The sequence below is a fragment of the Bacillus sp. 105MF genome (assembly GCF_000374885.1).
In the GTDB taxonomy this organism is placed as follows: Bacteria; Bacillota; Bacilli; order Bacillales; family Bacillaceae_G; genus Bacillus_A; species Bacillus_A pseudomycoides.
This window is the reverse complement of record NZ_KB895571.1, coordinates 57,672-173,014: the sequence shown is the minus strand read 5'-3', so window position 1 is coordinate 173,014 and position 115,343 is coordinate 57,672. Positions and strand designations below refer to the sequence as shown.

At 34.2% G+C, this 115,343-nt stretch carries 121 protein-coding genes, 5 pseudogenes and 2 other annotated features (1 of these 128 only partly in view); of the genes and pseudogenes, 35 read left to right on the top strand and 91 right to left on the bottom strand.

Annotation, left to right across the window (positions count from 1 at the left end):
• The first annotated feature begins 145 nt into the window (after positions 1-145).
• Positions 146-1,324: an MFS transporter gene (locus C564_RS0111970; protein ID WP_442852603.1), complete on the top strand. Its 1,179-nt coding sequence runs from the start codon at positions 146-148 to the stop codon at positions 1,322-1,324.
• 73 nt (positions 1,325-1,397) lie between these two features.
• Here C564_RS0111970 and C564_RS0111965 read toward each other — a convergent pair whose 3' ends face one another.
• The 5 genes from C564_RS0111965 to spoIIP all read right to left on the bottom strand — a co-directional run bounded on the left by C564_RS0111965 (position 1,398) and on the right by spoIIP (position 6,289).
• Complete coding sequence (locus C564_RS0111965; RefSeq protein ID WP_018765486.1) at positions 1,398-2,873, bottom strand: amidase family protein; 1,476 nt, start codon at positions 2,871-2,873, stop codon at positions 1,398-1,400.
• 229 nt (positions 2,874-3,102) lie between these two features.
• Positions 3,103-3,549 (bottom strand): NUDIX hydrolase, encoded by a 447-nt coding sequence (locus C564_RS0111960; protein ID WP_003197163.1) that lies wholly within the window; start codon positions 3,547-3,549, stop codon positions 3,103-3,105.
• Positions 3,550-3,572: 23 nt separating this feature from the next.
• Entirely contained in the window at positions 3,573-4,313 is a 741-nt protein-coding gene (locus C564_RS0111955; protein WP_018765485.1) for a M15 family metallopeptidase, read from the bottom strand.
• Positions 4,314-4,324: 11 nt separating this feature from the next.
• On the bottom strand, positions 4,325-4,822 hold the full coding sequence (locus tag C564_RS0111950; protein ID WP_018765484.1) for a GNAT family N-acetyltransferase: 498 nt from the start codon (positions 4,820-4,822) through the stop codon (positions 4,325-4,327).
• 312 nt (positions 4,823-5,134) lie between these two features.
• A complete protein-coding gene (gene spoIIP / locus C564_RS0111945; RefSeq protein WP_018765483.1) occupies positions 5,135-6,289 on the bottom strand; it encodes a stage II sporulation protein P in 1,155 nt (384 codons plus the stop codon).
• A gap of 89 nt (positions 6,290-6,378) precedes the next feature.
• On the opposite strand from spoIIP, the gene C564_RS37410 reads away from it, so the two are divergent.
• Positions 6,379-6,672: a hypothetical protein gene (locus C564_RS37410; RefSeq protein ID WP_016114606.1), complete on the top strand. Its 294-nt coding sequence runs from the start codon at positions 6,379-6,381 to the stop codon at positions 6,670-6,672.
• Between the two features lie 26 nt (positions 6,673-6,698).
• A complete protein-coding gene (locus C564_RS37405; RefSeq protein ID WP_224796182.1) occupies positions 6,699-6,995 on the top strand; it encodes a permease in 297 nt (98 codons plus the stop codon).
• Here the strand turns inward: C564_RS37405 and C564_RS0111930 are convergent.
• From C564_RS0111930 to cbpA, 4 genes are all read right to left on the bottom strand, one after another.
• Positions 6,986-7,501 carry a DUF1572 domain-containing protein gene (locus C564_RS0111930; protein ID WP_003197152.1) on the bottom strand — a complete coding sequence of 172 codons (516 nt, stop codon included), beginning with the start codon at positions 7,499-7,501 and terminating at the stop codon, positions 6,986-6,988. The genes C564_RS37405 and C564_RS0111930 overlap by 10 nt on opposite strands.
• 18 nt (positions 7,502-7,519) lie before the next feature.
• Positions 7,520-7,849: a chaperone CsaA gene (csaA, locus tag C564_RS0111925; protein WP_003197150.1), complete on the bottom strand. Its 330-nt coding sequence runs from the start codon at positions 7,847-7,849 to the stop codon at positions 7,520-7,522.
• A 67-nt stretch (positions 7,850-7,916) separates the two neighbouring features.
• A complete protein-coding gene (gene brnQ4, locus C564_RS0111920) occupies positions 7,917-9,254 on the bottom strand; it encodes a branched-chain amino acid transport system II carrier protein BrnQ4 (RefSeq protein WP_026008543.1) in 1,338 nt (445 codons plus the stop codon).
• A gap of 463 nt (positions 9,255-9,717) precedes the next feature.
• The gene (gene cbpA, locus C564_RS0111915) at positions 9,718-10,365 is read right to left on the bottom strand and encodes a cyclic di-AMP binding protein CbpA (RefSeq protein ID WP_003197146.1); all 648 of its coding nucleotides are present in this window, start codon (positions 10,363-10,365) and stop codon (positions 9,718-9,720) included.
• A 348-nt stretch (positions 10,366-10,713) separates the two neighbouring features.
• Between cbpA and C564_RS0111910 the strand changes: the two genes are divergently transcribed.
• From C564_RS0111910 to C564_RS0111900, 3 genes are all read left to right on the top strand, one after another.
• Entirely contained in the window at positions 10,714-11,601 is an 888-nt protein-coding gene (locus C564_RS0111910; protein WP_018765479.1) for a hypothetical protein, read from the top strand.
• A 212-nt stretch (positions 11,602-11,813) separates the two neighbouring features.
• Positions 11,814-13,121 carry a hemolysin family protein gene (locus C564_RS0111905; RefSeq protein WP_003197142.1) on the top strand — a complete coding sequence of 436 codons (1,308 nt, stop codon included), beginning with the start codon at positions 11,814-11,816 and terminating at the stop codon, positions 13,119-13,121.
• A 1-nt stretch (position 13,122) separates the two neighbouring features.
• A complete protein-coding gene (locus C564_RS0111900; protein ID WP_003197140.1) occupies positions 13,123-13,605 on the top strand; it encodes a DUF456 domain-containing protein in 483 nt (160 codons plus the stop codon).
• Positions 13,606-13,630: 25 nt separating this feature from the next.
• On the opposite strand, the gene C564_RS0111895 is transcribed toward C564_RS0111900, so the two are convergent.
• Positions 13,631-14,251: an NAD(P)-dependent oxidoreductase gene (locus C564_RS0111895; protein WP_018765478.1), complete on the bottom strand. Its 621-nt coding sequence runs from the start codon at positions 14,249-14,251 to the stop codon at positions 13,631-13,633.
• 106 nt (positions 14,252-14,357) lie between these two features.
• Positions 14,358-14,537: a hypothetical protein gene (locus C564_RS0111890; RefSeq protein ID WP_016114600.1), complete on the bottom strand. Its 180-nt coding sequence runs from the start codon at positions 14,535-14,537 to the stop codon at positions 14,358-14,360.
• A gap of 187 nt (positions 14,538-14,724) precedes the next feature.
• On the opposite strand from C564_RS0111890, the gene C564_RS0111885 reads away from it, so the two are divergent.
• On the top strand, positions 14,725-15,510 hold the full coding sequence (locus tag C564_RS0111885; RefSeq protein WP_018765477.1) for an SDR family oxidoreductase: 786 nt from the start codon (positions 14,725-14,727) through the stop codon (positions 15,508-15,510).
• A gap of 49 nt (positions 15,511-15,559) precedes the next feature.
• Here the strand turns inward: C564_RS0111885 and C564_RS0111880 are convergent, their stop codons facing one another.
• Together C564_RS0111880 and cls are read right to left on the bottom strand one after the other, a co-directional pair.
• A complete protein-coding gene (locus C564_RS0111880; protein ID WP_018765476.1) occupies positions 15,560-16,018 on the bottom strand; it encodes a spore coat protein in 459 nt (152 codons plus the stop codon).
• A gap of 32 nt (positions 16,019-16,050) precedes the next feature.
• Positions 16,051-17,235 (bottom strand): cardiolipin synthase, encoded by a 1,185-nt coding sequence (gene cls / locus C564_RS0111875; RefSeq protein WP_018765475.1) that lies wholly within the window; start codon positions 17,233-17,235, stop codon positions 16,051-16,053.
• 160 nt (positions 17,236-17,395) lie between these two features.
• Between cls and C564_RS34685 the strand changes: the two genes are divergently transcribed.
• Entirely contained in the window at positions 17,396-17,482 is an 87-nt protein-coding gene (locus C564_RS34685) for a YjcZ family sporulation protein (protein ID WP_000505094.1), read from the top strand.
• Positions 17,483-17,569: 87 nt separating this feature from the next.
• On the opposite strand, the gene C564_RS0111865 is transcribed toward C564_RS34685, so the two are convergent.
• The 8 genes from C564_RS0111865 to cotH all read right to left on the bottom strand — a co-directional run bounded on the left by C564_RS0111865 (position 17,570) and on the right by cotH (position 26,298).
• The gene (locus tag C564_RS0111865) at positions 17,570-18,076 is read right to left on the bottom strand and encodes an acyl-CoA thioesterase (RefSeq protein WP_018765474.1); all 507 of its coding nucleotides are present in this window, start codon (positions 18,074-18,076) and stop codon (positions 17,570-17,572) included.
• A gap of 230 nt (positions 18,077-18,306) precedes the next feature.
• Positions 18,307-19,176: a TIGR03943 family putative permease subunit gene (locus C564_RS0111860; RefSeq protein WP_003206931.1), complete on the bottom strand. Its 870-nt coding sequence runs from the start codon at positions 19,174-19,176 to the stop codon at positions 18,307-18,309.
• A 3-nt stretch (positions 19,177-19,179) separates the two neighbouring features.
• A complete protein-coding gene (locus C564_RS0111855) occupies positions 19,180-20,076 on the bottom strand; it encodes a permease (RefSeq protein ID WP_003197125.1) in 897 nt (298 codons plus the stop codon).
• 200 nt (positions 20,077-20,276) lie between these two features.
• On the bottom strand, positions 20,277-21,218 hold the full coding sequence (locus C564_RS0111850) for a magnesium transporter CorA family protein (protein WP_003197123.1): 942 nt from the start codon (positions 21,216-21,218) through the stop codon (positions 20,277-20,279).
• Between the two features lie 184 nt (positions 21,219-21,402).
• Complete coding sequence (locus tag C564_RS0111845) at positions 21,403-22,782, bottom strand: putative polysaccharide biosynthesis protein (RefSeq protein WP_003197121.1); 1,380 nt, start codon at positions 22,780-22,782, stop codon at positions 21,403-21,405.
• A gap of 95 nt (positions 22,783-22,877) precedes the next feature.
• Complete coding sequence (locus C564_RS0111840) at positions 22,878-23,480, bottom strand: DedA family protein (protein ID WP_003197119.1); 603 nt, start codon at positions 23,478-23,480, stop codon at positions 22,878-22,880.
• A gap of 251 nt (positions 23,481-23,731) precedes the next feature.
• Positions 23,732-24,349: an NUDIX hydrolase gene (locus tag C564_RS0111835; RefSeq protein ID WP_018765473.1), complete on the bottom strand. Its 618-nt coding sequence runs from the start codon at positions 24,347-24,349 to the stop codon at positions 23,732-23,734.
• Positions 24,350-25,221: 872 nt separating this feature from the next.
• A complete protein-coding gene (gene cotH, locus C564_RS0111825; RefSeq protein WP_018765471.1) occupies positions 25,222-26,298 on the bottom strand; it encodes a spore coat protein CotH in 1,077 nt (358 codons plus the stop codon).
• A gap of 190 nt (positions 26,299-26,488) precedes the next feature.
• On the opposite strand from cotH, the gene C564_RS34680 reads away from it, so the two are divergent.
• Entirely contained in the window at positions 26,489-27,226 is a 738-nt protein-coding gene (locus tag C564_RS34680; protein WP_026008541.1) for a CotG/ExsB N-terminal domain-containing protein, read from the top strand.
• Positions 27,227-27,283: 57 nt separating this feature from the next.
• On the opposite strand, the gene C564_RS0111815 is transcribed toward C564_RS34680, so the two are convergent.
• The 6 genes from C564_RS0111815 to C564_RS0111790 all read right to left on the bottom strand — a co-directional run bounded on the left by C564_RS0111815 (position 27,284) and on the right by C564_RS0111790 (position 32,374).
• Positions 27,284-27,901, bottom strand: coding sequence for a phosphoserine phosphatase 1 (locus C564_RS0111815; RefSeq protein ID WP_018765469.1), 618 nt, complete (start codon positions 27,899-27,901; stop codon positions 27,284-27,286).
• Positions 27,902-27,919: 18 nt separating this feature from the next.
• Positions 27,920-28,378, bottom strand: coding sequence for a short-chain dehydrogenase (locus C564_RS33450; RefSeq protein WP_231382318.1), 459 nt, complete (start codon positions 28,376-28,378; stop codon positions 27,920-27,922).
• A 109-nt stretch (positions 28,379-28,487) separates the two neighbouring features.
• Positions 28,488-28,904, bottom strand: coding sequence for a FosB/FosD family fosfomycin resistance bacillithiol transferase (gene fosB / locus C564_RS0111805; protein ID WP_018765467.1), 417 nt, complete (start codon positions 28,902-28,904; stop codon positions 28,488-28,490).
• Between the two features lie 57 nt (positions 28,905-28,961).
• On the bottom strand, positions 28,962-30,623 hold the full coding sequence (locus tag C564_RS0111800) for a peptide ABC transporter substrate-binding protein (protein ID WP_006094603.1): 1,662 nt from the start codon (positions 30,621-30,623) through the stop codon (positions 28,962-28,964).
• Positions 30,624-30,770: 147 nt separating this feature from the next.
• Entirely contained in the window at positions 30,771-31,715 is a 945-nt protein-coding gene (locus C564_RS0111795) for a DUF2628 domain-containing protein (RefSeq protein ID WP_006094602.1), read from the bottom strand.
• Positions 31,716-31,921: 206 nt separating this feature from the next.
• Positions 31,922-32,374: a methylated-DNA--[protein]-cysteine S-methyltransferase gene (locus C564_RS0111790; RefSeq protein WP_003197104.1), complete on the bottom strand. Its 453-nt coding sequence runs from the start codon at positions 32,372-32,374 to the stop codon at positions 31,922-31,924.
• Between the two features lie 133 nt (positions 32,375-32,507).
• Between C564_RS0111790 and namA the strand changes: the two genes are divergently transcribed.
• Entirely contained in the window at positions 32,508-33,548 is a 1,041-nt protein-coding gene (gene namA, locus C564_RS0111785; protein WP_006094601.1) for an NADPH dehydrogenase NamA, read from the top strand.
• Positions 33,549-33,591: 43 nt separating this feature from the next.
• On the opposite strand, the gene C564_RS0111780 is transcribed toward namA, so the two are convergent.
• Positions 33,592-34,251, bottom strand: coding sequence for an oxidoreductase (locus C564_RS0111780; protein ID WP_003197100.1), 660 nt, complete (start codon positions 34,249-34,251; stop codon positions 33,592-33,594).
• Between the two features lie 546 nt (positions 34,252-34,797).
• Here C564_RS0111780 and C564_RS0111770 point away from each other — a divergent pair.
• From C564_RS0111770 to C564_RS0111760, 3 genes are all read left to right on the top strand, one after another.
• Positions 34,798-35,748, top strand: coding sequence for a metal ABC transporter substrate-binding protein (locus C564_RS0111770; RefSeq protein ID WP_006094600.1), 951 nt, complete (start codon positions 34,798-34,800; stop codon positions 35,746-35,748).
• A gap of 140 nt (positions 35,749-35,888) precedes the next feature.
• Positions 35,889-36,359 carry a GNAT family N-acetyltransferase gene (locus tag C564_RS0111765; protein WP_006094599.1) on the top strand — a complete coding sequence of 157 codons (471 nt, stop codon included), beginning with the start codon at positions 35,889-35,891 and terminating at the stop codon, positions 36,357-36,359.
• A 278-nt stretch (positions 36,360-36,637) separates the two neighbouring features.
• Positions 36,638-37,492: an alpha/beta hydrolase gene (locus C564_RS0111760; protein ID WP_018765465.1), complete on the top strand. Its 855-nt coding sequence runs from the start codon at positions 36,638-36,640 to the stop codon at positions 37,490-37,492.
• Between the two features lie 31 nt (positions 37,493-37,523).
• Here the strand turns inward: C564_RS0111760 and C564_RS0111755 are convergent, their stop codons facing one another.
• Positions 37,524-38,474, bottom strand: coding sequence for a CobW family GTP-binding protein (locus tag C564_RS0111755; RefSeq protein ID WP_018765464.1), 951 nt, complete (start codon positions 38,472-38,474; stop codon positions 37,524-37,526).
• 272 nt (positions 38,475-38,746) lie between these two features.
• On the opposite strand from C564_RS0111755, the gene C564_RS0111750 reads away from it, so the two are divergent.
• Positions 38,747-39,649, top strand: coding sequence for an aldo/keto reductase (locus C564_RS0111750; RefSeq protein ID WP_003197089.1), 903 nt, complete (start codon positions 38,747-38,749; stop codon positions 39,647-39,649).
• A 78-nt stretch (positions 39,650-39,727) separates the two neighbouring features.
• On the top strand, positions 39,728-39,874 hold the full coding sequence (locus C564_RS36745; RefSeq protein ID WP_018765463.1) for a hypothetical protein: 147 nt from the start codon (positions 39,728-39,730) through the stop codon (positions 39,872-39,874).
• A 48-nt stretch (positions 39,875-39,922) separates the two neighbouring features.
• On the opposite strand, the gene C564_RS0111740 is transcribed toward C564_RS36745, so the two are convergent.
• Together C564_RS0111740 and C564_RS0111730 are read right to left on the bottom strand one after the other, a co-directional pair.
• Entirely contained in the window at positions 39,923-40,507 is a 585-nt protein-coding gene (locus C564_RS0111740) for a GNAT family N-acetyltransferase (protein ID WP_006094597.1), read from the bottom strand.
• 320 nt (positions 40,508-40,827) lie between these two features.
• Entirely contained in the window at positions 40,828-42,300 is a 1,473-nt protein-coding gene (locus tag C564_RS0111730; protein WP_018765461.1) for a flavin monoamine oxidase family protein, read from the bottom strand.
• A gap of 181 nt (positions 42,301-42,481) precedes the next feature.
• Between C564_RS0111730 and C564_RS0111725 the strand changes: the two genes are divergently transcribed.
• Together C564_RS0111725 and C564_RS0111720 are read left to right on the top strand one after the other, a co-directional pair.
• Positions 42,482-42,685 (top strand): DUF3896 family protein, encoded by a 204-nt coding sequence (locus C564_RS0111725; protein WP_018765460.1) that lies wholly within the window; start codon positions 42,482-42,484, stop codon positions 42,683-42,685.
• 92 nt (positions 42,686-42,777) lie between these two features.
• Positions 42,778-43,779 carry an LLM class flavin-dependent oxidoreductase gene (locus C564_RS0111720; RefSeq protein WP_003206914.1) on the top strand — a complete coding sequence of 334 codons (1,002 nt, stop codon included), beginning with the start codon at positions 42,778-42,780 and terminating at the stop codon, positions 43,777-43,779.
• 56 nt (positions 43,780-43,835) lie between these two features.
• On the opposite strand, the gene C564_RS0111715 is transcribed toward C564_RS0111720, so the two are convergent.
• The 3 genes from C564_RS0111715 to C564_RS0111705 form a co-directional block, all read right to left on the bottom strand.
• Positions 43,836-44,786: an alpha/beta hydrolase gene (locus C564_RS0111715; RefSeq protein WP_018765459.1), complete on the bottom strand. Its 951-nt coding sequence runs from the start codon at positions 44,784-44,786 to the stop codon at positions 43,836-43,838.
• A 304-nt stretch (positions 44,787-45,090) separates the two neighbouring features.
• A complete protein-coding gene (locus C564_RS0111710) occupies positions 45,091-45,546 on the bottom strand; it encodes a DUF3939 domain-containing protein (RefSeq protein WP_003197072.1) in 456 nt (151 codons plus the stop codon).
• Positions 45,547-45,641: 95 nt separating this feature from the next.
• Complete coding sequence (locus C564_RS0111705) at positions 45,642-46,085, bottom strand: Dps family protein (protein ID WP_003197069.1); 444 nt, start codon at positions 46,083-46,085, stop codon at positions 45,642-45,644.
• A gap of 240 nt (positions 46,086-46,325) precedes the next feature.
• Between C564_RS0111705 and C564_RS0111700 the strand changes: the two genes are divergently transcribed.
• The gene (locus C564_RS0111700; RefSeq protein WP_006094577.1) at positions 46,326-47,366 is read left to right on the top strand and encodes a YkvI family membrane protein; all 1,041 of its coding nucleotides are present in this window, start codon (positions 46,326-46,328) and stop codon (positions 47,364-47,366) included.
• Between the two features lie 32 nt (positions 47,367-47,398).
• Here C564_RS0111700 and C564_RS0111695 read toward each other — a convergent pair whose 3' ends face one another.
• From C564_RS0111695 to C564_RS0111680, 4 genes and pseudogenes are all read right to left on the bottom strand, one after another.
• Positions 47,399-47,767, bottom strand: coding sequence for a DUF3979 family protein (locus tag C564_RS0111695; RefSeq protein ID WP_018765458.1), 369 nt, complete (start codon positions 47,765-47,767; stop codon positions 47,399-47,401).
• 333 nt (positions 47,768-48,100) lie between these two features.
• Positions 48,101-48,415: a hypothetical protein gene (locus tag C564_RS0111690; RefSeq protein ID WP_006094578.1), complete on the bottom strand. Its 315-nt coding sequence runs from the start codon at positions 48,413-48,415 to the stop codon at positions 48,101-48,103.
• Between the two features lie 149 nt (positions 48,416-48,564).
• Entirely contained in the window at positions 48,565-49,614 is a 1,050-nt protein-coding gene (gene rsgA, locus C564_RS0111685) for a ribosome small subunit-dependent GTPase A (RefSeq protein WP_003197062.1), read from the bottom strand.
• A 179-nt stretch (positions 49,615-49,793) separates the two neighbouring features.
• A pseudogene (locus C564_RS0111680) lies at positions 49,794-50,311 on the bottom strand (DinB family protein).
• A gap of 199 nt (positions 50,312-50,510) precedes the next feature.
• On the opposite strand from C564_RS0111680, the gene C564_RS0111670 reads away from it, so the two are divergent.
• Together C564_RS0111670 and C564_RS0111665 are read left to right on the top strand one after the other, a co-directional pair.
• Complete coding sequence (locus C564_RS0111670; protein ID WP_018765455.1) at positions 50,511-50,858, top strand: DUF4257 domain-containing protein; 348 nt, start codon at positions 50,511-50,513, stop codon at positions 50,856-50,858.
• An 85-nt stretch (positions 50,859-50,943) separates the two neighbouring features.
• A complete protein-coding gene (locus C564_RS0111665; RefSeq protein ID WP_018765454.1) occupies positions 50,944-51,168 on the top strand; it encodes a hypothetical protein in 225 nt (74 codons plus the stop codon).
• 142 nt (positions 51,169-51,310) lie between these two features.
• Here the strand turns inward: C564_RS0111665 and C564_RS38415 are convergent.
• Together C564_RS38415 and C564_RS33445 are read right to left on the bottom strand one after the other, a co-directional pair.
• Positions 51,311-51,451, bottom strand: a pseudogene (locus C564_RS38415) (MFS transporter); the annotation flags it as partial.
• A gap of 38 nt (positions 51,452-51,489) precedes the next feature.
• Positions 51,490-52,126: pseudogene (locus tag C564_RS33445) on the bottom strand (aldo/keto reductase); the annotation flags it as partial.
• Between the two features lie 16 nt (positions 52,127-52,142).
• Between C564_RS33445 and C564_RS31990 the strand changes: the two are divergent.
• On the top strand, positions 52,143-52,451 hold the full coding sequence (locus C564_RS31990; RefSeq protein ID WP_033794805.1) for an ArsR/SmtB family transcription factor: 309 nt from the start codon (positions 52,143-52,145) through the stop codon (positions 52,449-52,451).
• A 40-nt stretch (positions 52,452-52,491) separates the two neighbouring features.
• Here the strand turns inward: C564_RS31990 and C564_RS0111650 are convergent, their stop codons facing one another.
• From C564_RS0111650 to C564_RS0111640, 3 genes are all read right to left on the bottom strand, one after another.
• On the bottom strand, positions 52,492-53,442 hold the full coding sequence (locus C564_RS0111650) for a S8 family peptidase (RefSeq protein WP_018765452.1): 951 nt from the start codon (positions 53,440-53,442) through the stop codon (positions 52,492-52,494).
• Positions 53,443-53,608: 166 nt separating this feature from the next.
• Positions 53,609-55,750 (bottom strand): MMPL family transporter, encoded by a 2,142-nt coding sequence (locus C564_RS0111645; protein WP_018765451.1) that lies wholly within the window; start codon positions 55,748-55,750, stop codon positions 53,609-53,611.
• A 265-nt stretch (positions 55,751-56,015) separates the two neighbouring features.
• Positions 56,016-57,896 (bottom strand): FtsX-like permease family protein, encoded by a 1,881-nt coding sequence (locus C564_RS0111640; RefSeq protein WP_018765450.1) that lies wholly within the window; start codon positions 57,894-57,896, stop codon positions 56,016-56,018.
• Between the two features lie 419 nt (positions 57,897-58,315).
• On the opposite strand from C564_RS0111640, the gene nadE reads away from it, so the two are divergent.
• On the top strand, positions 58,316-59,134 hold the full coding sequence (nadE, locus tag C564_RS0111635) for an ammonia-dependent NAD(+) synthetase (protein WP_018765449.1): 819 nt from the start codon (positions 58,316-58,318) through the stop codon (positions 59,132-59,134).
• Positions 59,135-59,193: 59 nt separating this feature from the next.
• Here nadE and C564_RS0111630 read toward each other — a convergent pair whose 3' ends face one another.
• The 5 genes and pseudogenes from C564_RS0111630 to C564_RS0111610 all read right to left on the bottom strand — a co-directional run bounded on the left by C564_RS0111630 (position 59,194) and on the right by C564_RS0111610 (position 62,916).
• Positions 59,194-59,700: a hypothetical protein gene (locus C564_RS0111630; protein WP_018765448.1), complete on the bottom strand. Its 507-nt coding sequence runs from the start codon at positions 59,698-59,700 to the stop codon at positions 59,194-59,196.
• 100 nt (positions 59,701-59,800) lie between these two features.
• Positions 59,801-60,262: pseudogene (locus C564_RS33440) on the bottom strand (NUDIX hydrolase).
• 39 nt (positions 60,263-60,301) lie between these two features.
• The gene (locus C564_RS0111620; RefSeq protein ID WP_018765445.1) at positions 60,302-60,499 is read right to left on the bottom strand and encodes a DUF4083 domain-containing protein; all 198 of its coding nucleotides are present in this window, start codon (positions 60,497-60,499) and stop codon (positions 60,302-60,304) included.
• Positions 60,500-60,811: 312 nt separating this feature from the next.
• Positions 60,812-61,972, bottom strand: coding sequence for a transglutaminase domain-containing protein (locus C564_RS0111615; protein WP_018765444.1), 1,161 nt, complete (start codon positions 61,970-61,972; stop codon positions 60,812-60,814).
• Positions 61,973-62,178: 206 nt separating this feature from the next.
• Positions 62,179-62,916 (bottom strand): YwqG family protein, encoded by a 738-nt coding sequence (locus C564_RS0111610; protein WP_003197034.1) that lies wholly within the window; start codon positions 62,914-62,916, stop codon positions 62,179-62,181.
• Between the two features lie 239 nt (positions 62,917-63,155).
• Between C564_RS0111610 and C564_RS0111605 the strand changes: the two genes are divergently transcribed.
• On the top strand, positions 63,156-63,323 hold the full coding sequence (locus tag C564_RS0111605) for a YjcZ family sporulation protein (RefSeq protein ID WP_003197032.1): 168 nt from the start codon (positions 63,156-63,158) through the stop codon (positions 63,321-63,323).
• Between the two features lie 88 nt (positions 63,324-63,411).
• A complete protein-coding gene (locus C564_RS0111600; protein ID WP_018765443.1) occupies positions 63,412-64,341 on the top strand; it encodes a patatin-like phospholipase family protein in 930 nt (309 codons plus the stop codon).
• Between the two features lie 265 nt (positions 64,342-64,606).
• On the opposite strand, the gene C564_RS0111595 is transcribed toward C564_RS0111600, so the two are convergent.
• The 3 genes from C564_RS0111595 to C564_RS0111585 all read right to left on the bottom strand — a co-directional run bounded on the left by C564_RS0111595 (position 64,607) and on the right by C564_RS0111585 (position 67,352).
• Positions 64,607-65,440 carry a VanW family protein gene (locus C564_RS0111595; protein ID WP_018765442.1) on the bottom strand — a complete coding sequence of 278 codons (834 nt, stop codon included), beginning with the start codon at positions 65,438-65,440 and terminating at the stop codon, positions 64,607-64,609.
• A 226-nt stretch (positions 65,441-65,666) separates the two neighbouring features.
• Positions 65,667-65,834 (bottom strand): DUF3933 family protein, encoded by a 168-nt coding sequence (locus C564_RS34670; RefSeq protein WP_003197025.1) that lies wholly within the window; start codon positions 65,832-65,834, stop codon positions 65,667-65,669.
• A 66-nt stretch (positions 65,835-65,900) separates the two neighbouring features.
• Positions 65,901-67,352 (bottom strand): aminotransferase-like domain-containing protein, encoded by a 1,452-nt coding sequence (locus C564_RS0111585; RefSeq protein WP_018765441.1) that lies wholly within the window; start codon positions 67,350-67,352, stop codon positions 65,901-65,903.
• A gap of 121 nt (positions 67,353-67,473) precedes the next feature.
• On the opposite strand from C564_RS0111585, the gene C564_RS0111580 reads away from it, so the two are divergent.
• The gene (locus C564_RS0111580; protein ID WP_018765440.1) at positions 67,474-68,085 is read left to right on the top strand and encodes a LysE/ArgO family amino acid transporter; all 612 of its coding nucleotides are present in this window, start codon (positions 67,474-67,476) and stop codon (positions 68,083-68,085) included.
• A gap of 403 nt (positions 68,086-68,488) precedes the next feature.
• On the opposite strand, the gene C564_RS0111575 is transcribed toward C564_RS0111580, so the two are convergent.
• From C564_RS0111575 to C564_RS0111520, 12 genes are all read right to left on the bottom strand, one after another.
• Positions 68,489-69,718, bottom strand: a complete 1,230-nt coding sequence (locus C564_RS0111575) for an MFS transporter (protein ID WP_003197019.1) — start codon at positions 69,716-69,718, stop codon at positions 68,489-68,491.
• 271 nt (positions 69,719-69,989) lie between these two features.
• Positions 69,990-70,196: an alpha/beta-type small acid-soluble spore protein gene (locus tag C564_RS0111570; protein ID WP_003197017.1), complete on the bottom strand. Its 207-nt coding sequence runs from the start codon at positions 70,194-70,196 to the stop codon at positions 69,990-69,992.
• A 165-nt stretch (positions 70,197-70,361) separates the two neighbouring features.
• Entirely contained in the window at positions 70,362-70,892 is a 531-nt protein-coding gene (locus C564_RS0111565) for a GNAT family N-acetyltransferase (protein ID WP_003197016.1), read from the bottom strand.
• A 474-nt stretch (positions 70,893-71,366) separates the two neighbouring features.
• On the bottom strand, positions 71,367-72,044 hold the full coding sequence (locus tag C564_RS0111560; RefSeq protein WP_003197014.1) for an MgtC/SapB family protein: 678 nt from the start codon (positions 72,042-72,044) through the stop codon (positions 71,367-71,369).
• A 449-nt stretch (positions 72,045-72,493) separates the two neighbouring features.
• Positions 72,494-73,150 (bottom strand): YkyA family protein, encoded by a 657-nt coding sequence (locus C564_RS0111555; RefSeq protein WP_018765439.1) that lies wholly within the window; start codon positions 73,148-73,150, stop codon positions 72,494-72,496.
• 17 nt (positions 73,151-73,167) lie between these two features.
• Positions 73,168-73,989, bottom strand: coding sequence for a peptidoglycan-N-acetylglucosamine deacetylase (locus C564_RS0111550; protein ID WP_018765438.1), 822 nt, complete (start codon positions 73,987-73,989; stop codon positions 73,168-73,170).
• A gap of 277 nt (positions 73,990-74,266) precedes the next feature.
• Positions 74,267-75,265 (bottom strand): LCP family protein, encoded by a 999-nt coding sequence (locus tag C564_RS0111545; RefSeq protein WP_003197007.1) that lies wholly within the window; start codon positions 75,263-75,265, stop codon positions 74,267-74,269.
• A 275-nt stretch (positions 75,266-75,540) separates the two neighbouring features.
• Positions 75,541-77,844, bottom strand: a complete 2,304-nt coding sequence (locus C564_RS0111540) for a glycoside hydrolase (protein WP_018765437.1) — start codon at positions 77,842-77,844, stop codon at positions 75,541-75,543.
• 183 nt (positions 77,845-78,027) lie between these two features.
• Positions 78,028-78,942, bottom strand: coding sequence for a homoserine kinase (gene thrB, locus C564_RS0111535; protein ID WP_016114539.1), 915 nt, complete (start codon positions 78,940-78,942; stop codon positions 78,028-78,030).
• Complete coding sequence (gene thrC, locus C564_RS0111530; protein ID WP_016114538.1) at positions 78,939-79,997, bottom strand: threonine synthase; 1,059 nt, start codon at positions 79,995-79,997, stop codon at positions 78,939-78,941. Before thrC ends, thrB begins: the two co-directional genes overlap by 4 nt.
• A complete protein-coding gene (locus C564_RS0111525) occupies positions 79,990-81,285 on the bottom strand; it encodes a homoserine dehydrogenase (RefSeq protein WP_018765436.1) in 1,296 nt (431 codons plus the stop codon). The genes thrC and C564_RS0111525 overlap by 8 nt, the downstream gene beginning before the upstream one ends.
• A 156-nt stretch (positions 81,286-81,441) precedes the next feature.
• Positions 81,442-81,675 (bottom strand) — a binding site (T-box leader).
• A gap of 115 nt (positions 81,676-81,790) precedes the next feature.
• Positions 81,791-82,024: a binding site (T-box leader), on the bottom strand.
• A 422-nt stretch (positions 82,025-82,446) separates the two neighbouring features.
• Complete coding sequence (locus tag C564_RS0111520) at positions 82,447-83,085, bottom strand: pyridoxamine 5'-phosphate oxidase family protein (protein ID WP_018765435.1); 639 nt, start codon at positions 83,083-83,085, stop codon at positions 82,447-82,449.
• An 89-nt stretch (positions 83,086-83,174) separates the two neighbouring features.
• Here C564_RS0111520 and C564_RS0111515 point away from each other — a divergent pair, with 89 nt between their 5' ends.
• Positions 83,175-83,789 (top strand): NUDIX hydrolase, encoded by a 615-nt coding sequence (locus C564_RS0111515; RefSeq protein ID WP_018765434.1) that lies wholly within the window; start codon positions 83,175-83,177, stop codon positions 83,787-83,789.
• Positions 83,790-83,878: 89 nt separating this feature from the next.
• On the opposite strand, the gene C564_RS0111510 is transcribed toward C564_RS0111515, so the two are convergent.
• From C564_RS0111510 to C564_RS38040, 6 genes and pseudogenes are all read right to left on the bottom strand, one after another.
• Positions 83,879-84,223 carry an SdpI family protein gene (locus C564_RS0111510; RefSeq protein ID WP_018765433.1) on the bottom strand — a complete coding sequence of 115 codons (345 nt, stop codon included), beginning with the start codon at positions 84,221-84,223 and terminating at the stop codon, positions 83,879-83,881.
• A gap of 181 nt (positions 84,224-84,404) precedes the next feature.
• Positions 84,405-85,250 carry a peptidoglycan-N-acetylglucosamine deacetylase gene (locus C564_RS0111505; RefSeq protein ID WP_018765432.1) on the bottom strand — a complete coding sequence of 282 codons (846 nt, stop codon included), beginning with the start codon at positions 85,248-85,250 and terminating at the stop codon, positions 84,405-84,407.
• Positions 85,251-85,375: 125 nt separating this feature from the next.
• Positions 85,376-86,248: an aminoglycoside 6-adenylyltransferase gene (locus tag C564_RS0111500; protein ID WP_018765431.1), complete on the bottom strand. Its 873-nt coding sequence runs from the start codon at positions 86,246-86,248 to the stop codon at positions 85,376-85,378.
• A gap of 155 nt (positions 86,249-86,403) precedes the next feature.
• The gene (locus C564_RS0111495) at positions 86,404-87,078 is read right to left on the bottom strand and encodes an O-methyltransferase (protein ID WP_026008540.1); all 675 of its coding nucleotides are present in this window, start codon (positions 87,076-87,078) and stop codon (positions 86,404-86,406) included.
• A 145-nt stretch (positions 87,079-87,223) separates the two neighbouring features.
• Positions 87,224-87,943, bottom strand: coding sequence for a 3-ketoacyl-ACP reductase (locus tag C564_RS0111490; protein ID WP_016114516.1), 720 nt, complete (start codon positions 87,941-87,943; stop codon positions 87,224-87,226).
• Positions 87,944-88,131: 188 nt separating this feature from the next.
• Positions 88,132-88,755, bottom strand: a pseudogene (locus C564_RS38040) (ATP-binding protein); the annotation flags it as partial.
• Between the two features lie 277 nt (positions 88,756-89,032).
• On the opposite strand from C564_RS38040, the gene C564_RS0111480 reads away from it, so the two are divergent.
• Positions 89,033-89,791 carry an alpha/beta fold hydrolase gene (locus tag C564_RS0111480; RefSeq protein ID WP_003196982.1) on the top strand — a complete coding sequence of 253 codons (759 nt, stop codon included), beginning with the start codon at positions 89,033-89,035 and terminating at the stop codon, positions 89,789-89,791.
• 70 nt (positions 89,792-89,861) lie between these two features.
• Here C564_RS0111480 and entFM read toward each other — a convergent pair whose 3' ends face one another.
• Together entFM and C564_RS0111470 are read right to left on the bottom strand one after the other, a co-directional pair.
• On the bottom strand, positions 89,862-91,184 hold the full coding sequence (gene entFM, locus C564_RS0111475; RefSeq protein WP_003196980.1) for an enterotoxin EntFM: 1,323 nt from the start codon (positions 91,182-91,184) through the stop codon (positions 89,862-89,864).
• A gap of 409 nt (positions 91,185-91,593) precedes the next feature.
• Positions 91,594-92,376: a TrmB family transcriptional regulator gene (locus C564_RS0111470; RefSeq protein WP_003196978.1), complete on the bottom strand. Its 783-nt coding sequence runs from the start codon at positions 92,374-92,376 to the stop codon at positions 91,594-91,596.
• Between the two features lie 178 nt (positions 92,377-92,554).
• Here C564_RS0111470 and C564_RS0111465 point away from each other — a divergent pair, with 178 nt between their 5' ends.
• Positions 92,555-93,328: a sulfite exporter TauE/SafE family protein gene (locus tag C564_RS0111465; protein WP_018765428.1), complete on the top strand. Its 774-nt coding sequence runs from the start codon at positions 92,555-92,557 to the stop codon at positions 93,326-93,328.
• 83 nt (positions 93,329-93,411) lie between these two features.
• Entirely contained in the window at positions 93,412-93,594 is a 183-nt protein-coding gene (locus tag C564_RS0111460) for a hypothetical protein (RefSeq protein ID WP_003206856.1), read from the top strand.
• Positions 93,595-93,837: 243 nt separating this feature from the next.
• Here C564_RS0111460 and C564_RS0111455 read toward each other — a convergent pair whose 3' ends face one another.
• Positions 93,838-94,437 carry a nitroreductase family protein gene (locus C564_RS0111455; protein WP_003196974.1) on the bottom strand — a complete coding sequence of 200 codons (600 nt, stop codon included), beginning with the start codon at positions 94,435-94,437 and terminating at the stop codon, positions 93,838-93,840.
• Positions 94,438-94,686: 249 nt separating this feature from the next.
• Complete coding sequence (locus tag C564_RS0111450; RefSeq protein WP_018765427.1) at positions 94,687-95,670, bottom strand: D-alanyl-D-alanine carboxypeptidase family protein; 984 nt, start codon at positions 95,668-95,670, stop codon at positions 94,687-94,689.
• Between the two features lie 224 nt (positions 95,671-95,894).
• Between C564_RS0111450 and C564_RS0111445 the strand changes: the two genes are divergently transcribed.
• From C564_RS0111445 to C564_RS0111435, 3 genes are all read left to right on the top strand, one after another.
• The gene (locus tag C564_RS0111445; RefSeq protein ID WP_003196969.1) at positions 95,895-96,902 is read left to right on the top strand and encodes a S66 family peptidase; all 1,008 of its coding nucleotides are present in this window, start codon (positions 95,895-95,897) and stop codon (positions 96,900-96,902) included.
• Between the two features lie 283 nt (positions 96,903-97,185).
• Positions 97,186-97,527 (top strand): EamA family transporter, encoded by a 342-nt coding sequence (locus C564_RS0111440; protein WP_018765426.1) that lies wholly within the window; start codon positions 97,186-97,188, stop codon positions 97,525-97,527.
• Complete coding sequence (locus C564_RS0111435) at positions 97,520-97,858, top strand: EamA family transporter (protein ID WP_018765425.1); 339 nt, start codon at positions 97,520-97,522, stop codon at positions 97,856-97,858. The genes C564_RS0111440 and C564_RS0111435 overlap by 8 nt, the downstream gene beginning before the upstream one ends.
• Positions 97,859-97,933: 75 nt before the next feature.
• Here the strand turns inward: C564_RS0111435 and C564_RS0111430 are convergent, their stop codons facing one another.
• The 9 genes from C564_RS0111430 to C564_RS0111390 all read right to left on the bottom strand — a co-directional run bounded on the left by C564_RS0111430 (position 97,934) and on the right by C564_RS0111390 (position 105,640).
• Positions 97,934-98,383 carry a DUF6376 family protein gene (locus C564_RS0111430; protein ID WP_003206858.1) on the bottom strand — a complete coding sequence of 150 codons (450 nt, stop codon included), beginning with the start codon at positions 98,381-98,383 and terminating at the stop codon, positions 97,934-97,936.
• Between the two features lie 232 nt (positions 98,384-98,615).
• Positions 98,616-98,780 (bottom strand): spore germination protein, encoded by a 165-nt coding sequence (locus C564_RS0111425; RefSeq protein ID WP_018765424.1) that lies wholly within the window; start codon positions 98,778-98,780, stop codon positions 98,616-98,618.
• 110 nt (positions 98,781-98,890) lie between these two features.
• Positions 98,891-99,112: a hypothetical protein gene (locus C564_RS0111420; protein ID WP_003196960.1), complete on the bottom strand. Its 222-nt coding sequence runs from the start codon at positions 99,110-99,112 to the stop codon at positions 98,891-98,893.
• A 322-nt stretch (positions 99,113-99,434) separates the two neighbouring features.
• On the bottom strand, positions 99,435-100,436 hold the full coding sequence (locus C564_RS0111415; RefSeq protein ID WP_006094554.1) for a branched-chain amino acid ABC transporter permease: 1,002 nt from the start codon (positions 100,434-100,436) through the stop codon (positions 99,435-99,437).
• A 4-nt stretch (positions 100,437-100,440) separates the two neighbouring features.
• A complete protein-coding gene (locus C564_RS0111410) occupies positions 100,441-101,301 on the bottom strand; it encodes a branched-chain amino acid ABC transporter permease (RefSeq protein ID WP_018765423.1) in 861 nt (286 codons plus the stop codon).
• Positions 101,302-101,326: 25 nt separating this feature from the next.
• Positions 101,327-102,031 carry a branched-chain amino acid ABC transporter ATP-binding protein gene (locus C564_RS0111405; RefSeq protein ID WP_018765422.1) on the bottom strand — a complete coding sequence of 235 codons (705 nt, stop codon included), beginning with the start codon at positions 102,029-102,031 and terminating at the stop codon, positions 101,327-101,329.
• A complete protein-coding gene (locus tag C564_RS0111400; protein WP_018765421.1) occupies positions 102,009-102,782 on the bottom strand; it encodes an ABC transporter ATP-binding protein in 774 nt (257 codons plus the stop codon). The genes C564_RS0111405 and C564_RS0111400 overlap by 23 nt, the downstream gene beginning before the upstream one ends.
• 101 nt (positions 102,783-102,883) lie before the next feature.
• Positions 102,884-104,104, bottom strand: coding sequence for a substrate-binding domain-containing protein (locus C564_RS0111395; RefSeq protein ID WP_018765420.1), 1,221 nt, complete (start codon positions 104,102-104,104; stop codon positions 102,884-102,886).
• Between the two features lie 312 nt (positions 104,105-104,416).
• Positions 104,417-105,640: a serine hydrolase domain-containing protein gene (locus C564_RS0111390; RefSeq protein WP_018765419.1), complete on the bottom strand. Its 1,224-nt coding sequence runs from the start codon at positions 105,638-105,640 to the stop codon at positions 104,417-104,419.
• A 312-nt stretch (positions 105,641-105,952) separates the two neighbouring features.
• Here C564_RS0111390 and C564_RS36740 point away from each other — a divergent pair, with 312 nt between their 5' ends.
• Entirely contained in the window at positions 105,953-106,093 is a 141-nt protein-coding gene (locus C564_RS36740; RefSeq protein WP_003196947.1) for a hypothetical protein, read from the top strand.
• A gap of 88 nt (positions 106,094-106,181) precedes the next feature.
• On the opposite strand, the gene C564_RS0111380 is transcribed toward C564_RS36740, so the two are convergent.
• A complete protein-coding gene (locus tag C564_RS0111380) occupies positions 106,182-107,108 on the bottom strand; it encodes a CobW family GTP-binding protein (RefSeq protein WP_018765418.1) in 927 nt (308 codons plus the stop codon).
• Between the two features lie 411 nt (positions 107,109-107,519).
• On the opposite strand from C564_RS0111380, the gene C564_RS0111375 reads away from it, so the two are divergent.
• Positions 107,520-108,464, top strand: coding sequence for an L-lactate dehydrogenase (locus tag C564_RS0111375; protein WP_018765417.1), 945 nt, complete (start codon positions 107,520-107,522; stop codon positions 108,462-108,464).
• 74 nt (positions 108,465-108,538) lie between these two features.
• On the opposite strand, the gene C564_RS0111370 is transcribed toward C564_RS0111375, so the two are convergent.
• The 6 genes from C564_RS0111370 to C564_RS0111345 form a co-directional block, all read right to left on the bottom strand.
• Positions 108,539-109,573 (bottom strand): AI-2E family transporter, encoded by a 1,035-nt coding sequence (locus C564_RS0111370; protein ID WP_018765416.1) that lies wholly within the window; start codon positions 109,571-109,573, stop codon positions 108,539-108,541.
• A gap of 461 nt (positions 109,574-110,034) precedes the next feature.
• Positions 110,035-110,163 carry a hypothetical protein gene (locus C564_RS38035; protein WP_003196938.1) on the bottom strand — a complete coding sequence of 43 codons (129 nt, stop codon included), beginning with the start codon at positions 110,161-110,163 and terminating at the stop codon, positions 110,035-110,037.
• Between the two features lie 596 nt (positions 110,164-110,759).
• A complete protein-coding gene (locus tag C564_RS0111360) occupies positions 110,760-111,362 on the bottom strand; it encodes a nitroreductase family protein (protein WP_003196936.1) in 603 nt (200 codons plus the stop codon).
• Between the two features lie 75 nt (positions 111,363-111,437).
• Positions 111,438-112,088 (bottom strand): DsbA family oxidoreductase, encoded by a 651-nt coding sequence (locus C564_RS0111355; protein WP_003196933.1) that lies wholly within the window; start codon positions 112,086-112,088, stop codon positions 111,438-111,440.
• Positions 112,089-112,203: 115 nt separating this feature from the next.
• The gene (locus tag C564_RS0111350) at positions 112,204-112,635 is read right to left on the bottom strand and encodes an Rrf2 family transcriptional regulator (RefSeq protein ID WP_018765415.1); all 432 of its coding nucleotides are present in this window, start codon (positions 112,633-112,635) and stop codon (positions 112,204-112,206) included.
• Between the two features lie 133 nt (positions 112,636-112,768).
• On the bottom strand, positions 112,769-113,638 hold the full coding sequence (locus C564_RS0111345) for a LysR family transcriptional regulator (RefSeq protein ID WP_003196930.1): 870 nt from the start codon (positions 113,636-113,638) through the stop codon (positions 112,769-112,771).
• 97 nt (positions 113,639-113,735) lie between these two features.
• Here C564_RS0111345 and C564_RS0111340 point away from each other — a divergent pair, with 97 nt between their 5' ends.
• Positions 113,736-114,647 carry a DMT family transporter gene (locus C564_RS0111340; RefSeq protein ID WP_018765414.1) on the top strand — a complete coding sequence of 304 codons (912 nt, stop codon included), beginning with the start codon at positions 113,736-113,738 and terminating at the stop codon, positions 114,645-114,647.
• A 227-nt stretch (positions 114,648-114,874) separates the two neighbouring features.
• Here C564_RS0111340 and C564_RS37385 read toward each other — a convergent pair whose 3' ends face one another.
• Entirely contained in the window at positions 114,875-115,051 is a 177-nt protein-coding gene (locus tag C564_RS37385) for an IS3 family transposase (RefSeq protein WP_018765413.1), read from the bottom strand.
• A 151-nt stretch (positions 115,052-115,202) separates the two neighbouring features.
• Positions 115,203-115,343: the final stretch of a DUF4064 domain-containing protein gene (locus tag C564_RS0111330; RefSeq protein ID WP_016114488.1), read on the bottom strand. Its footprint extends 210 nt past the window's final position; only the last 141 of its 351 coding nucleotides appear in the window; the start codon falls outside the window, past its right edge; its stop codon occupies positions 115,203-115,205.

Here is a 115,343-nt window from a genome sequence, read left to right as displayed (position 1 = left end):
TCCCTGTATAAAAGTTACAAAAAATAAAATTCTTTCAAAAATTTATTCCACGAATTATGATTACTATAAAGAAATATGTATTATTCTTTGAGTGGAGGTACCAATATTGCATCAACAATCGCTATCCTTTTATTGGTTTTCTAAAATGTGCATCACTCTTGCTGAAGTTGTTTACATAATGATTCTTACTACTCATATTTATATAACAACCAAATCAGCTACTATCACAGCTCTTTTTCCATTATTACGAGTTATTACAAGTTTTATTGCAAGTACATCCGCACCACTTTTAATGAACCGTTTTCCATCTTATTCATTGCTCTTTACATTGCAAGGCGTTAAGACTTTCTTTTTTATTCTTTTAACTGCATTATTTCCCTTACTATCATCTAACATCATTGCCCTTCTTGCTTTTATTATTCTCATTTCATTATGCGAAGGTTGGAGTTCTCCTTTATTATACGCTGTTATTCCACGTCTAACATCACAAGAAAAGTTAGTAAAAGTAAATAGTGTCTTTTCCTTTTCAACACAAATTGTTCAAGCAGCTGCTTATTCATTCACAAGTGTAGTGGTCTTATTGATTGGTGCCACTTCTACACTTATGATAAACAACGTATTAATGATTTTGGGGTGTATTGCATTATATGTTTCATTGCGCGCTATACAAACTGAACAAACAATAGAGAAATCCTCTTCCAAATCAGCTGTATTAATAGAAGGATGGAAACTTTTATTTCAGCATCCCTCCCTCCGTATAGTTACATATATGGACTTAATTGAAGCTTTTGCTGGAACGATATGGATTGGTGGTATTACTATGGCTTACGTAACGACTGTTCTTCATAGAGGAGCAGAATGGTGGGGTTATATCAACACAAGCTATTATTTCGGAACATTAATTGGTGGGCTATTAGCATGGCGAATGAGTACATATATTCAAAATAACTTAATACGCTCAATGGCCTTAGGATCACTTCTATTTAGCGTGCTTACTTTCTTATATGGCATAACAAGTAACGGATTTATTGCACTGTTTCTTTGTGTTCTAATGGGACCTTCCTATCAAATTCGAGATATTTCCCAAACAACCGTTTTACAATCAAGCGTACCACCATCTCTATTATCAAGAATGTATACAGCTCACGGTACACTTACTTCGGCTGTTTCAGGACTTTCTATGCTATGCGTTGGTATTATTACCGATATGTTCGGTGTCCGTACTATATATATCATTGCTGCTTTTCTAATTTTATGTTCTGCTTATTTATCTTTTATTTTGTTAAAACATACAAAACAGCAAGAAAAGGACATTTCTCTTTGATTGCACAGGTTTTTGACATAGGAAACTTTACAGAATAAAAAAGGATAGGGTGCCCTATCCTTTTCACACATATTTACGATAAATTTGGAATTCGTCTATGTTTTGTAGCTTGTTCAAATGCATATGCAAGCTTAATTAAAGTCCCTTCGCTAAAAGCAGTACTTGCAAAAGTGATTCCAAACGGTCTTCCGCTTTTCATATATCCAGCCGGTACTGCTATGGAAGGATAACCAGCTTTGGCACATATTGTTGATCCTATATATGAAGGGAAGAGAATTGCATCAAGATCATATTTCTTTAACGCAAAATCAATTCCTTGTTCCTGGGAAAAATATAAATCTTCTAATTTTGCATTTAAGTATTCAGGGTTTCTTAACGTATTAGAAAAATCCTTTCCAAACTCCAACCTACTTTGTCCATATTTTAATGCTTTCTCTTCTATATTTTTATTAAATGCAATTAATTCAGAGATAGAATGGACTGGAATATTGGAAGGTAACTTGGAAAGATAATTATCTAGACTATGTTTTAATTCATACGACGAGACTCTCCAACTCCACTCCCTATGAAAAGATGGAATTTCAATATCTTCTAATACTGTTGCTCCTTCATTACGCAGTACTTGTATAGCATTCTGAAATAGTTCCTCATCATACCCTCCAGATTCGTAATAGCTTTCAGAGGCTTTGTTAAATACTCCAATTTTAGCACTCCTTAAACCATTAGAATCTAAATAAACCATATAATCTTGTTGAGCTCTTCCTTCACTTTTATAAGTTGCAGGATCAAGCTGGTCTATTCCTGTTAGACTCCCCAATAAAATTGCCGCGTCAGTTACTGTTCTAGCAAAAGATCCCGCTGTATCTTGCGAATATGTAAAAGGTATAATCCCCTTGCGACTTACTAAGCCAACAGTAGGCTTAATACCAACTACAGAGTTCTGAACTGCTGGACTTAAAATAGAGGCATCTGTTTCTGTTCCAATAGATAAAACGGTTAAGTTGGCAGCAACCGCTACGGCCGACCCTGTACTTGAACCACCAACAAAAAGGTCATCATCACCTGATCCATATGGATTAATGACTTGTCCACCTCTTGAACTATATCCAGCCCACATTTCAAAAGACATTCCATTCGCTAATTCTGTCATATTCGCCTTACCTAATATGACTGCACCTGCTTCACGAAGCTTTTCAACAAGAAATGCATCATGATTACTCCTATAGTTTTCAAGCGCAATTGTTCCTGCACTTGTATGCATTGAATCATTTGTTTCAATATTATCTTTTAAGAGAATAGGAATACCGTGCAAAGGACCTCTGACACCCTTTATTTTTCTTTCATGATCTAATCCTTCTGCGATAAAAATTGCATCTGGATTTATTTCTAAAATAGAATTTATTTTCGGACCGTCTTGGTCATACTTCGCTATTCTATGAAGGTAATACATAACTAACTCTTTCGAAGTAAGTTCCCCATTTTCCATCACTGTTTGTATACCATGAATTGTTAATTCTTTTCTTAGTAGTTTATTGAATTGAATCTCCATCTGATTTCTCCCCTTACAAGTTGTTTCCTAGTTTCAGATCTTATCTTATTACTTATTAACTTTAATCATTGCCTTGTCTCCTCATTTCGACAAATTCACATCTGTTTAAACATTTCGTCTACCATACATAAAAACCTTCAAACAAAATAAAAAACGCCTTAGACGAATAAAACTATCTAAAACGTTGTTAACAATCACATATATTCTCTTTCTATTTCCAAACTCTCTTTTATTTCACATACACGTCCTCTAATAAATGTACAAATTCACCTTGATTCCCTGCTAATACAGGACACTTTGCTATATCAACCCATTCATAACAAAATGTTAAGCCCTCATCTTCCTCTCCTGCACTTACTATATGTTCCCACATATCTTTTACATCTGTTAATAATGAAATGTGAAAGAAGTGACGCTTTTGATACTCCTGTTTTTCTTTCATATAGATGATATAATCATCAATGAAACGTTCTATACATAAATGACGAAGTCCAGACTCTTCTATTACTTCACGCAGTACTGCTGCTTCTAATTTTTCTCCTTCGTCAACTGTGCCACCTGGGACCTGTATACCTGCTTCTGGTATATCACGATGAGTAAAAACAAGCAACTGCATAACTCCTGCTTTCTCCCTTGTAATGTATGCATATACTTTTTTCTTATATAACATCGTCATCTAATCCGTCTCCCCTCAATTCATTACTTCATCGCTTCCTCTAAGGTGAGTTGATTTTCATATAGATATGTCGCTTGTGGATTCCCTACATAACGTACGTGCCACGGTTCATACCGATAACCCGTAATGGACTCCTTCTCTTTTGTATACCGAATGACAAAACCAAATTGATGCGCATTTTGAGATAGCCATTTCCCTTCTTTTGTATCTCCAAAAACAGACTCTAATTGGAATTTAGCTGATTGTGATGTAATATCCATTGCGAGTCCCGTTTGATGTTCACTCGTTCCTGGAACAGCACTAGACATTGCTGTTTTTGCTTCTCCATCTTGAATCTTATACATTGTATTTAATGCTTTTTGCCGATCAAAAGACCGGTATCCAGAAACTGCAAAAAGAAAAATCCGCTCCTGATCTCCTTGCTCTAACATTTTTTCAAGTGCCTGCGCTGCTTCTTTCCTCATCTTCTTTTTCTCTTGATCACCTTCACTCGAATAACGCACTTTTGGAATAACTAAATCTTGTGGCTTATAACGATCTGGTAGCCGTCTGCTTTTATTTACAAGTACAAGTACGGAATCAGGATTATTGACAACCGCAAGATCTCCTTCCATTTTGGCAATAGTTTCTTGTGCCTTTGGAAATACAACGCTACTATTCACCTCTTGTGCCTGTTTATCTTTATACATTTTATAATTAATGCTTGCCACTCCAATAATAATTACAACTACTACGACACCCAGTAGTGTCCATCTTTTTTTCATACAACGACCTCTTATTTTAATAATTTGGCCATATAATACTCATCGACACGCTCACCCTCGACAATAAGAGAAGCTTTTTTGACACCTTCCTGTTCAAATCCTGCTTTTTTATATAGTGCCTGCGCTCTTGTATTGTGGGCCATTACTGTTAATTCCAAACGCCATATATCATGTAATCTTGCCCACTTTTCTACTTCTTTAAACAATGTCGTCCCAATTCCTTTTCCGCCATATTCTTGTAAGATTCCAATTACAATTGCTGCTGCATGCTTGTTTCTTTGCACATTACCACCATTAGCTAAAATAAATCCAACTAATTGCTCCCCTTCTACTGCTACAAATATAGTAGAATTATAATCTTCTACAAAACGTTGAATCATTTGTGTTTGCTGCTCTACTGTTGTATTCCGTTCACCTGGTTCTAATAGCATAAAAGTAGTTTCTTCATCCAATTGTTTTCCTAATTGCAAAAATGCTGCTACGTCCTCTACTCGAATTTCTCGAATCATTTCTATCACCCTACCAAGTTTATAATATAAAAATTTTCTTTATAAAGAGATTTTCGCTATTTTTTTATGAAATTCCTTTCTATTTTCCCCAGGAGAAATAGACAATTTTCGATATCAATATAATGAAGAAAAAATTGTGACAATAAAGTGAAACTTTAATCAGTGGGAGTTTTCTTCTTACCTCACTTAAATTTTTTACATTTGCTACATTTTAAAGTTGGGGCTTACTACCCGCGGATAGCGAGATAAAAGCTTAGCTTCCATCTTTTTATTTTTTGAACACACAAAAAAACGTAAGTATCTCACTTACGTTCATCCATTTACCTTTTCTGCTTGCCAAAAATGTTCACTAAATGCTTTCGCCAATACATCAATGGAACGATTTAATTCTTCAGATGTATTATCTACACCTCCCACTTCAATTAAAATCGCTTGTCCTGATAAGTCCTGATTATAAACACCGTTCCCTGTTTGAAATCCCTTTTGAATAACACCGCGGCTTACTCCAGGATATTTTTTATTAATCGCTTCATGTAGCGCAGTTGCTAATTGTAAGTTTTTTGCATAATTTTTATTTCCTTTTCCAATGACAAAAGCAAGCTTCGCATATGATTTATCTCCAATCGCTTTTGTTGTGACATTTTTACGAGCGCTATCTCGGTGCAAATCAAAGAAGTATTGCAATTCTCTGTTACTAGCCATTGCTTCCTGTACAACTTCACGAGACATTTTATAAGAACTTGTATCATTTAAACCCTTACTAATCAACCTCTCCCCAACATCTGTTTTATCATTAACTGCCCCTATCCCTTCATTTTCTAATTGCTCACGGAATCTGTCTCCCAAAATAGAAATATTCGTCACAGAGCTTGTCGCTTTATTTGGATTTGGATTATTTGTCAAATTTAATAACGGTAAATAAGACTCCCAGCTATGCGTATGATAAATAAAGGCCACTTGTCTTTTCCCAGTTGTTTGAGATGGTTGTTTCTTGTCTTTATTTGTATCCCTTTTCGGAACTTGTCCTGCTTCTCCAGTCCGCTCTTTCACTACTTCCTCAAGTGGAACACTCGATTCTATTGGTAAGTTAGAATAATCTGTTCCTTCACCAGCAATGACGATTTCCGTATCGTATTTCCCAAAACCCGGAAGCTCCTTTCCAACAAAGCTACGTACATCATCAAATCGAATATTCGTTACAGTTGAAAAAAGAAAAGATGAAATCGAAAAATCTTGATTTAAATTCCGATATTCTTGTGTAAAATAGTGATTTTCCTTTCCAATCACATACATATAACCATTTATTGACAACTCATTCAACCAATTATATAAATATGCTGACTTTGTTTCTTTTAATGAAGTCACCATCATACTAATAAGAAAAAAAGTTGCTAACATCATAATGACAACAAATAAAATGAGCTTTCGTACACTCGTTAATTTTACATAAAAAAAGCCTCGATTCATAACATCACCCTCTCTGTTCCAACTTATGTACAAGCTATAGAGAATAGACCGCCTAAATTTCGGCTATATTGTCATAGAGGTGAAGTGAATTGAAGCTAATTATAGGTATAATTCCTATTGTTTTATCATGTGTTTTTTTATTATTTGCAGCACATCCTAAAATCCGTGCTTTCTTAGATATTTGCGCGTACCTTTCATTATATATACTGGGTATACTAATTGCTTTTAACATATATGATGTTGTACTGCACGGCTTAGTATTTATGACAACCATTCACAGTATTTTATTGAATCCATTATTTCTCCTTACCGGGGCTTATGTAGGAGTATATTCTTTATATCTCCTTATTTATAAACTAGTAACAAATGTAAGAAAAACTTAATACTTACCTTTAAATGGAGTGTAAAGATGAAACCACCTTTTATATGTCATAAATGCCAGAAGAAAATTATCAGAAAACAAGATCTTATCACCACAATATTTTACATACGTATCTACTTATTTCACAATACTTGTTTTAGCCAACAATTTTTCTTTTCTAGTTTCATTCCTATTAACACGTTATTTGGAGCATATTTCATTTGGTATACTCTCGCTATAGGGAGTGTTTTAACCATAACTGAACCCTCAATTATTTGGATCTTTTTTTTACTACCAGCTCTATATCGCTTCATTTCTTATTATTATATCGAACGTCACTTTTGAAGATAGCGATTAGACTGTCCTTTAGGAATACTTAAACACTCCCAATCTTTTTCTTTCAGCAATTTCCCAACATAAATAATTTGTCCAATATGTGATGCATAATGAGCAATCTGCCTTTCAATTGCTTGCATAACACTATGCGCTTCACCACGAATATGAATTATCTTTAAAAGATCTTGCGGAGTTAATGATTGCAGCGCTTGAAAAACATACCCCCATCCTTCCCCCCATGCTGCTAGCACTTCTTCTTTTGAAGCATAACCGCCTTCAAATTCACCATCACGATTCCGATCTAGCTTTTCACCGTCTGTCGTTAAGAAATCTGTCCATCTTGAGCGCATATTCCCATGCAAATGTTTAACTATAATCGCAACACTGTTTGCTTCTTCATGAGGTGTCCAGCATAGTTGTTCATATGATAACTGTGAAAGCGATTGTTCTCCTTGCTTTTGAATCGCCTTAAAGTTTGAAAAAACACATTCTAAATAAGCTTTTCTAACTTCCATTTCCAATCCTCTCCCATATTAACTAATTGGCGTTCCATTTGGAATTTCTATATCAGGTTGCAATAAGATTACATCACCATGTTCTGGGACTCCTCCTAACACAAGCACCTCTGATTTAAAGCCTGCAACACGTTTTGGTGGAAAATTCACTACGGCAACAACTTGTTTTCCAATTAACGCTTCTGGTGTATACCGCTTTGTAATTTGAGCACTGGATTGCTTCATACCAAGTTCACCAAAGTCAATTTCCAGCTTAATTGCAGGTACACGCGCTTCTTTAAACTCTTCTGCTTTTTTTATCGTTCCAATACGTAAATCTAACTGTAAAAAGTCTTCAAAATTAGCCATTTTATTCTCCCTCCCAAATTATCATTTAGACAAAACATGCAAATTCCCTCTAAAAAAAGAAAGATGCCTAAGCACCTTTCTTTTTTAACTCCCTTGATTCATTTGGTCTATATAGGAAGTAACCGATAACTCCACCAACACATGATGGCAATAACCATCCAATTCCTTCCTTATATAAAGGAAGCATTTGCAACACATTTGTTATAGCATCAAACTTAATATTTGCACTTTCTAAACCGTTAAATAGACTAATAACTAGTGCCCCTAAAATTGCACCGATATATATTGTATTTCGCTGCCCAATCCATTTATGGAAATAAGACAGAACAATTAGTACAATCGCAACAGGATAAATAATCAGTAACACAGGCAATGTTACAGCAATAAGCTGTGTTAACCCTAAGTTTGATACAAATAAACTAAACGCACATACCAATGTGACAATCATTTTATGTGATAATCTTGGGAATAAGTTTGTAAAGAATCCCGCACACGCCGATGTAAGTCCAACTGAAGTTGTTAAACATGCAAGTGTAATAACAAGGCCTAACAATACTTTTCCACTTGTTCCATATAGCTCATTTACAACTTTCGTTAAAATAAGACCTCCATTATCAGAAACGCCAAGTGATGTACTTGTCGAACCAAGATAAGCAAGTGATAAATAAATTAATGTTAAGCCTACCACAGCAATAATTCCTGATATAATTGTTATTTTTGCAATTTGTCCACTCTCTTTTATCCCTTTTGAACGAATAACTTGTACAACAACGATCCCAAATACAAGTGCACTAATAGCATCCATCGTTAAATATCCTTGAATAAATCCGCCAAAAAATGCATTTTCTTTGTATGCATCTAATGATGCAGCAGGCGCCCCAATTGGATCAATAATCGCTTTTCCAACAATTACAGCAACAATTAATACTAATAATGGGGTAAGGAACTTTCCAAACCAATCAATTAGTTTTGATGGATTTAATGATAAATACCAAGTAACCCCAAAGAAAACTACTGTGTATAGAAACAGCATATACCACTCTGACACAAACGCTTCTGATAGAAACGGCTTCATTCCCATTTCAAATGAAACTGCCCCTGTACGCGGGATTGCAAAGAATGGTCCAATCGCTAAATAACTAATCAGTGGGAAAATAAACGCAAATATAGGATGTACTCTAGAGGATAACGCTTTCAAGTCTCCCTCTACAAAAGCTACAGCGGTTACAGCTAATAGAGGAAGTCCGACTCCTGTCACAAGGAATCCAATTGTGGCAATCCAAACATTTTCTCCTGCTTGTTGACCTAATACTGGTGGGAAAATTAAATTTCCTGCTCCTAAAAATAATGCAAACAACATCAAACCAATTGCTATCGTATCTCCTGGCCTTAATCGTCCCTTCATCTTTTTCTTGCATAGCATGTTCTCTATTGTTTTTATCTTTTTTCACAATATGCTATGCATCCTCCTCTCTGCTCATGTTGATTAATATATCGCCCCTTAAAAGGCAATGCCTTTCTCCATAATTTCTCCACTTCCCCTTTTTATTACTCTAATTTATAAATTTTGATTTTTTCGAATATTCAAATCATTAGAGTGTTAAACCATGGAGTAAACTTGTCAGACTTCTTTGCTTTTGTCACACATATAGTAACATATTTAGTTGAAAAATAAAAACATATTTTTTATATAGAATTTTTCGAAAAACAAAATAATAAGTTCTCCTTCCTCGTCTATTATTCTTTTAGGAAAATATTTTAGAAACAAATATGCAACGATTCATTTTGTTATCTCAAAATAACATTACTATTTCCTTTTTTATGTATAACGAAAAGCCATCTAAATTATACAGATGGCTTTGTATCTTCTATTCTATTGTCTCCACTTCACGTGGATTATTCATTTCTTCTACATATACAACGCGAAATCCATGGTCTTCTAAATCCTTAAGCAATGAATCTAATTCTTCTGGTTTAAATTCTTCGCCTAGTGTAAACATAATTCTGCGTACTAATAACGCATCATTATCAAATGTCATTAAACTTTGAATGCCACTATATTTTTTCAAAACTGTAGATAGTTTTTGAATCGCTCCATTATAATCTTGGGTTCCCACCATAACAGAATACCTGCTAGAATGAACACCCCATGCATCCTCTAATAACTCAAATACCTTTTTATGAGTTAAGATTCCAAGAAATGTCCCTTTCTCATCGATAACGGACAAATATGGTAGCTTCTTAATTGTAAAGAACACTTTAAAGAAAGAAGAGTCTTCTCTCACATAGCCCTCTTTATCATTTAATAATTCTGATAAATCATCTTCTAATGAACCTTTATATTCTAAAATATCTACTTTATATACATTCCCTAAAAATTTCTCTTTCTTTTCATCTAAAACTGGCACACAACGATAACCTGTTTTATTTAAATGATCCAATGCTTCACCTATTGTAAATGAAATGGAGCAATATAAAACTTCTCTTTTTGGCACATAATTTCCTTTAATCCTCATAAAAAGCCTCCTTATGTTAAAATACTTTCTGTGCCATAACTATATTATATTTTCAGAAAAAAATAAATAATTTATTTTATTTTTCTGAAAGCTTTTCATATTATTGTCATTATTTGTTCATGAATGATTCATTTTTGAGAAATTTAGTAGATTATCATTCTGTACAACAAATAATATAAGCAACTTATCATACTTAAGCTAGTTACTGACTATAGCTGAAAATAAAGAGAATTACTTATAATCCTAGCTTATACCCATATGTAAAGAAAAAGATATTGTAACTTTAGCAAAAAAGCGCTAAAATAATAATAAGAATTTTATGAATTTTCAAAGAGTAGGTGAACCTTTATGTCTTCATTATTTCGTTCTTACACATATCGCTTTTTTGTAGGATTCCTTATTATTCTTATCATAAGCCCCATTCCCGCCTTATTATTAACTCACGAGTCTTCTTATTTGAAAGGTTTACTTGGGATTTTTCATAATCTCGCTCATTTTCCATCCATTTTCATCCCGATGATTGATTGGATGCATGAATCCATTCTTTTTTCATCACAACCTATTATAAATTCAACCACAACTCTACATGCTCCAGGACAATCTACACTTCTATTCCCTTATATGTGGGAAGTATACTTTTTATCAATCGTGCGTTTTACATTCACACTCGCAATTGGTTTTTCAATTAGCTTAACAATGGGACGTTTATTCTTAAAGGCACCAAAACAACTAAAAAAATACACTTCAATATTGCGCTGGATTCCATACTCATTCAGTACTGCTTTATTACAATGTTCTATTGTTTTAATTTCTTTATACATCGCAAAGTACATAACAATTCCATTCCTTTCCTCTCTCATCATCATAAGTAGTACATCAATGATTATTATTATACAGGCAATTAAAAAATGGATTCCGTTTTTAAATAAAACTGCAGAACATGATTTACGTGATTCAACTTTTCTCATTAATACGTTATTTATGGCAATTGTTTCAAATCATAAATCTATTTTAAGCTCCATTATTCTGTCATTTTTTTATATGGAATGTATTTTTCATACGAAAGGATTACTACAATTTATTATTCAATTTGGAGGAAGTTCCCCGACCGTTGTCACAATTGGACTGCTACTCATTTATATTCCATACATCATTCTTTCCTTTCTTCAATCCTTGTGGACAACAAACCAGTCTAAACATCAAACTTACACTATCACAAAAACACTGATAAAGTAATTAAGCTTCATGCTATCTCCCTCCTTTTAAAAATGGAGGGTTATTCCCCTTTCATTCAGGGTAAAATACCAACAAATTCATGTATGTTTAGAAAAACATTCCAATATTTACTCATTTCCTTTGACTATTATTTTCATTTCGATTTATTATAAAAGTATAACATACTTGCAGGAGGTGACATCTTTATTCCAACTTCGGAGTAGAGAACACACTTGGACATATTAAATATTTTTCTCATTTTTGTACTTATTCTCATTTCTGGCTTTTTCGTCGCATCTGAATTTGCGGTTGTAAAAGTACGAAAAAGTCGAATTGATCAGCTTGCAAATGAAGGAAATAAGCAAGCATTAGCTGCCAGAAGCGTTGTTTCTAACTTAGATGTATACTTATCAGCCTGTCAGCTTGGTATTACTATCACGTCTTTAGGCCTTGGTTGGCTTGGTGAACCAACTGTTGAACACTTACTACGACCACTATTTGAAAAAATAAATATTACTGGAGCAATGGCTAATACGCTATCGTTTATCATTGCATTTAGTGTCATCACTTTTTTCCATGTTGTATTGGGGGAACTTGTTCCAAAATCTTTTGCAATTCAAAAAGCGGAGGCTATTACATTAAAATTTGCCAAACCACTCATTTGGTTTGATAAAATCATGTATCCTTTCATTTGGTCACTTAATAGTACAGCCGTATTCTTTACAAAACTATTCGGCTTAGAACCAGCAAAAGAAAATGAACTTGCTCACTCAGAAGAAGAATTACGACTTATTTTAGGTGAAAGCTTTAAAAGTGGTGAAATTAATCAAACTGAATACAAATATGTAAACAATATTTTCGAATTTGATGATCGTGTTGCCAAAGAAATTATGGTACCTCGCACAGAAATGGTTTGTTTATCTACCGAAAATACATTAGAAGAAAATATGGATATCGTGGCATCTGAAAAATATACACGTTATCCGATTATTGAAAAAGATAAAGATGATATTATCGGGATGCTAAATACAAAAGAAATTTTTCACGACCAAACGAAGGGGATTCAAAAACCTTTAGAAGCGTATATACATCCGGTCTTAACTGTATTTGAAACAGTACCAATCCGTAAAACATTAATTCATCTTCAAAAGAATCGTGTGCAAATGGCAATTGTAATGGATGAATACGGCGGGACAGCTGGCCTATTAACAATGGAAGATATTATTGAAGAAATTATTGGTGAAATTCAAGATGAATTTGATGCAGATGAATCGCCAATGATTGAAAAACGCACACCAAAACTCACTGTACTGGATGGAAAAGTACTCATTTCAGAAGTAAATGATATATTTGGTCTACATATCGATGATAGTGATTTAGATACAATTGGGGGCTGGCTTCTATCTCAGGCAATTGATTTAAATATTGAAGTTGGCTATTCAATTGAATATGCTGGTTTCCAATTCAAAGCATTAGAACTTGATGGGCATCAAATTAAGAAAGTTGCTGTACATAAACTAGATAGTAAAAAGGAGATATAAAGTGACCGTTTTATTAACACTTTGTATAATTGCTTGTTTTATCGTATCGTTTATTGCGTTTATCTATCCGATTATCCCTGGCATACTTGCACTGTGGGCTGGATATCTCATTTATCATTTTGGCATAAATGGTGGGGAGCTAACAATAAGTTTTTGGATCCTTCAAATCATTTTTACCATCATTATTTTCGTTGCTGATTTTATCGCAAATGGATACTTCTTAAAGAAATATGGAAGTACCAAATGGGGTGAACGTGTGGGAATGGTTTCTATTATTATCGGCTCCTTTTTCTTCCCACCATTTGGTCTCATTATCATTCCATTTCTGTCTGTTTTCGTGACAGAAATAATGCATAAAAAGACACCACAAGAAGCGTTTATGGTCGGAATTGCTACAGTCGTCGGCTTCTTAAGCAGTACAGTAGCAAAAGCAATTTTACAAATTATTATGATTATCATTTTTGTATGTTACATTCTTTTTTAACCATCCCTTTTCAGGGATGGTTTTTTTAATAAGCAATGCCTACACGGCTATTTTCATATACTTTTTCATTTATTAGAGACCACGTAAAACGAGCTGTATCTCCTACCGTAATTTTTGATCCATCCAGTGGTAACATATCCTTCTCCGTCCGGTATATACCCGTTTCTTCACCATCAATTAAATGTGTAGGACAAACAATTGTCCAGCATAGCCCACTATTTTTTAAAGCTACATAAGCAGCTAAATGATCTTCTGCAGCCGTTGTGGTTTTTCTTTTTGATTCTTCCGATTGAAATCGATATATCTTCTGATTTGTTCGCGCCTGTAAAATGCCTGCTGTTCCTATCGTAATAATCCTTTTTACTCCCTCTTTCCCCATATGTTTTATAATGCTAGGTATACTATTCGATAATGTTCCATTTCCATCTGTTCCAAGAGCGCTTAAAACGAGCTCAGCGCCCTTTAAAGCTTTCTTCACATCATTTCCCTGTAATACATCCCCTTCTATGATATGTAGCTTATTATGTCTCATCATAAGCTTATTTTGATCACGAACTAATACTGTGATATCATGTGAATCTTGTAATGCTAGTTTCATTAACTGTAACCCAACTCTTCCAGTTGCACCAAATATACATATTTTCATCTTCGTACTCCTTACTTACTATTTCTCTCTATTCTTTCTCAAAAACGATAAATATACAACTAAAAAAGCTTCCCCAACACGTGAGAAAGCCCTACCATTCAAAATATTATTTTTTTTCCTTTGAATCTGAAGAATTACTATCCTTGCTCGTTTCTTGATCTTTCTTTTCATCTTGCTGCGATGTTTTGTCCTCATCCTTCTTTTTGTCCTCACCTTTACTACAACCTACCATAAATAAAGAGCTCGCAAGTGCCATAGCAGTTAAAGATTTAACCCATTTATTCATTTGCTTATCCCCCTTTTGATAGAATATGTACAATCTCATATTACTTCTCTTTTTTGAAGATAATATGAGAAAAAAGTAAAGATACAGTAAATTCCTGTAAATTTTCTGATAAGAGAGGCGTTTGTTTTTTATTTTGGATCTTTTTCACTTATAATAAAAATAATATAACAAAGAAAGGTTGATATATATGGAACTTGGATTAGCTGGAAAAACTGCTCTAGTTGTTGCTTCTAGTCAAGGTTTAGGAAAAGCGATTGCTACGGAACTTGTAAAAGAAGGAACAAATGTTATGCTACTTAGTCGTAATGAAGAAAAGCTAGCATCTTTACAAAAAGAATTGATCGCTCTTAATAAAGGCACTGCCATGTATACAGTTTGTGATGTTACAAACAAAGAAAGCATGAAACAAGCGGTAGAATATACTGTACAAACCTTTGGCACAATTGATATTTTAGTAAACAATGCCGGTGGCCCTAAGCCTGGTACATTTGAACAATTAACAGACGAAGATTGGTACAATTCATTTGAGCTCAATTTATTAAGTTACGTTCGTATGATTCGTGAAGTACTTCCATATATGAAAGAGCAAGGTGGCAAAATTATTAACATTGCTTCGTCTTCTATTAAAGAGCCAATTCCCGGATTACTATTATCGAATACATTCCGTGTCGGCATTACAGGCTTAGCAAAAACGTTAGCATCTGAGCTTGCTCCATATAACATTTTAATTAATACGATTGCTCCTGGACGTATTGCTACGGACCGCATCGCTTCTCTCGATGAAACAGCTTCCGAAAAGCGCGGAATTGCAGTAGAAGACGTTCAAAAACAATATAAAGCAATTATCCCACTTGGAAGATATGGTCGTCCTAGTGAATTCGCTAAATTTGCTACATTCCTTGCATCCGATGCAAATACTTATATGACTGGGCAATCATTCCTTGTTGATGGTGGAATGGTAAAAAGCTTATAATTCTTTTCAAAAAAACAAGACAGCTCATATGCCGTCTTGTTTTTTTATTCTATGCAAATCTTTCGTCTTCATATATATTCTCTATTGTATATTCTTTTTTCACAACATATTGCCATACACTATATGCATAACGATTCATTTTAACAAAGCAGTTTTCCAAAAATGATCGAAATTCCGGATTTGCAACTTCTACAGCAACTTGGGCGAATCTGAGTGCTAATCTTTTTAAATTCGAAATATAGGAAATAGCAAGTTCAATGTCACCCTGACTTGTATTCTTCATCGGTATATCATTTTGTATAAGGGGAGACTTCAGTTGTTCACAAATCATATGCTGTATATTTTCACCTTCTTGAAAGTTCACTTGTTCATTGTAAGCTTGCAAAATATAGGGCAAATGTTGTTTTAATATATCCTTTAACTCTTCACCTTCCACCCTATTCATATACTCACCAATCATATGAATCATTTCATAACTACACTTCATTAACTCTTCCATACATCTCATATCATAGCTCCCCCTTCCCTCTAAATATATGCCTATAAATAGGATGCCAGAACATTTGCTACCTTTGCTAGAAACCAATCCCAGCTATTTATTTTGTCAAAATCTTTATCAGTTAAGCGTTTAGAATCATGAAAATCCTCTTGTAGTCGTTTCCATACCTCAGCTACAACTGCTTTATCATATATAAAACAGTCCGACTCTGTATTTATGTAAAAACTACGATTATCAAAATTAGCTGTTCCTACATCAACACTTATATCATCAATTATTGTCACCTTTCCATGAAAAAAACCATTCCGGTATTGATAGACTTCCGCACCGGCATCCAGCATCTTTTTTAAATGCGGATAAGCAGCTTGTTTTAGTAACAGAGCGTCACTTTTAAAAGGAACAAGAATCTTTACCGTCACGCCACGCCGCAATGCTTTTTGTAAACCATCCATCATTTCCTTACTTGGTACAAAATACGGCGTTGCAATGATTAATGATTTTTTAGCCCCTTTTAATAATGCACCGTATTCCTGCCATAACCCTTTCCCATCTGAAAATACATATTGATACTTTGCATTTCCTTGCTGAGATGGTCCTTTGTACAAAGAAAGTTTTTCACCAGTATCCGCATACCAATCTTCTGCAAATTTCTGTTCCATATCAGTCGCTCCATCTCCTTCAATACGCAACTGATAATCACGCCATTTCCCAAATTTAGGATCCTTACCGAGATACTCCTTTCCAATGTTAAAACCACCAATGTAAGATATCTTTCCATCTATCACCGCAATACGCCGGTGGTTACGTTGATGCAATGAATAAAACAAATTCTTTAATTTAGGCTTTTTACTAAAAGTAAACTTAACACCCTTTTCTTTTAACTGCTGAATCACTTGTTTCTTCATTTTATAGCCACCTATACGGTCTACTGATAATTTCACATCCACACCGCTCGATGCTTTCTTCTCTAATAATTGTAAAAAATTACGACTCACTTCATCTTTACCAACAATATAAAAATGAATATAGACATACTTTTCTGAACGATTTATATCATCAAACAAATTTTGATACAAATCCGTTCCGTTTGTATATAATTGGAAATTTCCGTATCGAATTTGTGATATTTCAAGCCCACTAGTCATTTTCTTCCCCATCTCTAAATCGATGTTCATCCATATGAATATCCCTATGATCCATAACAAAATGGATACACATTTTTTCATGGATAAAACCCCTTCTTCAAAAACAGTTATTCCTATATCTTTCCTTTTTTTCACGTTAACATACAAGAAAAATCTATATTTTCGTGATATATGTCCCTGTCAAACAAGAGTGAATTTGCATATTGTATGTTGTATCTTAAAATAAAAGGAGGAAATAACAATGGGCTTCGCACATGGAAATGGATTCGCGTTACTTGTCGTACTATTTATCCTCTTAATTATCGTCGGTGCTGCTTGCTTTTGCTAGTTAGCCACCCGAAAGAGCGATATGCAGATGAAAAAACTATAAAAGCGGACACCTAAATTTAGGTGTCCGCTTTTCATTTCAAATTACTTATAAAGTTAATAACGTTGCAATTTTCTTACTTTCTGCTTTTCGAATATGACGTTGTTGCGCACGTAAAACAGCAATTTCATGTAGTTTTTTTTCTCCCTCTGTTTCGGGAATTACACGCGGAACAGGAACTGGATTATTTTCTTTCCCAAGTGCTACAAATGTAACAAAAGATGTTGCTGCAATTCGTTTTTCACCAGAAATTAAATCTTCCGCTACTACCTTTACAAACACTTCCATCGACGTTCTCCCTGTCCAAATGACAAACGATTCATAGCTCACACAATCAGTTGAACGAACTGGATGTAAAAAATCTACCCAGTCCATTGATGCCGTTACACATTCCATTCGTGAATGTCTCGTTGCTGAGATAGATGCAATCATATCCATTTCAGCTAATATTTTACCTCCAAATAATGTGTTATGATCATTTAAATCTGTTGGAAAGACACGACTTGTTTTAAAAACTCTTGATTCATTAACTGTTTTCCCATTTGTTTCTTCCATTTCCTTCACCTCTTTAATTCATTCATAAACCTTTCATAACATGAAAACGAAATAAATACTCCCTAAATTCTCCTAGTCCCATGCATCCTATATATTAATTAATATGAAAACATTGGAACTACCCTATGCTTTTTTGTTCATCTTGTATATAAAAATTACACTAGGTGAACTATATATTATATATTAGCAATTTTCATAAATTTATGTCTATAAAAAAGAACCGATTATAATCAATCGGCTCCTCTAAATACATATTGTTCTTTCGGCTGTTCAACTTTATTCCATTTTGTTACTTCCAAAACAGGAATATTTGCATGGAATGGTTGATAAAATTCAGTTGAAATTTCACCTTCCACTTCAATCCAATCATCATTCTTCCACTCTACTCCATCTGGCTTTTTCACTAACATCCCGTATACACCTGAATCGGCTACACAATGAATAATACCAAAGCGGAATAAGAAATATTGTTCTTTCTTTGAAGAATCATCGCGGAAAACAAATCCTTTAAACGAAAGTGTCTTACCTGTAAATTCACCAGGATAATTATAAATTGTTTCCATACCTTTTAAGAAGTCTTCATCCTTCAAGGCAATATTATCTTTTGTGACGTATTCTTTTTTTCCTTTTTCCATCACACCACGATACCCTTCTTTTCCATAGTAAATACTCGTATCGGGTCTTAAAAACTGCCTTGTAATAAATGGATCTGTACTCTCTGCTTGCGCAACAGGGAAATGAAATCCTTTCGCTTTAACAATATCTGAATCTAACGTCGCAATTGGAAAGAATAGTCCTGAAATAATAGGGAAACAAAATAATGTATACGCAAAAGTTCGTTTCCACCATGTGTTTTCATCTTTTGAATGATCATGTCCACAATGACTATGATCACAACCACAACTGTGCTGATCTTTTTCCTTTTTGTGTTCCTTTTGGAAAACAACAATGATTTGAATAAGTGTTAAAAACCCTAAAATAATTGCAGCTGTTTTTGATAAATATGCGTACTTCATATTTATATACTTTGTTATATTACCTGAAATATGAAGCTGCGCAATTAAGATTGTAAATCCGAGTAAAATATATGCTCGAAACATAACCTACCACCCCATCGCATAAATGAGTAGTGAGCTTGCATAAACCACAAGTGTAACTGTAGCTATCACAACAATTACAAATTTTGTTTTAAATGTCGCAAGCATCATAAACATATTTTTAATATCCACCATCGGTCCATAAACGAGGAACGCGACAAGTGATGCTGTTGAAAATGTACTTTGGAACGAAGATGCAATAAAAGCATCCGCTTCTGAACATAGTGATAAAATATACGCAAGTCCCATCATAACAGCTGATGAAGAGAACGGTCCTTGTCCTATAGAAAGTAGTGTTGAAGTTTGTACAAATGTTTGAACTGCAGCAGCAATTAATGCTCCCATTACTAAGTATTTCCCCATTGAGAAAAACTCTTCAACCGCATGTGTACATACGTCCCACATCTTTTTACGCAAAGGACGCTTATGATCCACCTCTGGGAAATGTTCATCACGTAGTTGATGATCTTTAAACATAAACGATAATATAAGTCCAACGATAATAGCTACAATAATGGCTACAATGGAACGATACCACACCATATGCATACTACTTCCAAACGCAACATATGTTGCAAATAATACAACCGGATTAATAATTGGCCCCGTTAACATAAATGCAATTCCAGCATACGGCGGAACACCTTTCCCAATTAAACGTCTTACAATTGGAACGATTCCACATTCACACCCTGGAAACATCATGCCAAGAAAAGTAGCTAATAATACAGACAGAAATCGATTTTTGGGCATCCATTTTGCCACCATATCTTCTGTCACAAACATTTGAATGAATCCTGAAATAAATACACCAATTAGCACAAATGGTAGTGCTTCAATTAAAATTGAGATAAAAATCGTATTCATTTGCAGGAATGCTTTCGGTAACTGAAACAATTCCATGATGTATTTCCTCCATCTTTTCATTAACAATATGTAATTTTAACCTCAATTTATTATTTGAACAAGCCCTTTTCAAATCTACAAATCATGGAAATACGTTTTTCATCAATACACATATCGTATATAAGAAACGTTTTATTACGACAAAAAAGCTGCTCTAGCGCAGTTTGATAACTATGCTAGAACAGCTTTCATATGATTTAAAAATAACGTTTCTTCCAAAAAATAAAGGCCATTACGCAAGATAATATTGCGGATATAATCATAGCCATTAAAAAACCATGCGGATTTTCACTTAAAGGAACTGGAACATTCATTCCAAAAAAACTGGAAACCATTGTTGGCACTGATAATATGATTGTCATAGAAGTTAAAAACTTCATAACACTGTTTAAATTATTAGAAATAACCGAACTAAACGTATTCATCATACCACTTAAAATATTACTATATATTTCAGCCATTTCAATGGCCTGTTTATTTTCAATTAATACATCTTCTAGTAAATCTTGATCATCTTCATACATTTTAATAAACGTATTATTGCGCATTAACTTTTGAATAACAATTTTGTTTGCTTTTAAAGATGTTGTAAAATACACTAAACTCTTTTCAAGACCTAATAATGTAAAGATTTCTTTATTTTTCATCGACTTATTTAACTCGTGCTCTAGGTCGATTGTTTTTCGGTTAATTTGTTTTAAGTATCGTAAATAATAAGTAGAAATCGTATATAAGAGCTGCAATGCAAAACGAGTCTTTTTAAAAGTATAAAATTCTTTAATACGCTGATTAATAAATCGCTCGAAAATCGGATTTTCTTCTAAACAGATTGTAACGAAACATTCCGGCATTACAATCATACCAATTGGAATCGTGTCGTATATTGAATTTCCTTCTTCATCATGCCTTACTGTTGGAATATCAACGATAATTAATGCATTATCATCTTCTTTTTCAATCCGAGATCGTTCTTCATCATCCAAAGGGTCTTTAATAAAATCCAATTCTACATTCAATGTTTGCACTAGAAATTGAATTTCTTCCTCTGTTGGATGGAGTACATTAATCCAACAACCTTTTTGAATTTCCTCTATTTCTTGTAGTTTTCCGTTTCGGTCTGTTAAATAAATATTTAACATACTATCACCCCGATTCTTTTTACATGTGGGAATCTACCTCACTTAAACAACAGTTTTTGAACCGCTATTTTCAGCATATGAAACAAACGTTTAAATTTCAATAGAAAATTATTTTGAAAACGCTTTTCTTCATAATTTCTTTCAAAATAGAAAAAGACAGAGATTGCTCTGTCTTTTCAAAAGCTCATGTTGCCTTTATAACATATTTAGACAGCATCCACAAGTTAAATGAAACTGAAACTGTGTAGCCTGCATATGTTGAGATAATAAAACTGGTGTAGTCAAAGTACGGCAATAATATAATATTTAGTACAATCTTTATTATAATTCCTAAGGTTAAACCTAGAACTGTTTTTTTTTGCTGATCAATCCCTTGTAACATCGCAGCAGTAACTGTAAACAATGAAAATAATATACACGCTGGTGCATAGTACCGTAAAATAACACTTCCTAAACTTGGATCATTTCCTACTCCAAATAAAAGAGTGTATATAGGTTGGGCTAATATAATCATTCCAATTGCTGCGGGAATTGTAATCCCTACAACAAGTAAATTCGTTTTCGTGAAATGCTTATATAATAATTGTTCATTTCCAACTGTATAAGCTTTCGTCATTTCAGGAACGAGAGACATACTAAAAGCTGTTGCAACGGATACAGGAATAAGTACAACCATTTGGACAAGCCCAATTATTGCATTTATTTTTTCTGCTTCACCTTGTACGTAACCTATCTCTATTAAAAGTTTATTGATTGTAAATGTATCAATTGTTTGATACAACGGAATCGCTAACCCAACAGCAACAAATGGAATTGAATACGTAAATAGCTCTTTGTATAAAGCAAAAAAGGACTTCGTTGTCTGTGGGATACTGGCAATCTCTTTCCGTTTTAAATATTTCCGCCTTCTCATATAAAACCCTATCAAAACAGTCAATCCTGCCGCTGCCCCCATAAATGCACCAAAAGTTGAAACTCCAACCGCTAACGAAACAGACGCTTTCAAAATATGCAAAACAACAAAGCTTCCTATTAAGATTGTTAAGACACGAAAAAACTGTTCCACAACTACACTAGATGCTGACGGTCCCATAGATTGAAATCCTTGAAAAAAACCGCGCAATAAACTCATTACTGGTACAATCAATAATGCAAAACTAACAATTTGAATATTATACGTCACAGCAGTCATACTATTACCAGTTTGATCACTTCCGTCGATCACTAGCTTTGCAAGATATGGAGCTAACATATAAAGAACTAGAAATGAAACAATTCCCATAAAAACCATAAAAAACAGTCCACTTTTTAGCACCCGTTTTACTGTATGATAATCATTTAACTCATCGTATTTTGAAACCATTTTAGAAACAGCAAGTGGCAATCCCATCGTTGCAATGCTCAGCATAATTGTATATGGCCGATATGCATATGTATATAATATGTATCCACTAGTACCAACCATCGCTGTAAATGGGATAACATATATAAATCCAAGCATTTTAGATATCATCGTTGCCATCGTTAAAAATAATGTTCCACGTAAAAACGGTGATCCTTTCATTTCATTCCCCCGCTACGCTTTATTACTACACATTATGGACAACTTCTTTATTTTAGAACTGAAACGTATAAAAAAAGCCAATGAAATCATTGGCTTTAACGAACTGTTTTTCTTTTTTTCAATACCTTTAAACCGAAATAAAGAGCAATAAAGAGCACTGCCCCAATAATTATGTAATGCGTATAATCAGCTGCATATTCTTTAATATGCCGCCAATTCCCACCTAGTTTTTCTCCTAAATAAATAAAGAGAATTGACCACGGAATAATCGCAACTACTGTATATAGTGTAAAAAGTTTTAAAGGCATTTTCGCTAATCCTGCTGGTATTGAAATCGCATGGCGTACAATTGGGATGAAACGAGCAGAGAAGATTACCCCCGCACCATACCGTTTAAACCAACTTTCGGCTACATCTAAATGATGCTTGTTAATCAATAAATATTTACCATATTTTTCAACCACCGGACGCCCTCCGTAATATCCTAACCAGTATAAAAAGATTTGTGCTAATGTACCGCCAATTGTACCGGCGATTACTGCCCCAATAAAACTTATTTTATCTTGCGCAACTAAAAAACCAGCATAAGAAAGGACAATCTCACTCGGAATAATTTCAATCATTAGCCCTAAAGCAACTCCAAAGTATCCTAAACTTGCGAAAAATTGCAATAACTGCTCTATTAAATTTGCTAACATTTGCTTTTCTATCTCCTTTTCTGCTTACATGCCTTCTTATTATCCCACAAAGATTTATGCATGCCAATATATTCCTCATTCTTTACCCAAAATATGTACAATTCATTATAAATATCCCAGGCACGAATAGAAAGAAAAAGAGATTTATACGCTGTGAATGATCCCTGGACTATGACCTGCATGTGCTTGAGGAAGGGGACTTCTGTTGGAGTACTGTTAAACTATCTTTATTCTTATCTTTACATATTTTCTTAATCAAGTAAGGAGCTTTTATTCCTATCTTTCATACAGGCAAACATCTCTCTAATTTGCCACTCTGTATTTCTAGCAGTCGATAACTCTGGGATTTCCTTTTCACCAAAAAAGGTCACTTCTTCTGTTTCAATACTTGTTTGCTTTTCGCCCCCAACAATTTCACAACCAATAAATATTTTATATACATGCATTGCTGATGGTGATGGATAATGTTTTTCTTTATCAAGTACTGCTAATAATCGAAAATGATCAACTTTATAACCCGTTTCCTCCCACACTTCTTTTGCTGCCACTTCTGTTGGCGTATAGCCAACATCTGCCCAGCCACCTGGAAGAGCCCATTTCCCGTCACTTTTTTCTTTCACAAATAATAATTTTCCATCCTGATACACGACAGCCCGAATATCTACTTTGGGTGTTTGATAACCCATTTCATTGGCAAATAATCTCTCTACCACTTCCCAATCTGTCTTCGTATAATGAGACATCATCGTAACTGAAAGATCACGTAATTGTTGAAAACGTTCCATATCATACACATCTTTTGAATACGTTAAACCAGCCTGAGCAATGGCTTGTATTTGTTTTACCCAATCGATCCATTTCACTTCCATATTCTCACCATCCTAGGAAAGATATTCTCTACTCACATTGAACAATACGTAATTTCACTGCAAATGAAAAATAGACTACTTGTTCACTTAAAACTAAACTATACTTAGCAAAAATAACAGAATATACACCATTCCTTCAAAATCTTACTATAATCTCTGTTAATTCCTATTGTTGATTAAGAAATAAAAAATATAAAAAGTTCACCTCCATTTGTATAAACGAATTAAATAGTTGTAAAATTTCGGATATCTATTGCGAAAGATTCCTTCTCTTCAACAAAAGGAAAATGATTACTATTTTCAAAAATTACTAATTTTGAATCTGAAATCAAGCTATGTATTTCCTTTGAATAAAAAACTGGGCATTGAACATCATGTTGACCACACAAAATGAGAGTAGGGAAATGAATATATCTTAATTTCTCTCGAATATCATACGTTTTAAGATCTTTATTATAGGCACGCATTCTTTTTCTAATTATTTTATTAAAATATTCATTATATTTCTAATGAACCAAATCTCCCTGTCCCATTCGGTTGTATTTTACCATATATAACCATTCTTTTGTTAAATCATTACTCTAATTGCACTCTTTTTTGAGCAATGAAAGACTAATCCCCATATACACTTAAAGAATGGTGAGATCCCTAAAAATTACCAATCTTCTACAATCATTTTACTAATAGACGCATTATTACTTTGATGTTCCACAACGTCGAGCAATTGAAACCTACTCAAATAAGATGAATCTTTAATCTTTCGTTTTTTGCTCCCTCCTTCACCTAATATAAATTTTAATATAGTAATCTTACTACTCGCTAATAGCGGGATAACAAAAAAGAGATTGATAACGAATCAATCCCTTTTCACATTATGTTAATTCATGGAGGTGTTCTTCAATATATTGCCGACGATTATTGATATATTGAAAAATCATTTCTGCTTCTTTATCAAAAATGTCTATTTTATCTTTCATATAAGGATCTTGAATAAGATACGGACGAATCGCTTCGCACATTCCCTCTACTTGTGGCCTTATAAAAGAAACCGTAAATTTTTCCTCCAAAATTTCTTCAAGGATATTGCGGTAACGTTTTCGAAATACTGGTATATCAAGAATTCTGGCACTCAATGTATTATACCCTTGAATTCGAATGTATTCATGATTAAGTGGCCTTCCCTCTACATCACGGCCCCATGTAGCATCATAATCCCATGGTATCACTTCAAACAAATGCGTTTCATCATTATGATACAATGCATAGTTATGAACAAACCCATCAAAGTTTTGAGTCAAAATAACACCTACTAACCATCGCAAATATTTTTCAACATCAAGATAATTCACTATTTCTTTTTCATATTTTTCTCGCGATAGTGCATTTGCCTGATAAACGAATTCACTAAGCTGTTCTTCACTATGTTCATTCGCACATTTAAACTCATAGCCTGCAGATAAGTTTGTTTTAACATCTTGATCACGCTCACTTATTAAAGAAAAATTCGCATCATCATCAATCGCATAATAAATTGACCCACTCGGTAATTTACGGATTTTCAAAAAATTCTCATCAACAGATTCTAATTGCAAATATACCCCTTGAATTTGACCATTAATTTTAATAAAAACATGCTGAGATTTTGGTGAAAGCACACCAATATCACTAAAGAAGTCAAGCGATAATTTATTTCTTATAAGTGACGGATCCTTAAACTCAGAATTCAAATGAAACTCTTTCACCCCTTGAAATTGTTTCGGCTTATAGAACATAACATGATATGATTTTTTATCAAATTCTCGAATATGTGCTCCCCGGTATACAATGTCAATATCATACTTTCTTTTCCCATATGTTAATTTAGCAGGCACTGGACTATCAGACCAAATGTCCTTCTTTAATTCAACAAGATACATCGGATGAATAAAAAAATCATAAGAAGGCAACATGTTCTCCCATCCCTTCTTTTTTTCTCCATTTAATGTATGCTCATTGCTTTGTCCATGTCCATATATCCGCTATATGTCTATTTTTATTGAAATCTAAGCTCTTGTCTCATACAGAAGAAATTCTCTCCTCATATCCTGATTAATGTAAAAGGATACTTTTTCATTTTAATTAGCGATAAGGAGGGTTTCTATGAAACGTGATATTCAAAAAGCCGTTGAGGAAATCAAAAGTGCAGGGATGGAAGAATTTTTACATCAAGACCCAAGTAAGTTTGATTGTGACGATAATAAATTTTCTGGTCATAAATGTACAACAAGCTGTAAATGTCCTCGAACAAAATGTACACGTGTGAAAAAATGTACGTTCGTTACAAAATGTACGCGTGTGAAAAAATGTACGTTTGTTACGAAGCGTACTCGTGTACGTGTACAAAAGTGGACATTCGTTACAAAATGTACGCGTGTGAAAAAATGTACGTTCGTTACAAAACGCACACGTGTGAAAAAATGTACGTTCGTTACAAAACGCACACGTGTGAAAAAGTCCACTTGTGTTACAAAACGGGCACGTGTGAAAAAGTCCACTTGTGTTACAAAACGGACACGTGTGAAAAAGTCCACTTGTGTTACAAAACGCACACGTGTGAAAAAGTCCACTTGTGTTACAAAACGCACACGTGTGAAAAAGTCCACTTGTGTTACAAAACGCACACGTGTGAAAAAGTCCACTTGTGTTACAAAACGCACACGTGTGAAGAAATGTTTCTGTAAAAAATGTGTTTTTATCCGTAATCATGATAAAAAATCTTGCAATCACTCATGGGATGATGACTGTCATTCAAGCTGCCATGAGTGCGATCATCACAAACATTCATCTTGCAAACGGAAAAAAGTCGATCACTTCTGGTTTAGAAAACGTAATTGCTAATTCTTTATCCCTTATTGTTAACAGTAAACGTAAAAAGATCGCTCTATTGCGGTCTTTTTATACTTGCTGAAAATGACTTATATCGGCAAACTGTTTAACACTAGCCTCTTTCCCTTCAAATTCAATGATACTTAAGCTCGCACTATGCATAAATGGATCATCCCACACTCTTTCAACAGAAAGACCAGTAAAATGTCCCACAAGTAATTTTGCAGCTGCTGCATGAGATACGATTAAAATACTTTCCCCTTTATGTTTTTCTAAAAGAAGGTTTACTCCTTCTATCACCCGACTATGCACATCATAGAAATTTTCGCCTGATGTCGAACAAAAACGATGTGGCTCATTCCAAAACGTATGTACTTCCTCTGGGTACTGCGCTTCCAAATCCACAAGCATTTGCCCTTCCCAGATCCCCATATTAATCTCATAAAAGTTCTCATCAGCTATAATTTGAATATTCCGCTCTCCTTTTATTAACTCTGCCGTATGCATTGTTCTCCCGCTTGGACTACTATATATCGCATGAAGTGGTATATCCTTTATATGATCCCCTAACTGCTTTGCCTGTAATATCCCTTTTTCGGTTAAATTAGAATTTTTTCTCCCTTGCATACGCTTTGCCACATTCCACTCTGTTTCTCCATGACGTGTTACATATAAAGTCGTTTTCATTCGTTTTCTTCCCCCTCATCAAATTGGTCGTAATTCCCATGGTTCCAATGTTCCTACAATACAATCGCTTTGTTTACTCTGAATTCCTGCTATAACTCCATCAGTAATCTCTTCATGAGTCAACCACCTTGAATGTTCACCTTGTAAAATAAACCCTAATAAAATTCTATGATAATTACAGAAAGCACTTCCTATTTTTTGACGTTCCAATCGAGATGCACTACTCCCTAATATATGAAACAAACTATAGGATTTAGAATGTAATTCAATTTCTTCACAAATTACTTGAAGCGCCTTTTTAGCAGTTGTATGTACCCAAGCTACGACTAATCTGATAGGTCCATTTTGTTTAATCGTATCTTTAATAGATTGTTTCAAAGCATCGCTATCGTGGTAATCAAGAGAAATACATGTAACATTTCTTGGAGCATTACATGTATTTTTTACATCTTCTAACCTATTCCTATCTCGTCCAATAACAGAAACATAAAGCCCTTGATTACAAAGTCAAACGGACACTTTCTTCAGCATCCCTGTCCCTCCAATAACGAGCGCATGCATGCTCTTCCCATCCCCCTTTATTTCATCAATAAAATTTCATATGTGGTTTTGCTTCCTTATAATACTTTAAGCGATCCTGCAGTGTACCTGAATGAAACTCAAACTTATGTCCATCTGGATCAATAAAATAAATAGACTGACAATCTCTTACATCACGTTCTCTTCCTTGTAAAATATGAACTTTATTCTCCTCTAATCGCTTTAATAGTCGACCAAAATCCTCTTGTTTAACAGAAAATGCAAGATGTGTATATGACTGATGAATTTCATTTCGTGCAATATCTGCTTCTTCATTGAGTGCCACCCACACTCCACATATATCAAAATATGCGAGTTTTCTTCCTTTTACTAATAACTTTCCCTCTAATACTGTTTCATAAAATTGAATAGATCTTTCTAAATCTGAAACCGAAAAACAAAGATGATTAAAGCCATTTATCAACATAAGTCCTCCTTACAAAATAAGAGATGAGCGAAAATTCGCACATCTCTTATTATACTATTTTTTTGTAATATACGCCCATTTATAACTAAAATCGCCGCCGAATGTATGATTTGCAATTCCTTTTACATATGTTTTTTCTAAATATGCTGTACTTTGCTGATAAGTAGGTGAAATCGCTGCATCTTCTCCAATTAAGATTTTTTCAGCTTCTGCAAGTGCTTTCCAGCGTGCTGCATCATCTTTTAACAACTCACCTTTCGATTTAGCAACTAAGTCATCATATTTCGGATTTGAATACGCCATTTCATTAAATGTACTTCCTGTAATAAACATATCAATATATGTCATTGGATCTGGATAATCCGGGCCCCATGCTGATAGTGAAAACTCATATTGTAATTTCTTCTCTAAATCTAATTTCTGTTTATACGGTTGTTGTTTCAAATTCACTTTAATTCCAGGTAAATTTTTCTCAAGCTCTTCTTTAATAAAGTCGCCAACTTTTTTCCGGCTACCATTATCATCGTTTAGTAATTCTACCGTAATTGTATCTTGACCCAGTTCTTTTTTCGCTTCTTCCCATAACTTCTTCGCTTTTTCCGCATTGTCTTTATTATCACGGAAGTTTTTATTTACAGTACGAAAATCTTTTCCATCCGGACCTGTTGTGAATTTTTCTGGTACTAAGAAATATGCTGGTAATGAGCCATCATTTAAAATGACATTTGCAATACCTTTTTTATCATAAGCTAAATCAATTGCTTCACGCACTTTTTGATTTTTAAATGTTGCATTTTGTTGATTAAAACGTAAGAAATACATACGCGGATCTAGTTTCGTTTTGAATTCATCTGGCTTATTCTTTTTATATTTATCAACAAACTCTGAAGTTAAAATTACGCGGTCCGCTTGATCATTATCATATAGGTTCACACCTGTGCTCGTTTCTTTTACGACACCGACATTAATTTCTTCTAGTTTTACAGTATCTTTATCCCAATAATTTGGATTTTTCTTTAATTGATAGCTTTGCTCATGCTTCCATTCACTTAACGTAAATGGTCCATTGTATAAAATTTTATCAGCTTCTAATGCATACTTATCACCTTGTTTTTTTACAAACTTCTCATTTAAAGGGAAGAATGTTGGAAATGATGTAAGATCAAGAAAATATGGAGTTGGTTGTTCTAGTTCTACCACTAGTGTCTTATCATCCTTTGCTTTTACACCTAGCTGATCAAGTGGTAGCTCCCCCTTATTAACTTTTTGAGCATTTTTTACATCAAATAAAATAAATGCGTATTCAGCTGCTGTTGCTTTATCAAGCGCACGTTGCCAGCCATATACAAAATCTTGTGCACGAACTGGCTCACCATTCGACCACTTTGCATCTCGTAATTCAAAAGTATATGTTTTCTTATCTTCACTAATCTTCACATCTTTTGCCATACCTGGAGTTCGCTTATTATCTTTATCTAATCGATATAAACCCTCCATTGCATTTACAAATACTCGGAATGATACGGAATCTGTTGATTTTGATGTATCCATCGAAGGAATTTCTGCTGTTTCTAGTAAGTTTAGCACTTGTTTATCGGCCATCCCCTTACCTGTTTCTTTCTTCGTTGTCGATGCTTTCTCCCCATTCCCGCAACCTGCAACGAACATACTTGTTGATAATGCAAGTGCAGCAAGCGTTGAAACTTTTTTCTTCATTATTCCTTCCCCCAATCTGTATGTATACAATAAAGCATGTATAATATTATTATACAAAAAATTCTGATTATTTTAAATATTTTTCTTTCCTAAAATAAAAAAAGAAATGAATGTAAAAGCTGCTCCATCTGCTTTTACATTCATTTCTTATAACATTTCTTTTTTTTCATCTTTTTGTAATCCGTCATCCAACTCAAAAAGATCTTGCGTACGAAACACATCTTCCATCATTTTCAAAAACTCTTTTTCACCTTGGGGCTCACCGTTAACTGTAAGAGAATAGGGTTCAATTTCATGCAACCTGTAATCGACAACAAATTGAATGATAATTTTTTGTCTTGTCATACCATGATTGTATCCATGAAATTCTACTAATTCCAATCCATCTCCCCCGCGGTAATAAACCCAGGTTGGTTGCTTAAAATGCTGTTCAAAAGATTCCCCAATAGAAAAAAAAGGATACTCATAAAGGGAACTTGCTCGTACTTTTTGAATAACATCTTGATCTGTAGGAAAGAAAAAGTGACTCATGAATATACTAGCAGCTGTCAAAATTGTAACAATAGCCGCTCCCATTTTGCTTGTTCCTCCACTATCACGGATGAGATAACGCTCAACATCTCCATTCGTTACCCCTCTTGCTTTTATCCGGTATATTTTCCGCTCAGCAAATCGATAATATAACCCATTTGCAAAAATTCCGACCCCTATCATCATTAAAATGAGCAATAAAAAGGTAAGGGGAACCATGTTAATAATGGGGAGTGCTACATTGAATCCCATATAGTATGAAAATGCATCACAAGCTACTAATAAAATTACAAACAAACAAGCAGGTACGTAATATTTTCGATAACCAAACCATCCGACATTGAAAATAGCAGCCCATCCATTCCAGCTCCACCTTGCTATTCGTTTCTTTTCTTTGTCCCATTTTCTTTTATAATATGGATAATGCGCTCCCACATATTGTTCCATATTTTTTTCGATTGGTGAGGTCTCCTCTTTTGTTCCATTATGTAAAGTTTGCTGACAATCTTCACAATTAAATTGACCGTCAGGACAAGGATTCCCACAATTTATACAACGCAAAATAATCCCTCTTTCCCTGATTTATCCCCTACTTATACTTCTGTTGTCCAGCATACTAAAAAATTTAGCTATTTAACAAGATGATTCTTCCCCGCAAATAACAGGTTAAACCATTCGTATGAAACTCAGAAATACTTACTTTCTACTAGACTTTGTTATCCTCTAAGCAATGAAAACTACTATCTCCATTTGAAAAGAGTTTTATCTTATTGCAAAATCCCCTCATGTTTCAATAACCATTCTTTTCGCCATAGACCACCTGCATATCCAACTAACTTTCCACTTTTTCCAATTACACGATGACACGGAACAATAATAGAAATCGGATTGCGACTATTCGCTCCTCCTATCGCACGCACCGCCTTTGTGTTACCAACCTTTTCTGCAATATCCAGATAGGAAGCATTCACTCCATATGGAATCGTATAAAGTGCATCCCAAACACTCTTTTGAAATGGTGTTCCAACCGCTGACAGTGGTACTGTAAATTCAGTTCTCTTTCGATTAAAATATTCATCTAATTCAGCGAGGCACTGTTCTACAATTTGATTTTTATTCTCTTCTTTCCGTTCCTCTACAAAAATAACAGAAGTAATTCCTTCATCATTTGCAGTAATTTCAAGCAAACCTATTTCGCTTTCATAATAAGCTCGGTACATGCCCCTATCCCCCAATTTAATTTATTTCAATAATTGTAACATAAATGTACAAAATTTCGGGAATAAGCGTTTCATTATGGAAACAAAAATGATGATGATACAATAAAGGAAACTACAATAAGGGGGAATAGATATGGACTATCAGCTTTTTTCACCTTATACGATTAAAGATGTTACATTAAAAAATCGTATTGTTATGTCACCGATGTGTATGTACTCTTCAGAAAACGAAGATGGAAAAGTGACAAATTTCCATCATATCCATTATGCGTCTCGCGCAGCTGGTCAAGTAGGCCTTGTTATGCTTGAAGCTACAGCTGTTGTACCTGAAGGACGTATTTCTAATAAAGATTTAGGTATATGGAATAATGATCATATTCCAGGGTTACAAAAAACGGTGTCCCTCATCCATGAAAATGGGGCAAAAGCAGCTATTCAGTTAGCCCATGCTGGTCGAAAAGCTGAATTACATACAGACTCTGTAGCACCCTCGGCTATTGCATTTAATGATACAATGAAAACCCCAATAGAAATGAATAAACAGCTAATCAAAAAAACAATTTCTGCTTTTCAAGATGCCGCATGTCGTTCCAAACAAGCAGGATTCGATATTATTGAACTCCACGCGGCTCACGGCTATCTCATTAATGAATTTCTCTCTCCATTATCAAACAAACGAACTGATGAATATGGCGGATCACCTGAAAACCGTTACCGTTTCTTAAAAGAAATCATTGATGCTGTAAATGAAGTTTGGAATGGTCCTTTATTCGTTCGTATTTCTGCAAATGACTATCACCCTAAAGGATTAACAGTCCATGACTATGTTCAATTTGCAAAATGGATGAAAGAACAAGATGTAGATGTAATTGATTGTAGTTCTGGGGCAGTTATACCTGCACAAATCGACGTTTACCCTGGCTATCAAGTAGAGTATGCAAATCATATAAAAGGACAAGCACACATTGCGACAGGTGCAGTAGGATTGATTACAAGCGGGATACAAGCAGAAGAAATTTTAGCAAATAATGAAGCGGACTTAATCTTTATCGGTCGCGAGTTACTTCGCAATCCATATTTTCCAAGAACAGCAGCTAATGAACTTGGATTTGAATTACAAGAGCCCCACCAATATCAACGTGCTCGTGGTAAAACAGCCCCGACTCGCCGCTAATACACAATAATGAAAACGAGAAGGGCTCCCCTTCTCGTTTTCATTATTCCATCATTGTAATCTCTGTAGAATTATAAATATGGACACCAGATTCTTCACGTAGTGCCGCTAAGTACATCCCTTTTGCAACCTGCTCAGCTGTAATCGGCTTATACTTTTTTAAAGTACCATTAAATACAAATGGCAAAACACCAGATATCTTCTCAGCCATTCTTTCTCCAAAACGAAATTCTTCTCGATCTCCTAGCAATAGTGATGGTCTAAATATATGAATCCCACCGATCACTAACTTTTGAAGTTCCTCCTCCATCTTCCCTTTTACTTGTGAATAAAAGAAAAGTGATTTTGGATTAGCACCCATAGAAGAAATAACAAGAAAATTTTGTACACCTTGTTTTTCTGCTAAACAGGCCGCTCGTAATGTATATTCATAGTCTACTTTTTTAAAATTCGCTTTCGTTTTCGCTTTCTTAATTGTTGTCCCAAGACAGCTAAAAACATCATCAACAGCAAAAAATTCTTTATACTCTTCTAATATAGAAAAGTCAACTTGTTTCTGCTGTAACTTTTCATGTTCCCATTGCAGTGGCTTTCTTACAAAAACCATAACCGAATCATAGTAATCTGAGTCAAGTAATAGCTGCGTCACTTCTTGTCCAACTAAACCACTCGCACCGAGTACTAAGGCTGTTCTTTTATTCATTTATCTTTATACCTCTTTATCTAATTTTATACCGTCCAAACAGGCAGTACAAATCCTATTTCTAGGAGTTTCCTTTTTCTTATTCTATCATAAGTAAAGCACTATGCGTGATGCAAGTGCTTTACTTACTCTTCTCTCCTTTTTTCTCTGTTGGTAGCTTGGTTATTATCCTAGAGTCACCTAGATTACTTATTAATGTCTTGAGGAAAATCAAAACACATGTTAATGGCAAAACTACTGCTAGTATCAATAAGATTGCTTCCATTATGTAATCCAATTACTCATCCCCTTTTCATACCCTCTACCTCAATATATGAAAGGAGTGTTGTCACATATGCGACATTCATAAAAATTAATACTATTCTTTTTGACAACTTTATAACAAAATCAAATCGGAATGATTATTATTTATTGCAACTTTCGTAAAGATGTATTATACTAAGTTCGCAACTTAAAACGTAATTATTCCGTTTTATAACAAAAAGATATTTTTTCTCTTATTTTGGAGAAAATAAAATTGGAAAAGAAAGAAAAGAGGAGAATTACATGAAGAAAAGGTTAATGGTATTTTCTTTTATACTTATTTTTACATTAATTTTTGCTGGGTGTGCCAGCAAAAAAGACGGAACTGCAAAAAAAGATGGAAAACTTTCTGTATATACAACTATTTTTCCACTTGCTGATTTCGCTAAAAAAATCGGTGGTAACTATGTAAATGTTGAAACAATTTATCCACCTGGCGCTGACTCTCATACATATGAGCCAAGTCAAAAACAAACGGTACAAGTTGCGAAGGCAGACCTATTCGTATATAACGGCGCGGAATTAGAGCCGTTTGCAGAAAAAATGGAAAAAACATTAAAAAAAGAGAACGTAAAAGTTGTTAATGCATCTAAAGGTTTCGATCTTATCGCTTCATCAGAAGAAGAACATGAGCACGAGGAGGGTCATAAAGAAGAAGAAAGTCACCATCATGACAAAGACCCACACGTATGGCTTGATCCTACACTCGCGATGAAGCAGGCTGAAAAAATTAAAGATGCACTCGTAGAATTGCAACCAGATCATAAAAAAGAATTTGAGAAAAACTTCGCCGCCCTACAAACAAAGTTCACTGACTTAGATGATCACTTTAAATCTGTTGTTTCAGAGGCAAAAACGAAAGATATTTTAGTTTCTCACGCTGCATATGGATATTGGGAAAAACGCTATGGCTTAAAACAAATACCAGTTGCTGGCATCTCCGCTTCTGATGAACCATCACAAAAAGAACTTGCTAACATTACAAAAACAGCAAAAGAGCATGGTTTAAAATATATTTTATTTGAAACATTCTCTACTCCAAAAGTAGCAGAAGTTATTCAAAAAGAAACAGGAACGAAAATTTTACGTTTAAATCACCTTGCTACTATTTCTGAAGATGATGCAAAGAAAAATAAAGATTACTTCACATTAATGGAAGAAAACGTGAACACTTTAAAAGAAGCTACAAACTAAATTTATATTTCCTTTCAGACAGTTGAAACATATTCAACTGTCTTTTTTCATATTCAGCAGCTTGACTTCAACAAAATAACAAGTAAAATTATCCATATTAGTTTTAAAGATATACTATGTTATGAAAGCGAGTTGGAACTATGAATCTTCACATTTGTGAAGTAACAGCAAATAATTGGCGTTCAGTCGCTGCTTTAGACGTAGCAAAGGAGCAGCAGCAATTTATTGAAAGCAATGCATTTTCTTTAGCGGAATCCCTATATGAAGAAAACGGAACGTCAGTAGGCTTATATGATGGAGAAACACTTGTTGGCTACGCAATGTATGGTTGGTATTCAAAAAAAGATGATAGCGTATGGCTAGATCGTTTTATGATTGATTACCATTTTCAAGGAAATGGCTATGCGAAACGTTTTCTCCATCTGCTTATCCAGTATTTACAACAAAAATTTCAATGCAAAAAGATTTATTTAAGTTTTCATCCAGAAAACAAACTAGCAATGAAACTATATGAGTCTTTCGGTTTTCACTTAACTGGTGATATAGACGATGAAGGACCAGTTGTTGGTGTTGTAATGGAATTACGGATAAATGAAAGTATAAGCCTGTGAAAACAGGCTTTTTATTATTTTCTACTAATCTTTGTTTATTAATAGAAGAACAAGATGGTCATGTTTCCTATTCTACCTCCGCATCAAAAATATAATTGTTTCACTTTTTTTCATTAACTAAAGATGTAATGCTAAACATTTACCGTACAATAATGTCCTTTTTTCTACAAAGTAAACACTACTACTTTTAATAACTATACTCCAAAAGAATAAAAACAATCTTTCAGCGAAAATATATGTACATATATGCAAAATCAGTAGTAAATGGAGGGTTTGTTTTGAAAATATTCAAGTTCTTATTCGTAAGCCTTTCTGCTATTTTAATCATGCTTAGCAGTAATAGCTTCCATATCCCAGCAGAAGCTAAAATAGAGACAGATATTGATGTAATACGTCAAAAACCAATTACGTTTGTACTCGTTCACGGCGCTTGGGGAGATTCTAGCTATTGGGATAAAACAGCTAATGAGTTGAAACAAATGGGACATAAAGTATATACTCCTACCTTACCTGGGCATGGAAAAGATACGAATAAAGCTGTAAAACACACTGATTATGTCAAATCAGTAGTCAACTATGTGAAGGAAAGAAACATAACGGATTTTGTTCTTGTTGGTCATAGTTTTGGTGGTACTGTTATTTCAAAAGTTGCCGAACAAATTCCAGATCGAATCCACAGACTTGTCTTTATGAATGCATTTGTTCTAGCAAATGGAGAAAGTGCAGCTGATGAAATCCCAGCCGAAGGAAAAACGCTTTGGACCGAGCTTGCGAAAAAATCGAAAAATAATGCTATCCAATTGCCTTTTCCTATTTGGCGAGAAACCTTTATGAATAATGCTAATCTCGACTTAGCGAAAAAAATTTACGAAACTGTTACACCAGAACCAGCTGGACCACTTTTTGAAAAGCTGGACCTTACGAAATTTTATCAATTAAATATTCCAAAAAGTTATTTCTATTTAACTGAAGATATGGCAGTTCCACAAGGTAAAGATTCAGGATGGCACCCTCACATGTCAAATCGCCTTGGATTATTTCGTTTAGTAACTACACAAGGTGATCACATGACTATGTTTCATGCTAAACCAGCAATTGTCGCGAAGAAATTAGTTGAAGCCGGCAGAGATTAATAACAAAAATAAGCCTGCTAAATTAGCAGGCTTATTTTACGCACTCTTTAAAATGTTCTTGGAACCATTCTTTATTAATATCTTTCCCGATAAAGACCACTTCACTCACGCGCTCTTCTCCCTCTTGCCACTCTCTATCGTAAGAAGCAGCAAATAGTGTATGAACACCTTGAAAAACAATACGGCAATCTACTCCATCGATCGATAGAATTCCTTTATATCGATATAAATACTCTCCTAACTCTTGAACTACAGCTGACATCCATTCGTTTAACTTTTGCAAATCTAACGGCCGCTCTTCACGTAATACAAATGATTTTACACCTTCTAAATGATGATGCTCTTTATGTGGATAAATCTCTAATGTATCACGCGTTTTAAACGTTTGGATTTCTAACAAGACCGGTATATCTACTTCACAATTTGTCGTTGGGATTAATTTTGCTGTTGGATTAATCCCTTGTAATTCAGTAAGGAGTTCTTTCTCTTCTTCCTCTCCAACTAAATCTAATTTATTTACTAAAACCATATCTGCAAAAGCAATTTGTTCTTTCGCTTCTAGCCCTTTTTCAAAATGTTTATGTATATGATAACTATCTACCACTGTCACAACACCATTAATTTTGTATGCTGACTGAATAACTGGATCTAAAAAGAACGTTTGGATAATCGGCCCTGGGTTTGCAAGACCTGTCGTTTCAATCACTAGACCATCAAAATCCATTTTCCCTTCTGCTTTTACATCCAATAACTGTTTTAAAGCAACAAGTAAATCTTCACGCACTGTACAGCATAAACAGCCATTTGTCATTTCCATAATTTCTTCTTCTACATTCATAATTAATTGATTATCGATGCCAATTTGCCCTATTTCATTTACGATAACCGCTAATTTCTTTCCATGTTCTTCCGATAAAATACGATTTAATAATGTTGTTTTCCCCGATCCAAGAAAACCAGTTAAAATTGTTACTGGAATCATTTCGTACATCTCCTTATAGCTATATCTTCGTACATTATACCATACAGATAAAGTGAAACTTCCATCAGTAGGGTTTTTCTTCATCCCCCACCTATCTTCCTCGTTTCGCTCTTACTCTTGAGGTGGGGGCTTACTGCCCGTTAATGCGAGGTAAAATCGTTTTTTACAACAAAGACATATTCATTGTAAGTACAGTCCAATAACTATATAATAGTACCGAACAAGAAAGCCTTTTCAAAAATATCATCATTCATCAAGGGGGTCTACTCAAAATGGAACGAATTCAAATGGCTAATAACCTTGAATTCTCTCGTATCATTCAAGGATTTTGGCGTTTAGCAGAATGGAATATGCCAAAACAAGAATTACTTTCTTTTATCAAAAATTGTATGGAGATGGGGATTACAACTTTTGACCACGCCGATATTTATGGAGGATATACGTGTGAATCATTATTCGGGGAAGCATTACAATTACAGCCTTCTTTACGTGATAACATGCAAATTGTCACAAAATGTGGAATCGCTCCCTTATCTCCGAAGTTTCCAAAGCGATATGTCGCTCATTATAATACAAGTACGAAACATATTGTAAAAAGCGTGGAACAGTCACTACAAAACTTACATACTGATTATATTGATTTGTTACTGATTCATCGACCTGATCCATTTATGGACCCAAGTGAAGTGGCAGAAGCTTTCACACGTGTAAAACAAGAAGGAAAAGTCCGTCATTTCGGTGTATCTAACTTTTTACCGTCTCAATTTAATATGCTTAGCTCATACTTAGATTTCCCGCTCATCACAAACCAAATTGAAGTATCTGCGATGCAGCTTGAACATTTTGAAAAAGGTACAATCGACTTATGCCAAGAAAAAAGAATTAGCCCTATGATTTGGTCTCCTCTTGCTGGTGGAGAAATCTTTACAGGACAAAATGAACGTGCTGTACGCTTACGCAAAACTTTACAAAAAGTCGCAAATGAACTGAATGCTGATGGCATCGATATTGTCATGTATGCATGGCTACTTGCTCATCCAGCAAAAATGATGCCAATCGTTGGCTCTGGTAAATTAGATCGCGTGAAGTCAGCTATCGCTGCAACAAAACTTACATTAGATCGTCAGCAATGGTTTACCATCTTTGAAAGTTCGAATGGACATCCCGTACCTTAATGTGCTAGCACATTATAGTAGGTATTGAATACCCCACTCCTTTTTATGTTATAATTGCCACAAAAAGGATATCCATTAATGAATAACTCAAATAAAAATTACTCTTGGAAATTATTCGAAATTTGGTTATCTATTCCAAGAAGTGCACGACTTGCATTCTTATGGGCTATTATTTTAGGAGCTTCCTATTTAGGATGGGTAAAAATCATTAAACAGTTCTTATAATGACTAAAACTTAATTAATAATACAATTCAAAAAGAAGAGCTAATACATTATAGCTCTTCTTTTTCATACCTGTTTCTTGTCATCGCAAACACACATGTATCCCTGAGTCCCTTGCCATCTACTGCTACACTGCTGCTTTCTAAAATCCCTTCTAATTTAAAACCTAGCCTCTCAGGTATCGCTCTACTTTTTACATTTCGTAAATCACAGCGAATCTCTATCCTGTTTGCCTTTAACTCAGAAAAAGCATAATCCATAATACCTTGCGCAGCTTCTGTCATATAACCTTTTCCACCAAAGCGCGAATCTATCCAGTATCCAATTTCAAATCTTGGTATCTCCCAATTAATACGATGCAATCCAGCAGAAGCTACAAATTCGCCTGTGTCTTTTAAAAATACTAGTAATCTCAAATCTTCACGTTGTAAAAATTGAATATATGATCTTCTTATACTCGCTTCGATTTCTTCTTCTGTTTGTTCTTTTTGAGCAAAAGTCATCCAAGGTTTTAATTCTTCTAACGATGCATTGATAGCTTCATATACTGCCTTTCCATCCCCTGGCTTTGGCATTCGAATGAGAAGCCTGTCTGTGTAAAATTCAGAAGGAAAATCAAGTAATAATGGATTCATTACAAACACTCCCTATTGTTCTTTTATATATAATAACATTTAACACTATATATAAATACAAATTAAAAAACGGCATAAAGTCTTTCTTTTTCAGATGGAAGAGAGCATCCGACCATGCATAGAAGCGGTCAAATCCTTTTCCTGCCCCATGCCCAGTGAAAACAAAGAGAGAAAACAAGTGCAAGTCACTTTTTTCTCCGTAGCAGCGACTTATATAATAAATAACTTTTCTGAACTTCACTTATTTTCAAACCAAATTCATACATACCTATCTCTAATTATATTCGTCACGACACTTTCCTTCCTCTTACTATTAATACTCATACAATCAATTGATTCACCTCTACAGCTGTACGTATTCCAGACTCAATTGCGCCTTGTATCCACCCATGATAAAGTGTTGTATGGTCTCCTGCAAAATATATTTTCCCCTCGGGTTTTACAATAGCTGGCTGCAGTTCTGTTTCTTGACCCGCTTGAAAAATCGCAAACCCTCCTAATGCATACGGGTCCAGTGTCCAATTTTTTGCTACTCCTGACATAAATTCATCATATACTTGCCCACCTAATATAGTCGCTAAGTTTTGTAATGTATAATAAATACGATCACCTTTCGACAATCCATCCCATAATAATGCATCGTACGACCATGTATAGCTCCCAAGCATCATAGCCGGTCCCTTAGTCCCAATACCATGGCTTGGATAATACGCATAGCGAATTGGTAAATCTGTAATAATCCTCCCCCCTAATTGACCCTGTTCTTCCCAAAAGCGACTTTTAAATTGAATTCCTATTTTAGTAGCCGCCATATAATGTAGTTCACGAATTGCTCTCCACTTTTCATGTGATACAGAATCAAATGGATCAATTTCAACAAATCGCATTGTGGAAAATGGAATTGTAATAATAACTAAATCACCTGTTATACTGCTATATCCAAATGTCTCTTCATGTCTGCAATATGCTGTCACACCTTTATCATGTTGTTGAAGCTTCATTAATTTTTGATTGTAAATAATATCTCCCTTTAACTGAGGCAAAAAAGATTTTGGCAATTTATCATTGCCCCCACTAATTTCACAAAAACCACTTTCTTGCTGCAAAATATATATAAAACGTAACGTTTCAACAAATGATCTTTCTAAAAATCCTTCTAAATCTAAAAGTACACCAATCATCTCAATTGCTACTGGTGAAAAATACGTATTATATTGATAAGGATGATATTTTAAAAACTGTGCTGTTGAATACTTCCCAAAGTCTTTTTCAACAATTTCCCAATTTTTATCTGGATTTCTTTTAATGAAATCAATAATTGGCTGCACTGCTAACAATAATAATTCTTCAGATGTTTTTCCTTCTTCATTCATCACTACTGGATATCTTAAAATACTTGGATTTTTCTCGTATTGTTGTAATGTCGTTTTTCTACCATTCACATAAATAATATCCGTCTCATTTCGATTAATAAAGGGGGTCACTTGTAGCCCAAACTTTCTTATATAAGCCATCGTTAATGTATGTATATATGGAATGCGCATTGCTCCAACATCTAAATATAATCCGGTGTCTTCCATTCTAATAGTCTCAATTCGGCCTCCTATACGGTTATTCGCTTCTAAAATTTTTACATGATGTCCTGCGCTTTTAAGTAAGGATGCTGATACTAAACCAGCCATTCCAGCACCAATTACAATGATTTGTTTTGGCTCTACTGTTTTCGATAATCCCTTATCAATAATTCCCACCATTTCATCAGTTGTGACATGGGATTGTGTATGCACTCGCATCATTCCACCCCTTACTTTGAAAATACAAAACAGTGATTCTCTGAATTGTATTCATGAGTATAGTAGAACAACACATTTTTCTGAATATTCACTAATAATTCACAGAGATTTGCTCTCATCATCCCTTTCTTATCATATAATGAAGATATAGATAGGAAATGTAAGGAAGGGATTGATAAATATGAAATGTACTTACGACTATCCTGAAACAAAAAAACATTTGGAATTGAAAAAACAACTACTATGCAAAAAATTATTGGATGTAAATTTAAGTGAAGATGATCGTAATCAAATTAAGATGGAAATCGATAACTACGAATATATTTTAACATTAGTGGAAATGAATCATTATGAACGTGGAATTTCTCATAACAAGCGGATGTGAAAGCATTCGCTTTTTCATGTGAGCATTTCTTTACGCATTTTTCGTAAGTAAATATATAATAGAATGTACATTAAGATAGAGAGGTATTTTCTATGATTAAACTAAGTGTATTAGATCAATCCCCTATTTCCGATGGCAGTACAGCAACTGAAGCTTTTTCCAATACAGTAACACTTGCTCAAGAAGTGGAAAAACTAGGATTTACTCGCTTTTGGGTGTCTGAACATCATAATTCTGTCAGTTTAGCTGGTTCAAGTCCTGAAGTGCTCATATCTCATATTGCAGCGAAAACAAATCGCATCCGTGTGGGGTCCGGTGGCGTTATGCTTCCACACTATAGCTCATATAAAGTCGCTGAAAATTTCCGTGTATTAGAAGCGCTTTATCCAAATCGAATCGATCTTGGAGTTGGTAGAGCACCAGGTGGTATGCCCATCGCAACTCGCGCGCTGCAAGAAGGAAAAATGATTTCACTCGACCAATATCCAGAACAAATTCAGGATGTAGCCATGTACTTACATGACAACGTACCTGAAAATCATCAATATGCAAACCTAAAAGCTTCGCCTGTCATTCCTACTGCACCTGAAATATGGATGCTTGGATCCAGTGGAGAAAGTGCCATGGTTGCAGCAAAACAAGGGGCTTCTTTTGCCTTCGCTCAGTTTATCAACGGCTATGGTGGTCCTGAAGTGATGAAAGCTTATCAAGAACAATTCCAACCATCTTTCTTAGGAGACAAACCAAAATCAATTGTTTCTATTTTTGTTGTTTGTGGAGAAACGACTGAAGAAGCTGAGAAAATTGCGTCTAGTCTAGATTTATCAATTCTATTATTAGAACAAGGAAAACGCACAACTGGTACCCCTTCCATTGAAACAGCACAAAACTATCCTTATAGTGCCTATGATTTGTTCCGCATTAAAGAAAATCGGCAACGTATGATTGTAGGTGATCAACGTTACGTCAAAGAACAAATCTTAAACTTGAGTAAAGCTTACAATACTGAGGAATTTATGATTGTAACCATCACCCATCAATTTGAGGACAAATTAAAATCGTATCGTTTATTAGCAGAAGCTTTTCATTTATAATATACAAAAAAAAGTGCGTCACATAAAGTGATGCACTTTTTTTCAGCCTAAGTTTTTTATAAATCTGTACCCTCAATATATTTAACTGCTTCTTGTAAGATTTCTTCAAAATTCTCAGGGTAATCGTGATTTAAGTTAGAAATAACCTTATACTCATGATTTATATTTTTCGTTTCCAATCGTTTCACAAACTTCTGTGTACATTCAAAGCAATCTTCATCCTGATCTCCACAAATAATATATCCCTTAATACCTTTATCTTTCAATTTATCCAGCAAGTCTTCCCACTCTTCAATTTCAGGAATCCATGGCGCTACAAAAACAAAGCCTTTTACAATAATATGTTCGTTTAAGATTGCATGTAACGCAACTCTTGCTCCAGCGGAAAATCCTCCAATAATTACATGCTCTACCTCACCATGATTACTAGCTACAATACTTTCATAGTGTTCCTTTAACTCACGAGAGCCCTTTTCTATATCATCCCATACGTATCCTTCTGAAAATTGAATTTGAGAAGACTGCGGTAATGCTAATAAATACCCTTGAGATACAACGGATTGCCAATATGGTTCTGCTATCTTTATATTTTCTTGATCACCATGCAATGCAATAAGTAGATTGTTATGAATACCGCTATTTCCTTGTATAACTTTCAAATCAAATTGTTCAGATTTCTTTGCTACTTCTTCTCTTTCTTTACATAACTGAATCATCTGATGAAATTCTTCATATCTATGAAGGGGGTTCAAATCGGCATCTGTAATTAAATACTCATACCCATACCAAAACTCATTTTCTACAATCGCTTCTTTCATTATATGTAAGGCTTCTTTCTCAAGCCCAGATGCGCTTGCTAATGCATATTTAAAATTATATATTTGAGCTTTATTACCAGTTATCTTATCAGCATTTTTGGTAATATAATGGTATGCTTCTAAACTACCATCCTTTGCATAACATTCTAATGTCTCATTTAACAAACCAATATAAGTAATCGTACTCATCCACACTTACCTCCCGTAACCTTTTTAGGAATATATACTTCTCTAACACGGTTTCAGTCATCCTAAGGTTCCGGTAAATACATACTGTCAATTTTTGAATATCAGATTAACAGTAACTCCCCCTACTCTTAGGGTGACGTTTGCTAACTGACTTACAATTTTTCATAATACATCACTCCTTTCTATCTCTTACATACAATTAAATACAGAATTAACAGAAAAGTCAATCTATAAATCGAACTATACTATACCTTCACATTTCTTTTCAACAAAAAAACAACAATATATAATTGTTGTTTTCATGTTAAACAATATTTTTTTTACTTTTATCTGGCTGACTTGAAACTAAATAATGCTTCTCTGAAATATATAATTTTCGCTTTAATATACGATCTAAATACGGCGCTAGTTTCATTCCACATATAAGACGATCCTCATCATCTTCTACAATAGGAAACATTTCTTTTTCTGTAACATATTGGTCTACTGCTTTTTGCACAAGATCAATCTCTTTTACGAGTTTTAGATTTTCTTCTGTATGTTCAAATACCTCGAGCGTTTCCTTCGTTATAATGAACGTATTTGTAGGAAATGCTGGTAAATACGGTTTTAACAAGTCATAATTCACTGTATAATCTTCATTGACTAATACTGTATAAACAATATTTGCATTTGTTTCCAGAAATTTAGCCATTGCTTGCTCTAATTCGTCTTTCGTAATTGACCTCTCCTCTTTTCCACTTTTGAAAAAGCGAAACATTGCATCGCCTCCTTTTTACTATATTATACCATAGAAAGAAAGCTGAAAAATCATAAAAAAACCTATTGAAAGAATTTTCAATAGGTTTTTTTGTCTTATTTTAAGAAGGCACTCAACATCCAAACATGTTGTTCTAATGTTGTATGAATAGCTAATAGCATATCTGCTGATGTTTCATCTTTAGCCTCATCCGCTACTTCCATACCTTCTTTTAATTCTTGAATGATTGCTGAGAAATCATTTACTAATGTTTTCACCATTTCTTCAGCTGATTCTTTACTTGTTCCTTCATGTACAGTAGATGTTTCTAAATACTCTTTCATTGTTGCTAGTGGTTTTCCTTCTAACGCTAAAATACGTTCTGCTAATTCATCAATATATGTTGCTGCTTCATTATAAAATTCTTCAAATTTTTCATGTAATGTAAAGAAGTGTGGGCCTGTCACATACCAGTGATAGTTATGAATTTTTACATATAACACATTCCAGTTTGCTACCTGCTTGTTTAATACTTCAACAACATTTGTTTTCGTACTCATTCAATCCACTCCTCTTTATTTTTAGAATTATTCTCTTTTAATAATACATTCTTATTGTACCATAAATTCCCTACTCGTCCAAATCATCCGCTTATATGTAACAAAGTTTTAACAACTTTAATCATTCCTAAATGTTGAGAAATCCATGTACCCTTTCTTGCACTTCACATGTCTAATTGCCCAAGCTCACACATATGCATAATAATAGGTCAAGCTCATCATAGTAGAAAGAGGGATTACATGGATAATCAACAATGGCAAGTAGCTAAAAAAGTTGCTGCTACTTATATTGGGACTGTCGTCGGAGCTGGATTTGCAACTGGGCGAGAAATTGTTGAGTTTTTTACGATTAACGGATTATACGGAACAATTGGAATATGCGTAAGTGGATTTTTTTTCATTTGGTTAGGAACGAAAATGATGTTGCTCTCTTCACAAATCGGTGCATTTTCCGCTCAGGAATTTAACAGATATTTATTTGGTGATGTATTTGGAAATGTGGTAAACACTTTGTTATTACTCGTACTTTTTGGTGTGACAAGTGTTATGCTATCAGGCGCTGGTGCTGTATTCGAAGAACAACTTCGGCTACCACGACAGCTCGGTATTTTCATTACAGTTATCGCATGTATCATTATTGGTAGTCGTGGATTACAAGGTGTATTTGAGGTGAATACACTTGTAGTACCAATTATGATGATTTTCATTATCGGACTTGCTATTACAACTTTTATTCATGGCACAACACCTATCTTTAACACTGTTCCTACAGAAAGTTGGAACATGAAATGGATAACAAGTCCACTTACATATGTCGCCTTAAATCTTTCTCTCGCCCAAAGTGTTTTAGTACCGTTAGCAAGTGAAGTAAAAGATCGAAAAGCGATTCTATGGGGCGGAATTTTAGGAGGAGCTGGACTATGCTTTATTCTATTATGTAGTCATTTAGCCATTTTATCTATTGACCAATTTTATCAATATAATATTCCTATGGCTGAAGTAGTAAGAAGATTTAATGCTACCTTCCATTTCTTCTTTGTCCTGATTATTTTTGGGGAAGTGTTTACAACATTAGTTGGAAATGTATTTGGGATGACAAAACAAATGCAGTCTATCACTGGCTGGAAGAACAACAATATTATTTATTTTATTTTACTAATTAGTTATTGTTTTAGCTATATTGGTTACAGTGAACTCCTTCACATCTTGTATCCAATAATCGGATGGGTTAGCATCGTTCTTCTTCCAATTATCGCATATAAACAGCTTGAAAAAACATAGTAAAAAAGCATCCGTTATGTACGGATGCTTTTTTACTCACAATCTTCACATACTTCCCAATACAAACCCATTTCTACTGCGAGGAATGGCTTTAATTGTAACCGAATCATTCGGCTTGGCATACGCTCTAAAACAAACTGAATACCTTCTTCATCCTCTTCTAACTCGGTTTTTAAGATTACTATTCGTTGTATAGTTGTAATCGGCTGACCCTCTTTATATAAAGTAATTCGCAACTCATCATATTCATTAAAAAACAATTCTACACTCATATGTTCTGTTGATACACTATTAACAATTGAGTACTTACCATCTTCTTCTTGGATTACATATTTCCAGCCATTTTTTCCATCTTCCATTGGAGCAGCTTGAAATAATGACATTAAATCCTCGTATAGCATAAGATAACCCCTCTCTTACTAAAAAACGATGAGTATTTTATATACCCTTTTTCTCTATCACTATCAAGCTTATTGTACCATACATCAATTGACTTGCTATATTCTTCTACCTATTATACTCCACTACTTTTATCCCGCTATTTGCTGGCAGTAACACTCCCACCTCAAAATTCAGCGAAAGCTAAGAAATTAGGTTGAGGATGAACTGCCAGTAAAAGCCCGATTGGGGAAGGCTGATAATCAGTGGGGAGAAGAAAAACCTCACTGATTAAAGTTTCACTGTATATAAATCATGAAAAAACAGGAATGACATTTATCATTCCTGTTTTTTCATCAAAATACTTTCCCTATAGCAACTAAAGCTAATACCACTATCAAGCTGGCGAATAGTACCGATACAATAAAGCTGAAAATTGGTAATGTTTTCTTTTCATTCTTTTTAAACAATAGTCTTAAACTAATCACGATATTTAATGGTACAAATATGAAATAAAAATATTTAATAATTTGCATTGCACCACTCGAACTATTTAAAAGTGTTTTAAGTACAAACACCTCAATCAAAAAGATAAGAAAAAATGAAATACTTAACCAAAATGAGGCATAGCTAAGCCAAGAATATCTTTTCGTTCCCCAATACACTCCCATACTCTTCTCCTTTATAAATAGTCTACTTTTCAATAATTATACATACTTATAACAAATTCCTTTATTTTTCGACTATAATTGCCTATTTTTATAGAATAAATGACAAAAAACCAAAAGCATTCTATTAGCTTTTGGCTTCTCATTCTATTCTACTTTCTCCGATTCTGCTTCGCTATTTTTTTCCACTTCTCCCGCTCAGCACGAGCAAGCGCTAGATCTTGTTTTCTCATTGCGTATGCAATTTCCTTTTGCAATTTTTTATAATTTTGCAAACGGTTTGCTTCTAAAATCCCCTCATCAATAGCGGTGCGAACTGCACACCCAGGCTCATTTTCATGCTGGCAATCACGAAAACGGCACTCTTCTGCAAATTTTTCAATATCAGAAAACGTCGCATGAATCGCTTCGCTTCCCTCCCATAGTTGAAGTTCTCGCATTCCTGGCGTATCAATTACTAAACCACCACTTGGTAATTGAAACAACTCACGATGTGTCGTAGTATGTCGTCCTTTACTATCCTCTTCGCGAATACCACCTGTTTTTGCAACTTCACTTCCCATTAATGCATTTAGCAAAGTAGATTTCCCGGCGCCTGAAGAACCAACAAGAGCAATCGTTTTTCCAGAAGTGACAAATTGTTGTAAGGACTCAACTCCCGCTTGCTGTAAACTATCCACTGCAAAGATTGGAACACCAATAGCTATTGCCTCTGTTTCCAATATCTTTTGCTCCACATCTTCACACAAGTCACTTTTCGTCAAAACAATAACAGGCATTGATCCACTTTCATAAGCTAATAATAAATAACGTTCAATTCTTCTTACATTAAAATCATGATTAAGCGCATTTACTAAAAATAGATAATCAACATTTGCTGCCACAATCTGCTCAACCGTTCTTTCGCCAGCTGCTTGCCTAGAAAAGGAACTTTTTCTTTGAAAAACACTATGAATAATTGCCTTGCTTTCCTCTTTTATTTTCTTTACATGCACCCAATCACCAACTGCTGGATAATCACCTTTATCTAATGCTTCATGACGAAACTTTCCAGATAACTCTGCCATATATTCGCCATCATCACAAATAATACGGTACATGTGCTTATGTTCAAGTAAAATTCGACCTATTTCATACTTTTCTAAAGATTGATCCTCAAAAAAAGAATCCCATCCGAATGTTTCTAAACAATTTTGATTCAAATCTATATCCTCCCTATTTTGAGCTCAGTGGAAGGATGACGCGATTCTTTACAAAGTCTCGCTCTTTCCATCCACCTTTGTACTTACTTTAACATCCATATAAATCATCGCCATAATACATCACTCCGTTCTTAGTTTAGTTAATCTCATTATATGTAATATTATTTTGAAAAGCTACTTTATTTAACTAAATTTTCAGATATATGATTTTTTATCGTCCTTATTTGTCCGCGATGGCTGATTTCATCTTCTAGTACATGGAACCACAAATAGTACTGATTATATATGCCCCCATTATCCCATCGACCTTCTGACATTAACCAAGCATCATCTTTTTCTTTTAAATATCGCAGCGATTCTTCTCGAACTTTATTAAAAAGTTGTACGTAGTATTGCACCTCATGCCCGCGAATTCTTCTTCCCGCTTCTCCTAAGAAAAGAGCGTTATTCCATCCCTTCAACTCCTCTTTTGTAAAATCTTGGTTCTGGAAAGAAATGAGCTGATGAACTTTTTCTATTGCGGCAATATGTTTTAGCAATGCGCCGATAGAATTCCCACCATCGACCAAGATAAAATCTAAATTTTCTACTGTTAAATCTTTTATTTCATACAATGTAACCGCTCTTGCATGCTAACAAGTTGTCTTACATTTGGCGTATAATTCTCTATACTTCGTATTCGGTAATCTATTTTCATTTTTTCATCCTCCTTTTCTAGATTTTATGATAATGAAAAAGAACGTCACATAATAGACTGAAATATACCAGAATTTTCTGTTATAATAAAAGTGAACGAGCATGTAGCCAAACCAAATTTTCTCAATATACTTATATAAAATTTAAAAAGGAATACGGATGTAAAAAACGAATCTTATTCACTAAAAGGAGTGGATTTGATGGAGATGTATCAATGGCTAACTGCTGTTCTCATTGGTGGCATTACTGGTTTCGTTTCCCATCTTATCAATAACCAAGGCAAGTTATTGCTTCCACGCCGTTTAAAAACATTTTTTCATCTTGGGTTTTTCACTGATATTTTGACTGGTAGTCTTGCTGCACTTCTGGGACTCGTCTTATTTGATGTGATTACTATAAAAGAAATTATTAAAGTGTCCATTGTCACTGCCATTTCAGGGCAAACATTCTTACTTCATCAAGCCCTCGGCGGTGAACAGGCAAAAAACACACAGATTAGTAAAGTCGATGAAAAAATTCAAGAAATTGACAAATTATTACGGCGTTAATCTATACTTCATTTAAAAATTACTGTTATAATGAGGAATAAATATTTCTGAATTGCGTCGTCTGTCAGAAGAAAGGGTGTTTCGTATGCCAAAAAAGACAATAGAAGATTTCTTAACAGACTCTGAAAAAGAGGAACTGATAGAAAACTATAAATGTTTACGAGCAGCCCGCACAAAGCGCGAAGCTAACTATTTTGGTGAGGCAGTCAATCACCTATTGGATAAAGCCCAAAAACGAATTATTAAAGAAGCAGGAATCGAAGATGAAAATGCTGCAACTGTTCAATCCAAACGAAAAGCACTGTTTTAGACGCATCACTAAAACAGTGCTTTTTTTCATTTTGTTTACATAACAATATTATTATCAATTACGAAGGAGCGGTCTTCTGTTTTTCTCCTATTTCTCCCGTCATGTATCGATCGCTTTTTCGGAACACTAGAAGTGAAACCACATATAAGATAGCCGTAAATAAACCAATGAAAATAAAATTATCAAATGCTGCAAAGTTACCAGTTTGAAAAAGAAAATATGCAAAGTAAGTAAGTGAGGTTTTAGAATCTCCTAATAGTTGTTTATAGCGACTTACAATAGAATGATAAGAAAGGGGTAAGAAGCGTTTCCCCCTCTTTGTTAATCCTCTAGAATAGATTGTACATATTCCAAATCACACTCACTTAAAGAGACATCTACTACCTTTACATTTTCTCTTACTTGCTCTGCACGTTTCCCACCTGGAATCACCGTATCAATTCCCCTTTGATTTAGAAGCCAAGCTAACGCTATATTAGATAACGTTGTATCTTTTGCTCTAGCAAACTCTTTTAATTTTTCAACTTTCATAAAGTTTTTCTTATATGTACGTTCCTCAAATAATGAAACATCGTGGCGCCAATCTTTTTCATCTAATTTCAAATTCCCCGGATATTTACCACCTAAAATTCCAAAAGCAAGAGGTCCATATGGAATAAATGAAATCCCTTCTTCTATGCAATATGGTAAAAGTTCCTTCTCTGCTGTACGATCTAACATATTATAGTGAGACTGCAGTACATCAATTTGCCTCTTTTAACTGAGCTAGATTTACATTTGATATTCCGATTGAACGAATTTTTCCTTCTTCTTTTAAACGAACAAGTTCCCCAATTGAATCTATGTACATAGTTTCTGGATTGGTAAAATGTAAATAATATAAATCAATATAATCTGTCTGAAGTCTGCGCAAACTATTTTCTACTGCACTTCTTAAATAATTTGGTTCATTGTTAATACAAGTAGGTGACATTATACGAACACTATACCATCCAAACCGAGAAGAAATTCAATTTTCTTCTGTCTTATATGCCCTCAGCGACCAAATTCGTTTACAAATTGTAAGCATGCTAATGGAACAAAATGAACAATCATGTGGTGCACTAAATATTCCTGTGGCAAAATCAACCTTATCCCATCATTTTAAAGTTTTGCGTGAATCAGGTGTAATGTATACACGTATAGAAGGAACGCAGCGTTTTATTTCGATTCGAACGGAAGATTTAAATGCTCGATTTCCTGGACTATTAGATGCTGTCTTGCAAGCAACGGAACCGTATTAAAAAACATCTCATATAAATATGAGATGTTTTTTAATAGCAATTATTCTTTTAATAAATCTATTAAACCATTTCCTTCAGATGTTCGCTCATATCCTAATGGTACAGTACGTTTAATGAGTTGTGCATAGATTTCTGGTTCTGATAACTTTCTTCCATATTCTCTTTCACATTGTTTAATCAGAAGGGCTAATGCTCCCGCAATATGCGGCGTTGCCATTGACGTCCCACTTAATACCGCATACTTTCCTTCAGGATAAGTAGAAAGTATTTCTTCTCCTGGAGCGACTAAATCAATTTCCTGATTTGAATTACTAAAACAAGCAAGTTTCCTTTCTAAATTAACAGCACCTACTTCAATTACTTCTGAGTAAGCACCTGGAAAGTCTAATTCCTCTGTTTCATCACTGCAATCTCCATTATTTCCTGCTGCACATACAACGAGTACGTCCTGTTTCACCGCATGTTGAATGACTTCATGTAACTCTGGAACATCTTGTGGCCCGCCGAGTGACATAGAAATGATTCGTACCCGTTCTTGATTAGGCCCTCTCCAGCGCACTGCATAATCAATAGCCTCAATAATTTGTTGATAGCTTCCTGAACCATCTCCTGATAATACTTTTAACACTAATAACTTAGCAAGTGGAGCAACGCCCAGTACCCCTACCCCATTTTCTGCTGCTGCAATTGTTCCTGCAACATGCGTACCATGACCATTATTATCAAGATAGACTTTCGGGTCCCCTTCATAATCTTCAGTAAAATTTCTCCCGCCAATAATTCGATCTTTTAAATCAACATGATTTATATCACAACCTGTATCTAAAACAGCAACGACAATGTCTTTTCCTTTTGCACTCTTTTCCCAAGCACCAGGAGCATGAATCAGTTGTACACCTGGTGGAATTTCGTTCACTTGCTCTATTACTTTATCGACCGTAAACGGAATTAATTGAATACCTTTTTGTTTATTCGCTGTACTACTGTTCACCATAACCCCTCCTAAAAATATATTACCCTCCCATTGAATGCGCTTACATTTATAAATAACATTCGTTTTCTCACTTCCATTTTCCTGCTTCAATATTTTTCTCAATATAAAAAAACATCTTTTCCACCAGATATTCTGACGAAAAAGACGTTTTTGAAATCCTATATTACTTCATTTTTTGCGGCCACAAACTCCATTTCTTTAATAAAAGCATAATCGCTGGAACAAGCAATGTCCGCACAAGGAATGTATCGATAATAACCCCTAATGCAACTACAAATCCAAACATAAACAGCTCTAATAAGGGCTGAGTAGTTAATACAGCAAATGTAGCCGCTAATATGATACCAGCAGAAGAAATGACGCCTCCTGTCGCTGTTAACCCATTTTCAATTGCTGCTTGTAACGAATGCTGTGCTGCTTCTTCCTTAATGCGTGAAACGAGCATAATATTGTAATCAACACCAAGTGCAACAAGGAACACAAACGTATATAACGGAATTCGATAACTCATGTCAGTATATCCAAACAAATGCTGGAATAAGAACATACTAAGCCCTAATGCCGCACAATATGATAACAATATCGTTCCAATCATATAAATTGGTGCAATGAGTGATTTTGTTTGAATACCTAATAAAATAAAAATTAAGATAGAGATTAACACAACGATTAATGTTGTATCATGATTATTAATGTCATACAGATCCCCTTGCTTTGCTGTTTCACCTGCGAAATAAACATGACCATCCTTTACAAATTCACTTTCTTTACTTTGAAGCGATTGAATCGTGTCCATTGCTTGTAATGAGTATGGTTGATCTTTTAAAATTAATTGTACTTTTGCCGCTTTTCCATCCTCAGACAATAATTGACTTGTGTTCTTTTTAATCGTTTCAATAGAAGGATTCAATCCTTCTACACCTTTTTGTTTGTCTAGCTTTTCTACAAACTGTACGATTTCTTCATTTGATAATTTTCCCTCTTTATTTACTACAACTGTAATTGGTGCCAATTGACCAGGAGAGTATTTCTTTTCAATTAATTCATATCCTTGTCTGGATTCTAAATTGTCCGGGAAAGACTTTAATAGATTGAATGAATACTTAATTTGAAAAATATTCATTGAGCATACAATTAGAAATACAGCAACCGCTCCTCCAATAATATATGGTCTACTTACTACGACATGACTCACCTTTTTCCATATCACATGTTTTTCTTTTTGCTGCCCAACTTTTGGAATAAACGGCCAGAATGCTTTTCTACCAAACAGCGTAAAGAGGGCAGGTAGTAATGTAATTCCACCTAGAATAATGACAACAAGCGCAATAGAAAATAGCGGGGCGAAGTTTCGATAACCATTATATACTGCGAAAAACAGCATTAACATCGAAGCAAGCACAGTACTCCCACTAAAGAAAATCGGTTCGCCTACCCTTCTCATCGCTTGCTTCATACTTTCATATTTATCTTCACGCTTTTGCAACTCTTCCTTGTACCTTGCAAAAGTAAATAAAGCATAATCCGTTAACGCCGCGAATAATAAGATTGACATAATCGACAAGGATTGTGATTTTATTTCGAGGCCAAATTTACCAAATAAACCAAGGGTTCGGTCGATTACTTGGTACACAATAATTGCCGCTATGAGTGGAATAACTGCTAATAGTGGCGAACGATAAATCATAATTAATAATACAAAAATCAACCCAATTGTTGATAATAGAAGTACTACATCAGCATTTTTAAAAATTTCTAACGTATCCGCAGCAATCCCCGCTGGACCCGTTACCTTCGCCTCCATACTAGAAGGTAATTCCTGTTTCAATTCTTTTTTTATTTGATTTACAGTATTGTGAATCTCTTTTACTTCTAGATTATTTGTCATTGTAACAGGTAAAATAAAACTTGTTTTATCTTTAGATAAAAAACCTGTTAACATTTGAACTGGCATTTCACTAATTGGTACAATTTTCTCGACATGCTTTATTTTCTTATCCTCTAGCCTCTTGGTCATTTCTTGAATATGTTGTAACTCTTCTTCCTTCATTTCCTCTTTTTGATCAAATACAATAATAGCCGGTAATCCTTCATCATTTGGAAAATACTTTTCTACTTGTTTTTCAGCTTGCAAGGATGCTGCGCTTTTCGGAATGCCATCACCACTTACATTATTTGCGTATTTCTTTGCTGGTTTGGAGACTCCTGTTAGTACAAGCATAATAATAATCCAAGATACAACAATGATTTTCGCACCTTTTTTACTACTCGCAAAGTCTGTTGTGCTCTGTAACCATTTCAACATACAAACCCTCCTTACACATTATTAATATTTAATAAAGTTAATTATTAACTTTACACTATATGTATATTGCTTTCTTACAAACAAATAAAGTGTAGGACAAATATATGTGAAAAACAAGACTGTTCACAAAAACTACAAATTAATAATTGTATATACAATTATTGAAATATTACATGTAAACTCTTAAAAATATCCAAGTTTTTATTTATATAATAAAAACTCCCCTAACCTCATGTGTTAGGGGAGTTTTATGAACTACTATATGTTAACTCATTCGTAATCTTTCTTTCAATTGCTTTAAATAACGTGATCGTATCAGGATAAAGTACACAATTTGAATCCCTACAAAGATACTTAATACAATCGCATTTTCTTTTACAAGTGAATACTCAAACATTTGCCCTAAAGCTGTTAACGCAACTGCACCATGTAATGTCGCAACACCAATTGGAACAAAGAATAATAGCCCTAATCGGATCGTTACTACTTTTGCTAACTCACCACTTGTTAAACCTACTTTTCGAATGGAATCAAATAAACGATAGTCCTCTTCTAAGTCAGAGAATAAGCGGAAGTATAAAAAACTACCTGCACAAACAAAGAATACAATACCAATAAAGAATCCTACAAAAAAGATAGGTCCAGCAAATTGTAAAGCCTGATTTTGATCATATTCTGCAGCACTAAATCTTGAATATTCTTGATAAGCTTTTATCTGGTGGGTAAGTTCTTTTCCAGCTTCAATTTCATTTTTTGTTTCGTTTGTTTTATACATGTAATCTTTTACTTCTTTGAATCCATCTTGTAGTAAATTATATTGAGCTTCTGAAACTACATAGATATTTCCAGTAAGTACTTTACCAAGAGAAGATGTGTTAACTTTTTTTACCTGCAACGATTTGTTATCATTCGGTAATTCAATTGTTGTTCTTTCTTTTTTCGGTGGACCTGGTATTTCTATCGATAGAAATAGTACTGCATTTTCAGTTAATAAATCAACTGGCTCCCCCGTTAACTTTGCATACTTTTTATAATCAGATTCTCTTACAAATGTCGCATCTCTTAGTGGTTTATTTTCAGTTTTCTTTGATACAATATCTATTTTTTCAGCAGATATATGATATTTCTTCAATGTTTGTCCAATGAATCGTACGTGCTGTGGCTCATTTTCATCCCCTTGTTTAGAGTGATAATGAAATGCAATTGGTTGATTCATGATTCCCTTTGTCATGGAAGCAAAGCCGACTAATGTACCAATAGCTGAAAATGCTACAGTTGAAATAATGGTAACAATAAAGAACATCCGCGCGTTATCTCTCATACGGTACGCTAAATCTGAAAGAGTAATAATATTCGTTCTCGTCCAATACAACCGTTTACTCTTTTTACATGCTCGAATAATAAATACGCTGAGCTGCTTATAAAATAAGTATGTGCCAATAATGACAACTGTCGTTACAGGAATCAACATAATAAATACCATGGCACCATGCGAAATTAAAGCACCTATATATCCCGCTCCAAGCAATACTATAGCTAAGAACGAAGAAATAATTGAAGCTTTTGGTTCAGGCTTTGCTTTTACTGCACCTCTAAATAGTTTCATAATCTGATTTTTACGAATCAGCCCTGCACTAAAGAATGAAATGATAATAAATAATATGAAAAACATAATGCTTGTTACACCGATTGCTGTTGTTGGTACATAGTATGATAAAGATAAATCTAACTTTAGTAATAATGGCGCTACCAAAATCAATATCCCCGAAAACAGCATGCCGCAAATGATGCCTGTAATAATTGCAGCGATACCGATCATAACATTTTCAAAAAAGATAAGACGCTTTAATTGAAATTTCGTCATACCTAGCATCATTAAAATTCCCAATTCACGCTTTCTTGTTTTTAAAAACATTCCCATTGAATACAAAATAAAGAAAAACGTAAAAAGATAAATAATAACTTGTGCAAAAGACATACTTACAAACACATATTGACCTAATTGGCCTGCGCTTAATGCAGGATGAAAAGCAAAAAATGAGTAAACAAAAAAGGCCATAATTGCAAATGCACTACTCAAAAAATAAGCTGAATATGTTCGTCTGTTTCGCGTTACATTACGAAACGCTAATTCCCTAATATTCATATTGTTTCTCCGCCCTTCCAATCACTATACTGCAATCATAATGAAGCGAAGAAATATCTTCCATCGATTCAAATGACAAAAACCTTACATTTTTGAAAGGTTACAGAAAAATTGATTAAACGAAGCAGTTTCATTATAATAACTACATTCATATTCATACGTTCAACCTATTGTATATTCGCTAATTTTGCGAAATAATATGAATGGAGATTTACCCCGCATTAACGGGCAGTAAGATCCCCACCTCAAGATTCAGAGAGGGCCTAGGAAGATAGGTGGGGGATAACTGCCCGTTAAAGCCCGATTGGTTCAACTAACCATCCGCGAGGGATGAAACCTCCCCGCAGATGGAAGTTTCACTTTATGAATCAGTACATATATATTTATCGCTCGTTCTATATGAATAGGAGGAAAACATAATGACATTACAAGAACAAATTATGAAAGCACTACATGTTCAACCTGTAATCGATCCGAAGGCAGAAACTCGTAAACGAATTGATTTTTTAAAAGACTATTTAAGAAAAACCGGCGCAAAAGGATTTGTGCTTGGAATTAGTGGTGGACAAGATTCTACACTAGCGGGTCGCTTAGCACAACTTGCAGTTGAAGAAGTTCGTAATGAAGGAGGCAACGCAACATTTATTGCTGTACGTCTTCCATATCACGTGCAAAAAGATGAAGATGATGCACAATTAGCGTTACAATTCATTCAGCCAGATCAATCTGTTGCTTTTGATATTGCATCAACAGTTGATGCATTTTCAAATCAATATAAAGACTTATTAGGAGAGTCATTAACAGACTTCAATAAAGGAAACGTCAAGGCTCGCATTCGTATGGTCACACAATATGCAATTGGTGGACAACAAGGTTTACTTGTTATCGGAACAGATCACGCTGCTGAGGCTGTAACAGGATTCTTTACAAAATTCGGAGATGGCGGTGCTGACCTTCTACCACTTACAGGCTTAACAAAACGTCAAGGAAGAGCTTTATTACAAGAATTAGGTGCTGAAGAACGTCTTTACTTAAAAATGCCAACAGCTGATTTATTAGACGAAAAGCCAGGTCAAGCTGACGAAACAGAATTAGACATTACATACGATCAACTAGATGATTACTTAGAAGGAAAAACAGTTCCTGAAGACGTTGCAGAAAAAATCGAAAAACGTTATACAGTAAGTGAACATAAAAGACAAACACCGGCATCAATGTTTGATGATTGGTGGAAATAAACATATAAAGAAAAAAGAAGTCAATTTATATTGGCTTCTTTTTCTGGATTTTTTAAGCATTAATGTCTCATCAATAACACTATCCCTTTAAAAATTGCCACCCACACTACAAATGGCAAGTCTAACGTATTATGAACATTAACATTGTAATCATACATACTCAAAACATTTTTATATATCGAGGAGATTTTATTGGCTGTCATTATCAATTCTTCATCTTTACTTATAGTAATATTTTTAAATGCAAGCGTAGTCTTTATCTGATAACTATTTTTACCATACACTAAATTAAGTTCTTTTAATATAGACTCTTTTTTTAACAATGGTATATTTTTAACTCTCGCAATTTCGCTTCCATCCGGATGACACACTATAAATACATTATATATAACGCTTTCTTTTGTTGATATTGCCTTATACTCTTCTTCCCTACAAAAAAATGAATATTTTCCGTTTGGAAAGCTCCATCTAGGATAAAGTAGTATTTCTTCATTCGTTTTCGTTTCTTGTATATAAGTTTTTCTCAGGTCCATAAAGGAATCTTTAAAAACAAATTCATAAGTCATATCTTTTTCCTCTTGTCTTTAAAGTCTATTGTCTAATAGAGCAAACTAACTATTAACTAAATAAAAAATGTACGATATTCTTTTTAATGCAGTTTTTTCGTTAACGATATACAGCTGTTTTCCCTTTCAGAATATCTTGCAAACAATCCTTATGTTGTTCATTAAATAGTACAGGCATTTGATCTAACGGGAAAAACTGTAAATCTAAAGTTTCTTCTCCATCTATGTTTTTACTTCCACCAATTATGGAGCATTTAAAGAACATTCCTATCGTCTGTGCTTGATCTCCATTCGGATATGTATGAAAATACTTTGTATATACGCCTATAAGCTCATCCACTTGCACCATATACCCAGTCTCTTCCCTTATTTCTCGAATTGCAGTTTCTTCAGCCGATTCTCCAAATTCCATTGCCCCGCCAGGAAATCACCATGCACCATTATCCCCTCTTTTTTGAAGAAGCACTTCACCTACTTCATTAAAAACACAGCCGCCAGAAAAATTCAAAATTACATAATCATGCCCTACTTTTGTTCTTAATTTTCTAATATAATCAGCCATCTTAACTCCTCCAATATATCCTTCACCTATTCTATTTAATTATTTTTTATCTTTTTCAAGTAATTCTATAATTTTATCGAGCTTCTTCTCTATCTGATCGGACTGAACATTTTTTGTGGAAGAATTTATTAGTAATCTCCGAATAAAAAGAGTGAAAGATACGACAAATAACACAATAAGGCCTATCATGATGCACAAGTAGATCATTGCAAATATATCATTTTCAAATAAAGACACATCATTCACCTGATTCCTATTTTTGATGATTTTAACATAACTTTACAATAAATAAGGTTTTAATTATGTGTTATCCATTCTAAAAATAATAGTTTTCTTCTATTTGTGGGCAGTAAGATCACCACCTCAAAATTCAGCAGAAGCAAAGAGGATCAACTGCCCGGAAAAGCCGGATTGGTGAGGGCTAATAATCAGTGGGGAATGGAGAAAACCCCACTGATTAAATTTTCATTTTATATGACTTAGCTATTTTAGCTTCTCTTTCTACTAACAACTAAGAAAAAAGAGTATCTACGGAAGATACTCTTTTCATTAATACTTAAACGTAATCGTCGCCAATGAATAATCAGCTTGCGCACTATATGGAGCTACTTGATAAGAAACTCGTTTCACTCCGTTTGGCCAAGAAATTTCATTTAATACTTTTTTAACATCTTGCATCGTTCCATCCATAGACCGCTTATAGCGCACTTCTACTTTTTTAGGTTGTCCTGCAAATTGCTTCTGTAATTTTTTCTTTAATTCATTGTAGTTATCCGCTCCATATTTAGCAGATAAATATACAAGATTTGTATCCTTTAACATTTGCTGATATACCAGTGTTTTTGGACTTCCTACCTTGATTTTACTTGTTAATTCATTATAATAATTTGTTGTTGCTGCCGGATATTTACTCCGATCCCAGCTATGATCTTTACTGAATTGTTCATCAGACATATTAAAATATGAATAGGTTACACGTCCCTCTTTATCTGGAACCGGATCATCAAACGTAGTATCGAGATGATACCATTTTCCATCGATATTCACTAGATTCCAGGCATGCGCTTGCCCATCCCCCATCCCAGTTACGATATGGGATTGAATACCTGCTTCTTTTAATAATTGATAGGTTAATAATGTATATCCTTGACAAACCGCTGAACGATTCACCAACGCTTCATACGCCGTATAAGCTTTATAGGAAGTATCGTATGAAACATGTTTCACAACATAATCATGAATTGCTTTCACTTTTTCATGCTCATCCATGCCAACCTTCAAAATAGAACTTATAATTGATTTTGCTTGCGCCTTTACATGTTGCGTTTGTTCTTTTGATTCACGATATGTAATTTTTAATGTAAAAGTATAATTTTCTGGTATACCACGAATTGAATATTTTGTACTTGCTACATTGTATTTTAAGTACTCATCTGCATCTACTATCTTAGTATACTCTTTATAGAGCGTATCCATCACTTCTCTACCATTCTTAGCTTTTGTTTTATATGTGATTGTAATATTTTCTTCACGATTATCAATATGTTTTTTTAATTCTTTTTGGAAACTTTTTAATAATTTGGTATCCGGTTTTATATCGTCTACTTTTTCATTTGTAGCTGCATAAGATACTGCTGGAACTTGTAAACCACCAATCATAATCGTTGAACAAAGTGCGACAGCTGTTAAATACTTGTTTGATTTCTTCATCTCATCTTGTCACGCCCTTCTACTTAAAATCATAAAAAATGTTCATATACTTTTAAAGTATACAATACTTTTTCAAAAAGAAAATATGGGATTGTGCATATTTATTAATCATTATTTTATCATCACTAAATATCGAATTTTTAAAAAATATACCGTAAAAGAAAAGCAGTAAACTCTTCAATAAGAATTAACTACTGCTTTTCCTTCTAACAAGACTGCAATACACAACATGTATTTTCAAAACGACGTTGCTTTAAATCTTCATTTCCAATGCAGAAATACAGCATCCCTAAATCTCCCCACATCATATTACAATTTGTATAGTCAGAGTCAACTTGGAATAACAATGTCATATCCTGATCATTAATACCAGCATATTCTCCAGCCTCCTCAAATACTTCTCTTTGCACTGAGAACGGTTCACCAAATACTTGATGATTATCATAATGATCTGGCATTAACTCCTCTAATAGTTGTAGAAAACGATCCGAATCAGCTTCATCTTCAATAAATAGCTCAGGGAGTTTATATGTTAGCTTAAATGATAATGCACATTGTGTATATTTTGATGGTTGATCACTTATCCTCTGTAATTGTTCTAGCGGAACGTTATAATATAGAACACGCCAAGTACCATCATATTGATAATTGCCATTATAGAAGAAATACAACATACCTGTTTCAGGTAAGTCATGCTCTATGTTCACGCCTTGTAGGTCAGCTAGATTGAATTGTGCAATAAAATCTAACGCTTTCCCTTCATAAGTTGGGTATTCAAATGTAGATGGAACATCAGGCATTCCCCCCATCTTTGAACAGCCAATTGAAAGTGACTCCTCTTGTCTCGGAATAACTTTTACACATGGAAATATAGTAGCTAATAGTTCTGGTTTTATATGTGTTAAATCATATTTATCAATTAATAAATCAATCTGGTTTCTCATAACTTCTCCTTACGTAAATGTGCTTATCCGTATCATAACACACATACAGTACATCCTTCATCCTAAAAAATCGAAATAAGTTATTCAAAAAAACAGGCTTATCCCTAGGACGCGAATAAGTTTAAAACAGCATAGTATACAGTGTTCCTACAAACACGATCTTTCATAATTCCTTATAGCAGATCCTCAAATTGTTCATTTTTCTTTATTTCAACTTTTATTATAAGGAGGCATTCCATATGGGTTATGGTTATGGTGGCGGTTACGGCTACAGTTGTGGTGGCGGTTACGGTTACGGCGGTTATGGTGGTGGTTGCGGTTACGGCGGTTTCGCTTTATTAATCGTTTTATTCATCCTTCTAATCATCATTGGAGCTAGCTGCTGTGGCGGCTTCATCGGTTGCTAAGTGGCTTTAAAAACTATTGTAAAAAAGCACGTGAATCACGTGCTTTTTTGCTATACGGCAAATCCAATCTTTGAAAGGAATTATTCCTATGAAAATCGATGGTGTCTTTGAAGGTGGCGGCGTTCGAGGAATTGCACATGTTGGTGCAATTTGTGCATTAGCAAAGCAAGGCTATGAATGTGAACGTGTAGCGGGAACATCAGCTGGAGCTATTATTGCAGCCCTTCTGGCAGCAGGTTACTCTTGTGAAGAATTAAAAACAATTATTAGTAACGTTAATTATCATCAATTTATAAAAAAAACTTTACTTGATAAAATTCCTTTTGTAGGAAAGGGATTAAATGCATGGGCTAAATTAGGGATTTATTCAAATGTTTTTTTAGAAACATGGTTAGAAGACTTACTACACAAAAAAGGGATTCATAATTTTAGCGACTTATCTAATCCACAAAACTTAAAAATCATTGCCTCAGATATTAGTAATGGAAAGATGGTTATTTTCCCTGATGATTTACCAAACTATGGATTTACAAATCAAGATTTCTCTATCGCAAAAGCTGTTAGAATGAGCAGTACTATCCCTTTCTATTTCGAACCAGTAAAATGGAAAACACCTAAATGGAAACAACCTTGTTATATGGTTGATGGAGGTCTTCTTAGCAATTATCCAATTTGGATTTTTGACTCACCTAATATACCCCGTTGGCCAACTTTTGGCTTTCATTTTGTAAAAAATGAAATACAAGCTGAACCTGTTCCTTATGAAGATCCCATCTCGATGTTTAAAGGCTTATTCAAAACGATGATGCAAGCACATGACTTACGCCATCTAGATAAAGAATCGAAAGCAAGAACCATTGCAATTCCAACTGGAACAATTACAAGTACAAAATTCCAATTAACTACTGAGGAAAAAGAATGGCTTTATCAGTCTGGTTTTCACGCTGCCGAAAAATTTTTACAGTCTTGGAATTTCAAAACATATATTAATCGATTTAGAAATGGGAATTGGATTTGAAAAAGAAATTAGCATTACTATCCATAGAATCCTTAGAAAAATACTTCTTACTGTATTCATTTACTTTTTTCATTATTTTCACATGGATATTGTAAGACCACTAAATCATAAAAAAGAAATAAGCCTAATAAACTAAATGTTTTATCCTACTACTTACGAACAATAATACCTCCAACTCAAAGTCCAACGAAAGTAAAGATGTTAGAGGTAAGATTAACTACCCGTAAAATTAAAGTTTCATTTTATTAGGCTTCTTCATAAAGTACTACTCCTCACTTTTACCACTACTATAAGCCAGAAGTGGCTCATACATCATTATTGCGTGATTTCCCGTTACATATTGATCCTCAACAAACTGTTTTTGTTGATTAAACGCTCTACGATGTATGACATTACATCGGATATAGCCACCCCAATACGCTGGCTTAATTGCATGTTCTTTTTCATATACTTCATATTGGTAAAGCTGAGGATAGGCTGTTCTCCATTCCCCTACTAAGTGTTCGTCTGTCACGTAAAGATGAAGTTGATAAGCTTGATCTGTTTCATTTTTTATTTGTAAATCAAGATAGTTATAGGAGCAAGTCGCACCACTTCCAAACGGCTGTGTACGCTTTGAATCAGGAAATACATCATAGCTATGACGATATCGCTCTGTTACGGTTAGTGTTGTATGTAATGTCATCCAGTATATTAAATTTGAAAGTTGACAAAGCCCACCTCCAACTCCTGGTTTAAAAGTACCATAATGCAATACCATTCCTTCTACATACCCTTTTCTCTTTGTAGTCTTACCTATTAAACGCCAATAAGAAAATGTTTCTCCCGGCTTAATTACAACACCATTTAACTGTTTAATAGCGATTTTCAAATTAATAATTTTATTCTCTTGATACCACATATCTACATCTTTAAGTTTACGAAACAGTATTGTTCGATGCTGTATAACAGTACAAGGTAACTTTTCTTGTTGAAAAGTTTTAGCATACTTTTTCCCATCCGTTAACCATTGAATATTCCTTTTTACAGAGTAATACCACGTTCCTAACATAATACGATACTTAGACCTTTTTTTAGGCCGTATGTTTACTTCATTCATTTTATTCTCTCCTCTATCATCTATGTATTTTCTATGGTTAAAATAATACTTATAAGCTCATACAGCATTCTTATTACTGTTTTCAAACAAAATATTATAATATACAGAAATAAGTATAGTATTATCTTAGAAACAAAGAAATGATGTTTGAAGTTAATTTTATACAAATATGAAAAAAGAGCGAATCTTAGATTCACTCTTTTTCTCTATTTTAGTAGCTTAACAATTAGGGATACTGTAATCCCTCCGCTTCTTCAGCAGTAACAACAACGTAGCGGCTTCCCGTCCTTAACCCTAATAATTCTGCTTTTTCAATCGCTTCTTGTTTTGTTTCTGCATAGGCAGCTAAATACTTTGTTCCATCGATAACCTGACAAATGACATATTGTTTCATATTTCTTCTCCTTTTTCAATTACTGGTATTTATGATATCATTTTTCACTTCTAAAAATTGTGATTATTATACTGAGAGATTCTTTATCAATCTCGCAACCATTTCAATCCCTTTCTCTATATCATGCATTGAGGCATATGAATAAGAAAGACGTAAATATTGGCTTGCATTTCTATCATACACATTCCCAGGATTGAGTAGAATTTTTTCTTGTAATGCTTTTTCAAACAACTCCCGCATCGAAATGTTTTGTTCAATATGTAGCCAAATATAAAATCCACCGCTTGGTATTTGCCAAGTTGCTATATCTCTGCAGTATTTCTCTAGCATTGCAAGCATAAAGTCTCTCCGTTTTTTTAACTCAATTCGTATTTGCTGTATATGTTTCTCATATAACTCACTTGCAAACCATTCTGCAGCAACTCGTTGTGATAACGAACTCGAGCCGTAATCCATTTGCATTTTTATATCTGCCAATCTTTTAATGACTGGTTCTGGTCCAACAACCCAGCCGATTCTTAAACCCGGACTAATGACTTTTGACATACTTCCAATATGTAATACGATCCCATTTGTATCATATGCCTTCAATGGTTTTGGTGGAGACGAATCAAGCCATAAATCTTGATACACGGCATCTTCAATTATAGGTAATCCAATTTCATTACATACTTTCATAACGTCTTGCCTTCTTTGTTCATTCATGACAAGACTTGTTGGATTATGAAAAGACGGAATAGTATATAAAATTGAACCATTGAATCGTCTTTTATATTTTGAAATAAGTGATGGCTGAACCCCATTTTCATCCATCGGAATACCAAACAAACGCATTCCTGCAGATTGAAAAACATTGAGGGAGTATAAATAAGATGGTTTTTCAAGTAAAATGGATGAGCCTTTGCATAGAAGTCCCATCGAAATAAGTTGCAGTGCTTGAATTGCTCCCGAAACAATTAATATAGATGCCGGCGATGCAAAAATATCATATTTTTGTAAATACGTGGCTATTTGTTCTCTCAACTTGAAGTCTCCTCTTGGTTCCTCATATCCTAAAGGAATTTTCCCACGAGAAAGTTCTTTCATGATTTGCTTCGTTTTCTTTTCAGGTAAAAGTTCTGGTGAAAGTTCACCAGTACCCAATCGAATGATATGTGGATAAAATTCGGCTTCATTAATTTCTTGAATGGTAGGAAGATTCGGATAATAAATACCTGTTTCTACATAAGAATTCCAGTTAGGAGGAGGCACCAAAGTTGATACACTCCATGTATCGTTTCTCACAATTGTTCCTCTTCTACCCTTTCCCTCAATCAATCCTTGCGCTGCTAATTCATCTAAAGCCATTATAATTGTACTTCGATTCACTTCAAATGCTTGTGAAAAAGCTCGCTGTGACGGTAATTTTGTACCAATCGTCCATTCTCCATTTATAATCTTCTCTTTTATATATTCCTCAATTTGTTTATATAAGGGAATCGGAGAGAATCCATTTGGCTTCCAGTCAAATCGCTCCATTTTATCACCTCACTTCTTTTTGGTTGGTTTATTATCCAACCATATGGATGGATACAATTTCGATTTTCTTCTATACAATATACACTATCATATTTCAGTAATTTATATGGGAGGAAATAAAATGATTGAAGCAATTCTTCACGGAATGGTTCTTGCGTTTGGACTCATTATTCCATTAGGTGTACAAAACGTCTTTGTCTTTAACCAAGGTGCTAGTCAGCCAAATATTTTACGGGCTACACCAGTTGTTCTAACCGCATCAATCTGCGATACAATTTTAATTTTGATTGCAGTACAAGGTGTATCACTTATGCTTCTGACCTTTTCATGGCTAACAACAATACTTTATGTAATTGGATTTTTCTTTCTGATTTATATGGGATGGATGATTTGGAAAAGTGATTCTACAAAAGAGACGATTGAAGCAAAAACGATGACTATCAAAAAGCAAATTATCTTTGCCGCTTCTGTTTCCTTATTGAATCCTCATGCAATTTTAGATACAATTGGCGTCATTGGCACAAACTCTATTCAATATGTAGGCAACGAAAAATGGGCCTTTGCTTTTACAACAATTATAGTTTCTTGGCTTTGGTTTATTGGCTTAGCATTTGCAGGGCACGTGCTTGGAAAATTAAATTCATCAGGAAACTCAATTGCAATTCTAAATAAAATTTCAGGGGTTATTATTTGGGGAGTTGCTCTTTACATGCTAAAACAACTCATTTTTTAGAAAAGAAAGTATAACGGTTCAGTATATTTATCCCGCATTAACGGGCAGTAAGACCCCCACCTCAAAATTTGGCAAAAGCAAAGAAGTTAGGAGGGGGATGAACTGCCCGTAAAAGCCCGATTGGTTCAACTAATAATCAGTGGGGGATGAAGAAAACCCCCACTGATTAAAGTTTCACTTTATAGGTAATTGTTAAACAATAATTAAAGTTGTATTTCTTGTATAATGTTCATAAAAGGAGCAGTTACTTATATGGAATTCCGATATCCGGTAAGCCATTAACAGCGGGCCTAAATAAACTTGTTGAAAATTTTGATTAACTGGCAATACCTGATTATGATCACTATGTTGATCATACGAAAGAGAATTAACAGGTTGAAATGAGATATTAAAAAATTTTGAATTAAGATGTAGGTTCCGGAACTGAATTTAAAGGTTTATTATTCTTTTTAGGCTTAATCCACACAATTGTAATAATTGCTCCAGCAACTGCAAATATGCAGGTTAAATAAAATACTTCATGATCTGTCCCCTTCATAAAGTAAGCATACAGAGGTGGTCCCGCTGCTACACCAGTAAAACGCATTGAACTATAAAAAGAGGTAACAGTTCCTCTTTGTTCTTTTTCAATTCCTTGTGTAATAAGAGCATCTAAACACGGTAAAGCAATCCCGATTCCCATTCCCATAACAACAAGACAAAGAATTAACAAGTAAATGCCTTTTAAAAATAATGGAAGTATAACAGACGCGGCTGCTAATATAAATCCGATATATATACATTTTTTCATAACATCTTGGTCATCACCGATTTTCTTTCCTGCCATGTATGAACTTATTGATAATACAAGCAACGGAATCGCAAGTATACAGCCTTTCCAAATTCCATGAATGTTATATTTCTCTTCCAATATCGTAGACAAATAAAAAAGAATTCCAAATAATATGAGCATAATGATAGCACCTAATGCAAAAATTGCGACTAACCATCTTCCCTTTTCTTGGAAAGTTGAACCGATTGATTGAATGAATTCTTTGAAAGGTGGTGCTTGATTTTCTTGTTTCTTTGCTTTTACTAACAGTAATAATAAGATGATAGCAACAGCACATAAAACTGGAATGGCCCAAAATGGTAAAAACCATACTACTGCTGCGAGAGCAGAACCTAATATTGGACTTAGCACTTTCCCAAATGTATTTGACGTTTCAATGATCCCTAATCCCGTACTTACTTGTTTTTCATCTTTATATAAATCGCCAACACATGGGATTACAACTGGCATCGCTCCAGCAGCACCTATCCCTTGAATCGCTCTTCCAATTAGAATCCAAACATATGGATTTTCCACTTTCCATGATACCCAACCCGTTATTGCACCACCGATAGCTGCAATTAACAAACTTGGAACCATTACCATTTTACGTCCCCAGCGATCCGATAAATACCCAGCAATCGGAATCAATACAATAGCAACGATAGAATATATTGTAATAATCATGGATACTTGAAAAGAAGAGATATGGAGTTTTTTTTCAAGTGTCGGAAGGATTGGAATTAGCATGGAATTTCCTAATGTCATAACAAGTGGAACAGATGCAAGTGCAATTAAACAACAGTTTTCTTTTTTTAGCATGTTGATTTCGAGACCCTTCCTCACGTATTTCTTTCCATATAGTAACCCTGATGAAATTCATTTTTAAATTTCATCAGGGCTATCACATTTTGTCTGCTTTTCAACTTATATAACAAAAGAAATTGGAGTATATCATAGCATTACTTCTATTTTCCCAATCCTTACAACAGTATATTCGTGCTATTAAATGGAAAACTCACTTTTGTTTTAGTAAAAACTATACAAAAAAAAAGAAAGGAAGAATTCTTCCTTTCTTTCATACTGCTTTAAATTAACGAGTATACCCGCCACCAAGCTGTTGTTCTGCCATAGCTACAAGGCGTTTTGTGATTTCACCACCTACAGAACCATTCGCACGTGAAGAAGTATCGGCTCCAAGTTGTACACCAAATTCCTGTGCAATTTCATACTTCATTTGATCAAGTGCTGCTTGTGCTCCGTTTGATACTAACTGATTTGAATTACGATTTCTAGCCATTACCGTTCACCTCCTTTATATATTAAAATGTTTAAAAATTACACGTTTTATACTTGGTATTTATTGGTAAAAACATACATTTTTTAATTCTGGAATAAAAGTCCTAGTATGAATACACCTTCCCATGGGCTAAATACATTCGTAAGCTGAAAACTTCATATTTTATTATGTTAAGCTCTTATACAGACTTTTAATATTTCTCCAACAATATGCCGTTTCTTCTACATCTAACCTTTCCAAAAATTTTGTATCAATAAGTTCTGGTCTGAATTTTTCATAAAAAAGCTTCGAAGGATTACTAGAAACAACCCATACTAATACAGAAGACATATCATTTTTTATAAATTCTGACACAAGTTCTTGAAATAATCTCTTTCCTAATTTATTTCCTTGATATTCTTTCAATAAGTAAATCGCATACAGTTCTCCGTCACAATTATACTTTCCTGTTCTTTCATGACCACCATCAATAAATCCTATAATTTTCTGATCAAACGTTTCTGCCACATACCTATATTCATTTCCTACCGCTTGTTTAAAGATATTTTCCCATTGCTTTTCCCGACTTTCATACGTTGCATTGTCTATGATTTCATCATATATTATTCCTTTATATGTTATCTTCCAACTATCAACATGCACTTTTGCGATCCCTTTTATATCTTTTTCTGTTGCCTTTCTAATTGTTATATCCATTTCGTCTCCCCCTCTTGTCCCTCATTATACCAAAGGGTAACATAGCATCTATATCAATTAAGCAAATCATTTAATATTTCCCATTCTTCCCTATATAATTAATTTCCTATGGCAATTCATATCAAAAACATTTTAAAGTTAGAATAGTTGGAACAAATACAATCACAACTAGATCTATCGAAGATTCACGTATATTACAAGACTTTTCTCTTACAGCGGTTTATTCAAGGTTAGAGCAAAAAAATTATGAAGGAGGCTAGACAACAAATCGGTCTTGTTTTCCCTACTGATAAAGTGGAATTTTAATCATGGGAGGTTCTTCATCATTCGCTTAACTTCTTTATTTTTTCTAAAACTGAAGGATGGTTATTACTACTCATAATAGTGTAAAAAAACAATACTTTTCAAATAAAAAAGGGTGAATTTCATCACCCTTTTTTGATTTAACCTTGTTTCATTCATTAAACTTTATAATTATCTACTTTCAACCTCAACCGAAACAATATGATCAATTTCCTTTAAGGAACTGTATAATTCGGTTGTATATAAATCTTCAGGTGCTAATATAACCATTTCTAATTGCTGAGATTCACTATCAATATCTTTAATTTTCACGCGTTTCACTTGCATGTTTAAGTTTTTAATTTGTTTAAAAATGCCATCTAATTCTCGGTGCTCTTTTACGATAATTTTAATCGCTAAATCCCTTTGTCTTAAAGAATAAGGACCTGCTATTTTAACAAGGTGTGGCAATACATTTATAGCTAATATAATGAGAATCATTGCAACGATTGCTTGTATATAAAAACCTGCCCCAATTGCAATCCCTAAAGCAGATGCTGCCCAAACCATTGATGCTGTTGTTAATCCTGAAATCACATCATTATTTCTTCTTAAAATTACACCTGCTCCAAGGAAACCAACACCACTTACAATTTGTGCTGCTAAACGCATTGGGTCCATATTTGTATGTCCTGGTGAAGAGTAAACATTCACAGATTCAATCGAAACCATCGTAATTAAACAACTTGCTACAGAAATGACCATACTTGTTTTCACACCGAGTGGTTTATTCTTTAGTTGCCTGTCAATCCCTATAAATAAACCTAAAAAGAGTGCCAAACCTAATTTGAGTAAAAATTCATATGTCATTTTTCATTCTCCTTACTTATATGATGTTCATCATTTCTTTTCTTAAACATCTTTTTTCTCCTTAAACATTAAACTATAACTCTTTTAGAATTTCATTTCCAGTCTTTTCTGTCCTACAAGTTAAAAAAGCCGAAAAACATTATAATTTAAATGTCTTTCAGCTTTTTTGTCTATATTATTTGATTAAGGTATTTCATTACCTTTTCGCATTTGAGCCTTACACCTTAAATTTATGTATTACCTAACATCATACTATATAAATCCACTTTGATTTTTCGACATATAAATCGCTGCTACGAAGAAAAAAGGTGACTTGCACTCGTTTTCTCTCTCTGTTTTCACTTGGCATAGGGCAAGAAGATGATCTGACCGCTTCTATGCATGGCCGGATGCTCTCTCCCCTAAAAAGAAAGGATTTATGTCGGTTTTTTAATTTGGATTTATATACTTTATTTTTGTTCCTTAACCTTGATTTTCGCTTCCTTATAGAATGCTAGTTTTCCTTCATTATACTCTTTTGTATATCCATTAAACTTCTCTTTTTCTTTTTGCATTTCTTCCGTTAATTGATTTACAGCTTTCACTTTCTCACCGATTTCTTTTAACTTTGTTTCTTTTACTTTTAACTTCGCATAAAGTTCTTTTTCAATCGCCATTGATTTCACATAGCTTTCGTTCATTTTTTGAAAAGCATCATAACGATTCTTATAAGCTTCTTCTACTTTTTTCGCTTGTTTTTGTATTTTTTTATCTTCAATTTTCTCTACATTACTTTGAACTGAGTTCGTCTCTTTCTGTGCTTTCTCTAATGCATCTTTTTCATTTTTTAATATTTTTTCACGCTCGCCCACATTTAAAACTGCTTGGTCTAATTTTTGGGCAACAGCTTCATTATGCTCTTTTCCTTCTTTTATAATTTGAGCATATAATTCCTGGCCTTGTTTTTCCAGCGTCTCTAATTTTTTCGCATCTTCAAACAATGACTTTTCTTGTTTAGCTGCGTTTTCAAATGCAACAAATAGATTTTCTTCTGGCTTTTCGCCAAAACAACCTGATAATAATCCTACTGATAATGCTCCAACTAGTGCTAATTTTCTATAACCCAACTTCTTTTCCTCCTATGTTACATACGTTTGTCATGCCAAAAATTCAACGGGAAGTGATCACCTTCATGATACGCTTCAAATTCATAACCTTTTTCTTTTAATCCTTTTATAATTGCCGGTACTGCTGCAACAGATTGCGGATGAATATCATGCATTAAGATAACTTCTTTAGGATTCGTTGCACCTGTAATTACATTTTCAACAATTTTTGCTGAAGCAGCATCAACAGGCATTTTATTATATTTCCAATCTAAAGAGTCAATCGTCCAATCCCAAACTTTTAAGCCATCTTCTACTACTTTATTACGAAGCGCTTCATTTAAACCAGGCATAGAACCGTACGGAGGACGTGTTAATTTCGGAAATTCTCCAATAATATTTGCTATTAAGCCTTGATCTTCTTTCATTTCATTCACATACTCGCCATTTGTATACAATTTTTTAGAATCATGTGTCATACTATGCATGCCCACATAATGACCTTCTGCTTTCTCACGCTTTACTAAATCTGCAAATTGTTTTACATTTGCACCGATTAAGAAAAATGTTGCTTTCGCATCATTTTGTTTTAATATATTAAGTAGTTCAGCCGTATATTTTCCTGGCCCATCATCAAATGTGAGGTAGGCAACTTTTCTAACTTGACCATTAAATTGACTTGGTGCTGTTTTATTCATCTCCACTTTTGACTGCTCACTTGCAAGCTGTAAAGAATTCGCTTGATTTGCTACTGCCCTAGCTGGTGATGTGATTGATTGAAACATAAAATACCCCACTGCGATCGCAACAACAGCCACTATTGTGACTATAATGCTTTTTACATTAAATACATTTCCCATTCTATTAAATTCCTTTCTATTAATCTTATATAATTCTTCCATTCATATTAGTATATCTATTCAATTTCTTTTCAATCTTCTAAAATGAACATTAACAAACTGTATACAAAGGAAGTTTCACCCTAATTCGTGTACTTCGTAATTCCTCGCTAACTATATATATGCATTTTATTATATATGCAAACATTTTTAAATAACTCCAATAATATTTTGATTTATTTAATACCCATATATATTATAAATCAAAAAAGGTTGGCCAGGCGCCAACCTTTTACAATTAGTTTCGTGCTGCTTTTGGCGTAACACCTAGATGTTCATTTAACTTTTTAGAAATGTCTTGCACATTTTTTTCATTTGGAATGTAGTAATAAATACCACCGATACGTTTATCCGTACCTTCTATTTGCATTTTCTCCATCTGTAAATCAGTTCCGGCCATATTTCTTGTAATGGAAAGCATATCATCAAATGTTAAGTTTGTTTTCATTTTGCTATCAACTGCATCTAAAAGGGGACCTAATTTACTAATCGATTGAACAGACATTGCTTTTTTCGCAATTGCTTCAATAACGAGCTGTTGTCTTTGACCACGCATTGCATCACTATCAATTTTACGAGTTCGTGCTAACGCAAGAGCTTGCTCTCCGTTTAAATGTTGGTAACCTTTTTCTAAATGAATCATACCTGCTTGATCTTTACTATCTTGTTCTGTAAATGCAACTGGTACATCCACATCAATACCACCAAGTGAATCTACAATTTTCACAAAGGAATCAAAGTTAAATTTCACATAATAGTCAACTGGAACATTTAAAAATCTCTCTACTGTATCCCGTGTACTTTCAACTCCACCAAATACATGGGCATGCGTAATTTTATCCAATTTCTTTTTTGATGGAATATACACGCGAGAATCACGTGGAATACTTACTAATTTTACTGATTTATCATCTTTATTAATTGTTGCCAATAATAGCGCATCCGTACGAACAGCTTCTCCATATTGTCCTTTTCGAATATCACTTCCATCAACACCCATAATTAAAACAGAAATATTATCTTTTAACGGTTCAACCTCTTTATCGCGTTTAGTTGATTTCTCAATTTTTGCATACGCATCACTTACAACCGCATTTGCTTTATTATATAAAAACGAACCATATCCTACTCCACCAAAAATGAGTAGTAAAAATGGAATCAAAATGAACCACTTCACAGATTTTCTTTTAGAACGTTTCTTTTTACTTCTTGTGTTTTGTTCTAATTCAGAGCTCATGTCTATTCTCCTCTCTTTCTCTTTTCCTAGTATACTCCATGTCTATCAATCTTCATATTGAATTTCATTTCATTCACCTTACATTTTTGTAAGGTTTCGTTGTAAAGAAGTAAAATCAATATGTATTTCATTTCACATTATACTCTCGTGTTGGATTTTAACAAGACATCAAATGATAATTTCAAAAAATTTACAATTCCGTTGTATACTAGTAAAAAAAATCCCCCCCAGTTTAGCACTTTCGTTACCATACCAGTGGGAACCTGCTACATTTATCACTGTTTATTTGTTTCAGGTTTGTAAATCATTTTCTTACCTTCGTCAAAAATAACAGCCGATTTTGCTGGTATTTCTGTATCTTCTGTTTTTACATCTTGATCAGAGAAGTTTACAATTATTTTTATGTCCTTTCCATAGGAAGCTGTTTGCACAAGTTTGTCTTTTGAAAGATATGCAAAATTCGTCATCTCTTCTGTTACTGCTTTTTTATGAAATGCTTCCCATGTTTTTAAATGATGTGTAATTTCATTTTTATGCTTCTTCCATTCAACTTCATCTAAGTGATATAAAGGAGGAACGTTATACAATAGTTCATATAACATACGATTTCCGACTTCATCTTTTACCTTCAAGCTACCCCATTCCCAATGATGAGTTGTAATGACAGAGTCATTGTACACTAATTTATATAAAGGTATTGAATACACTGGGTTTAAGTACACTTGTTTATATTCTTCCTTCACTGGTACTTGTTTTGCATACTTTTCTGGAACATTTTGATTTGGCGACCAGTAACCCCCAACATAATATGGACTTGTCTTATTCTTTCTCATATCTTCATCGGCCCATTTAATAACGGGTGTTTCAATACCATGTGCAAAAGCAATCACTTGACTTGCAAAATCATTTCCACCCTCAGAACCAACAACCATACCTTTTTCTTTCGCTATATAATCCATTCGTGCTAAACGTGCTTTTAAATCTTGCTCTTGTGTTGTAATATGCTTTGGAGAATAATCATCATAAATTTCCCCTGTGGCGTCACAATCAATAAACCATGAATTAAATGGGGTACCATTATTTAATATGCCACTAACTCGTTCTTTCACACTAGGTAAAGATAATGTCGGATTTAATTTACGACCTTTTCCTAGAAATCCTTGTATTTTCTCACCATTTTTTTTGGCAACCGTTGCATCTTCAAATAGTGAAGGATCTTTAAAGGAAGCTGTATTCCAATTTTTATCGCCTTTTTCATGAATGGAATGATAAGAATCATATGGACCAACTAAATATCCCATTTTCTCAGCTAGCTTCACAAATTCCGGTTGAATGAATCCTTGTTCCCAGTTCGGCAGTCCAATCCATGCATGTTCAATACCAGCTTCATCCATCTCTTTTAATACATTCGTTCCATCTGCACTACCCCATTTGTCAACATCCTCAACTGCATCACCAAGTGTTGATTTTAACAAATGTTTATTTAAACTATACAATTCCGTTTCAGTTAAGTGATCTACGCCTTTTTTCAATAATTGATTTGCCTCATCATCAACTTTCGGAAACATATCTTCTTTATAAAACTCCTTCATTCCTAACACTTCATTTATATAACGTAAAACAACATTTTCCTGATACTTATCAATAAAATCTTGCTTATTAATTTGATCAAATACATTTAATTCGCCAGGCTCTTTACTATATTTTTGAATCAGTTCTTTCATCCACCCAAATATAGGACTATTGATTTGTTGTCTTAGTTTTGGCCAATCTATATTACTTTGCGATAAAGCATTTTGATTCCAAAAATAAAAGTGAGCTGCTCCGTATAACTTTTCAACTTCTTTATTTTGTTTTGCTTTCTCTTGTAATGTTTTAAATTCACCTTTCTCTACAATATTGTTCTTATACAATTTTGCAATATTCACCGCATCATTATCAGTCACATACAGTTGAAAACCGTATGATTTATTTTTGTTAATACTCGGAAATTCATGGGTAAAATCAAATCCAATTTTCGGATCAGAATGAAATTCAACTTCATTATTAAACATATTGTTTGCAACAAATACCATGGAATATTTCGAACCATTTAATGCAAAAAATTTCATTGAAAATGATTCCGCAAATGAATACGTTTCATCCTTTAAGAATTTCTTCCAATTTTCATCATTGCTTGGAATATACTTACCTTCCCATAAAGGAAGTGTATAATTTTCAGCTTGTACTTTTGGCCAAGTAAAGCTTTCTGCACCTGTAGATTCAATCCCAATATCTACATGATCTTTTTTCTTTTCTAAATTCACTTTTATTTTCTGATCAGGATATTCCCATGATGTATGTGTATCATCTTTTTTCAACTTTGATACTTTCATTTTCGGTAAAGGCTGTGATGCTTGCTCCTTCACTCCATCATGGTCTATCGTTAAAGCAAACGTTTCTGGATTAACCTCATACGTAAAATCTTTATATGTTACTTTTTTTGCTTTGAATTCCTGTGAAACATTTTTTTGTGTCCAATTGCATCCAGCCGTAATTGTCATTGTTGTAAGAAGACATATTGTCATCATTTTTTTCATCTTCTGCACCTCCACCACTGAATATATAGGTGGTTTGTTACAGGAATATGGCAAAGAGCATAAAAAAGAAGCCTGTCTCAAAATTCTTGTATTACGGTTGTTACTACACCAACCTAAAACAAGAAAAGAGTTCGACTCCTTTATGTCTATTATATAAGAGACTTCGCTTCTTTAATCCCTTATCTATATACTATACTTCTCTTCTGTTCTACCAGCACTTTGTTCCCTTTTCACAACTGTTCCTTCATGATCAATTTCCAGCTCACAAACTTGCATCGCCGGAAACACTTTTGCTAATTGTTCAGCAACTTCCTCGCGTTTTTCATATGGAGTCAATATAAAAAGAGATGGACCAGCCCCACTAAGTGCTGTCCCATATGCTCCAAACTTTTTCGCATACATCCGAACTGCGGGTAAAAATGGAACAAGCTGTGAACGATATGGTTCATGAAATTGATCTCTTTCCATCATTTCACCAACAATTTCCCACTTCTTTTGGCATAACGCTGCTACTAAAACATTGCTGACTGCACTTGCACGAACAGCATCATGAAATTGAAATGTTTCTGGCAATACAGAACGACTTTTATTTGTATTTAATTCTTCATCAGGAATAAGAGAGATTACACCTAATTCTTTACTCTCTATTCTAACAACAGATACATGATTCCCATCCATCGCGCCAATAACAGTACCTCCTAAAATAGAAGCAGCTACATTATCAGGGTGTCCCTCAAAACTTGTAGCAAGATGAACTTTCTCATCTGTTGTTAAATGTAATTCTCCAAGTTCATTGGCAAGTTCTATTCCTGCTACAATGGCTGATGCGCTGCTCCCCAATCCTCGCGTAAGTGGAATATTACTAGTAACTTCTATTATATAGGAAGATAACGAAGGACATACTTTAAGTGCTGTACTTACAATTAAGTTTCTCTCATCATTTGGGATAGAAGAATCGAATGAATGTATAACATGCCAATGAGCTGATTGTTCCTTCACAGCCACTTCCAAATATAATGATAATGCTATTCCAACAGAATCAAAACCCGGACCTACATTTGCCGTACTAGCTGGAACACGAACTTTAAATGGAATCACGAAACAATCACTCCTTTAATATGTTCTTTTATTTGTTCCATATCGTTTGAAACACTTGCAATCTCTAAGTGATTAGAGGCAATAGCAATATCAGGATCTTTTAAACCATTCCCTGTTAATACAGCAACAACTGTCTCTCCCTTTTTGATTTTCCCTGCTTGAACATGTTTAATTACACCTGCTAGAGAAGCACTTGACCCTGGTTCTGCAAAAACTCCTTCTGTTTTTGCTAGCAACTGATAGGCACTTAAGATTTCTTCGTCTGATACCATATCAATTTCACCGTTTGATTGCTCTGCTGCTTCTACAGCATAGGACCAGCTTGCTGGATTACCAATACGAATTGCAGTTGCGATTGTTTCTGGTGAATCAATGACATGACCTTTTACAATTGCAGCTGCTCCTTCGGCTTCAAAACCGTGAATTCTAGGTTTCTTGAATCCCTTTTCTTTCTCATATTCACAAAAACCTTTCCAGTATGCCGTAATATTCCCTGCATTTCCAACCGGAATAGCAAGGACATCTGGTGCTTTTTGCAACTGATCACAAATTTCAAACGCAGCTGTTTTTTGTCCTTCAATTCGATATGGATTAACAGAGTTTACTAATGTAATTGGTTCTTCATCTGCAATCTGACGTACAGCTCGAAGTGCGTCATCAAAGTTTCCTTCAATTGAAATAATCTCTGCTCCATACGCAATAGCTTGTGCTAATTTCCCATGAGCAATTTTCCCTTCTGGTATAACGATAATACACTTCAGCCCAAGACGAGCAGCGTATGCCGCTGCCGCTGCTGATGTATTACCTGTTGATGCACAAATAATTGCCTGTGATCCTTCTTCTTTTGCTTTCGCAACTGCCATCACCATCCCTCTATCTTTAAAAGATCCTGTAGGGTTAGCACCTTCATATTTTCCATACAAATGAATCCCTAATTCTTTAGAAATATTCAGAAGTGGAATGAGTGGTGTATTCCCTTCCATCAAGCTTACATCTGGTGTATTGTCATTCACTGGTAAATATGAAGCATATTGTTTTAATAATCCTTTATACATATTGTTTTTCCTCCTCAATAGCGTAATAACTTTTTATTTCATTTGCTACATTCTCTAGTAATGTTAAAACTTTTTCGAATTGGTACTTTGAAGTTTGATGCGTCACAATCACAATTTCCGCAAGCTCTTGATTTAATGGAAGTTGCACAATTTCTTCTAAGCTAATCGATTCATTGACGAAACATTCTGTGATTTTTCGAAGCATCCCTGGTTCATCACGTAATAAAATGCGTAAAAAATATTTCGAGACAACTTCTCCATCCCCTTTTAGTGTATAAGGCACTGACTCTTTTAACACACCTTGACTTTTCACTATTTGATTCATATTTTTAACGATTGAAATAATATCAGTTACTACAGCAGATCCTGTTGGCAATTTTCCAGCCCCTGGCCCATAAAACATAACTTCACCAACCGCATGACCGTGTACATATACAGCGTTAAATTCGTTATTCACACTGGATAATGGATGCTGACTCGGTAATAAAGTAGGTGCTACGCTTAAATTAATAGCTGAACCTTGCTTCTCCGCTTTCCCGACTAGCTTCATAGTAAAACCTAGCTTCCCAGCCATTTCTAAATCTTTTTTTTCTACATTTCGAATACCTCGAACATGTACATCATCTAAAGAAACATTCATCGAAAATCCTAAGTTTGCAAGAATAGCTACCTTTCGTGCAGCATCCAGTCCATCTACATCTGCTGACGGATCTGATTCTGCAAAGCCTAGCTTTTGAGCTTCTTGAAGCGCCTGTTCATACGACCAACCATTTTGACTCATTTTTGTTAGTATATAATTCGTTGTGCCATTTACAATTCCCATAATCTTTTCAATATGATCAGAAGCTAAGCCGTCTACTAGTCCTCTTAAAATTGGAATTCCTCCAGCTACACTTGCTTCATAATACAACTGACAACCATTTGCATTCGCTAATTTTAACAATTCATTACCGTATACAGCCATTAAATCTTTGTTTGCAGTTACGACATGTTTCTTATTACATAACGCCCTTATAATAGCCTGTTTTGCTTCTTGAATTCCACCCATCACCTCTACTACGATATCAATATTGGGATCTTCTAAAATTTCATCTGCATCATTTGTTATCATGATTCCATCAATTGAAACATCTCGTTCTTTTTCCACATCACGTACTGCCACTGCCTTTACCTTTACTTCATATCCTGTATCAAGACTTATTTTCTCCTTGTGATCTTCCAAAATATGAACGACACCGCTCCCTACTGTTCCAAGTCCTAATACTCCAACATGTACTACATTGCTCATTTTTTAATCTCCTCCTATTTTTTAAACTACTTGACCATTATCTTCTTCCTATTTGCGCAGTTAATGGTGATTCTCGTTCGGATCACTCGTTTCACTCCACTGCACCTCCTTTCAATTCAGTAATACATTTTATAAAAAAAACACACTCATCCCTATAAAAGGGACGAATGTGTTTTCGTGGTTCCACCCTTGTTCCAATCCAAATATACATTCGCTTCGGATTGCTCAAGATCAGATAACGGCTGAAACCGTCAATAATTACTAGATTACTCGTTCACTATTGAAGTTCAAAGGTGGTAAGATTATTTCTCGTGTTAGGAAGCTCACAGCCTTTGGCCTCCCTCTCTGCAAACCGTAAAAATTATCTCATGTCCTTATCACTACTTTTCGTTCATATCTATTTGTTAAATTATTATACGTACATATCATACAAAAACAAGGAATATTTTTTATATTTTTAATTTTCGAATATTAACTTTGTATAAAAAAACACACTCATCCCTATAAAAGGGACGAATGTGTTTTCGTGGTTCCACCCTTGTTCGAATCCAAATATACATTCACCTCGGATTGCTCAAGATCAGATAACGGCTGAGACCGTCAATAATTACTAGATTACTCATTCACTATTGAAGTTCAAAGGTGGTAAGAGAATTCCCCGTGTTAGGAAGCTCACAGCCTTTGGCTTCCCTCTCTGTAAACCGTAAAAATCATCTCATGTCCTTATCGTTACTTTTCGTTCACGTCTATTTGTTAAATTATTATAATTACGAAAATCCGAAAAATCAAGCCCGTTTTTGAGAAAAAAATTATACCTTTTATTTTCCACAAGATAATTACACTTTTATAACTTATTTCAAGATAATAATTTAAACTACTAAAAAAATGATTAAACCTACATAATTACCTTTTTAAAATTGGAATTCACATAAAGTGAAACTTTAATCAGTGGGGGTTTTCTTCATCCCCCTTCTAACTTCTTTGCTTTTCCAAATTTTGAGGTGGGGATCTTACTGCCCGTTAATGCGGGATAAAAATATCAAGTAAAACAATTATGCTTTTGATTTTAAATACTGATTACCAATAGAATGAATGCTCTTTAGATTCCTAAATCATTAATTATATTTATATATTTTATCAATCAATGTACTATGAATATTTTCAATATAATCTTTTTGTATAACTTTCTTCTAAAGAACGTGCGACTTCTTCTTCATTTGCATTTACTTTGGCATGATCAGCAAGCATTTTTGCTGCTGATGGTAATGCTTCTTTTTCTAACCAAGAATCTGGATTCCATAATTCAGAACGTATAAATGCTTTTGCACAATGGATGAAACACTCTTCTATTTCTACAACGATTCCGAGAAGTGGATTGCGACCCCTTACTTGCATTTTCTCTAAAATCTCTTCGTCTTTTGTGATAGTTGCACGCCCATTTATCCGTAATGATTCTCCAAGCCCTGGAATAAAAAAGATAAGTCCCACCCGTGAGTTAGATAAAATATTAAGGATAGAATCCACTCTCCGATTCCCCGGTCTTTCTGGAATTACAATTTGATTTTCATTTAAAACATATACAAATCCAGGTGCATCCCCTCTTGGTGATGCATCACAATGACCAAATTCATCTGAAGTAGATATTACTAGAAAAGGAGACTTAGATAGAAATTCACGACAATGATAATCGAGTGATGGGATCACTTTTTTCACCGCGCGTTCACTTGGATATCCTAAAATAAGACGTAATTCTTCTTCTGTTGAAATGAGCGAATTTATTTTTTTCTCGCCTAGTCCCATTCCATATACACTCCCTACTTAATTATCGTTATTTTCCCAAAATTACATACATTCATTGTATAATAAACTATGCAGAAAGGGGAATATCAATGGCAGAATGGTTAACGATATTTGATACAGAAGGAAACAAAATTGGAAAAAAACTACGTGATGATGTGCATCGTGACGGTGATTGGCACGAAACATTCCATTGTTGGTTTGTAGAAAAAGATAATGAAGACATTTTTCTACACTTCCAATTACGTGCTAAAAACAAGAAAGATTTCCCAGGGAAATGGGATATTACATCAGCGGGACATATTATGCATGATGAAGATGTACGAATAGGGGGTCTTCGTGAAGTAAAAGAGGAATTAGGACTTTCCTTTCAAGCTACTGATTTAGAGTACAAAGGCATTTTTAAAATCAACCATGCAATCCCGCATTTCATTGACCGTGAAATGTGTCATATGTATTTTCATGCTGTTATAAAACCACTTCCATTTGCTCCAGGTGATGAAGTTGAAGATGTAATGAAAGTAAATGCGACTTCTTTTTTACAGCTTTTAAAAGGAGAAATCTCATCTACAACAGGCATTCCAGTTTTAAACAAAAGCGCTAAATCTATTACAATAACATTTGAAGATATTTATCCATATGAGCTTGAATATTATGAATTTATCGTAGAAAAAGGACGAGATATGCTAAAAATCAATAACTTCTAAAATTTAATTGACCCCCACTTAAATAGTGCAGGGGTCAAAACTATTTGTACTTCCTTAATAGAACAGCTTGAAAATTTCACAAGTAAAGTTTATTGTTTCTCCAGTACCTTTAATTTCTTCTCCACCCGTATAAACAAACGAATGATTAATACTATCATAAGGATTAAAATAGCAATCATTGTATGTGGGTACCAAAATAGCAATCCGATTAAACTTCCTATTAAAATCATTAAAAGTCCATTTTGTTTCATAACTTCAGCGCTATATTGATTTCCAACATCCCTCAAATCTTTATTTTTCATTGATCGCTTTGTTCGATATCCGTATACTGCGTTAATATCTATTGGTGGATTTTTTTGCAATATGAGTGCGGATAGTATAAATATAATACCGATTAACAAGCTCATTCCTATATTTACAAGCGCATATGTCATCTTATTCCCTCCACATCCACACACATATTTTCAAACTTATTTGTCAGTTTATAGTTTTATTATACAACAAAAACCAACCAAAAACCTATATTTTCCAAAAACAAAAATACACCACTCTTGTTTAAATGATGTACAAGCTGAATACAGTATTTTATATTTATAGGTCCACCTTATCGGTCATTTACTTTCTCTGTTTCGACGTATGAAACATGTTAGGAAGCGTCACGAAACGTGACCCTTTCGCTTTCAGTTCAGGAATGATTCGATCTAGCGCATCCACAGATCCTTGCAAATGTCCTCCCGGTGTAGAATGCTGGAGTATAACACTTCCTGGAAACGCATTCCCTAACACAGTATTTGTAACCTGCTCTGCACTTACTCCTTTCCAATCAACTGTATCTACACTCCATTGTACGATCATAAAATTCTGTTCTGTCGCCCACTCTAATTGTTTTTCACGTATTTCACCATAAGGCGGACGTATAAACTTTGGTGCATACCCTATCAACTTCCGCAATATCTCTTCCGTTCTTACAATTTGATTACGATATTCTTCATCACTTACTTTAACTAAATTTGGGTGGTTATACGTATGATTCCCAACAGTATGACCCTCATTTGCAATTCGTTTTACTACATCAGGATATCTTTCTGCATTTTCACCAAGAAGAAAAAAAGTAGCTTTCACACCATAATTTTTTAACTTATCTAGTATTTGCGGAGTAAATACAAAGTCTGGCCCATCATCAAATGTAAGGGCAACTTCCGCTTTATTATATGGACCAGAAAATGCATAAGCATATTTTTCAACCCAAGAAAAAGGTGTCCACGAGCCTCTATCTTCTTCTGCACCTTGAACCTCATTCTTCAAACCAGCATTTAGCAAATCAGGCGTTACACTCAAATAGTTTTGATAATAAAATACATTTGAGTATGGCAAATAAGAATACATATTATATAAAGGCGTATTACGTTCTGAAACCCCTTGAAAAGGAGTTAGTATCTCTGATGGATAAAAATAATACATAATTAATAAAACCTCCCTAAAATTTTATATGCAGTTCATTCATATTTTGTCAGGATAATTCATGTTCCTGAACAGAAATAAGACCGTCCCATTTTGGAACGGTCTTATTTCTATCTATCATATACTTAATAAATTGTTTGACTATCTTTTGGTAAAGATCTTACATGTTTTAGATAGCTTGTTACTCTAGCATCGTCACCTTGTGGATATTCAAAACTAAAATAGCTAGCAATTCCGATTGCAGTTTCCCTAAATAAATCCCCCATTACAAAGAACGACTTCCAAATATTCTCATAATCTGCATTTGAAAATGTCTCTATATATTGTTTCCACAAATCATCCTCAAGATATTGTTCAAAATACTTCCCAAACTTTCCGGCGTTTACTGTAAAATTTGTTTTTATCCCAATATGCCATTCTAGCATTTGCATCAGCATATTTCGAATAGGACCTTCAAGCATTCTTTTTACATAAGGAAGTTCTTCTCTCCACAACCCTTTTGCTACATTTGTACTACACCACCAAAACTCATTACAGCAATCTGCAAATTCTTTTGCTGTTGGCCTTTTTATACAGTAATCCGAATCATTTGCTGGTGGAAATGGCTCAATAGCACCATCTTTATCAAAAAGAAGTACACTCAAACTATCTCCACCAAGAATTTCATCTATTAATTCTACTGAAACTAAAGTCAAATCGATTCGATTCCCGTCTATAAACTGCATCAAATAAGGAAATCTTCCATCCTCTTCGGGTGAAACTAAAGTGCTTTCTTCTGGCATTTGTACAATCATTATTTTTCCAAATCTATTTATCCAACTGTGATCAGATGTGAATGACTGTATATCTTTCACAACATATACAATATCGTAATCTTGAAAACAATCTCTCTTCACATTCGGATTCACACGAGAACCATTCATAATCACTGCGCGAATACGCTCATCTTCTCTTGCTGCATTTAATATTAAACCCATCATTTCTTTTTCACTTCTCATATTTTTATAACCTCCAAATTTTATTAGTGCATTGTACTGCATTCATTTTGGAGGAGCACGAGAAGAGTTCCCTGTTTTCCATCCATGTTATAACATATCAAACATTTTTTATTTCCACCTCCTAGTCTAGTAGATCTATAATTGGCATCTAGACCTCATCCTTCTGTTACAAGCGCAATTACAAATCCATCATACCCCTTACTCCCTACAGTTTGGATCACAGTAGCAGTAACACGCGGTTCAGCAGCAATTCGTTCATAAAAACATCGTATCCCCTGTACACGAGCGTCTTCACTTAAACCATTGACCACCTCACCATCGCGTACTACATTATCACCAATAATTAAACTACCACACCTTGAAAGTTTAAGAGCCCATTCAAAATATGCAGGGTTGTTTTGTTTATCAGCATCAATGAAAATAAGATCAAACGGCTCACAGTTTTCAGTAGCCATTTGCTGCAACGAATCTATTGCCATTCCAGTACGCACATGAACCACTTCACTCAAATTAGCTCGTTTGATATTAGCACGGGCAATTTCAGCATACTTTTCACTTGCTTCAAGCGTGATAAGACGACCATCTGTTGGCAACGCCCTTGCAAGCCATATTGTACTATATCCACCTAAAGTACCAATTTCTAAAATATTTCGTGCACCTTGAATTTGCACGAGCAATTGTAAGAACTTCCCTTGAGTTGGCGAAACATCATGTGCTGGCAAATTAGCTTCAGCATTTACTTGAAGTACCTCTTCAAGAATAGAATCAGTTGGTATAAGTAAATCCGTAATAAAATGATCAACAGCTTTCCATTTATCAATATTATTCACGTAAATACCATTCCCTTCGAATTGTATAGGATAATCCTTCAATAACTTGCATCCCTCATTATAGTTCATAAAATTCAGAATTAAAAAGAAATAAATAAAAAAGATTTGGCTTTAAACCAAATCTTTTTTATTCATATACAACTTCTTACGGATTAGTAGACCAAAGTCCTGCAGATTTAATAAATGTACGTTTATTTAATTTCAGCTGCGCTACGATAAACTCAGCGATATCTTCTGCTTGCATGACTTTCTCAGGGTTACCATCTGTTAATCCTAATTCTACCGCCATATCAGTTGCAACAGTACTTGGTGTTAAAGCTGTTACACGAATGTTGTGTTTACGTACTTCCATTGCTAACGATTCTGTTAAACCAAGAACACCAAATTTAGAAGCACTGTATGCACTTGTTACTGGTGCACCTTTTTGTCCTGCTGTTGATGAAATATTAATAATGTCACCAGACTGTTGTTCAATCATGCTTGGTAGCGCTGCGCGAGTTGCGTAATATACACCCATTAAGTTTACTTGGATGATCTTTTCCCAATCAGCAACATCTAATTCTAAGAATTTGCCAAACTTAGAAATACCCGCATTATTAATTAAAATATCAATAGAACCTAATCCTTTTTTTAATGTTTCAATAGCAGTAGTAACTTCTTCATATGAAGATACATCAGCAGTAGCAATAACAGCTTTTACACCTTCTGCTTCTACTTCCTTCGCAACTGCTTTTAAGTTTTCTTCTGAGCGTGCTAAAAGACCAACGTTCACACCTTCTTTTGCTAAAGCAATTGCCACAGCACGGCCAATTCCTCTTCCTGCTCCTGTAATTAATGCATTTTTTCCTTGTAATAATTCTGCCAAATATAACACTCCTCAATCATTCTAAGTTGCTTTTTCATACCATGAATTCTATATGTATATCATCCTAAATGCAATTATGCACTTTGATGTGCGTAGGTTACTTCTAGGTAACCTATAAAATTTTTTTATTTCTTACTAAACAAATAGAGAAGTAAAAGACAGTTTCCTCTGCCCCCACTTCTCTATTTTCAAGTGCTATGTTTACTCCCAGGAATCAAAACGATAAATTCCGTTCCCTTTCCAACTACACTCTCTATCCGGGTCTCTCCCTTATGAAGATCAATCACTTTCTTCACAATTTCCAATCCTAAACCACTACCTCCATGTGCACGATTTCGTGATGAATCAGCTTTATAAAAAAGTTCTAATAAAGAAAACAATGTCGTTTTCCCACTACCACTTGGACCTACAATTGCAGTCACTTTTCCTGATTCAATCGTAAATTGAATATTTTGTAGTACTTTCTCTTCCTCGTTATATTCAAAATCCACATTTTCAATCAAAATTGGTTGTTTAGCATTTGTCACATTTTTACCTTCTATATGATTTTCCACTTCATATTCTAAAATTGTATTAATGCGTTCCGTTGCGCCAATTTCCTTTTGGAATTGTGTAAAGAACATAGAAAGTTGACTCATTGGCATAACAATTTGCATTAAATATAAAATAAATGCCACAAGTTCTCCAATTGTTAATGCTCCACTAGAAACTCGCATTCCACCATATCCTACAATAATGACAAGTAACGCCATTAAAACAAATGACATAACTGGTGTAATTAAAGCTTGAACCTTGCCTTCTTTCAAACCAAACGGTTATTTCTAAAATTAGAATACGATATGAATGTAAACAGTCAAACGATTAATCTACTGATTTGGTAATAAAACACATCAAATCTTATCTTTACAACAGATATAACCATCTGATATTATTACCTGGTACTTAATAAAGAAATAAAAAATAAAAAAATTACCATTCTATAGTCTACGCAAAAAGAATTTAGAATGATTACCCATATATAACTATAAAAATATATATTTTCATAGCATACGCATCTCACTAATCTTCATTCACCGAAAGGGGTATACCGTGCAAGCAAAAAAGAATTCTGAAAAGAAGACCATTATATTCATTCATGGATTAGTCGGAAATCGTCGTGCCTTCAAAAAAGAATATAAACGATTTTCTCCTTCTTACAATATTATAACGTATGATTTACTAGGTCATGGTGAAGACAAAGGGCAAGCAATAGACTTTTCTTTAGATCGATTAGTACAGCAATTATCAGACCTCTATGAGAAAGAAGGTATTCAGCAAGCTCATATTTGTGCCCTAAGCTATGGCTGTTACATTGCCACTATATTCGCTCACAAATATCCAGAGAAAGTATTAAGTCTTTGTCATATTGGAGGTCATTACAATAATCCCTCCCTTTTATATAACGTCTTTCGAAAGTTTTGGGACAACCGTGAAAATGAATATTCCACTTGGCTTTATCAATATGCGAGTACAATTTTCCCAAGTGGTATACTAAAAGCAAGTCCTTTTGCGGTTATTTCAAAAAACATTTATTATCGGTTTGGATTACAATTGCATTCATCGATTATTGTCGAATCGCTCAAACACCGTCTAGAATTCGATTTAAAATCTCGACTACGAGAACTATCACAACCTATTCTATGGGTAATGGGTGAACACGATCATCTCTATAAATCCTGTTTATTTGATTTAAAATCCATTCTTCCAAACGTTTTATATAAAGAAATCCCACTAGCCGGCCATGCCGCAAACTTATTCCGTCCTAGCTACTTCCATGATTTATATTCCAAATTTTTACTGGACGCATAAAGACATCTAAAACAGAAAAAGCTTTCTAGTTTCCTAGAAAGCTTTTTCATATGTAAGAATACGGTTCTTATTATGCTTTTGTGTAACCTGCTAGATGCTTACTCCAGTAAGAGTTATTTACTGAGCTAATTCTTACACCAGTTTTTTCAGTTTCTGCACTGATGAACTGACCATTTCCTAAGTAAATACCCATATGAGTCATACCTGCACCAGCACCAGTAGTATCTTTAAAGTATACTAAATCACCTGGTTGTGGATTACTAGTATGCGTCTTGCTGCTCCAGTAGCCAGCAACAGTTTGACGTCCACCAGAATGACCTGCTTTATTTAATACGTAGTAAACGAAGCCACTGCAGTCAAAACCAGATGGTGTTGTACCACCATATACATATGGTGAACCATTTAGCGATTGTGCAATAGACACAATTGATGAGCCATTAGCAGATGGTGTTGTCGGTTTTTCTGTTTGTGGTTTTTCTGTTTGTGTATTTCCTTGCTCACCGCCAGTAGCTGGACGAGAAGGCGTAGTTACATTTGCTGTACCACCTTTTACAAACTTAACATGGTCTGCACTTACATAGCCAGTTCTTCCTTGGTGGTTAATTTTATACCAACCGTTTTCTCCACCAATAACTTGTAATGTTTGGCCTTGTACTACGCCACCAATTACAGCATTATATGTAGCCGGGCCTGTACGTACACGTAAAGCTCCTGTATCAACAACATATGAGCCGTCTTTTCGGATTGTCATTTCATTGTTGTTTGGCTTTTCTGTTTCCGTACTTACATTTGTAGTTGTACCGCCTTTTGTTACAAAGTCTTTACTTACATAGCCAGTTCCGCCGTTGTGGTTAATTTTAAACCAGTCTTGTACTTCACCGACAACTTGTACAGTTTGTCCTTTGCCTACAGTACCTACAACTGTATGAGAAGCACTAGGACCTGTACGTACATTAAGTGAAGAAACGTTTACCGTATAGTTACCTGTTCCTTGTTGAACAGTAGTTCCTGTTTTCTCACCAGTTGTTACAAAATCACTGCTTACATAGCCAGTTTTACCGTTTACATTTACTTTAAACCAACCATTTTCTTCACCAGTTACTTGTAGAACTTGTCCTTCTTGTACTTTAGAAATAATATCATTTCCTGTACCAGGAGCTGTACGTACATTCAATACATCAGCTGTTACTGTGTATTTAATGTCAGATTTTTTCTCTACTGTTTGTGTTTCAGTTACTTTCGAATCAACTGTTTGTGTTTGTGTTTGTTTTTGTGTTTGTCCATCGATTTCTTTTAGCGCGTCTGTTGAAACTTGTGCGTGAGCAGCATCCATTCCAGGAACTACTGCGCCGGCTACAGAAGCTGCCGCTAAACCTGCTAGTACTTTTTTCATAAGTTGTATTAACTCCCTTTCCCTACTACCCTCTTAAAAAAATGATTTTAATATCCTACCAAAACATTGGAAATGATCTCATGTTAAATTCCATTTTTATACAAGGGCTTTCTTTTTCACACGTCAACTATTTTAAATTACCAATGTGAACTTCATGTGAACTTCATGTGAATCCCAACTTCATATACAGCGTTTTCGTAATAAAACATTTAATTTTTTCTATTACAAAACGAATCAAAGCTTCTAGTAGTATCCATTCTTTACTTACTCCACTAATAAAATCATGATATCTAAGTAAACAATTGGTTTTTCTACTGGTCTTACAAAATAGTTCTTTTCATGAGTCACCTTCTTATCATTACAAAAATTCCGCCATTTATCAACTATATAGTATCCTAAAAAATTATATTTATATGAAAAAGAACTTTTCTCGTTCTGGAGCAATCCAAGAATCCATGTTTTGATCGCTATCCCTTACTAAACGATTTACTAATATATCATGCCATATATAATTTTCTAGTAAATATATATGAACAGGATCATCTGTATAAAAAGCATTTCCTTTTTGTTCTATCGAGTGACCATATACCATTTCTTTTCCATCAATTGATAAGATAAACCATTTATGACTTCCAATATTATTAACGTAACTTGTTTTTCTATGAATTTCTAATCCTTGCAACGGATCGTCAACTTCAAAGACAATACCCTTTAAACTACATTCTCTTTCTTTTTCTTTTAAGTCTACTAATAGTTTTTTATACATAGTATCCCAAATTGACAAAATAATCTTTTTTTTCGTTCTTCGAATTAATATTCTGCAGAAAGCTAGTATATTTTCTTCACCTTTCAAAGTGGTTACTCTCGAATCCACCTCAGGTTCTTTTTTTTCAAATACTTTTAATTCTTTTTCTACATACGTGTATGTCTCTTCCCATTTCTCTCTTACTGCCTCTAAAAACACATCTACAGGCAAAGGAGAATATTGTACTGCTTCATTTATTTCTTCCTTCATTACAATGCCTTTTTGTTCAAGGGTATTCAATATTTCATATATACGTGCACGAGGGACTCCAGAATTTTTGCTAACTTGATAAGCACTAGAAGCTCCTTGTTGAACTAATGAAACATAGGCTTTTGTTTCATATTGATTTAAGCCAAGCATTTGAATTTTTTGTAGTAAATCTTCCATTGTAAGCCTCCCGCATATTTTGTACTTGCCGCAACATTGACAGTAATTATTACTTTAATAGTAAACACAAAAGTGGTTGGAGTAAATATTAAAGAGGCATTATCAAATTTTCATTTACACAAAGTAATTAAACAGATACTATCTTAGTAGTGACTATTCTAGGATGGGGGAAATACATATGGAGGACATCAATCTTTATACAATGTTTTTTTTAATTGCTTCAGGTTTTTTAGCTGCCTTTATCGATTCTGTTGTAGGTGGCGGTGGATTAATTTCTATACCAGCTTTATTATTCACCGGCCTCCCACCTTCAACAGCTATTGCAACTAACAAACTGGCAAGCTCAATGGGATCACTTATGAGTACCATTTCATTTATTCGATCTGGAAATGTGAATTTCAAATTGGTCTCTAAGCTATTCCCTTTAACTTTTATCGGGGCTATACTTGGCGCCTTTGTAGTCAAACACATTTCATCTGAAATATTAAAACCATTAGTACTTGTTCTATTAATTGCCGTTGCGATTTATACGATTATGAAAAAAGAGTGGGGAAAAGATGCAAGTTATAGTGGAATGAGTGTAAAAAAAAGAGTTGTCTTCTCTTCTGTTATTTTTATCATTGGATTTTATGATGGATTTTTCGGGGCAGGAACAGGATCATTTTTGTTATTTACATTTTTGATCATTGGATTTGATTTTGTGCAATCAGCTGGAAATGCCAAAGTTTTAAATTTTGGTAGTAACATCGCTGCACTTATCATTTTTCTTTATTTAGATGTTGTTAATTTTGCATATGGACTTCCAATGGGAGTTGCAATGATTTTCGGGGCTTTCGTAGGCTCAAATTTCGCTATAAAAAAAGGAGTATCTTACGTACGAATTTTATTTATCATTGTGACGTTACTCCTTATCAGTAAAAATATTTTAGATTATTTAGGCTTTTTTGATTGAAGACCTGATTATTTGGAATCTTTATGCTTATATTGTTAAAATAACCAATATAGTTCAAATAATTAGGAAGAGGAGTATTATCCATGGAACAAATTATTGATAATGGTTCGAAGCATTATATCGATTTTCACTATGCATTGGTTCGTACGCTATCCTTGGTAACGTTCAGAAAAATCCCAGCCATTGAAACAAAAAAATCCGAATTAAAAGTTACTATTGAAAATCAAAGTAATAATTTAAATCATAAGAATCCTTATAAATTATAATTATTTTTTAATAATTTATCGCACAAACAGGGAATTACTAATAACCGCATTCCCTGTTTGTCTATTTCATTTATTTTGAAACCACTGCGTCACATGATGGATTTCGCTATCTGTCATTCCATACCCATAATGATACCTTGAATTGAACTTCTAATGACTAGAAGTCACAAGATTTTAAAAATCTTTTATTGGTCTCGTACAAAACAAAAAAGGATTACCTATATAGGCAATCCTTTTCCCGTTTTAATTATGAAATTTCACACGAGTTTCTAACGGCTGAAATTCTTTTTCACCTGCTGGCGCAACTGGCTTACCAAATGGCATTTGAGCGATCAGCTTCCAAGTCTCTGGAATATCCCATTCTTTTCTTACTTCTTCATCAATTAATGGGTTATAATGTTGCAGCGTTGCACCAAACCCTTCAATTTCTAATGCTGTCCAAATCACAAACTGTAGCATTCCTGATGATTGCTGGGACCAAGTCGGGAAATTGTCTTTATATAATGCAAACTTTTCTTGAAGATCTTCTATTACTTTGCTGTCTTCAAAATATAAAACTGTTCCATAGCCACTTTTAAATGCGTTCATTTTTTCTTCGGTTGGTGCAAAATTATTTTCTGGTACAATTTTTCGTAATGTTTCTTTCGTAATATCCCATAGTTTATCATGTTGTTCTCCTAATAACACAACAACCCTTGCACTCTGAGAATTAAAAGATGAAGGTGTATACTTTACGGCATGATTCACTACTTCTTGAATTTTCTCATCAGAAACAACTTGCTCTTTACTAATTGCATAAATTGATCTTCTGTCTTCAATTGCTGAATAAAAATCTTTTGCCATACTAATTCCCTCCAATTTTTATTTTGAGGCTTACTAATCTTTATTATGGTATATCCCGCCCCGAACTTATTAATAATAAGTTTATAACTTTATTATATCTACATAGAAAAACAATTTCAAACAATAGCACTCATACTTTTTAGTTTTTGTTTTTGATACCTTTTATATTCCCTTAAAATAAAAAACAGCTTATTTTCCACTCAATCCGAGTTTTAAACAAGCCGTCTTCTTTCATAATAAATCCTTCACCTACTTAACAATCTCGAAACCATAGGACATTAGTTTATGCGTTTCTGTAAAACGTTTCATTTGGCTCTTCGTACCCATAACAACTGTTACAAGTCGCTTATCACCTTGTTTGGCAGTCCCAGTAAAGCAATAACCCGCACTATCAGTGAAGCCTGTTTTCAGTCCATCCATTCCTTCTAAGTAAAGTCCTTGGTTGGCCGGATTCAACATTTCATTCGTACTCGTAACCATCGTGCTTTTAAATGCTAACTGACTTTGACGTAAATGTGTAACATCTAATATCTCCGGGTAATCTGTTACAAGGTGATACGCTAACTTCGCTACATCAGCTACAGTCATCTTCGTTTCACTTCCATCAGGCTCTTGCAATCCAGAAGCATTTACAAACTTGGTTGCTTCTGATAACTCCAGTTGTTTCGCTGTTTGATTCATAAGATGGGCAAAATCTTGCTCAGTTTTTGCTATATGTTCCGCTAAAGCAATTGCAGAATTGTTGGCCGATTGGATCATTAACGCATGGTATAGGTCTTTAACCGTTAATACATCCCCCGTTTGTACCGGAATTCTCGCACCTTCTGCTTGTGCCGATTTCGCACTTATTTTCACTTGATCTTCCCAATGGACCTTTCCTTTATGTATGTTTTCTAAAAGAATATATGCTGTCATCATCTTTGACATACTCGCCGGGGCAAGTAGCTCTTCTTCATTGTTTTTATACATGACTTGCCCATTACTTGCATCAATGATCATTGCTGCTTTCGCTTCAACTACTGGTACATATTTTTGTGGGATCATCTTTTCAGTTAATCCTGTTTTTGGTAACTCTGCTACTTGTAGGGGCGGACCATCTATTGTCATTTTTTCTTTTGCTTTGGAAACATTAATACCATTCTTCTCTAGAATACTCCCTTGGAAAAAGAACCAACATGAACCTAAAATAATAGCACAGAGTATTGTTACGCTTCCCCATCCTAACCTTTTCATCAATAAAACTCCTTTTACTCTACCTATTATAATTTCAAATTTAACCATAACAACAATGTCTTTAAACCGTCAAGGTCAAACAGTAAATAATCTACGATAACTATTTTTTCAAGATTATTTGTTAAGAATATGTTATACTACCAAAAATTTAATAATATAAATTTTCAAATATTAAATCCTGAAACTACTTAAATTCCTAATCGAAACAAGAAAGGTTTGATACAATGATACTACTTAATCCCTTAAAAAAAGGAGATACTATTGGCATTTACTCTCCTTCTTCACCTGTAACATATACATCTCCCAAAAGATTTAATCGAGCTAAAAAATATTTACAAGATAAAGGGCTCCACATATTGGAAGGTAACCTTACAGGTAAGCAGGATTTTTATCGTTCAGGAAGCATTCAAGAACGTGCTGAAGAACTAAATGCATTAATTAGAAATCTGAATGTTACATGCATCATGTCAACAATTGGCGGGATGAATTCAAATTCTCTTTTACCTTATATTGATTACAAAGCATTGAAAGAAAATCCAAAAATTATGATTGGGTATTCAGACACTACAGCTTTACTACTTGGAATCTATGCACAAACAGGCATTACTACATTTTATGGACCAGCACTTGTTCCTTCTTTTGGTGAATTTGAGCCTTTTGTGGATTCCACTTATACATACTTTGCAGAAGCTTTAATGGAAGAACAAGAAATTCCTTACAAGGTAAAGCAACCTTCATTTTGGACAGATGACTTTATAAACTGGGAAGAAAAAACAAAGGACAAAGAACTAAGAAAAAACGAGTGGATTTGTGTAAATGGCGGAAAAACAACTGGAAGACTAATTGGTGGCAACTTAAATACAATACAAGGTATATGGGGTAGCCCATTTATGCCTGGTATTAAAGAAGGAGATATTCTCTTTATTGAAGATAGCTCCAAAGATGCAGCTACCATTGAAAGAAGTTTTTCATTACTTAAAATTAACGGTGTATTTGATAAAGTTTCAGGAATCATTCTTGGAAAGCATGAGCAATTTGATGATTGTGGTACACATCGGAAACCTTATGAAATATTATTAGAAGTACTCCAAAATCGTAACATTCCATTTCTAGCAGACTTTGATTGTTGCCATACCCATCCGATGATGACGATGCCAATTGGTGTACAAGTGGAGATGGATGCAACCAATAAAAGAGTAAGAATCATTGAGCAATGGAAAAAACAAATATGAAGTTTAACGATTCTATGAATATCTTTACTTTAATAATGAAATAGAAATTACATAATGAATATAAGGAAACGAGTGACTTCTATATTAAAAAGCCACTCGTTTCCTTATATTGTTTTACAACATCACTCATGGTATTATATACCTTGGAATGTGAAGAGATAGACAAAGTATACACATTATAAAACAAAAAACCATTTCAAACCACATTCCATGTAATAAGAAAACATAGATGAAATGCATTCTTTTCAAATTAATGTATTTACATCTAAAAGAGAGTGAATATATGAAACCGACTATGAAAAATTATGTATTTTTACATGTAGCTTTCTTGCTATATTCTATCATCCTGCTTTATATGAAATGGGCAGCTAAATTCCCTGTTTCATCCATTTCGTTTTTCATCGCCTATTTTGGACTTGTTGTAATTTTATTTGGCTATGCTATTCTTTGGCAACAGGTAATTAAACATTTTGAAATTTCTAAAGCATATTCCCACCGAGGGATCATCATATTATGGTCCATGTTATGGTCCGTTATCTTTTTAGGTGAGACGATAAAATGGAACAATTTACTCGGTGCAGCTATCATTATGATTGGAATTGTGGTGGTGACGAAAGATGAATAATTATATATTGTTATATATTTTCGGTATTATTTTAGCAAATTACTCACAAATTTTACTCAAAAAGGCAACTCTACAAGAATATGATTCCAAATTAAGAGAATATGTCAACCCTTATGTTATTATCGGCTATTCTTTATTTGTAATTAATGCTGGGCTAAACGTTATTGCACTAAAAGGTGTTCCATTAAAACAGGCTCCTGTATTAGAATCTCTTAGCTATGTCATTATTTTAGTATTCGGTTGGTATTTCTTAGGAGAGAAAATAACAAAAAGAAAAGTCATTGGTAACATTATTATTATAATTGGGATCGTCGTTTTTTCTATCCAATAACAAGTACACGCCTTATTATAATATTCTCGCGTTAAAAAAGTCCGTTATAAATAACGGACTTTTTTCATATCCTCTCTACTGCCCTAAATTTTGAACTTTATCTTTTAAATCTTGAACTTGTTGCACTGTCTTCATAAGCTCTGAGTTTTTAAATTGTTCTACATCTATTTTCCCTTCTTCTATCTTTTTCATAGTTGTATCAATTAATGCATTTAATTTTTCGTTATATCCAACAATTTGCTGATGGATGTCCTTCGCTACATCCGGGGGTGTCAATTCATTAAAAGCTGGGATATCCTTTTGAATATCTCCGAGCTTAGTCTCTAATTCTTTTCGAGCAGCACTATCATTGATTGCTTTTTCTACTAACCCCGGCGCTTCATTTGCAAACGCACTCACTTTATTAACATAGTCTGTCGCCTTTTGAGCATAATCAATTGAATTCTTACCCTCTTCAATCATAGAGCAGCCCATTAAACCGATTGTAATTAAAAACACAAGTAATATCGTCTTTTTCAACTTCATTTTTTACCTCCTAGCTGAATACTAACGTTTCTTCTACTATATTTATAAACACCTATCCCTTTCGCTATACTGTCATTCTAGAATACTAGCTACTTCATTTCCATTTTCATTACCTCAACTTATATATTCTAGCAGGACTTTTCAATTTCCTTTTCATAATCAATTTTGAAAAACATACGGGGTTTTCATGGAACGAATTTCATATACAACAGGCTCGTTTGTTGATTTTTCTCTAGCTGTTAACACTCCTTGATTTCCATAATTGTGTTTCTAATAGTAGTATTTCTCCCATTCCATCTATTAGTAATACGATATAACCTGTTAACGATTCAGAAATCGTACCTTCTACTACATCACACTCTTTCATGCTACCTACTGTTAGTACATAGTTTTTCAAAAATTCCTTCATTTCTTTACTTGTCGCAGTGCCTATTTCAAATTTGTATACAACCGAAAAAAGACATACTTAAGATACAATTAAGTATGCCGATTCCTTTATACTAACGTTTACTTCCCTACATATCCTATAACTGTTACAAGTTCTGATTCTATATGTACACCGATAATTTCCTCAATAATATTTGTGTATCCTTCCCCTATAGCCGCTCCATATTGTAAGGAAATTTCTTTTTTCTTATAAACTGACTGAGGTATAGTCAAAATGAATTTCCTAAGATCTCTTTCATCCACAGGTTCCATAATTAAAACTATGCCTTCTTCCTCAAACATACTATCATCCTTTCACATACATTCCTAATATGGCTCAGTATTGCCTTTACCTGCTGAGTTCTAAACCCATTTACAAATAGTACGATACTCTTCATTCGATAAAACGCCCATTTCCCATAGTCATACTAATCACTCATCTAAAAATCTCCAAAATAAAAAGCACAAACCTTGACACATCAAGAATTTGTACTTTTATCACATACGATTTCACATTCCTTTATCCATCTCATAAGGTGATATCTTCATCAACGGAAGGTTCCACCGCTGATGGCTAACTTTCACCTATCTTCCACATTTCTCTCTAAATCTCAAGGACGGAGTTTCATGTACTATGCTCAACTTCCTTACTTTTCTCTGCCCCCTTCTTTTTTGTTATACTTCTTATTTTTTTAACCGTACCAGTTAACCCTGTTGGGAAACCTAATAACACAATAATATATAGTAACCCAAGAAAGATCGTCCATCTCTCAAAGATTGGATACTGCGCTGCAAGTTCTGATAAATAATACTTTAAAAATTCAATAATCCCGGCGCCAGCGATTGCTCCAACTAATGTGCCAACTCCCCCAATCATTGTCATTAACAGAGCATTTAAAGTCATTTCAATTGAAAAAACAGTTGTATTTACAAAGCGTAATGTGATAACAAATAAACCACCGCTAAGCGCTGCTACTACTCCCGCAACTATGCTCGCAATAATTTTATAGTGGAGAATTTTATATCCAAGTGCTTCTACACGTTGCTCATTTTGCGAAATTGCCTTTAACACTTTTCCAATAGAAGATTGTGTAAATAAGCGAAGCAATAGAAAGATGACGACTAGACATATGAGTGTAATATAGTAAAATGTGAAACGGTCACGAAACATATCAGGTACACGGAATGTAAAGCCATCTCCTCCATGTGTGAAAGACCGCCATTTTTCAGCAAGTACAAAGAATAGTTGGGAAATCGCAAGTGTTAACATTGCATAAAAATGACTTTTTAATCGTAAAGAAAGCATACCGATTATATAACTGATTATCGTTGATAGTACAACAGCTATCCCAATACCGATTAAAAAGCTTGCTATAGAAACCTCTTGTCGATCTAGTAAGAGTGCAACACAATAAGCACCTATTCCAAAAAACATGCAATGACCGAATGAAACAATTCCTGTATATCCAAGAAGAATATCAAAACTCATTGCAAATATAGCAAAGATGAAAACTTGTGTAAACAAAATGAGTAAGCTCCGTGAATCATTTACGAAAGGGAATACACTTAAACAAATCAATACAACTAGCCCAAAATATATCCCGGCCCGATTAAATGTATTATTCACCTTTTCACCCCTTTTCACCAACGAGCCCCGTTGGCTTGACTAACAAGAAAAACAACAACATTAACATATTTATTGCGAGTGATAAATCAGGTAAATAATAAGCCGTAAACGCTCCAGCCAATCCAACAATTAAAGACGCAATCGCTGAACCTTGCACGCTTCCCAATCCTCCGATAATGACAACAATAAAAGCTAAAATTGCATACTGCATACCCATTTCAGCGAAAATAACTCCTGAATATGGAGCAAGGAGAAATCCCCCTAACGCGGCCATTCCAGCCCCTAATAAAAAGACAAATGAAAATATCGCCTTTATGTTAATACCAAGAGCTTGAACCATCTCCTTATCTATTACACCCGCACGAATCATAAGACCAATTTTTGTTTTACGTAGTAACAACATCAGGCCAATATAAATAAGTACCCCAACAATAATAACAAACAATCGATACTTTATTAATATAATTCCATCAAATGTCAAGCTTCCTTGTAACCATGTTGGTAATTTAGCACTAATTGGATTCGGTCCCCAAAATACTTTTATACATTCACTAAGTACAAGCATTCCACCAAGTGTAACGAGAAGTTGTCGAACATGATTTCCATAAACAGGACGAATAAGGAATCTTTCTAAAACGAAACCAAGAAACATTCCCATCAAAATCGCACCTATTAATGCAAGTACATAGCTACCAGTCATATTGAATAACCAAACCCCTGTAAAAGCTCCCCAGGCAAACAATCCACCATGGGCAAAATTGAGTACACTCATTAAACCAAAAATAAGTGAAAGTCCCGATGCTAATAAGAAAATAAGCATACCTGTCGAAACGCCATTTACAAATAAGTTAACTAACACATCCACGTTCCATACCTCCTCCGTATCAATGTTAAGAAATCCCCAGATACTTATGACATGTTTCCTTATCTTCTTTCAGTTCATTCATTGGACCGTTATGCACGATTTTTCCATTGTCCATAATGTAAAAATAATCACCTATCTGGCTTGCCATCATAAAGTTTTGTTCTACAAGCAAAACAGTCGTTTTCTCTTTCATTTTCAAAATAGCCGACATTAACTTTTCAATCATAATCGGCGCTAATCCTTTACTTGGCTCATCAATTAATAGCAATCCATCACTATTAATGAACGCTCTTGAAATCGCCAGCATTTGCTTTTGTCCTCCGCTCAACAGCCCACTTTTTTTATTCCAATATTGTTTTAAATCTGGAAATAAATCGAGCATCCATTCTACCTTTTCTGCATATTCTATCCCTTTCTTTACTCCAGCGAGAGCAAATGTTTCTTCTACCGTTAAATCATGAAAGATCCCTTGATTTTCTGGCACATAGCCCATTCCTTTTCGCGAAATCAGATGAGTAGATAAACCATTTACTTTCTCATCACAATAATAAATTTCTCCATTAGAAATCCGATTAAACCCCATAATTGAACGTAAAGTCGTTGTTTTTCCAGCCCCATTTCTTCCGAACAATACGGTGATTGTTCCTTTCTCAACCATAAAAGAAACGCCTTGCAAAATATGAAACTGATCCAAATACGTTTCTACATTATCCACTTTTAATAGTGTCACCGTATAATCCCCCTAAGTATGCCGTTTGTACACGTTCATCCTTCATAATCTCTTCTGGTAACCCTTCGGCCAATAACTCGCCATGAAATAGTACAATTAAATGATCTGATACATGTAGAACCATATCCATTTTGTGTTCAATAAGTACAATTGTATTCTCACGATTTTTCTTTATATTCTCTATCACTTGAAGAATAGCTGGGACTTCCTCAACAGAGATACCCGCTGTTGGTTCATCAAGTAGCAATACATCTGTTCTGAGCGCTAGCAGCATGGCCAGTTCTAATTTTCTCTTTTCCCCATGTGCTAAATCTTTCGCTAGCGCTTCTTCTTTTTCGTGAAGCAATACTGTCTTCAAAAGACGTCTCGCCTCTCCCATCTGCTGCTTGAATCGTGAGAAGTTTGGAAAAAAACTATAATAATCTTGAACAAACGACTGTACACTTAAGCGTACATTTTCAATCACTGTTAATTCCGGAAAAATATTTGTAAGCTGGAAAGAGCGTCCCATACCAAGGCGGGTTCGCTCTGGAATCGATAACTTTGTAATGTCACGTTCTTTAAAATAAATCTCACCTTTTGTTGGAGAAATCTGTCCACTTAACAAGTTAAATAGAGTTGTCTTCCCTGCTCCGTTGGGTCCAATAATAGAAATAAGTTTTCCTTTTGGTATCATCAAATTTACGTCTTTAATGACATGATGTTCTCCAAATGAGACACAAAGATTTCTAGTCTCTAACAAGTTCTTCACTCTATACCCTCCTCAAAGAATTCATATTTTCAGGGTGAAAAAGAGAAGTTGATGTAAAGAGAAATAACCTCCTCTCTTTACATCTTTTTATTACCGAATATTCAATCTATTTTTTGAATTGGTGGCTCTGTTTCTTTCATTGTTAATTCTCGCTCTAGAACAGGTACTGGATAATCAACACCCTCTTGTTTTTGTAGCGTTATAGAATAAAGCGCTTGCAAAGCTTGGTGGTCTTTCTCTCTAAATTTCATTTTTCCTTTTGGTGTTTCAAATTCCATTCCTTCCATTTTCTTAATAAGCGTATCAACATCTGTATCGCCTTTTGTTTTCTTTAATCCTTCAACGATGGAAATTGCTGCTGACATTCCTCCAGCTGTAAACAAATCTGGAACTGTTCCATTGAAACGTTTCTTATGTTCTTCCACTAGCCACTCGTTCACTTTATTTTTCGGAAGTGTATGATAATATACTGAAAATCCTTGCATGCCCACTAATGCATCCATCGTCTTTAATGCTGGTATATCCGGTGCCCCCGTTGAAACCTTAATCCCTTGCGCTTCTACATTCATATCTTTTAATTGCTTCCATGGTGAATTCGCACCAGCCCAAACAATAAATAAATAATCTGGTTTTGAACTAATGATGTTTTGAATATTTGCAGTAAAATCAGTAGAATTCGTATCAGCATATTGTTCATTTACAATATTCGCCCCTAGCTTCTTCGCTCCCGCTTTAAATGCAGCAATTCCTTCACGACCAAAGGCGTTATCTGGAGCAAGTGTTGCAATCTTTACATCTTTCTTAGCGATGGATGCAGCACCAGCAATTGCATCTTGAGATGAATTTCTGCCTGTTCTAAAAATATATTTATTCCAGTTCTTCCCCGTAATACTATCTGCAACTGCAGGTTCAACAACCATTATTTTTTCATATTCTTCCGCTAGTGGTAACACTGCTAATGTATCACTTGAACTCGAAGATCCAACAAGAAAATCAACCTTGTCTTCCTCTAATAGTTTCGTAGCTTTTTTAACTGCTACATCCGCTTTTGTTTCCGTATCTTCTACAACAAACTTAATCTTCTTCCCATCTACTTTCCCTGTTCCGCCTGTTGCGTAATCTAGCCCTAGTTCAAACCCGTTTACCGTTTGTTTCCCATATGATTCAAGCGGTCCTGTTAACGAAGCAAGAACACCTACCTTAATCGTCTTCTCATCATCTGTACTTGCTTTTTCCCCTGAACATCCTGCTGTTACTAATAATGAACCAAGAATACATCCCGTAAACACCATTTTTAGCCACTTACGTTTTTTTGCTGACATTGTGATCCTCCCCATACTTTACTTTCTGATAGAATCAAATACGCCAAAGTAACCATCCGTAATCATGACTTCTTGTTTTTAACAATGTGAACTATGTTGTCAATAGAAATTTCTCGAAGTACCTCTACATTCGCCAGACATTTCCAAATCCCTTCCAATACATTTGTAAATATTCATACAATTATTCGCATTATACATATCATCCCTTGAACAAATACATTAAAATAACTGTTCTCTTCCTCTAATATATTAGCCCTACAAAAAAGACTAACTTCCAAAATGAGTTAATCTTTTCCCCCAATCGCACTACTCTTAAGACTCTTTACGTAAAAAGTCTACTATTGCACGATAAACAGCATACATTTCGTAGTGATGTTTTTCAAAACTAGGATCAGCACTTGTTCTCACAATAACAAGGTTTTCTGGTTGGTTTATATAAATATTCTGCCCCCAAATTCCTATAGCAAGAAATTCTCCAACTATATAATCTGGTCCAGGAGTCCACCATTGATACTGATAATTATCAGTGAAATGAGATTGATTATCTTTCAGTAGATTATATCTTTCAGGTATGGTTGATTCTCGAATCCACTCTTGAGAAATAATCTGTTTCCCCTTCCAATTTCCATTATGTAAGTAGAGTAATCCAAATCTAGCAAAATCTCTCAACGTAGCATTCAAGAAAGAATAAGATATCATGCTCCCATCACTACCTATATTCCAAAATGCATGGGACTCCATTCCAAGCGGTTCCCATATTTTCTCTTGCAAATATTGTGCTAAGTTCCGTCCAGTTGCTTTTGCAATCAGCATGCCTAACACTTGCGCATCTATACTTTTATAAGAAAATTTCCCAGAAAATTCTTTATACTTAAATTGATTTATATACTCATTTACACTCTTACTTGCAGTCAATGACGCTTGCATCAGCATATAAAAATCTGATGACAAATTATGATAATCTTCATTGAAATAAATACCAGAGCACATCTGTAGACATTCCTTAATAGAAACATTTTTATATCCGGAGTCCTTTAACTCTGGCAAATAAGCAATGATTGGATCCTTTACTGATTTAATGTCCCCTTCATCAATCGCTATACCTACTAAAGCAGATAAAAAAGATTTTGCTACAGACCATGAAGTATTAAGAGATTTGCACGTATTTCCATGAAAGTATCGCTCATTTACAACTTTATGATCTTTCATAATGAAAAAGCCTGTCGCCGTCGTGTTTTTAAGAAACTCATCAAGAGTTGATTGTTTCCCATTATAGCTGTACGTAACATTCATATCCTTCAAATCATAATCAAATCGAGAAATATGTCCTTTACGTTTCACCTTTTGGGCTGGGTATACTTCAGAAAGATTACGGAAGTTTTCAATTGTTTTTTTCTTATCAAATAGTATATGAAAATCCACAAAACGCTTCTTATTTGTAGTATTCTTATTCCTTAAATTTAGTAAATTATTTAAACCAACGGCTATTGAAGCTGGAATCATAATAGTTCTTTTAAAACTATATTTCTTATTCATCTTATTCTCCTTGGATCAAAGCATATTACTTTCAACCTTCTTAACCTATACTTAAAAAACTCATATTCACCCTAATAATGTCAATTATGAACAACACAGAAAGATTACTCCCTAATTAATTCTAATATAATCCACTTCAAAAACCCAAAGTATGCAGTGCGATTTACATTTCATGTATGAATCTATTCACAAAGCTCTTAGCTTCTTTAGAATTGGCTCGGTACGGTATTGGCGTGGTTGCAGTAGCAATCGGGTGTCATTGTCGATACACCCATCATTCAAGGCTATAACGATTCAGGGTTAATTGATGTAATGAAAACAAAAGTAACAGGAAATAAATTAACTCAACCTGAGCAAATCGCAGATACTGTTTATCTTATTTCATTGGAAGAAGCAAGTTTAATTAATAGTAGAGTTGTTATAGCATATGAAGGTTACGCTTCCTTTAAATAATATTAACTTTCCAATCACTATCATTTTTATACATGCAAAAGCAGCGTAGAATCTATAATTCTACGCTGCTTTTCGATATCAACAAAAATTATGAAATCGAGTTACTCTCTAAACCACCTAATCCTTCTGCCAATTGTTTCTTATCTAAACTCTCACCAATAATCACCAAGTTTGTGGGAAACCCAAAGTCCTGTTCCAATAAAATTGGTACACCAAATGAGTATTGTAATAAGTGCGGATATTTATCTCCATGAAATTTTACAAATCCTTTTACACGATAAATTTCCTGCGATAAATTGGAAAGCCATTCATATAATTGATCTTGATCGATTGATTTTGTAAATTGATATGTCATCGTTTGTATATGTAAATGCTGCTTCATATGTAATGTTTCATGTTCTTCATTTTCTGTAAGTTCCACACCTTCTATATCCTCTAAAGATATATTACAATACTGTGTTCCATACAATTTCGCATGTTTATTAATTGCTGCTACTTCTTCTAAAACTTTTTTCTTCTCCTCATCTTTTAATAAATCTGATTTATTAATGAGGATATGACTTCCGTATTTGATTTGTTCATTTAAAAGTTGTTGAATATTTTTACTTAGTGTATCACGATTTAACCATCTCATTGCATCTAATACAACAACGATGGATTTCACGTCAAGATAAGGAGCTAAAATAGGTGACAGGCATGCATCTAATACTTCAATTGGGTGAGCAACTCCTGTTGTTTCTATATAAATTACATCTGGTCTCTCTTGTTGATATAAAGAATGTAACTGAATCTCAAGTTCATCTTTTAACGTGCAACAAATACAACCTTTTAAAAGTTCTCTTAAAATATTCTCTTTCCCTATAATATCTGTATCTACCGAGTATTCTCCTATTTCATTCATTAAAACAGCAACTTTTCGATTTTTCTTCTTTTCTGCTAGTAGTAAATTTTGTAGCAATGTGGATTTCCCACTTCCTAAAAAACCACCTAATATATGAATTTCTACTTTACTCATATGACAGACCATCCATTTCTATGCTTTTAATATACTTTAAAGCGTAATTATTACGATTTATATTTATTATTTTATTAAAATAACTGCAATTTGTAAACAAAACACTCCGGTTGTTTTGTATTCCTATATATATTTCGGATGCTCTGTCTTCATAAGTATAGTATGAATAATATAAATTATCTGTTCCATTGTTAATGGATTCAGCATCCTAATTTTCTTCTCTTAATAAAGATTACATTCAAGAGAGGATACTCATGTTTCATTCCCTATGATTCACAACTATATAAACGGATGTATTTTGAAATACTTGAATATCTTTTATGAAATGTAATAAACTAGGTTAGAATCTATAGAAGTAAGACATGTTCTTTCTTACATATCAAAATTACTGAAATAGCGAGGAATTATCATATGAAAAAAGGTATTAACCGTGTTGTATTAGTAGGAACTGGTGCAGTAGGATGTAGTTATGCTTACTGCATGATTAACCAAGGTGTTGCAGAAGAATTTGTTCTCGTTGATGTAAACGAGGCAAAAGCAGAAGGAGAAGCAATGGATTTAAGTCATGCAGTTCCCTTTGCTCCAGCACCAACAAGAGTTTGGAAAGGCAGCTATGAAGATTGTAAAGATGCAGATCTTGTTGTAATTACTGCTGGTTTACCACAAAAACCAGGTGAAACACGTTTAGATTTAGTTGAAAAAAATGCTAAAATCTTTAAACAAATTGTTCGTAGTATTATGGATAGCGGATTTGATGGTATCTTCTTAATTGCTACAAACCCTGTAGATATTTTAACTTACGTAACTTGGAAAGAATCTGGATTACCAAAAGAACGTGTAATTGGTTCTGGTACAACTCTAGATTCTGCCCGTTTCCGCTATATGTTAGGAGAATATTTCAATATTGACTCTCACAATATTCATGCTTACATCATCGGTGAACATGGTGATACAGAACTTCCAGTTTGGAGCCACGTATCAATCGGAATTCAAAAACTACAAACGATTCTTGAAAAAGATAATGACCTTAATCAAAAAGATTTAGATGAAATCTTTATAAATGTTCGCGATGCTGCTTATCACATCATTGAACGAAAAGGTGCAACATACTACGGAATCGGTATGTCCCTTTTACGTGTAACAAAAGCAATCTTAAATGATGAAAATAGCGTATTAACTGTATCTGCATATCTTGAAGGTCAATATGGACAAAAAGATGTTTATATCGGTGTTCCTGCAGTCTTGAATCGTCAAGGTGTTCGTGAAATTTTAGAAGTTGAATTAAGTGAAGATGAAGAATTAAAGTTCGATCACTCTGTTCAAGTACTAAAAGAAACAATGGCTCCTATACTGTAAAATACATGCTAATTATGACCTTGCAAAAAAAGCAATCCAAAATACTTGGATTGCTTTTTGCATAGCTTAAAAATTCATTCCGTATTTAGGTCCGATTTCTCTCCATCGTACACTTCAAGCACATCAAGTAAAAAGATAAAGATTGGAATTCCAATAATGAGTCCCCATATTCCTAAAAAATGCTCTGAAAAGATAAGAACCATAAACGTATAAAAAATGGGTAAATTCGTTTTTGCGGACATAAATTTCGGATTTAAGAAGTAACTTTCAATTGCATGAATAACTGCAATAAAAATTAATATGTATACGACATATGCAATTCCACCAATATTATACGCAATGATACAAAGTGGAAATAGTGAAATAATAACACCTGCAACAGGAATTAAACCAAGCAAGAATATCATAACCGCTAATACAAGTAGCTGCGGGAAACCTAAAAATACTAGTGCAATGACAGAAAGAATACAGTTTACAACGGCAATTAAAAACTGTGCCTCAATGACTTTTCCAAATGAACGCGCAAATTTCTGACCAAAGTATGCAATTTCCTCATAAAAAATACTAAGTTTACTATTCTCAAATTTTGAAGTAAAAACAATGATACGCTCTTTTTCTAATAAGAAAAATAAACTTAAAATAAGGGAAAGTAAAATTTGTAAACTTATCTTTCCAATATTCGCCAAAGATTGATAAATAACATCCACACCTTGTTCAATATATTTTGATACTTCCATCTGATTAATTGCAGAAAACACATATCTTATCATTTCATTATCAGGGGGATTTTTAAAAAACAATTTGAACTGGTAAATCAATTGTGAAATTTGTATCGTTAATACAGGCAAATATTTATATAACGTAGCAACAATAAACGTAACTAAAACAATGTATAAAAAGGCGATAATCACTTTCCTATTTATCCGTACAAAACGATTAAGTTTTTCAGAAATAAATCTTTGAAAGCGATCCATTAGAAACGTAAGGATAAAGGTAATCAATATTAAATTAATCATACTTTTTAGCCCGTATAATATAAGGGCTAAAATGACTAATATAAGAAGCCTCTGAAACCCTCTACTTTGAAAGAAATTTTTCATTTGAATCATTAAGTCTCACTCTCCCCCTTCGACGGATGGAAATTCCATATATTCATGAAAGTACTAACCGTTTATTTGTTACTATATTAAGACATTTTATGAACTTCTAAAGACAATCTTTCTCACTAATTTGAAAGTGTCCTCTTTTTCTTTTTAATTGTCTTATTTTCTTATTCCATATCAAAGCGTAAAACTATATTAGTATATACATCACAACACACAATCTTAGTCTTTTTCATTTTTTGGATAACTACTGATATACATAACCTATTCAAAATAATTCTATCATTTTCTGATATTTTAAGAGTTTTTATTCAAAATACAGAAACAAATAAGCCATAACTAGAAACTTCCATCAGCGGGGGCTTCATCTGCCACCTAACTTCTTTTCTTGCACTGAATTTTGAGGGGGGATTACTGCCCGCAAATAGCGAGATAAACGTATGATTCATGACTACTATTTTATTTCCTTATTTCCGCTTCATCCGCTTTGCTAGTAACTCCTTTACTTGATTATACGTTAACCCAGAATTTTTATTTAAACGTTTCACTTCATCAATATCTGTGCCTACAACTGTATATTTCTTCTCTTTATTCATAATTACACATCCTTTTATAAACTTTCATTGAATCGAGCAAATATTATTTATTATATTTCTTCCCTAAACGAAGAGTTCATACTCATACCATAACAAATTAAGTATTAGTGTACCTGAACAATAAAGTGAAACTTTAATCAGTGGGGTTTTTCTTCATCCCCCACTGATTATTAGTTGAACCAATCGGGCTTTTACGGGCAGTTCATCCCCACCTAACTTCTTTGCTTTTGCCAAATTTTGAGGTGGGGGTCTTACTGCCCGCTAATGCGGGATAAGGGTTTTTAATTACAAATAAAGTCGTTTAATTTACAATAAAATTGTTTCATTCTTTTATTGCGCAGTAAAATACAGACTATGCACAAGACATCACACATGAAATCCTCCCACATCAACGGTGTTATAGTATTGGTCGGCAGAACGGAATTTGTCATTTTTTAGAATGCCTTCGGTTTTAAAACCAAATTTCCCATAAAAGATTAAACAACTTTATTTATATTTTTCAATTAATCCTTAAAATCATTTACATAAAAAAAGAAGCTATTTGTCAAAACAGCTTCTTTTTCTGCTATATATATTTATACTTCCAGTCGTACATTTTAATAAAATTTCACTACATCTTCAGTAGGTAAGAACGTTCTTTCTCCTGGTTGTTCATTTGGCTCACCAAATGGCATTTGTGCTACTAAGCTCCATTCTGCTGGAATATCCCATGTTTCTTTCACTTCAGCATCTACAATTGGATTGTAGTGTTGTAATGATGCTCCGATTCCCTCTGCAGATAATGACATCCAAACAGCATATTGTAACATTGCACTCCCTTGGTGAGACCAATATGGGAACTGCTCTTTATATAAAGGTGCATTTTCTTGCATTTGTTTTACAGTTGCTTGATTTTCAAAGAATAATACTGTCCCCACTCCATCATGGAAACCTTTTAGTCTTTCAACAGTTGCTTCAAAATTTTCTGCTGGCACACGCGCTCTAAGTGTTTCTTTTACAATATCCCAGAACTTTTCATGCTCTGCATCCATTAATACAACCATACGACCACTTTGCATGTTGAAAGATGATGGTGCGTGTAAAGCTGTTTTTAAAACATCTTGAATTCTTTCTTTTGTAATCGTAGCATTTTTTGTTACTTTACGGATTGAACGACGGTTCACGATTGCATCTTTTAAATTTGTTCTAGTTACTGACATGTTAATTCCTCCAAGTATATAAGTTGTATAATTTATTTAAACAAATAGATTTGATTCTTCAATTGAAGACAAGTATTAGCAATATCCATCAGTTGTACATTGCATTCCATCAAATGAATTTGTTTTTCCCTTTTGTATTTCTTTATCAATTACTCTTTCTAGCATTTCCTTACTAGCAAGACCTTGAATTACTTCGTCTCCAATCATTACCGTTGGAACAGCCATAATATTTGCTTCATCGTATGCGTGTTGGATTGCTTTTTGATGTTTCTCTTTATATTTACGAGTTATTAAAGCTTCTTTAAATTCAGCTTCAGGAAGCCCTACTTCACCTGCTAACTTTGTTAGTACATCTATCTCTTCAATATTTTGTTCTTCCTGGAAAAATGCTGTAAACACTCGATGATGAAAAGCATTTTCCAAACCATGTTCCTTCGCAAATTGATATCCTTCAAATGCAAAGTGTGTATATGGATGAGGTGAAACACGTGGTAAACTCATCTCAACTCCTAACTTTTTCGCAGTAGGAAGAATAAACGAATCCCAAGAACTTAATTTATCTGGTTCTTGCCATGGATCAATTTTTGCATATGGACTTGGACGTAATTCGAATGGCATCCATTCAATTTCTACATCTTTTTCCTTAGCTACTTCATCCAATGGGCCCTTTGCCAAAAAACAAAATGGACAAATAAAATCAGAGTACACTTTCATTTTTACAGTCATATAATTACACCTTACCTTCATTAATTGTCATTAGTTGTAACTAATTTGGTTACATTTATAAGAAAAAAATATGCACTCTCTTTTTTATAGAACTTTGCATGTTTCAATCCTTATTTCAAGCATTTATTTTCTCTTGTAACGATTCAAACAAATTCTCCATCGTGATATTTTTTAAAACTTCTTCCATTGCAGATTGCGCTTGAACCAAAACCACTTCTAATACAGCTTGAATATTTGCTCCAATTGGACAATCTGGATTGGGTTGTTCATGAATATGAAATAACTTATCTGCCTCAACTACATTTACTGCATGATACACATCTAATAATGTAATCTCATTTAAATCCTTTAATAGTTCAGCCCCACCTGGCCCTCGATTTACATAAACAAACTCAGCCCGTTTTAAGTCAGACATTATTTTTCGAATTACAACCGGATTTGTATTTACACTCTCAGCGATAAATTCTGAAGTACAAATAGAAGATGAATTGTTTTTCAAAATAGATAAAATATGAACAGCTATAGAAAAGCGGCTACTAATTTTCATCATGATCACCACCTCGATGTAATCATTATAGTTACAACTAAAAAATAAGTCAATCCTTTTTATAGATTTTTTTGGACATTATTATAGTTAAAAACAAATAAGCATCTCATTATCATATATGAGATGCTCTTTATCATTCTGCGAATAGCCCTTGGAACTCTTCAATAAATAGTTGAACAGCTAGTGAAGATTCCCTTAATGAAGGAACAGCTAAAGCAATTTCCCTCCATACTTGAGGTGCTAATTCTTTCGTTTTGACATTTGGAGGTAAATTCGTTAAAGATAATTCAGCTAATATCGCTAAACCTAACCCCTCTTGAATCATATTTAAAGATGTTGTAACGGTAGACACCGCATACTCAACTCGAAGTGGTACACCTGCTTGTTTAAACATATCAATAATTGGTGGTTCGTATCCTCCCTTAAATAAAATAATTGGTTCACCCTCTAAATCATTTATTGTAATAGCTTCTTTCTCACAAAGAGGATGATCATTATGCAGAACAACAACCATTTTCCCCCTCGTTAACGGTACAATCTCCATTTCTTTATTGGGCAAAATAACAATTCCGACATCAATTACACGTGATAATAGCCACTCTTCTACTTCTTTCAGTGTTCCTTCATGGAGAACTAGCTCTAAATTCGGATATTTTTCACGAAAGATATTAATCATTCTAGGCAAGAAATATGCTGATGCACTTGGAAAGCTTCCGATTCGAATCGTCCCGACTTCATGCCCTTTCTCCATCGCAACCTCTTGTTCTACTTTCTCAACGCCATTTAAAATTTCTCGAAAATGAACAAGAATCCGATTTCCTACATCAGTCAGAATTAGACCTTTCCTTTTATCGCGTATAATAAGCGTTACACCGAGTTCCGATTCAACACTAGAAATAGCATGGCTCACAGCTGGTTGTGTCATATTTAAAACTCGAGCTGCCTTCGTAAAACTTCCTAGTTCAACTACTTTTATAAAAACTTGAAGTTGTGTAATGGTCATAACAAATTACTTATACTCCTTATAAAAAAGATTCATTTTATTTATCGTGTTCAATATCATATCATAGTGAAATGATATACAACAAGGAGGTATTATCGTGACACAGCTTTCACGAACAAAAACGGTCATAATCCTTTCATTTCTCGTTCTTATGTGGGGGGGTAATTGGCCTTTATCTAAATTCGCTCTGCATTATACACCGCCCGTATTGTTTGCAGGAATTAGAACAATAATTGGAGGATTCATTCTACTTATTTTTGCATTGCCAAAATACAAACAGTTACATCTAAAAGAAACTTGGCATTTATACTTTATTTCAGCTCTACTCAACATTATTTTATTTTACGGACTACAAACTGTAGGGCTTCAGTATATGCCCGCTGGACTCTTTTCCGCTATTGTATTTCTTCAGCCTGTCTTACTTGGAATTTTCTCTTGGATTTGGCTGGAAGAAGCAATGTATGGCTTGAAAATTTTTGGTCTTATTCTTGGATTTGCGGGCGTTGCCGTTATTAGCTCTAGTAGCTTAACTGGACATATTTCTGTCATCGGCATCTTACTTGCTTTAGGATGTGCAATTGGATGGGCGCTTGGTACAGTGTTTATCAAAAAAACTGGAAACCGTGTAAACGCAATTTGGATGGTGACACTTCAACTTATTATCGGTGGATTTTTCTTAATTGGCTTCGGTTCAGAATTTGAAAGCTGGTCCAGCATCGCTTGGAGCATACCATTTGTAATCGTACTACTATTCATCTCAATCTTTGTTATCGCAATGGGCTGGCTCGCTTACTTTACACTTGTCGGAGCTGGAGAAGCAAGTAAAGTTGGTGCCTATACATTTCTTATTCCACTTATCGCAATTATTATAAGTTCTATTTTCCTACATGAGGCGATTACAATTAGCTTATTTGTTGGCCTTCTATTTATTGTCGTAAGCATTTGCTTTGTAAATATAAAACCGAAATCGCTCATCATGAAACAGTCTATTGAACCCAAAAAATGTTAATTAAATATAAAGTGAAACTTTAATCAGTGGGGGTTTTCTCCATTCCCCACTGATTATTAGCCCTCACCAATCGGGCTTTTACGGACAGTTCATCTCCCACCTAACTTCTTTGCTTTCGCTGAATTTTGAGGGGGAAGTGTTACTGTCCGTTAATGCGGGATAAAAAAGAAAGAGCCTATGAACTGTACCCTATAAAATGGGCAGTTTAATAAAAAGACCTTTAAAAATTAGGCACTTAAAAGATGGTTCCGGTATTGTACCGGAGCCATTTTTTTGAGTGTCCATTGATAACGATCATAATTATAATCTTGCATATACTTCTCGATTACCAGTTGAAGAGATTGGAACGTTTGAAGAACAAAGAATACAGTTCTAACTGCATAATCTAATACTGTAGGTAACAATTTAATACCCCTTTTCTACCTATTTGTTTATTACGTGCCTAGATTATATTTCAAAATGAATTCTATCGTTGTACCTTCATACAACAAAAAAACACCCTATTATTTGTATGATAAGGAAGTTTTTTATTAGATTTATTAGTCGGTTGTAGTTTTAATTATATTCCTGTTTTAATGTTCTAAATGCAAATGCACCTGAAATGATTTGTAAAACCACTGGAAGAAATAATATAAATAATCCTAAAAACAATGAAATTATACTTAATACAATCATACAAATACCATAAGTTTTATT

Bases quoted from the DNA above. Each gene is read 5' to 3' on its own strand.
- C564_RS0111970 (WP_442852603.1), top strand. From the start codon at position 146: ATGTGCATCACTCTTGCTGAAGTTGTTTACATAATGATTCTTACTACT.
- C564_RS0111965 (WP_018765486.1), bottom strand. From the start codon at position 2,873: ATGGAGATTCAATTCAATAAACTACTAAGAAAAGAATTAACAATTCAT.
- C564_RS0111960 (WP_003197163.1), bottom strand. From the start codon at position 3,549: ATGACGATGTTATATAAGAAAAAAGTATATGCATACATTACAAGGGAG.
- C564_RS0111955 (WP_018765485.1), bottom strand. From the start codon at position 4,313: ATGAAAAAAAGATGGACACTACTGGGTGTCGTAGTAGTTGTAATTATT.
- C564_RS0111950 (WP_018765484.1), bottom strand. From the start codon at position 4,822: ATGATTCGAGAAATTCGAGTAGAGGACGTAGCAGCATTTTTGCAATTA.
- spoIIP (WP_018765483.1), bottom strand. From the start codon at position 6,289: ATGAATCGAGGCTTTTTTTATGTAAAATTAACGAGTGTACGAAAGCTC.
- C564_RS37405 (WP_224796182.1), top strand. From the start codon at position 6,699: ATGAAACCACCTTTTATATGTCATAAATGCCAGAAGAAAATTATCAGA.
- C564_RS0111930 (WP_003197152.1), bottom strand. From the start codon at position 7,501: ATGGAAGTTAGAAAAGCTTATTTAGAATGTGTTTTTTCAAACTTTAAG.
- csaA (WP_003197150.1), bottom strand. From the start codon at position 7,849: ATGGCTAATTTTGAAGACTTTTTACAGTTAGATTTACGTATTGGAACG.
- brnQ4 (WP_026008543.1), bottom strand. From the start codon at position 9,254: ATGAAGGGACGATTAAGGCCAGGAGATACGATAGCAATTGGTTTGATG.
- cbpA (WP_003197146.1), bottom strand. From the start codon at position 10,365: ATGAGGATTAAAGGAAATTATGTGCCAAAAAGAGAAGTTTTATATTGC.
- C564_RS0111910 (WP_018765479.1), top strand. From the start codon at position 10,714: ATGTCTTCATTATTTCGTTCTTACACATATCGCTTTTTTGTAGGATTC.
- C564_RS0111895 (WP_018765478.1), bottom strand. From the start codon at position 14,251: ATGAAAATATGTATATTTGGTGCAACTGGAAGAGTTGGGTTACAGTTA.
- C564_RS0111890 (WP_016114600.1), bottom strand. From the start codon at position 14,537: ATGAATAAATGGGTTAAATCTTTAACTGCTATGGCACTTGCGAGCTCT.
- C564_RS0111885 (WP_018765477.1), top strand. From the start codon at position 14,725: ATGGAACTTGGATTAGCTGGAAAAACTGCTCTAGTTGTTGCTTCTAGT.
- C564_RS0111880 (WP_018765476.1), bottom strand. From the start codon at position 16,018: ATGAGATGTATGGAAGAGTTAATGAAGTGTAGTTATGAAATGATTCAT.
- cls (WP_018765475.1), bottom strand. From the start codon at position 17,235: ATGAAAAAATGTGTATCCATTTTGTTATGGATCATAGGGATATTCATA.
- C564_RS34685 (WP_000505094.1), top strand. From the start codon at position 17,396: ATGGGCTTCGCACATGGAAATGGATTCGCGTTACTTGTCGTACTATTT.
- C564_RS0111865 (WP_018765474.1), bottom strand. From the start codon at position 18,076: ATGGAAGAAACAAATGGGAAAACAGTTAATGAATCAAGAGTTTTTAAA.
- C564_RS0111860 (WP_003206931.1), bottom strand. From the start codon at position 19,176: ATGTTTCGAGCATATATTTTACTCGGATTTACAATCTTAATTGCGCAG.
- C564_RS0111855 (WP_003197125.1), bottom strand. From the start codon at position 20,076: ATGGAATTGTTTCAGTTACCGAAAGCATTCCTGCAAATGAATACGATT.
- C564_RS0111850 (WP_003197123.1), bottom strand. From the start codon at position 21,218: ATGTTAAATATTTATTTAACAGACCGAAACGGAAAACTACAAGAAATA.
- C564_RS0111845 (WP_003197121.1), bottom strand. From the start codon at position 22,782: ATGAAAGGATCACCGTTTTTACGTGGAACATTATTTTTAACGATGGCA.
- C564_RS0111840 (WP_003197119.1), bottom strand. From the start codon at position 23,480: ATGTTAGCAAATTTAATAGAGCAGTTATTGCAATTTTTCGCAAGTTTA.
- C564_RS0111835 (WP_018765473.1), bottom strand. From the start codon at position 24,349: ATGGAAGTGAAATGGATCGATTGGGTAAAACAAATACAAGCCATTGCT.
- cotH (WP_018765471.1), bottom strand. From the start codon at position 26,298: ATGTTGCCTTCTTATGATTTTTTTATTCATCCGATGTATCTTGTTGAA.
- C564_RS34680 (WP_026008541.1), top strand. From the start codon at position 26,489: ATGAAACGTGATATTCAAAAAGCCGTTGAGGAAATCAAAAGTGCAGGG.
- C564_RS0111815 (WP_018765469.1), bottom strand. From the start codon at position 27,901: ATGAAAACGACTTTATATGTAACACGTCATGGAGAAACAGAGTGGAAT.
- C564_RS0111800 (WP_006094603.1), bottom strand. From the start codon at position 30,623: ATGAAGAAAAAAGTTTCAACGCTTGCTGCACTTGCATTATCAACAAGT.
- C564_RS0111790 (WP_003197104.1), bottom strand. From the start codon at position 32,374: ATGTACCGAGCTTATTATGAAAGCGAAATAGGTTTGCTTGAAATTACT.
- namA (WP_006094601.1), top strand. From the start codon at position 32,508: ATGGACTATCAGCTTTTTTCACCTTATACGATTAAAGATGTTACATTA.
- C564_RS0111780 (WP_003197100.1), bottom strand. From the start codon at position 34,251: ATGAATAAAAGAACAGCCTTAGTACTCGGTGCGAGTGGTTTAGTTGGA.
- C564_RS0111770 (WP_006094600.1), top strand. From the start codon at position 34,798: ATGAAGAAAAGGTTAATGGTATTTTCTTTTATACTTATTTTTACATTA.
- C564_RS0111765 (WP_006094599.1), top strand. From the start codon at position 35,889: ATGAATCTTCACATTTGTGAAGTAACAGCAAATAATTGGCGTTCAGTC.
- C564_RS0111755 (WP_018765464.1), bottom strand. From the start codon at position 38,474: ATGATTCCAGTAACAATTTTAACTGGTTTTCTTGGATCGGGGAAAACA.
- C564_RS0111750 (WP_003197089.1), top strand. From the start codon at position 38,747: ATGGAACGAATTCAAATGGCTAATAACCTTGAATTCTCTCGTATCATT.
- C564_RS36745 (WP_018765463.1), top strand. From the start codon at position 39,728: ATGAATAACTCAAATAAAAATTACTCTTGGAAATTATTCGAAATTTGG.
- C564_RS0111740 (WP_006094597.1), bottom strand. From the start codon at position 40,507: ATGAATCCATTATTACTTGATTTTCCTTCTGAATTTTACACAGACAGG.
- C564_RS0111730 (WP_018765461.1), bottom strand. From the start codon at position 42,300: ATGCGAGTGCATACACAATCCCATGTCACAACTGATGAAATGGTGGGA.
- C564_RS0111725 (WP_018765460.1), top strand. From the start codon at position 42,482: ATGAAATGTACTTACGACTATCCTGAAACAAAAAAACATTTGGAATTG.
- C564_RS0111720 (WP_003206914.1), top strand. From the start codon at position 42,778: ATGATTAAACTAAGTGTATTAGATCAATCCCCTATTTCCGATGGCAGT.
- C564_RS0111715 (WP_018765459.1), bottom strand. From the start codon at position 44,786: ATGAGTACGATTACTTATATTGGTTTGTTAAATGAGACATTAGAATGT.
- C564_RS0111710 (WP_003197072.1), bottom strand. From the start codon at position 45,546: ATGTTTCGCTTTTTCAAAAGTGGAAAAGAGGAGAGGTCAATTACGAAA.
- C564_RS0111705 (WP_003197069.1), bottom strand. From the start codon at position 46,085: ATGAGTACGAAAACAAATGTTGTTGAAGTATTAAACAAGCAGGTAGCA.
- C564_RS0111700 (WP_006094577.1), top strand. From the start codon at position 46,326: ATGGATAATCAACAATGGCAAGTAGCTAAAAAAGTTGCTGCTACTTAT.
- C564_RS0111695 (WP_018765458.1), bottom strand. From the start codon at position 47,767: ATGCTATACGAGGATTTAATGTCATTATTTCAAGCTGCTCCAATGGAA.
- C564_RS0111690 (WP_006094578.1), bottom strand. From the start codon at position 48,415: ATGGGAGTGTATTGGGGAACGAAAAGATATTCTTGGCTTAGCTATGCC.
- C564_RS0111670 (WP_018765455.1), top strand. From the start codon at position 50,511: ATGGAGATGTATCAATGGCTAACTGCTGTTCTCATTGGTGGCATTACT.
- C564_RS0111665 (WP_018765454.1), top strand. From the start codon at position 50,944: ATGCCAAAAAAGACAATAGAAGATTTCTTAACAGACTCTGAAAAAGAG.
- C564_RS0111645 (WP_018765451.1), bottom strand. From the start codon at position 55,750: ATGTTGAAATGGTTACAGAGCACAACAGACTTTGCGAGTAGTAAAAAA.
- C564_RS0111640 (WP_018765450.1), bottom strand. From the start codon at position 57,896: ATGAATATTAGGGAATTAGCGTTTCGTAATGTAACGCGAAACAGACGA.
- nadE (WP_018765449.1), top strand. From the start codon at position 58,316: ATGACATTACAAGAACAAATTATGAAAGCACTACATGTTCAACCTGTA.
- C564_RS0111630 (WP_018765448.1), bottom strand. From the start codon at position 59,700: ATGACTTATGAATTTGTTTTTAAAGATTCCTTTATGGACCTGAGAAAA.
- C564_RS0111615 (WP_018765444.1), bottom strand. From the start codon at position 61,972: ATGAAGAAATCAAACAAGTATTTAACAGCTGTCGCACTTTGTTCAACG.
- C564_RS0111610 (WP_003197034.1), bottom strand. From the start codon at position 62,916: ATGAGAAACCAGATTGATTTATTAATTGATAAATATGATTTAACACAT.
- C564_RS0111605 (WP_003197032.1), top strand. From the start codon at position 63,156: ATGGGTTATGGTTATGGTGGCGGTTACGGCTACAGTTGTGGTGGCGGT.
- C564_RS0111600 (WP_018765443.1), top strand. From the start codon at position 63,412: ATGAAAATCGATGGTGTCTTTGAAGGTGGCGGCGTTCGAGGAATTGCA.
- C564_RS0111595 (WP_018765442.1), bottom strand. From the start codon at position 65,440: ATGAATGAAGTAAACATACGGCCTAAAAAAAGGTCTAAGTATCGTATT.
- C564_RS34670 (WP_003197025.1), bottom strand. From the start codon at position 65,834: ATGAAACAATATGTCATTTGTCAGGTTATCGATGGAACAAAGTATTTA.
- C564_RS0111585 (WP_018765441.1), bottom strand. From the start codon at position 67,352: ATGGAGCGATTTGACTGGAAGCCAAATGGATTCTCTCCGATTCCCTTA.
- C564_RS0111580 (WP_018765440.1), top strand. From the start codon at position 67,474: ATGATTGAAGCAATTCTTCACGGAATGGTTCTTGCGTTTGGACTCATT.
- C564_RS0111575 (WP_003197019.1), bottom strand. From the start codon at position 69,718: ATGCTAAAAAAAGAAAACTGTTGTTTAATTGCACTTGCATCTGTTCCA.
- C564_RS0111570 (WP_003197017.1), bottom strand. From the start codon at position 70,196: ATGGCTAGAAATCGTAATTCAAATCAGTTAGTATCAAACGGAGCACAA.
- C564_RS0111565 (WP_003197016.1), bottom strand. From the start codon at position 70,892: ATGGATATAACAATTAGAAAGGCAACAGAAAAAGATATAAAAGGGATC.
- C564_RS0111560 (WP_003197014.1), bottom strand. From the start codon at position 72,044: ATGACATATGAATTTTTACTCAAATTAGGTTTGGCACTCTTTTTAGGT.
- C564_RS0111550 (WP_018765438.1), bottom strand. From the start codon at position 73,989: ATGGGAAATGTATTTAATGTAAAAAGCATTATAGTCACAATAGTGGCT.
- C564_RS0111545 (WP_003197007.1), bottom strand. From the start codon at position 75,265: ATGAGCTCTGAATTAGAACAAAACACAAGAAGTAAAAAGAAACGTTCT.
- C564_RS0111540 (WP_018765437.1), bottom strand. From the start codon at position 77,844: ATGAAAAAAATGATGACAATATGTCTTCTTACAACAATGACAATTACG.
- thrC (WP_016114538.1), bottom strand. From the start codon at position 79,997: ATGTATAAAGGATTATTAAAACAATATGCTTCATATTTACCAGTGAAT.
- C564_RS0111525 (WP_018765436.1), bottom strand. From the start codon at position 81,285: ATGAGCAATGTAGTACATGTTGGAGTATTAGGACTTGGAACAGTAGGG.
- C564_RS0111520 (WP_018765435.1), bottom strand. From the start codon at position 83,085: ATGGGACTAGGCGAGAAAAAAATAAATTCGCTCATTTCAACAGAAGAA.
- C564_RS0111515 (WP_018765434.1), top strand. From the start codon at position 83,175: ATGGCAGAATGGTTAACGATATTTGATACAGAAGGAAACAAAATTGGA.
- C564_RS0111510 (WP_018765433.1), bottom strand. From the start codon at position 84,223: ATGACATATGCGCTTGTAAATATAGGAATGAGCTTGTTAATCGGTATT.
- C564_RS0111505 (WP_018765432.1), bottom strand. From the start codon at position 85,250: ATGTATTATTTTTATCCATCAGAGATACTAACTCCTTTTCAAGGGGTT.
- C564_RS0111500 (WP_018765431.1), bottom strand. From the start codon at position 86,248: ATGAGAAGTGAAAAAGAAATGATGGGTTTAATATTAAATGCAGCAAGA.
- entFM (WP_003196980.1), bottom strand. From the start codon at position 91,184: ATGAAAAAAGTACTAGCAGGTTTAGCGGCAGCTTCTGTAGCCGGCGCA.
- C564_RS0111470 (WP_003196978.1), bottom strand. From the start codon at position 92,376: ATGGAAGATTTACTACAAAAAATTCAAATGCTTGGCTTAAATCAATAT.
- C564_RS0111465 (WP_018765428.1), top strand. From the start codon at position 92,555: ATGGAGGACATCAATCTTTATACAATGTTTTTTTTAATTGCTTCAGGT.
- C564_RS0111460 (WP_003206856.1), top strand. From the start codon at position 93,412: ATGGAACAAATTATTGATAATGGTTCGAAGCATTATATCGATTTTCAC.
- C564_RS0111455 (WP_003196974.1), bottom strand. From the start codon at position 94,437: ATGGCAAAAGATTTTTATTCAGCAATTGAAGACAGAAGATCAATTTAT.
- C564_RS0111450 (WP_018765427.1), bottom strand. From the start codon at position 95,670: ATGAAAAGGTTAGGATGGGGAAGCGTAACAATACTCTGTGCTATTATT.
- C564_RS0111445 (WP_003196969.1), top strand. From the start codon at position 95,895: ATGATACTACTTAATCCCTTAAAAAAAGGAGATACTATTGGCATTTAC.
- C564_RS0111440 (WP_018765426.1), top strand. From the start codon at position 97,186: ATGAAACCGACTATGAAAAATTATGTATTTTTACATGTAGCTTTCTTG.
- C564_RS0111435 (WP_018765425.1), top strand. From the start codon at position 97,520: ATGAATAATTATATATTGTTATATATTTTCGGTATTATTTTAGCAAAT.
- C564_RS0111430 (WP_003206858.1), bottom strand. From the start codon at position 98,383: ATGAAGTTGAAAAAGACGATATTACTTGTGTTTTTAATTACAATCGGT.
- C564_RS0111420 (WP_003196960.1), bottom strand. From the start codon at position 99,112: ATGTTTGAGGAAGAAGGCATAGTTTTAATTATGGAACCTGTGGATGAA.
- C564_RS0111395 (WP_018765420.1), bottom strand. From the start codon at position 104,104: ATGTCAGCAAAAAAACGTAAGTGGCTAAAAATGGTGTTTACGGGATGT.
- C564_RS0111390 (WP_018765419.1), bottom strand. From the start codon at position 105,640: ATGAATAAGAAATATAGTTTTAAAAGAACTATTATGATTCCAGCTTCA.
- C564_RS36740 (WP_003196947.1), top strand. From the start codon at position 105,953: ATGAAAACAAAAGTAACAGGAAATAAATTAACTCAACCTGAGCAAATC.
- C564_RS0111380 (WP_018765418.1), bottom strand. From the start codon at position 107,108: ATGAGTAAAGTAGAAATTCATATATTAGGTGGTTTTTTAGGAAGTGGG.
- C564_RS0111375 (WP_018765417.1), top strand. From the start codon at position 107,520: ATGAAAAAAGGTATTAACCGTGTTGTATTAGTAGGAACTGGTGCAGTA.
- C564_RS0111370 (WP_018765416.1), bottom strand. From the start codon at position 109,573: ATGATTCAAATGAAAAATTTCTTTCAAAGTAGAGGGTTTCAGAGGCTT.
- C564_RS38035 (WP_003196938.1), bottom strand. From the start codon at position 110,163: ATGAATAAAGAGAAGAAATATACAGTTGTAGGCACAGATATTGATGAA.
- C564_RS0111360 (WP_003196936.1), bottom strand. From the start codon at position 111,362: ATGTCAGTAACTAGAACAAATTTAAAAGATGCAATCGTGAACCGTCGT.
- C564_RS0111355 (WP_003196933.1), bottom strand. From the start codon at position 112,088: ATGACTGTAAAAATGAAAGTGTACTCTGATTTTATTTGTCCATTTTGT.
- C564_RS0111350 (WP_018765415.1), bottom strand. From the start codon at position 112,635: ATGAAAATTAGTAGCCGCTTTTCTATAGCTGTTCATATTTTATCTATT.
- C564_RS0111345 (WP_003196930.1), bottom strand. From the start codon at position 113,638: ATGACCATTACACAACTTCAAGTTTTTATAAAAGTAGTTGAACTAGGA.